Source organism: Peribacillus sp. NPDC058075 (assembly GCF_042885195.1).
Taxonomy (GTDB): domain Bacteria; phylum Bacillota; class Bacilli; order Bacillales; family DSM-1321; genus Peribacillus.
Genome location: NZ_JBHVSL010000001.1, coordinates 3,191,073 through 3,306,415 on the forward strand (window position 1 = coordinate 3,191,073; position 115,343 = coordinate 3,306,415).

The following is a 115,343-nucleotide window of genomic DNA, read 5'->3' on the forward strand; positions in this document are numbered from 1 at the left end:
CCGCTCGTCCGCTTTCTTTCAAAAAACTATGCTCGGGTCCCACGCTCGGGTAATCCAAACCGGCAGCTATGGAGAATGTCGGTTTTGGTTCTCCTTGTTCGTCCACTAATGTCAAACTTTTGAATCCGTGCAATACTGCCGGGACACCTTGCGAAATACTTGGGGCCTCAATTGGTTCTACACCAATTAAACGGACATCGTCTTCATCAATATAATGAGCAAAAGCACCGATCGCATTACTTCCCCCTCCTGCACAAGCAATGATGGCAGTTGGCAGTTTTCCTTCCTTTTCAAGAATCTGGCGCTTTGATTCTACACTTATGATTGATTGGAAATGTTTAACGATCGTTGGATATGGGTGTGGCCCCACTGCTGAACCAAGCAAGTAAAAAGTATTGTCATAGTTTTGCACCAAATCATTCAATGCCTCATCAACGGCATCCTTCAATCGACCCTGTCCCTTTTCGACCGCTACGACTTTTGCCCCCAGCAATTCCATCCGAAAGACATTCAATGCCTGCCTCTCCGTATCCAGCTTACCCATATAAATCACACACTCCATGCCAAACATCGCACATGCAGTCGCAGTCGCCACACCATGCTGTCCAGCGCCAGTTTCTGCGATGATTCGTTTAGCACCCATCCGTTTAGCGAGCAGGATTTGTCCGATCGCATTATTAATTTTGTGAGCACCTGTATGATTCAGGTCTTCACGCTTCAAGTATATTTTTGCCCCGCCAACCTTTTTCGTTAAATTCTTTGCAAGTGTTAACGGGTTTTCGCGTCCGACATATTCTTTCAGATAATATTGAAACTCCTCAATGAATTCCGGGTCATCCTTATATTTCAGGAATTCCGTTTCTAAAATATCCATAACTTCCTGAAGTTCACCCGGTACAAAGCTTCCGCCGAACTCACCAAAATATCCCTTGCTCTTGATCTCACTCGTCATACTCTTCTCTACTCCTTTAAAAAGGTTTTTTTCTCCACTAGTATATAGTAAGCATTTATATTTTTTCAAACTATTCTGTTTACTCAACCAAAAAGAAGCGTCCCACATCAATGGGACACTCCCTCTCTCTTATACTTCCAATAAATGCGAGCCGTCAAAGAAAAACAAGTAACGGCCGGTTACCTTTTTATTCATGATCCCTTCAACAGCCCGCGTATAAAGCTGAAGCTGCATCCGGTATCGCTCGGCAAGAATCTCTTTAGCCCCTTCATACCCGCTGGCAAAACGGCCGGTGATTGTATCCGTTTTATAATCGAGAAGCACAAGACCTTGTTCATCCTCAAAGATACAATCAATTACACCTTGGATTAGGATCTCTTCCTCTCCAGCTGTCCAATCGCTGTAAGCCTCCTTTGCAGGCAGCGACATCGTAAATGGCACTTCACGGCGAAGGGTCACGGCCCCTAGCATTCTTTGACCGATTTCACTGTCAAAGAAATCGACGATCGTCTCAGGGTCCACAGCTTCTTTCTGTTCCTCCGTCAAGAGCTCACGTTGAATCAAGTCAACCATCAGTTCCTGGATCGACTGAATGGTAATCTCTTTAGATAGATCAATATGCTGCATGACTAAATGTGTAATCGTCCCCCTTTCAGCAGGAGTCAGTGACTTTTCTTGCATGAAAGTCGGCCGCTTCGTGATAGGCCGCTTAAATTTACGCAACAGCTCAGTGGAGCTTTGCTCGTCCTTTAGTTCATATTGACGTTTTAGTTCAGAAACGGATTGCTTGGAACGATACACCGTCGCCTCATGCTCGGGGTACTCCCACTCAAGCTGTTCCTTGATATCATCATGAAACTCGGAAACGATAGCGACCTTCTCCGATTTCTGGACATGTTCCAGCATTTGCTCTTGAACCAGTGCCTCTTCCTCATCCAGAACAGCAAGCTCTTCACTTGGAATGACGGAAATGGACCAATTCGATGGGTGCAACTCCATTTCCAAGCCAAGACCTGCAGCCCCAGGAGAATCCCGATGGCGGACAAGGGATGGACCAATCCAATCAAGATAACTTTTTGCACCTGCCCGTACATAGTCCTTCAATAGCCAATCTCCATGTGCCGCATTACTTTCCCAGTTCTGCTGCGTTTTTTCTGCATCATTGATACTGGCAATCAAATAAAGCTTTTCCTTAGCCCTCGTTAGAGCCACGTAAAGGACACGCATCTCCTCGGCAATTAATTCAAGCTGCTTTTTTTTCTTAAATGCCAATTGAGGGAGGGAGGGATAAGTTATCCGTAATTCGGAATTCACATACTTTGCCGCAAAGCCATAATCCTTATCCAGTAAATAGGGCTTGCGTAAATCCATCATATTGAATTGCTTGGAAAGACCGGCAATGAACACGATGGGGAACTCAAGCCCCTTTGACGAGTGAATCGTCATCAGCCGGACTACATCTTCCTGTTCCCCTAAAGCCCGAGCTGCCCCTAAATCATCTCCACGTTCTTGCATCCTTTCTATGAAGCGCAAGAAACGGAACAGACCGCGGAAAGAACTGGCTTCATATTGCCTTGCCCTGTCATACAGCGCCCTTAAATTGGCCTGACGCTGTTTGCCGCCCGGCATCCCACCCGCAAAATCATAAAACTGCGTTTCGCGGTATAGCAGCCAGATCAAATCTGATAATGCCTCCTGCCTGGCAAGCCTCCTCCACTTCACTAGTTTTTTATAAAAAGCAGCGGCCTTTTCATAAAGCCCCGGATGTTCTTCCGGGTCACTCTTTCTGTAAAAATCAGTAAGCGCTTCGTAGTAGCTCCCTGTATGGAATAAACGCACCTGTGACATCTCTTCTTCATCCAGCCCGACGATGGGTGAACGGAGAACGGATGCCAATGGGATATCCTGTTGCGGATTATCAATCACCTTCAATAAGGAAATCATGATGGCCACTTCGGTCGCTTCAAAATACCCTGTCGATAAATTGGCATAGACTGGAATCCCTTGTTTTTTTAATTCCTCCATGATTTGCGGTGCCCATGGCATCGAACGAAGAAGAATGACCATGTCCCGATAGGTGGCAGATCGGTACTTTTGGGTTTTCGTATCATATATCCGATGCTTCTCGCTTATAGCCTTTTTAATGAGCTTTGCCATCTGCCTTGCTTCGAGCTGCGCTTTTTCAAGCTCCTCGGCCTCAAACCCGCTATCCGATCCTTCCATTTCCGAATGAGCTTCCGGATCGGCTGTTCCGTCAATTAAATGGAGTTCGATCGGGTTTGGATCGTCTTCGGGATATGGGGCGCCTTTTTTCAATTGGGCATCTTCATCATAATCAATCTCACCGACAGTAATGCCCATCAACTGTTGAAACAAGAAATTGGTCCCATCGAGCACTTCCTTTCGGCTCCGGAAATTGCGATTTAAATCAATTTTCAGTCCGGAATCAACACCATCATGGGTAAAACGTGTGTATTTTCCAAGGAAGAGATTCGGTTCCGCAAGCCTGAACCGGTAAATGGATTGCTTGACATCGCCTACCATGAAAAGATTCCCATCATATTCACCGTCGGCCGTCACAAGTTTTAAAATGGATTCCTGAACCAGGTTAGTATCCTGATACTCATCCACTAGCACCTCTTTGAACTGGTTCCTGTATTCGATGGCTGCTGCGGAAGGTTTTCGTTCACCACCCGCCGTTTCCCCTGTCAAAATTTGAAGACAATAATGTTCTAAATCAGCGAAATCCACCAAGTTCTTTTCTGCTTTTGCAGCAAAGAACCTTTCGTCAAACCGTTTAACAAGCATTACAAGTGTATCGACATATCCCTTGAGCTCCCTTATATCCCGCAAGTAGCTTTCCGGTTTACGGGAAAATAACTCTTCCTGTAACGATTTGATGATCTTCTTCGCCTTATCCCGGTACTTGGTAGCCTCATCCGTAATTTCTTTGATAAACTCCGAACCAGAAAGGCGTTTTGCCGTCCCAAATTTCACGTTTTGGATTTCTTCATAAAGAGAATTCCAAGATTGGTCCTTCACCTCCGAAAGTTTAGCAACCATGGCAAGATCGGCTATATAGTTTTCAGCCCTTGGTGCCGGCCCCCCAGGGATTTTTGTCAACGCAAGCGAGCGTTCCAATAAATCCTTGGAGGTGTCCAATTGTAAACCAATATCGAACTTCAATGAATCGATAAACGAAAGATCATCAATCCCATCATCATCTGCCAGCTCATACATGCTGGCGGCACCATCAAGCCATCGGTTCGGGTCTGGATTCGATTGCGAAAAATCATGCAGCGATCGAACGATATTCTGAAGTGCATCATCGTTTCTATCGCTAGTGAAAGCATCAACCAAATTAAAGAACTCTTCATTATCACTTTGCCCATACTGATCCTCGAAAAGCTCTTCCATCACTTCATCACGAAGCAGCTGAATCTCGGTAGAATCTGCAATCCGGAAGCCCGGGTCGATATCCGTCAGGTAATAATACTTCCTGATCACCTCTAAACAAAAGGAATGAAGTGTAGAAATCGAAGCACGATTAATCAAGCTCAACTGCTTACGCAAATGCTGTGAATGCGGATTATCATTGATCGCTTTTTCTAATGCCTCACTTATCCGATGACGCATCTCGGCAGCCGAGGCATTGGTGAATGTAACGACGAGCAGTTCATCAACATCGATGGGATCTTCTTCTGAAATGACTTTTTGAATGATCCTGTTGACCAGCACCGCTGTTTTCCCTGAGCCTGCTGCCGCCGCAACCAGAATATCCTGATCTTTAGCCCATATCGCCTTCCATTGATCTTCCGTCCAAGTCACGTCTCCTGGCAGAGCAGGAATTTTCGTTTTACTCATCGCTCTTCCCCTCCCCCCTTAATAGCTCAAGAACGTCATTTTGTTTTTTCTGTGCCAAATTCCTGAATTGGTTCTCCTCCAGTGACTGGTCGAATTGGCATACAGATTTAAAGGAACAGAAGGTACACGGCGTTTTTTCCTTTAATTTGTATGGCGTTATATCCACATCACCATCGACCATTCGATCACCAGCCTCCTGATAAATACGGCGCACATGATGATTCAGAAGCGAAAACTCTTCCCTGCTGGCAACTTTGGAAGCCGCAAGGAGCGATCCGTCCTTTTTAAATCCAGCTGGAATGATATCCGACTTACCAGGATTTTCAATATCAAGCGAGGTATCCATCATTTGAATGACATTTGAATGATCCAGTACAAGTCCATTCATTTTAAAACTTTTATAAATTTCTTCTTCAATTTTATCCAAGCTGAGCATTCCCTTTGATTTGACAACGGGATTATGCACATGAAAATATAAAACCCCGGCAGGGATCGCTTCTTTTCCAATAAGCGACTTGGAATGGGTGACGACGATATCAAGGTATGTCAACATCTGCAGCGCGAGTCCATAATATACTTCACTCATGTTCAGTTCCTTTTCACTCGACTTATAATCGAGCACACGCAAATAGACACCTTCATCTTCTTCCGCTTTATCCACACGGTCGATCCGCCCGATCAATTCCATCTTCGTACCGTTTTTCAATGTGAAAGAAAGTGGCGGCAGCTCGCCATTTTTTCCGAATCCGAGTTCTAGTCCGATTGGAGCAAAACCGCTCACCTTTGCATGTTCACTTAATACGATCGAGGCCCGTCCAATCACATGTTCCAGTTTCCTGCGTAAATAGTGATGGCGGTTCGTACTTAACAAAATTTGATTTTGGAGTTTAGGAGCAAGTCTCTCCACAGCAATTCTGGCCAGCTCCAAGCATTGTTCGGCAGTCAATGTAGACCAAGGAATATCATGTTCCTTTAAGTAATCGGAAATCATTTTCAACGCTCCATGGAACATCTCGCCTATATCCGGTGCATCCAAACGGAAAATTTGCCGTTCCCTCAATTTCAAGCCATGAGCCGCATAGTGGGAAAACGGGCAGCTATTGAACATTTCCATCCTGGATACACTCGTAAGAATGCTCTCACCGTATAATTGCTTACTTGTTTCCTCAGATAATTTCTTTGTCCTATTTTGATAAAAAAGGCTCGATAAAACCTTAGTTACTGAAGGACCGGCCTTTTCATCATCAAGAATGGCATTATATACATCCCACCATAGTGAATGGATTGGATAGTTCCTTTTTTTCAGCTGCAATTGGGCAGCCAGGTACGATAGGGCCACATCATGATTCACAGCATATTTCACCTGTTCCTCAGCAGGCAGATCGGACGGATCGTTCATATAATACACTTCGGAAACGTTAGGCAATACGTCCCTTACCCGTTTTAAATAGGATGACGGTAAAAGTGCCTTCCCTTCCACATCGGCAAGCGGATATGATAGATAAAGGGCCTCTGCAGGCGTTGTAAATGCTTTGTACGCTGTAAACTCCTCATCCAGCAGGCGCACTTTTGAACTTGGGGCAACATCAAGTCCACCAGCCAGCAGCACATCACGATCACTATCTGAAAATATTCCGTCAGATACAGCTTTTCCTGGCAGAACCCCTTCGTTCAGGCCGATAACAAAAGCTGTCTTTACATCATCCAGGCGGGATAAATCTAGATTAGCGACCAATACTTGGTCAATTGCCGGCGGTACCAAAGAAAATTCAAGAGATTCCAGACCAGCTTCAATGATTACCGCAAACTGTTTCATGGAAAGCTCTTCCCCGCTCAGCAGTTCAACGAATTGATCCAATAGGTCGACAACAGCATTCCATGTTTGCTCATGCTCTCTTGCCGATACCAAATCACCCGCTTCTTCTGCCTCTAGTTTCAGCTTTTCCAATTTTTCCGGTACATGCAATTCTTCAAGATATAGATAAAGGGCTTCACACAATTCCCTGCCATTAGCAGCCTTTTTAACACGTTTTGAGAGCTTCAAGATGGGCTCGGTAAATAATTGCTTCATCTCATTCAACTCTTGCTCGAGCTTCATTTCCTTATCCGTTTGGTTCCGGTCCTCGAGTTCCAGGCCGCGGAAGCGCCGGTATGTCCAACGATCTTTGGACGTCCACCTGCTTCCTTTAATGCCGCGGGCCAGCACATAGTTCTCCAGCTTATCTACCTGTTCGCGCATCCTATCGTGGTTTTTTTGCAGCGGAAATAGAAGCTCCGTCTTGATTGCACGAAATACCGGCTCATAACGCCAATAACCATTGATGATCTCCAAAGTAGAACGAATCAGTTCAATCAGAGGATGATTCAGCATCGTCCGTTTGGAATCGACGAACAAGGGAATTTGATAATCCCGAAAAACGGTTTGTAAAATATCTGAGTATGCTTCCCCATTACGAACTAAAATCGCAATATCACGGTAACGGTGCTGTTTCTGTCTGACCAGCGACAAGATATCCCGGGCAACTCCTTCAATCTCAGCTCTGCGGTTAACTGCCTGGGCGATCGTTACATCAGGTGACTGCTCAAACGTTTGTGCAGGGCGAATGGCAAAATAAGTTTCCAGATGATTCAGCCCCGGACTCTTTCCAAACCTTTCCGTCCCTTTTAAGATTCGATCTTCTGAAATCGGTATGCCATTCCTCAATCCAGCCTGATAAAGGTGATGATAAAGATTTCCCGTTTGCCTGAACAGCTGCAAATCATCCGGGGCATATTGCCTGTAGGGCTGATCTAACGTCAGTGAAATCGTTACACTCCTGCACAGCTTCATCATTTCTTCCACAATCATTAATTCCTGTGGAGTCAAGCTATAAAAACCATCGATGTATATATCTGCATTCCTTATATATGAAGACTCTGGCATTTTCTCGATCAGCAAAGTGAAATAATCTTCGGAATCTAAATATTTGTTAACCATTTCATCCTCAAAAGCCTGATAGACCAATTCAAGATCATGCAGTTTATCCTGAATGCCGCTGCCGGCCTGTGAGGTTTCTGCCAAATAGCTTTGAATGTCATCAGGTTGGATGCAATATTGCTTGAACTCAGCCAGCATTAGCTCCATCTGTGCAATGAACCCCTGCTTATCAGCAGATCGACGAAACATCTTTAACTCTTCCTTTTTATCATCCATGATCTTCCGTATCAACATATTGACGCCGACACTGTCCAAATGCAGCCGGCTCATCCCCCCGGTTTCCTGAAGGACGCGCCATGCAAGCCTGCTAAAACTGAAAACCTGTGTCCGGATCATTCCGGCAAGGCCTGGTGTTTTAATTAATTTATATTCAGATAGAAACGTCATCTGATCAGGAACGAGGTAAATAATTGGATTTCCTTCGGGATCTTCTGTCAATTTGGAGCGAATTTCGTCCAATATATTCGAAGTTTTCCCTGCACCCGATCTTCCCAGTAAAAAACGGAGTGACATCTCTTTTTCCCCCTTACAACATAATATCTAGACCCATCATACCAGAAATACTTTCGACTTTATGACTAGGTTTCTGTTTCCAATTAGATTTACTTTCTATTATTTTACCGTTTCCCTTGAAAAAACACCAATCGTACGTTCGCGTTTCCCCAAAAAGAAAAAGCCCACATAATTTGGGGGCTTCCACAATTATTCACCTGTAAATTTAAAATTGAAATCATGGACCGGCCAATATCGAACATCCACTTTACCGACAACATTTTCAACCGGTATATAACCAAAATGACGGCTGTCAGCACTTTCAAGACGATTATCACCCATAACAAAAAGCTTACCCTCCGGAACTTCGGTCATGTCCGTCAATTCTTTTAATGTGAAATCACCCGTAAAATCCTGTTCCGGGAAACCTTCCTTGACTTTCTCAAGATAAGGCTCATCCACTTTCTCACCATTTACGTAAAGCCAATCATCTTTATAACGAATTCGGTCACCTGCAATCCCTATAACTCGCTTAACATAATCTTCTTTTGAATTCGCATGAAAAACAATAATGTCAAAACGATTGATATCATGAATCTGGTAATTGATTTTATTCACGACAAGTTTATTTCCATCTTCAAGGGTCGGCTGCATCGACTTCCCTTCAACATCATAGCTTGAAAAGAGAAATGTACGGATTAAGATGTAAATAACAAAAGCTATCATCGCTGGTTTTATCCAATCGGATAAAGAATTCTTGTTTGTTTTTTCCATCTAGTTCAACCCCTACTGCATTTATATATTAATTTATTGTCCTTCTTCTCTCTTCATGCTTTTATTTAACCTGACTTCCAGTCTTTTCCCCACATACCATAGGATAAAGATGACGATTCCGATAATGACCGTTCGCACAGGGTTATGAATTAAGGATACTAAATCGTAACCTACGAAGCTGATCGTAAAAATCATCACCGCTTTCCCACCCACTACTGCAAGTCCATATTGCAGGGTACTGACTTTTGAAAGTCCTGCCACGATATTAACGATAGCCGAAGGTGTAAAAGGGAAGCAGAGTAATATGAACAAAGGACCGAATCCATGGTTCTCAACCCAAACCATCAACCTCTGCACCTGTTTATGCTTTTGTAAAAATCGGAAAAACCTCATTTGACCATATCTTCTAATAATCCAAAAGATCAAAAAAGACCCCGCTACCGCACCAATCCAAGAAAATAAAAATCCCCACCAGAGACCAAAAGCCGTTGCATTAGCAAGCACGAACACCACTAAGGGCAAAAAAGGCAAAAAAGCTTCCAGCATCGGCAGCAAGATCCCAGGGATTGGACCGAATGAGCGATATTGCTGAATAAGTGCCGATATATGATCAAGTGTAAACCACTCACGTATAGTATCCAAATCCATAATTATCTCCCTCGACATGCTGCCATCAATGCAGCATAAACTTATTAAAAACTGTTTATTTTAGATATATCACTTTCCCTTGAAATTGCAAGAATTATTATCCATATATCTTCATACTTTCCCTATCTCCGGAAAACATAATCTTGTTAACGAATATTTCTTGATTTATCAAAACTGCTTGCATATACACGGAAAATACATTAGGATAAAAAAACAGAACACATGTTCTTATTTTGCGGAATATACATACTATTATTAAAAACGCGCTATTTTAGAAAGGGGCGGTCATGATGACCCGCATTCCAGAAGATGACCGAAATATGATTGAAAAAGCCATCTACCTACCTATGGTTATTACAGTCTTAAACCGGGATCTCAAGGTCATCGAAATTAGTCCGTTTAAATTAAAAAGGCCCTATTCGGAGCTAGTCGAACACATTTTAAAAGTGGTTCAAGACGAACTTGCCGAGGTACGGCGCTATTTGCGCAAGGAGAATATTAAGGTTAGTGAAATCAAACGCGATGAATCCTTCACGATGTATTGTTTTTTATATAAAGGATACGAGGAACATCATAATTATTTCAATCCCCGCCTTCGCAACAAAACCGAAGACTTGTTATGTTATTACTTTTTCGAAAAAAACCACCGTTCAAGGAATTAGCGGGTACAGGCAGCCTCCGTAAATGCTTAGTCCGTATATGTGGATGTTTGAAGCAATAGATCAATAAGAGAAGGTTAAGCTTAATCAGTCAATATAGGCATTATCGTAACGGAATGTTTCGATTAATAATAAGCTGATAATGTTTTTTATTTAAAACTTTATCAGCTTATTATATTCCATCGAATCCATTTCTTTTTCTGTTTGAATATACTCTGTAAATGCTTCTTGATTAATTGCTAAACGTATTTAATTATATCCAATCCTAGCAACATTTTACTAATATATAGTGTGCATCTATTAGATCTAATTGAATAGCAGAAAGTATTTTGTCTAAACACAGTATATTGCACCAATTTTCATTTTGAAAACTTTTGTTAAAGAGTTTTATCCAGAAGAAACAAATAACAAAGAAGAAGGAATGTACAGACCTCCCGAAGAATTAGCGGAAAGAGATAATAAGGGTCACATAGAGTCAAAAATTATATATAAATCTTTTTACCCTTATATTGATTTACGGCATGCCGCTTTAAATGATGCTAACGGGTGCTTATGAGGTGCCATATAAATAAAAACGAGGAAATTATGAATTGGTTATATTAGAAGTATACCGGTATATAACTATACAATTCTAGGTACATACAAAAAGAAATTTAAAGATTTAATGGATGAGTTATTTGAAGATTAATACTGATGCCCTTCTCATATGAGAAGGGCTTTTGCTTTTGCTTGTGACATTTTCTAAAGTAAACATTGATATGATTGAACGTATGAAAGAATCATTCCACAATCAGCCTGTAGAATATCAACTTCTCCATATTAAAAAGTCAGGTACATTCCCCTTCTTCACCAGCAACAATCCCTCATAAATACCCAGGATCAGTTTCCCTAACCACGATTTTGACACCCGCTTCCTTTTTTATCACAAAGAAAATTATATCCAAATCCCCATTTTTCGAATTTCACATGGTAAATTATTATTAGGAGGGGAAAAATGAAGAAAATAAATATTCTACTGGTTGCTGTTCTTGTTTTGTCTTTATTCACTGGACTTAAAACAACTGAGGCAGCCTCAACTGTGAAGGTACATTTCATCAATGTTGGACAAGGAGATGCCATCCTTATTCAAACCGGTAACGAAAACGTCTTAATTGATGGCGGCGGTAAAGGAAAGGGCGACGAAGTTGTAGCCTACCTAAAAAAACAAAAGGTGAAAACACTTAATGCAGTAGTATCCACTCACCCAGATGCGGATCATGTGGGCGGTCTGGCTTATGTGATTAAATCGCTTAATGTAAAATCTGTGTATGCCCCTAAAGTTTCACATACCACCCAGGCATACAAAGACTTTTTAACGGCTGTTAGGCAGAAGAAGCTTACAATAAAAAAAGCGCAGACTGGCGTGGAAATCAACACTACAGCTAAGGATAATTCCCTTAAATTCATTGCACCTGTTAAAGAATATGCCAAGTCTGACTTAAATAATTGGAGTGCAGTCCTTTTACTTAAACACGGCAAAAAAACATTCTTGTTTACAGGTGATGCTGAAGAAAAATCAGAGACAGATATGCTGGCTAAAAAACTGGTACCAAGTGTGGATGTGCTTAAAGTCGGCCATCATGGTGCAAAAACATCAACTAGTTCAGCATTCATTAACAAAACAAAACCGAAATACGCTGTAATCAGTGTGGGGAAAAATGGCTATGGGCATCCTACTTCCACTGTTGTAAAACGATTGAATTCAGTGAAGGCCAAAACTTATCGCACAGATAAATCAGGTAACATTATTTTTACTTCTACAGGTCAGAAAATTACTGTAAAGACGGTGAAATAAATGGTACAAGGAATTATTGACCGCTTCGAAGGAAAGATCGCTGTCGTTGAAATCGATGGTGGTGACATGAAGGATTTTCCTAAAAGCTCTCTCCCCAAGGGAGCAAAAGTAGGAGATATGCTGATTATCGATGGTGATACCATCACCATTTCCAAAGAGGGCACTGAGAAGTTAAAAAAAGAAATTGACGATCTTATGGATGAATTATTTGAAGATTAATTCCTGGGCCCTTCTTTAATAAGAAGGGCTTGCTTTAATTTTTGAATGTTTAACGCCGTATATACTTTGACATTACCTCTGAAGCTTTGACCCCATTTGCTTCGGTGAACATATAGAATGACTTCCTCTTTGTTTCCTCAATCCTCTGGATCAATTTCGTTTTTAAAAAAGAAGTCCGATGCAGCTGGTTTTCGAAAGAACTGCATGATACGGCTATATCGATGGTTTGTCTATTCCTGAAAGTGATGGTAGTATGTTTGGAATCCAGGCGATCATAGGATACCACATGCTCATGTGATAACCAGATGCATTGAGGACGTAACGGAGATGTAGTGGGAAAGAAGAAAATAGAACTGGTCGGATCGATGGCAATAGGCGCTTTATGTGTGATGTTTATAAGCTGTTTTGTGCCTTGCTTGCGTCCTTCATAACTTGATCCGAAAAACTCACAGCTTTTCTTTATTATTTCCAAAGGTTTAAACGGGGATATGAACTCGTCCTCCATTTCAACGATACGGGCATATATTTTACTGCCGTAATTGATTGGCGAAACCATTAATGTATGTGGCGTGATTTCATATTCCTCTATGATTCCCTGATTGTTTTCCTTCATTTTTAATCCACCTCTTCCTCATTGCTAAACACCGCTTTTACTTTACCAAAGCTTTTGCCCTTAATTGCTTGTACCCTTCCATTCCCCATTACCGAAGAATAGTGAATGGAGATAGTAAATGTTTGTTAAATTACTCACTATAATAGCACAACCCTTGAACATAAAAAGCAAGTTCACAAAAAATTAAAAATTCTTCTATATAGTGGCTTTTTCTTCATCTAAACGTCACATTCTCTATTAATGTTTAAATTTTTTAATTTTTTTAAATATTCAGTTGATTTTATTCACTCAAATCCATATAATAATAAAAAGGGTCAGGGGTGGTAACTTTGAAAAATGAAAAATCTTATTCAGAGTCAGTGAAGTCCTTATCAATGAGCGAAATGAAAAACGATGCCGTGGTTCAGGAAATGTTAATTGATATGATTATTCAGGAAGCCGTCCTTACTACCAAAAAGAATATCCTTGCAAAACAGATCGATGAAGCCTTGGATAAGAAAAACAAACCTTTATTCTTAAAACTAAGTTCTGAAATGAACGTTTTACTAAAACAGTTTGGAAATTAAAATGCATGATTTAAAAACAGCCTAATGATCAAAAAAGCCTCCCATAATGCTGGGAGGCTTTTCTGATTATCATCACTCTTTATGAAACATCCCCATGACCTCGGATGTTTCGGTTATATTGACAAAAGCATTCGGATCAACTTCTTTTATCATCGTTTTTACATCGGTTAACTGATAACGTGTAATGACTGTCATCATTACTTTACTCTTTTCGCCTGAATATGCACCTTCACCATCCATGACTGTAATACCACGATATAGGTTGGTCAGGAGCTTCGTTTTCATTTCGTCACTCTTTTTGGTCACGATCATCAATGTTAATTTAATGTGATTGGAATGGATCGTATCGATCACCTTTCCTGCTGCATAAATGGAAATCAGCGTATATAATGCGGCATCCCAACCGAAGATGAAGCCTGAGATAACCACCACAACTGCATTCATCACCGAAAGCAATGTACCAAGTGGAAAGTCGCTCTTCTTAGCCAATAGCATGGCAATGATATCAAAGCCACCCGAAGACCCCGAAGCACGAAAGATGATGCCTATACCGAACCCCGATATGATTCCGCCAAATAAAGAGGACAAAATCGGTTCAGTGGATATTCCGTGAACTGGAATGAGATATAAACTGACGGAAATCACGACAACTGATAATATCGTATAGGTGATAAAACGTCTCCCTAATTTCAGGTATCCAAGAATCAGCAATGGCAGGTTCATCAGAAAATTCAATATCCCTGTGTTGACTGGGGTGATGATTCCGAACATAATCGCAAGTCCACTAAGTCCGCTGCTTAAAATTAAATGTGGTATCAAAAATAAGTTATAGGCTACTGCCACAAGCACTGAGCCTAAAGTGATGAAAAGTACATTATACATATTCGATCTCCTTAAAACGAACTGGGAATTTAATTTATTATAGTAGAGAACCTAAGAATTTTAAAAATAATAGTTTTTTCTGAAAACAACTACAAACTTCCACTTTCCGAAGAAAAAAAGCCAGCTGGTTTTCAGCTGGCTTTCAATCACCCTTTGTATCTGCATTTTCAACCGTTGAAATCCGTTCGAGCATGGTCGGATGGGAATACCTCAGCCATTTAACCAGGAATGGCGGGTTGACCTGGCTCAAACCCGACCTCGTGAGTTCCTGGAAAGTCGTGATTGCCGATTCTTTATCCCCGGTCATTTCAATGGCATAACGGTCAGCCCTTGTTTCTTGATATCTGGAAACATAATTGGACAGCGGACTCGAAGCAAAGAGCAGCACTGATGTTATTAAGAGAAATAATGGAAGAGATGAAATGCTGTCAACCGAACGAACCTTTAACAGCTGGCCCCAGCGTCTAATGATAAAATTCATGATTTTTGATGTCAGCCACAAACCGATTAAAGTCAGTCCTAAATAACCTGCAATCCCTATATAAATGTGCTTTTCCACATAATGAGCCATTTCATGTGCCATGATAAAAAGGATTTCATCTTCCTTCAGTTTGTTCAGGGTCGTATCCCAAAGAACGATTCTTGAGTTGGAACCTATGCCGGTCACGTATGCATTCAAGGCATTTGTCTTTTCCGCCATATTGACTTCATACACGTGTTCAGCCGGAATTTCAGCCTGTGAGGCAAGTGCCAATATTTCCGTTTCCAGCTCTTTATTTTTGAGCGGATAGAATTCATTGTACAGCGGATCAATCACGACAGGCTGAACAAACATCAGGAACAAGGTAAATGGAATGGACAACATCCAGGCATAGAGCCACCACTTCTTCACACTTTTCTTCATTAACCAATATAAAACGGAAACGATGATGAACATCATCCCAAAATTCACCCAGAATTCGATGACTCCATCCTTCATCCACGAAGTGAAACTTTGTGTACTTATATGGTAACTTTTGCTCATCCGATATCCAATGAAACTGATTGGAAACAGCGCCAGGTAAGAAATAATGGAAAGCCAAAATAAGTAAATGCCCGTTCTGATCGCTCTCCGCCTCGAGACTGCCTTTGACGACTTTTCAAATGCTTTTGATAAACCAAATAGTAAAATGAAGAAATACAACAGCCATTCATATGGCGTGGATACGAAAAAAATGAAATTCCGCAGTCCCGAATATTCTTCGCTAAGCTTTAGTTCCCTTGCATTCAGGAATGTTGCAGGATCTGCTGCAGTTCCACGCAAAGCTTCGGGAATTGAGGTATCAGCTCCATAAAAAATATACCAATACATCGCTGCTGCATAAAGGATATATAATAGAATCGCTCTGCCAGCCCATTTTCTGACCATGATGCCCCTCCTTAAACGAATCTCCCTCTTAATAGTTTAATCCAAAATGGACAGGTTAGAACCGCATTTCATTTCTGTAAATTTATTCCTTTCACTCTCCAACAGTTTCTTGATTCTTTATTCCTTTTTATCACCTTTACATTTCACTGAACACACCTTTACGCCGATGACAGGATCATGGACATACGAGGAGGCGGAGAGGCATATGAGAAGCAGTTTTCAAAAGCTTAAACGATTTTGTCTCTCTGCCCCTACCTAATTGCTTTGGAGTGGGTATTCATCCCTTCATTCCTCTATTTTGAAAGCTATACAAAAGTGCCATAAGCTCTGGTCGATTATTAACATTCAGTTTTCTGTAAATCCGGCTTATGTAGTTTTTTACCGTGCCAATGGATAGAAAAAGTTTTTTTGAAATTTGCTGATTCGTTTCCCCTTGGGTTAGCAGGATAAGCAGTTCATACTCGCGTTTGGAAAAGGCCCCCAATTTTTCGATTGCCTTATCCAAAGTTACTGATGATTTTTCAACATCCTGCTGCAGCTTATTCATTAATAATGATTTTATTGAGGCAGGGTAGACTATTTGACCATTGGCACATTGACGGATTGCCGACAGTACTTGTTTCATTCCGCCGCCCTGTAACACATAACCAGCTGCACCATGGCATATCGCTTCGATAAGATAATGATCTTCTGAATAGGCAGTAAAAATGACAAAAGGAGTAAATGGGTGTTTTTCCTTTAGAATTGGCATGACTTCCTGTCCATACTTCCCTGATGACCGGGCATCAATAAGAATGGCGTCTGGTGTGACTGATGGTCTATGATCGGAATCAAGAAGGTCCATTTCATTTCCAGTGATCCCTATGACCTTTATGTCAGCTTCTTTTTCAATGATTCCATCAAGTCCTCCTTGACCACCATATATCATTAGCTTAATCGACTTCATAACTTCACCTGTTCTTTTTCATTATTTGTTATTAATCCGATAGTTTTTATAATTCCCCGTCACGATATAGTTCTAATGGTCTATATTTTACATCATTAATTCACCTGATAACAAATTTAAACTGTAAAATACTTTAATATATGTGCTTTTCCTGACAGTAAAAAGGCTATCACCCCGTTTGCCTTCAGGATGATAGCCTTTTTCTTTGTTCCTCATCTATGAGCGTATCAAGTTTCATGATGCTCTCCTTTGCCCGTGGAAAATCAATTTTGCGATAATGGTGTTTTCCACCTTCTTCTTCATCTTTTTCGTCGGCCCATTTGACGACTTGCTGAAGCGGTGTACGAATAATATCATTTGAAGGTAAGAACGAATCGGTATGAAATAAAATGGCGAGGGAAATGGTCTTTGCCTTTATCGGGTTTTCTCCCAAGCGGATTAACAGTTTATGTGCTCGTTCTGCACCTTTGATGGGGTGAATATCATTTTGTTTATATAGATCATAATCCCATTTACCATTGCGATACCAGGTGAAATGACCCATATCATGCAAAAGTCCAGCTTTGGCAGCAATATCAGGGTCGACATTATATTCGTTTGCTAAGTGAAACGCATGGTATGCTACCGCAATCGCATGTGCCAGACCTGAACGGTTCAAGTATTTTTGAGCAATGGGATGTGTAAATATATCCAAAAGTTTTACATCTCTCATCTAACCCCTCCTTACAATTATGTGGAAATTTTTAATGACTATCATAACTCTTTTCGAAACAAGAATCAAGGTTTTAAGATTCTCCCATATATTTTATGCAGTATGATACACTTTGGTTGTACAAAAAAAGGACCATTGCCGGTTATAGGCAATGATCTCCTTATGATCAATGAATTCAGTTTTGCAGTACATGGTTTTTCAAGGAGCGGCGTAAAATTTTACCTGTCGCGTTTTTTGGAAGTTCATCCAAAAACTCAATTTTTGCCGGTACCTTATATTTGGCCAAGTGTTCCATGCAATAAGAAAGCAGTTCTTCTTCCTCGGTCAATGCATTGTTTTTCTTTACCACAAAGCATTTAACCACTTCCCCCTGATTGGGATCGGGAACGCCTATGGCTGCCGCCTCGACTACTTCAGGATGGGCATACAGAACCTCCTCCACTTCCCGAGGATAAACATTATAGCCACCGACGATAATAAGCTCCTTTTTACGATCTACAATGAAAAAATATCCTTCATCATCCATCCTGGCTAAATCGCCTGTATATAACCAGCCATCTTTCAAGACAGCGGCTGATTCTTCTGGCATTTTATAATACCCCTTCATTACATTCGGACCTCTGACAATCAATTCCCCTACCCCATTGATCGGCACTTCTTCTCCAAGCTCATTGACCACTTTATTTTCCACCCTAAGGATCGAGGTTCCGATGGACCCCGCCTTCCTTGGACGATCCAAAGGATTGAAGCAGGTAACAGGAGAAGCTTCGGATAAGCCATATCCTTCTGAAACCCTGACATTAAATTTCCGCTCGAATGATTCAAGCAAGGACACTGGCATGGCTGAACCGCCCGATATGCATATGCGTAACGAATTTAAAACATCTTCTTCCGCTTCCTGATATTGAAAAAGAAAGTTATACATCGTAGGCACTCCAGCAAAAACGGTTGCATCATATTTTTTGATTTGCCTGAATATTTCCTTTGGACTGAATTGCGGGACAATTAAAAGCGTACCTCCGCTTATCAATGGGGCATTCACAACCACCGTTAAACTGAAAACATGGAACATTGGCAATGTCGTAATGACACGGTCACTTTCCGTGATTCTTAAATATTCCCCAATATCATGTGCATTGGAGTAGATATTGGTATGTGTGAGCATGGCTCCCTTTGGTTTTCCCGTTGTTCCCGAAGTATAGAGTATGATTGCCGTATCTTCAGGATCCAGTTCTGGACCTTTAAAGCCTTCATTCCCCGATTCGATCATTTTTGTAAACGATTTCATTTTTGGGTAGATGTTCAATTTGCTAATATCCCCACTATCACGCTGCGTTTCACAAATCACATATTGTTCTACGCTTGAGAGGATCGGGTTCATTTTCTCTAGTAAGGGTAAAAGCTTATCTAATGCCACAACAACCTTTACATCGCCATTATTCAGGATATAACCAATCTCGTCAGGTGTGTAAATTGGATTGACGGGAATTACGGTCGCCCCTGCTCGCATAGCTCCATACAACGAAATGATGAAATGTGGAGAATTGCCTAATAACAGCGCAATGTTATCACCTTTTGAAACACCAAGCCTATGTAACTCGTCTGCGAATTTCGTAACGGCTTTATCCAATTCCCCATATGAAGTGGATTGATCCATAAAGTAATATGCTGGCTTATCTGCCTTTTTTAAAGCCATTTGATGAAGCTGTTCAGATAAATTCATCTTTCTCCCTCCCCTGCAAATAACATGAATGAATAATCATTCATTTTTATGGTGACCTAAATACATTTTTATTATATTAAAAGAACGCGATCACAGCAACAATTTTATCCATATTCAAGCAATTACTGTCATTATTAGGCACAAAAGCCGTCCTATTAAATCGGGACGGCTTTTCAGGCCTAATATATTAAAGCCAAAATTTCTTCTTTCGTTACATTGCCAAAATAATGACGAACATCAATCTCATCTAGTACCCTGCTGATTGCTTCCTTTTCATAACGTATTCCAGTAAGCTTTTGCTCAATATCCGCAATCTCTCCGACCCCGAAGAAATCGCCGTAGATTTTACAATTTTCAATGTTTCCCCTGTTCACTTCAAGGCGGATATCAACAGATCCCACAGGGAATCTATGTGAGTTTTGCAAGTTGAATTTAGGTGATTTTCCGTAATTCCACTCCCAGTTTTGATATCTTTCTTCCGAGATTTCGTGAATTTTCTCCCAATCCGTCTCGGTTAAAACATACTCTGTTACTTTTCCGCTATCTTTGAAAATATTTTGCAGAAGGAATGAACGGAATTCTTCAACAGACATCGGTTCTTTTAGGAAATCGGCAATATTACCGACACGGCTTCTTATCGATTTAATCCCTTTGGACTCGATTTTATCTTTTTTCACTTTTAAAGCGGATACAATGTGATCCATTTCTGATTGAAACAGCAATGTCCCATGACTGAACATCCTGCCCTTCGTTGAGAACATCGCGTTTCCTGAAATCTTCTTACCTTCAGCCAGAATATCGTTACGACCGCTCAATTCAGCATGTATTCCTAGCTTCTCGAGCGTTTCCACGACAGGCTGGGTGAATTTCTTGAAGTTATGAAAACTATCGCCATCATCTCGCGTAATAAAACTGAAATTGAGATTCCCTAGGTCATGATAAACCGCTCCACCCCCGGAAAGGCGGCGAACAACTGTAATGCCATTTCCGTCTACATAATCGGAATTGATTTCTTCAATCGTATTTTGATTCCTTCCTATGATGATTGAAGGACGATTAATGTAAAATAGAAGATAGGTTTCATCTATATTTAAATGTTTAAGCGCATATTCTTCGATGGCCAGGTTAATTCTTGGATCTGTAATTCCCTTATTATCAATAAAAAGCACAGTTGTTCCTCCTTGTAGACTTCATATCCCCGATGTTTCATTTATAGTTGGAATTCAAGATTCGATTTGGCTACAGCTATTTCTCTTTTGAATACCTCGGATGCTTCTTTTTTCAGTTGATCAAGATTCCCATAATGCGGGAGGTGAGTTAACAGCAAAAGCTGGACGTCAGCCTTTTCTGCCAGCATTCCCGCTTCCCTTGCAGTCATATGCCCTGCCTTTGAACCATCCATATCACTGTAAAAGTTACTTTCACATAATAAAACATTTGCGTCTTTAGCGAAATCTGCAAGCTCATCCATATATGAACTGTCACCTGTGTAAACGATCGAATGATTTTCAGCTTCAATCCTCATTGCAAAACAAGGGACTGGATGTTTTGTTTTCATGAACGTAAATTTACACGGTCCAATGGTTAAGGGTTGATCAGCAGAGAAGGCTATCCCCTTTGTCACGTCTTTATAAGTTAATTTACCAAATTCGACTTCGTCTAAATCATGACCATAAATAGGAATGGTCCTTTTTTCGCTGCCCAATATCTGCTGTATGAACGCAGCGTGCTGCAGGACACCAATATCTGCTACATGATCCGGATGATAGTGAGATAATACAACAGCACCAAGATCTTCCGGCTTCATATGGTTTTGCAGCTGTGATAGAACACCGCTGCCACAATCAAGCAGAATGCGAAAATCTTCATATTCAAGCAAATAGCCGGAACTTGCCTCATTTTTAGCTGGATAACCGCCCCAGCAGCCAATTACGGTGATTTTCATGCTTAGGCACTCCTTTTTTTCTCTCAATGACTTCCCCATTAATATAAACTATTCTTGCCCTTATTTCACCTTTTTTACTTATGTTATAAAACATTTATTGACATTCTATAACTGTTATAATACAATAAAACTATAGAAAAGCGAATAATAAAAAAATTCAGGAGATGATGTTCATGATTCAAAGTAGCATTGAGTTCTTTAAAAACCTGCCACCGAAACAATGCACGGAATGCGGAAAAAAAATTGAAGAACAGCACGAATGTTATGGAAACCACTGTGATCATTGCCTTTCTGGAGAGTAGTTGTCTTGTGTTTCACCATCCGCTTCCCAAATAGCAGGATGAATCCATATGTGGTTCGGTTTCGCAGCTGAAAACCCCAAATAAAAAGAAGAGGTACCGAACGGTATCTCTTCTTTTTATTTGGGATTCATTGCATTTGAGCAAAAAAATAGAATTATCACGTAACGGATAATCCTTTGAATAAATATATTTTAAATAGTTCAGCAATTTCCTCTTTCTCTAATGGGGCATGGTTCCTTTCCCAATCAAAAATGAGGGCAAGGTACATTTTTAGCATCAGGAAAGCTGTTATCTCTGGATCGCAAGGCTGTATAAAGCCCTTATCAATCGCTATTTTCAGTTTTTCCTTAATGTAGGAGACAATGGCTTCTTCCATTTCATTAACCATTTCCTGAACGGCCGGAGTACCAATTTCGCGCTCTTCCTGAAGAAGTTTCAAAGATAATTGATGTTCCTGCCTGAACTCCAGAATTCGATAAACGGCCCGATGCAGGTTTTCAAAAAAGGTGAGTTGGTCATCCAAAGATTGTTCCGCCTCATATTTCATTTCCTCTATCAACCGCTGAACGATTTCTTTAAACAGCTCTTCTTTATTTTTATAAAAGGTATAAATGGTCCCTTTTCCCACATTGGCAATTTTAGCGACTTGATCCATCGTCGTTGCCTTATATCCAAAAAGTGAAAACGACTTGGTCGCAGCTTCTAAAATTAATTTTTTACGATCAACAGACATTTCCCACCTCAATCCTGACCAAACGGACAAAACAGTCATTATGTTCAACGATATCATACCAAAAATTTTCAGTCTTTTCAATTATATTTTCAATTTCTTATAGAAACAATGGCCATCCTCATTACTGGACAGCCACTTTTTCGAGTATTCATTTAAATCACAAAGGTCAAGTAAAAAGAAAGCGTCGCTTTTCCAGGTTTACAACATCTTTCAACTCACATGAAAATATGTAGAGCACATTTCAAGCATGGTTAAACTACTTTCTCCTATTGACTGATCACTTTTCCTGTAATCTGTTTAAAATGATTGTGGCCAAAGCATCGATGAATTCAGGTTTATCATTGGGCATATCCGGCCTATAGTAGCTTGCACCAATCTCTTCCGTAACAACCTTACATTCATAATCGTTATCATATAGGACTTCAAGGTGCTCGGCAACAAAGCCGACAGGAATATAAATGAAAGCTTTATAGCCTTTTGCTTGATGAAGATCTCTGGTTAAATCCTGTACATCAGGTCCCAACCATGGTTCAGGTGTTTGTCCAGCGCTTTGCCAGCCTACTGCATAATTGCTAACCCCTGCGCCTTTTGCAATCATGTCTGCCGTTTCTTTCAATTGATTTGGATACGGATCTCCCGATTGCAGGATTTTTTCCGGGAGGCTATGCGCCGACACAATCAAAGCGAAATTATCGCGTTCTTCCGAGGTCATTTTTCCGATTGCTTCTTTTACCTGGTCTACCCAATATTGGATGAATTTTGGCTCATCATACCAGCTTTCAACGGAAGTGATGGTCAGGTCACCCAATTTAGCGACTTCATCCTGGGCACGTCCATTATAAGACTTCACGCTGAATGTTGAAAAATGCGGTGCCAATACTATACTGACCGCTTCTTTGATTCCATCTTCATGCATTTGTTTCACTGCATCTTCAACAAAAGGTTCAATATGTTTCAGTCCAAGATATGCCTTGAACTCAACTTCCTCCTGAACGGAATTCAATTTCTTTTCAAGCGCTTCAGCTTGTCCTGCCGTTATTTTTGCAAGCGGGGATAATCCACCGATCGCTTCATATCTGCCTTTTAGGTCGGCAATTAATTCGTCACTTGGCCGTCTCCCATGACGAATATGTGTATAATATCTTTCAATATCCTCTTCAGTGTATGGAGTACCATAAGCCATGACTAAAAGGCCCATTTTTTTTCTTGACATGAAGTTACACCTCTTTTAAAGATTTCGTTCTAATATTGTGCATCCATTTAAGTATTTTTAGCAAATGGTTCGCTCAACTTATTTCATTTTTGATGAATATTCATGAATGAAAGCGGTCAGCCTCTTCAGTGTTTCCGGGTTTACGGAAGGGAAAACCCCATGTCCAAGATTAAAGATGTAGCCGTCCTGTTCCATGCCCTGATCCAGGATCCTTTTCGTCCGTTCTTCTATAACATCCCATGATGACAATAGAAGGGCAGGATCAAGATTACCTTGTACCGTTTTCTGGATTCCCATTTGTCTCGCTTCTGTAATTGGCAGTCTCCAATCGAGCCCGACTACATCAATCGGAAGATCATTCCACTCAAGTGCCAAGTGACTTGCGCCGACCCCGAACATGATTAGCGGTACATTTTCTTCACGCAATGAAGAAAAGATACGAGTCATGATCGGCTTGATGAATATGCGGTAATCTTCAACGTTCAAAGCACCCACCCATGAATCAAAGATTTGGATGGCTTTAACGCCGGCTTTGATTTGTGACTTGACATAGATGATGATCATATCCGCTAGCTTATCCATTAATGCAAACCAGGCCTTTGGCTCTGTATACATGAAAGCTTTCGTCTTATTGTAGTTTTTGGAGGGGCCGCCTTCAATCATGTATGAAGCAATGGTGAACGGTGCCCCGGAGAAACCGATCAAAGGAACGGATAATTGCTCCGTAGTCAATAATTTAATCGTGTCCAACACATAAGGGATGTCTTTCTCTGGGTTCAATTCACCTAATTTTTCAACATCTGTCACCGATTGGATCGGATTGGATATGACCGGGCCGATTCCGGACTTAATCTCAACATCGACACCAATGGCTGGTAGCGGTGTCATTATATCTTTATATAAAATCGCAGCGTCTACGTCATATTGCTCGACTGGCAATCTAGTTACATAAGCGCATAGTTCCGGCTGATGAGTAATTTCAAAAAGCGAGTACTTCTCTTTCAATTTACGGTATTCCGGCTGTGAACGGCCGGCCTGACGCATATACCAAACAGGCACATGATCCGTTTTCTCTCCTCTCGCAGCTTTTAAGAATGTATCATTCGTAATTTCCTTAGACATTAATATCCACCTTTCAAGCAATCACGTTTCAATTTTATTCATTACCTACATAGAATATCAGAAGGATGTTGAATTTCAAATCGAATCTCCTTCAACTATAGCTTTTTCTATAATAGAAGTATAGCCAACCTATATATTTGTCAGAAAATCGACGTTTTTATAAGTATCTTACCGGTTTAAAAGCCTAATGGTTAGTTTGGAAATGGTAAAAGCATTATTCATTGGGTAAAATGGGTATACAGGTACTATATAGAAATTGGAGGGGAATTTATGAATGTATTCATCTCATCAGGCACTTACGATTTTTTAAAAATCAAAAAAGATAAGCACCCCAATGAAAAAATATTACTTATGCAAAATCCTGACACTGCAGTACTTTTACATGAAACAACAGGTAAAACGATCTTCAGCTCTCCACGTAAGTATGAAGTAGTTGATGGGAAAGGAAACCTTCGGGATCATGGGTATGTAGTCATGAACAATATCCCTGTAAGTGAAGAAGGAAGGCCGGTATTCGAACATCGTTTTAAAAACAGGGCCGGATTCATTGAAAATGAACCAGGTTTCGTCGCACTTCGTGTACTGCGGCCGATCAACTCTGAAACGTATGTAATTTTAACGATTTGGGAGAAACAAGCTGATTTCCTGAACTGGAAGAATTCCGGTTCCTTTAAGATGGCGCATAACAGCGACTCCAAAGCTCCCGTTACGAATTCCAGCCAGAAGATGTTTTCAGGCGAAGCCTATGTAACTCAATATACATTGGTGAAGGATTCCGAAGAATAATCCATACTTGCTCAGTAAAAGGCCCACCCCCTCAAGGATGGGCCTCTTCATAGTAATTCGGATCAATTTGGACATTAAAAAATTATAATAACCTATAACAATCCGACAAATTCCTTCTTTATTTCTGGGGAAATGCAACGGATATTTACATATATTTCATCTGAATCCTTTTTTCAAAGTACTCTTGACTTCAGGAATTTAAACAAGGGTAAACTATATGCCTCTCCTAATGCAAAACCTGCAATAATATCAGTTGGAAAATGAACTTTCATAGCAATCCTGCTGACACCAATCAGCAGAATGAGACAACCGAAACCGATTCCCATTGCCCATTTCAATGAGTTTCCTTTCGTTTCTTTCATGATTAAATAAGCAACCATACTGAAGAAAATAAGGCCCACCATTGCGTGGCCACTTGGAAAACTGAAGACAGCGGTCTTCATCAAATGATTTTCAGGGCGCACTCTTTTAACATGATTTTTTTATCCACCCGTTTAACACATCTCCCCCCGCAATTCCGATAGAGAATACGGCCATGGTCCAATAATCCTTCTTTATTATCCACAAATATAGAAACACATAATAAGCTTCCAAAACCAATGAACTTGGATTTCCCAAGATAGGACTTGAAGAAAGTGAACGAAAAGGTTTTTTCACCTACGGAAAAAAGTTCCTTAATATATGTATCGAACGCTAAAGGCTCCTCACTTTGGACTTCTTGCACCAAAAAAAAGAATAGCAACATACACAGCAAAACCAAAGCAATCCAGGAATATTTAATCATGCTCTCTCTCTCCTCGAGGTATTTAATACACTTTGGATTATTCAATATATGATATACTATTTACAATTAATCCAATCATTGGGAGGTGCAAAATGATAGAGCGTTTACACGATCTTCTGGATGACTCATATGAAGAAATGGTTTCCATCAGGCGTTATCTTCATCAACACCCCGAGCTTTCTTTTCAAGAAACCCAAACGGCGGTCTTCATCTCTGGATATTATGAAAAACTCGGAATTGAACACCGGACGAATGTAGGCGGTAATGGTGTTATTGCCAAGGTCACAGGCAGTAAGCCTGGTAAAACCATAGCATTGCGCGCTGATTTCGACGCCTTACCCATTCAAGATGAAAAAGAAGTTCCCTATAAATCTACCGTACCGGGGGTAATGCATGCGTGTGGGCACGATGGCCATACAGCGACACTCCTTGTCCTTGCTAAAAATCTGAATGAACTGAAGGATGAGCTCGAAGGTGAATATATATTTATCCACCAGCATGCTGAAGAATATGCCCCAGGGGGTGCAAAACCGATGATTGAGGCTGGCTGCCTTGATGGAGTGGATGTAATTTTCGGCACCCATTTATGGGCAACGGCCCCAACCGGAACAGTCCAATACGCTTATGGACCCCTTATGGCCGCTGCTGACCGTTTTGAAATAACCATTCAAGGGCAGGGCGGACATGGAGCCCAGCCGCATAAAACCCGTGATGCAATCGTAGTCGGCTCTCAGCTCGTCATGGCCCTGCAGCAAATCGTAAGCCGCCGCCTAAACCCAATAGATTCTGCAGTCATTACCGTCGGTTCCTTTGTAGCAGATAATGCTTTTAACGTCATTGCAGATAAGGCTAAAATAATCGGGACCGTCCGTACATTCAAGGAAGATGTCCGTTCATTCATTAGCGAAGAAATGGAGCGGATTGTTAAAGGAACCTGCCTAGCTGCGGACTGCACCTATGAATATCAATACTTTCAAGGTTATCCAGCTGTTATTCCACATGTTGAGGAAACTAAATTCCTCATCGAAAGCACTGAGTCCGTCAAGGAAGTTCTGATTACAGAGGAAATTGACCCGGACATGACAGGTGAAGATTTTTCTTATTATTTACAAAATGTAAAAGGTACATTCTTCTTTACAGGGGCCAGGCCAAAAAATGAACATACATTTCCGCATCATCATCCTTTGTTTGACATTGATGAAAAAGCGATGCTCATTGCTGCCAAAATATTAGGCACTGCAGCCGTAACCTATCACAATAAGAAACAATCATCCCAAATGTTGGATGAATCTTTATTGCGGTAAAGGTAAAGGGACGGGTTTTCCCCCGTCCCTTACTCTTTAAGAAGTCTGATTCGGTAACAATTGATAGCCGTTTCCCCAAGATGTTCCAACAAATGATGGTTGGCATATCCACCGACAGCGGCCCCAATACCTGGAACGAGCTGGAACATTTTGACGACATCGATGTGATCGCGATATTCCTGCTGAAATTCTTGCCAGTCTATTTCCGGCCATTTCCCTGAATCCCATTCCTCTATCACCTGTAATGTTTCCAATTTCTTCTCCTCGCTTGAAAATGCCATTTGGAAGATATGGAGAATGAATAATCGTTCCTCATATTCATTTGGATCGAAACCGTATATACGGGAGAGTTCGAATAATAATTTCATCTTGATGCTTAGCAGTAAAGGGAAATCAGCCAATCCAATTAAAAGCCCTGCCGCTCCGGTTCCCACACCTTCTATAACGGCCGTTTTCCGATATGCCGCTACAGTTTCCGCAACCCACTCTTCTTTTTGCTGCAAAGATAGCAGCACCACATTTTTTTCTTTAGACATATATTTAGAACCTGATAATACGGCCTCTATCATCCCTTTAATACTATCAGTAATCATTTTGTGCACTCGGTCTGGAATATAACTATTCAATTTGATTTGCGCCTTTTTAGACATCCGCTCAAGCCTGCCGGATTTCTTGGCTACTTTCTTTTTCCATGATACTAGTTCCGATAATGCCTTTTGTTCATATTCATCCATCATTTAACACCTCCATTTAATATGTATATACCCTCTACGAGACTTTTATTTTCTATTTTCATTTCTTAAAAGAAAAAGCTGATTTTTCATGAACTCATAAAATCAACTGAAACGTTTTTTTGAGGTTATATAAAATTTGAACGTTGTTTTCCACTCCACTCACCCGCTCCAATCAACAACTAATCTAGATTATATGCCCCCCCTCACTGGAATGAAGGAATTTGCGAGAATCCTGCCGAATAACTGGCTAAGACAGTCGGCGGAAAGGGCGCGGATTTCATACATACATTAATAAAGAAAAAGCTGATTTTATGAAAAATCAGCTTCTGCTTAAAAGTTTTTTATTTTCTTTACAGCATAAATTTTAAAACCGAATATAAAAACAAGCCCCATTGCCAAGGCGGCTAAAGCGGAGATCCATTCCCCTTTCACCAGCAGGACCAAACTGAAGACTAGGTCCTCAAATAATAGGAAATAGGAAATTAGTTTTATGACCGCAGATTCCCTCATTTTCGCTGGCAATGGATACAACGAGACCCATACCTTCCATTCATGAGCCTTCCAAACCGGCAGCAATTGCAGGGCTGTCATGAATAGGAACATGAACGTTACAATCAAATGTGCCCATATGTTAGTGAATACACTTAAAATCACGGATCCAATGATCGTTAAACGAAAACAAAGTCCCACATAATCATTGGATCGCAGCAGAGTACGGGCGTAAAGATAGGTATAAGTCGATTTATCACCATACGGAATGAGTGATAATAGCCAGTCCATCCATTTCCTTCTCGCTACCTTCCCTTTCAAATGTGGAACATCAGTAAACATGTTCGCTATTCGATAGAAAGAATTCATCCGTTTGTTTTCCAGTTCCACCAGCCGTTCCCACTTTAGCACAAAACCTTTAGTTGCACTTCGGTAATACATGTAAAGTCCTAACAATAATAAGAAGGTTATAAGTGCAAACAGTATATTTGCCCTTGAACAGATGAAATAAAGAATCACTCCATTAAGTAAAAAGCGGATGAGAGAGTCCCAATGGCTCACTGATGTATCCTGATATTTCAATACCAGCCAGCGCATGGTCAAATTCAAAAACTTCAAAATAAGCAAAACGACCAGGATGATTCCAAGGTCCTTACCTCCTGCACCCGTAACCTTCGAATACATCGGTATTGATGCAATCAGGACAACCAGAAGAATAAAGCCTTGCATGACCCAGCTTAATATCAATGAATTCTTGAAATAGCTTCTCAACTTCGTTTCAAGGGGAAGCAGGAATACCGTATCGGGTTCTTTCAAGAAAGTGTTTATCGGACTTCTGGTTACAATGATCGATAAAACTAAGGCCATGATCAATTCAGCAGGGAAATCACTGTTTAACGTCTTCACCCAATCACTGTAATAATAAGCCAAACCACCAAGAGCCAATACCATGACGAAAACAAGATGGCCATTAAAAATATAGCGAAGATATTTTTGCGTTTCTTTTATATAGCCTAAATATCTTTCCTTCCAGAGATTTTGACTATTCATGACCGATTTCTTCTTTCGTCAATTGGATATATAAATCGTCCAGAGTTGCCCCTGGCATGGAAAATTGTTCACGAAGCTCCTCAAGATTGCCTTTTGCCCGAATCTCTCCATTATGCAATATGATGAAAGAATCACAATACCTCTCAGCTGTCGCCAATATATGTGTAGACATTAAAATTCCCGCACCGCTCTCTTTCATCTTCCTCATCAAGTCAAGCAGGGACTGAATGCCTAATGGATCAAGACCCACAAATGGTTCGTCGACGATATATAAGGACGGCTGCACTAAAAAGGCGCACATGATCATGACCTTTTGCTTCATTCCCTTTGAAAAATGTGCCGGGAACCATTTAAGCCTTTTCTCCATATGGAATTCCTTTAACAGAACGTCCATCCTTTCTTTATAAGTGGCTTCCGCCAAACCATGTGCCATGGCCGTAAGCTTTAAATGCTCCTCAAGTGTAAGCTCATCATACAAGATTGGCGTTTCTGGAACATAAGTGAATTGTTTACGATATGTATCCGGGTCCTGGGCAAGTGTTTTACCATGAATCGAGACACTTCCGCCTTTCGGCTCCATGAGTCCGATGATATGTTTAATTGTCGTACTTTTCCCAGCACCGTTGAGACCAATTAACCCTACTAACTCATTTGGCTGAATGTCAAAACTTATTCCTTTTAAAACGGGCGTTTTCGTGTATCCGCCCACTAATTGCTTTATTTCCAATAAGGACATATAAACAATCCTTTCTATATAGAGGTTCTTATTTCCATTCTTATTTCCATTTTATCAAATTCTCCTGCTTTTATATAGTCGAGTGTTCCTAGAACTAAATTTCCATAAATAACTAATTATATTTTCCCTCCTTGGTGGTCATCATAATTAAGGAAGAAGGGGTTAGTCATTACGTGTGATTCACATCATGTTGTAAATGAGGTGTCAGTTAAAGACGTATTACACTGAAATACCCATAAGATTTATTACAAATGATTCACATCATATTGTAAATGAGGTGTCAGTTAAAGACGTATAACTGAATTAAACCAGAAGCTTCATAAAAAAATCGTTTCGAGCAAGGAGATGGTTCTCTTGCACGTAAAAGCAGAAAAATCATTCAATAATTATCAATTATGCTTTGAAAGTTGATGAAACTTTAAAGATATAGGAGATGGTTGCTTTGAATGGAAAATCTCTAATCAGATAATAACCGTATTTTACCAAAATGTAGATGAGGTGTTTGTCGCAGAGAATTTATGCTAATGCGAATTTTGAAGCCACCCCCCCTTTTTCGACAGACAGGGTGCAACTTAATGTTGCATCCTGTTTTTATGATTTTTCCTTTTCTCAAGGATTCAAGCTATGGTACGATTAACCAAATACATTACTTTTAAAGGAGCGTTTTTAATGAGTGATTGCATTTTTTGCAAAATTATCGACGGCGAAATACCAAGCAGTAAAGTTTTCGAAAATGAACATGTATTGGCCTTTCTCGATATCAGTCAAGTAACAAAAGGCCATACACTGGTAATACCTAAAGTACATAAGGAAAACCTTTATGAGTTGACACCTGAGATTGCCAAGAATCTTTTTGAAGTGGTACCGGAAATTGCACGCGCCATGAAACAAGAGTTCCAACCTGTAGGCCTGAACCTATTAAATAATAACGGAGAAGCTGCAGGACAATCCGTTTTCCATTTTCACATGCATTTAATTCCACGGCATGGAGAAGGTGACGGCTTTGGGGCAGTTTGGAAAACGAATACCAGCGACTATACACCAGATGACCTAAAACAAATCGCTGACTCCATTGCACAGCATTTAAAATGAACTGCTGGCACATGAAAATTTCTTTATCCTTTCTTACTATCTTTTTAAAAGAATTGAACTTCAGCACGCTGGTTTCTTGAAAAAACAATGATCTCGATTGGGTCCTCACTCAAAGTGGAGGACCTTTTTGCATTGGCTCATCATGAAAACGAAATGTCACCTAAAATTCTAAATTTTCCTCCTATTGAATTTAGTTTTCTGGTAGGATATATGAATAGTCTCAAATACTTTATCACATAGTCGCATAGGAGGAAAAAAATTGAAACGTGCACGCAATTTTAACGCTGGGCCAGCCGCCCTTCCCTTAGAAGTTTTGCAAAGAGCCCAAAACGAATGGTTGAATATAGAGGATTCCGGTATGTCCGTCATGGAATTAAGCCATAGAAGTTCGGAATTCGAAAAAATTCATAACCATGCCATCCAATCATTAAAAGACCTTATGGAAATTCCTGAAAATTATGAAGTACTCCTGCTGCAAGGAGGAGCAAGTCTCCAATTCTCCATGATTCCCATGAACATTTTGAATGATGGAAAAAGGGCAGATTATGTCCTTACTGGTTCTTGGTCGGAAAAAGCATTAAAAGAAGCCAAAAAGGTTGGTGAAACGGCTGTAGTCGCTTCATCCAAAGATGAAAAATATTCATTCATCCCTAAAGTCGAAGATATCAAATTGAATGATGATGCTGCCTATCTTCATATCACAAGCAATAATACGATTTACGGAACACAATGGAAGGATTTCCCGGAAACAGGCAACATTCCTTTAGTAGCCGATATGTCAAGTGATATTCTCAGCAAAAAGATTGATATTAGTAAATTCGGCATCATCTATGCAGGTGCACAAAAGAATCTAGGTCCGTCTGGAATCACAGTCGTTATCATCCGCAAAGATTTAATAACGGATAATGACAAAATCCCATCCATGATGAACTATTCTATCCATTCAAAAAATAATTCTTTATACAACACTCCTCCGACATTGGCCATTTACTTATTGTCACTTGTGTTGGATTGGGCAAAAGAACAGGGCGGCGTGGAAAAGATTGCTGAGATCAATGAAGAAAAAGCAAAAGTCATTTACGATGCCATCGACGGCAGTGATGGTTTTTATAAAGGCCATGCCCTACCGGACAGCCGTTCATTAATGAATGTAACGTTCACGCTTCCGTCTGAAGAAGCTGAAGTACAATTCCTTAAAGAAGTGAAGCAAGCTGGATTCGTAGGACTGAACGGTCACCGTTCCATTGGCGGCTGCAGAGCATCCATCTATAATGCGGTCCCTCTAGCCCATTGCCAGGACCTTGCTGATTTCATGAAGAAATTCCAGGAATCGTATAAAGCGAAGGAAGCTCAAACCCTTTAATTCCAACAAATATAACTTCTAAAAAAATAGGACTTATGATATACTATTTTAAACTTCTTGCAACAGGCAATAGTGCATTGTTGAAGAAATGATGTTAGTTGAGATGAGAATAGGAGAGATGAGTAAATGAAAACGAAAACCCTTGTGTCACTGTCCCTATTAATCGGGATTGGGGCTGCCCTGCATTTTATCGTACCTGGATTCTTCCTTGGAATGAAACCGGATATGATGCTGTTGATGATGTTTTTGGCGATTACCCTGTTTCCCGCGAAGAAGAATGTATTCATTGTCGCCCTGGCAGCTGGAGCCATCTCTGCCATGACAACTACATTTCCTGGAGGACAGATTCCAAATATCATAGACAAATTGGCAACAGCCTTTCTGTTTTACCTTTTATTCATCAGTCTTAAGAAGTTTTCAACATCCGTTGTCACCGTTAGTATCTTGACTGCCGTAGGAACAATGATTTCCGGCGCTGTCTTCCTTGGTTCGGCTTATTATATCGTTTCCCTTCCAGGGCCTTTCGTGGCACTTTTCGGCGCAGTTGTACTTCCTGCCGTACTGTTAAATACAGTTGCGATGGTCATCATTTATCCAATTGTGAAAGGCATCGTAAGAAAATCAAATATACCCATTAATGCTTAAGCAGCAGGATCACCATACCTAAAAAAGCACCGGAATGTCCGGTGCTTTTTTTCCAATCTTATGAGTCTGGAATTCTAGTCACAATCCTCCTCCAATGATCAATGAATCAATATCCACATAAACCAAACGAAAAGCAGTAAAACCCCAGGGAGACCCATAGCGAAGGCTCTGGCCTGGAGCACCCTCTTGGGCGGATAGATGCCAGGAGTTTTTGCTTGCCTTAGAAAATACCCCATTCCGCACAGGCATACCAGCCCTAATAAAAAAATGATTTTCATTATTAACCCACCAGTGCCATCCATGTTCCGACAGCTTGTTTTTATTATCTATATGCTGCTCTTCCCTTTATATGTAGCATTATTAATAAAGCTTCAAGTTATTTTTAAATATTATATATTTACTCTATAAGTTTAAAAAAATATTTTTGTGATATAAAGATAAAATGGTCGATTCCCTTCCATAAGGATGAAAATTATGGTATTTTGATATCAATAGTATTTCTCTTCCTATTTATCATAATTTCCAATTGATCCAGCAGGGATTCAGACCATGGAAAGCGAAAACATATTATAAAATGAGGTGATCCTAATGAAAGCAAAATCATTACTAATTGGCTTTTTGACCGGAACAGTAGTAGCTGGTGCGGCAACCTTACTTTCAACACCTAGTTCAGGTAAAGACCTACGGACCCGCATCAAAACGAATACCGACGAAATTAAGAATACAATTGATGAGTTAAAGGTAAAAATGCTAAATATTAAAGATGACACGATGGAAGCTTCACAAATCAGCAAAGAAACGGTAAAAACCTTCATTTCGGATGTTCAGGTCGTTATCGAGAACTGGAAGCGGGAAATCGAACCCAATAAGGATGAATTATTGAAGAACGTTCAGGAAATTGAAAATTCATTGAAGGAATTGGAAGCGGCAGCACCTACTTCTAAAAATTAATAGCTGGCATCATCACACACAAGCTGATTCTCCATTTTTCCCAATAAATTACATGGTTTGTTGGTGAAGAATGGAGAATTCATTAAAAAAACTAAAATTTTCTAAAAATTTTGCAAATATTTATCTTTATTAATTTTTATTTTATTGTCATAATAAATATATAGAATCTTATAAGTAGGTGAGCCCATAATATGCAGAATAAAAATTATTCTATGAAAGAAGCAATGATTTTTAGTCAACGAATTGCACAATTAAGCAAAGCATTATGGAAATCAATTGAAAAAGATTGGCAGCAATGGATCAAGCCCTATGATTTAAATATCAATGAGCACCATATCCTTTGGATTGCCTACCATCTTAATGGCTCTTCCATTTCAGATGTTGCAAAATTTGGGGTCATGCATGTTTCTACGGCATTTAATTTTTCAAAAAAATTAGAGGAACGCGGGTACTTAACATTTTCAAAAAAAGAAAATGACAAAAGGAATACCTATATAGAGATCACAGCGGAAGGTGAAAAAATCCTACTTGATTTAATGGAGACATATGACCCAAGTAAGAACTCTGCTTTCTCGGGTGCACTTCCACTGCGTGAGCTTTATGGCAAGTTTCCGGATATGATTGAAATGATGGCCATCATCCGAAATATATACGGTGAAGACTTCATGCAAATCTTTGAACGATCCTTCGATAATATCGATCAGGAGTTTACTGATATGGAGGGTAAAATCACAAAAAAAAAGATAGAGAAAGAAACTGAGCCAGTTTAATCTCATACTCTATCCATTTCCTTCATGAATGATACATATAACCCCTGTGCGAGGCATGCATCAACGCATTCCTTTGTGGTTATTTTTGGATTAACCTTTCTTTCAAATTGAATAAAAAGCGGTCGAAAGTTCATATACCCTTCCGCTTTTTCTATTTCATAGCGTTTGCTCAAGATATCACATGTTTCCAATAATTCTTCCGCTTCCTTCTTCGTGAAATTTTTTTCCACAAATAGATAGTCCAACTTGGCCTCCGGATTGCGTATAAGTTTTAATAAAAGCCGTTGATGAAAACGGAGAATTTCTATTTCTTCATTTATATTTTTCATACATCACTAATCCCCAATCGATTCTTCAATTTAACATAAAAGGTTTGTAACCAATTTTTGATTTTTTACACTCAGTGATCCTTCTTATCCCTGGTTGCAAACCTGGCCTTAATGGCCCTTAGCCATGCTTACACACTAAAGTGATTTTATCTTGAATTTAATCCAAGAATTTCATTGCTTTTTCCACCCATTCATCGTAATGTATGTAAGTAAATTCAACAGCTTTGGAGGGCTGATTTCGAAATGAATTCGTGGAAAACAATTGACGTGGCAAAACAATATGGGAATTGCCGTCTGATCTTTTTTTCAGTTTTAACTATATTGATGTCTTTTGTTCTGATCTATACATTATTAAGTGTCTTTTCAACCCATGTTATTTTGTATGGCGATCAAACAATGGTATTTTTTAGCCTATTGCTCTTATTATATCCTGTTCACAAACTATTACACTATTTACCTTTACGATTATTATGTAAAAAAGTAAAAACTTCTTGGTCCTTGAAGTGGAACCTTGTGCTTACATGCAGAGTCAATGTGCATGATCCGATTCGAAAGCATCTTTATCTCTTTACCCTTGTGTTGCCTTTCTTCATTATGTCTACCATATTGATTGTTTGTGCCCTTAGTTTTCCGCATTACATCCATTATTTCACTATTTTATTATCCCTGCACACCGGATTATGCGTATCGGATTTTATTTATATAAAAAACTTGGTTGGTTCCCCAAGGAATTCCTTTATCGAGGAACATCTCGAAGGATACGATATACTCATTCAAAAGTGATTTCTTATTTATTTATAAAGATGCCTAATAAGATTTTTAGGTATCTTTTTTCATTATAATTTGGTATCGTATTTATACATGATGTTTTGCAAGGAGGGATTTTAGGTTTTGATCTCGTTCTCTTTTATTATTTTTGCTATTTTGATCCTTTTTAATATTAATAGAATGACAAACTCTTTATGCATTCAAAAGGAAATTGCTGAAGACCGGCAGCCTAAAGTATTCAGGACCATTAATGTATTAATTACTATTATGTTATTATCCTCCTATATTGAAATTTTGTATACGTAGAGATGAGCAACAAATGATGGCCATCATTTGTTACATACATTGGTGATACCCCGGAGCATTATCCACATAAAGAAAAAGGGCGAAGCAATCAGCTTCGCCTTTTGTTTATGAGTTTAGCACCAAGAAGCTCCAATGATGATTAACAGGATGAAAAGAACGACAATTAGAGCAAAGCCTCCACCTATTCCTCCAGACATTGATCTTCCTCCTTTCCATTCTTAAGTAATTGTAATTTCATGCACACCCTTAAATCCGCCAAAAGGAATCCATTCCTTTCTGAGCTTGATAATCAATTCGTCTTTTTTGAGCGGCTACCCTATCCTATTCAACTCCATAGCAAAAGGAGTGGGCTCTTTTCATTATTAATTTTGCAGCCAATTAGCAACAGGCTGATCCTACAATTATTAATAATATGAATAACACCACTAACAAAGCGAAGCCTCCGTTAAATCCATTACCCATTATGCTACCCCCTTTTGTTGTCCTCGATTTATCATATGTAATGGATTAATATCTGGGTAGGCGTACACCCACTTTTCAAAAAAATCTTATTCATACACCAATATATTATTTTTTGTAAAGTAACCAGAATATGTTATAGTTAATTTTGTGGAAATACGAAAAAATAGCAAACAAGAAACTTATAACTAGGAGTTGTTTTTATGAAGAAGTGGGCATTATCGATTGCTGTTACTGCAGGGCTGATCGGACTTACAGCATGCAACAGCGACAAGGAAGCAGTCGTGGAAACTAAAGCGGGGGATATAACTAAAGAAGAATTTTACAATGTAATGAAAGACCGTTATGGTGAAACCGTTCTTCAAGAACTTGTTTATGAAAAAGTTCTTTCTGAAAAATATACAGTAACGGATAAAGAAGTTAAAGCTAAAACGGACGAACTTAAAGAGCAAATGGGTGAAAATTTCGAAACGGCCCTTGCCTCTTCCGGATATAAGAGCGAAGATGATCTTAAACGTGCACTTAAAATCGGCATGCTTCAAGAAAAAGCAGCCGTTGCCGATATAAAAGTTAAAGAAGCTGATGTGAAAAAAGCTTATGAAGACTATAAACCACAAATCAAAGCGAGACATATTCTAGTGAAAGACCAAAAAACAGCCAACGAAGTTAAAGCTAAATTGGACAAAGGCGAAGACTTCGCTAAACTAGCAAAAGAATATTCAACAGACACAGGCACAGCTGAAAAAGGCGGGGAGCTAGGCTGGTTCGGAAAAGGTGAAATGGTTCCTGCATTTGAAGAGCAAGCTTACAAAATGAAGAAAGATGAAATCAGCAAGCCGATTAAATCCGATTATGGCTACCACATCATCCAACTTCAAGATACAAAAGAAAAAAAACCATACAAAGATATGAAAAAAGATCTTGAATATGATTTGAAAGTCGCTCAAATTGACCAAACTAAAGTTCAGGACATTTTGAATTCAGAAGTCAAAAAAGCGGACGTGAAGATTAAAGACGAAGATCTAAAAGACGCCATCACTTCCGGTGACGCAGCCAATGCTGAAAAATAATTGAATCGTAAAAAGCGACAGGACTTTGACCTGTCGCTTTTTTTTCATGATTCGAGCTATGCTCCCTGATTTATATCCTTTTTACGCCTCTCGCGCTCTTCTTCCATGCGTTCAATGTACTTCTGACCTTCCTTCTCAATCCAAGCATCATCTATGAGACGTTCCTGCCTAGCTGTCCAAATTGACATGACTGCACTGACAATTATCCCAATAAACACGAACCAGATCCAAATTGGCATGTCCATTCCCTCCCAAAAAATCTACTATTCATTTACTAGAGAATATGCGCGAACAAAAAAAATATGCTTCTTTCTCCATCGAGAAAGAAGCATATTTCATTAAAATGTTGGTTTATAGAATGAACGATTATCGAGCGCGAAAACTCTTTCCGTAAATTCACCCGGTTTCACTTTTTCCAAGGCCCGGTCCATCATATTTATCTTGGCATCCATATTATCAATATAATGCAGCACTTCCGCTTCCCTAACCATTGGCGGCTTGGGACTGCCCCACTCAGCTTTACCATGGTGGCTTAGTATCAGGTGCTTGAGAATCATGATTTCTTCCGCTTCAATGCCCAATTCCTCTGCAGCTTTACCGACTTCATTCACCATGATGGTGATGTGCCCCAACAAGTTCCCTTCCACTGTATAAACTGTCGAAACAGGTCCGGATAGCTCATGTACCTTTCCAAGGTCATGCAGAATGACTCCTGCATACAAAAGATCCTTATTGAGCGAAGGATATAGGGTTGAAATGGCCTTAGCCAGCCCTAGCATCGATACAACGTGATAGGCCAGTCCCGACATATACTCATGATGGTTCTTGGTGGCAGCAGGAAACGTCAGGAATTCATTCTGATATTTTTTAATGAGGTGCCTAGTCACCCTTTGGATATTCGGATTCCTCATTTCAAAAATGAATTGAGTGATGGTTTCCATCATTTCTTCCTGACTTAAAGGCGCCGTTTGAATTAGATCGGCTTTCGTGACCCCATCAGTATCTGAAGTAATTCTAATGTTACGGATTTTCAATTGGCTGCGTCCTCGATAATTCTGGACTTCCCCTTGAACTTTCACCGTAGCTTCCGCACAGTAGGTTTTCTCATCAGCCTCGGAAACATCCCATAGCTTTGCCTCGATCTCCCCGGTTTTATCGCACAAAATCAATGTTAAAAACGGCTTTCCATTACTTGCCACCGCTTTTGTGCTCGTTTTAATGTACATATATATATCTACTACTTCACCAATTCCGTAGTGTATGATCCCATTTCCCATGCGACTGCCTCCGTTCAATTAAATATCAACATTATAACATACCAACCTCGTTAATGCGTTTAGTTTTCGTTAATAAGTGGAGGACAATGGACAGAAAAGCCTAGGCTGACCGTCGCTCTTATCACTCCACAAGAAAACCAGGCTTGACCCCAAGCCTGGCTCTCCAATCCAATCTATTTCAACAGTTTTTGTTCGGACAATACGCGCACTTTTCCTGGCCCTCCATTCGGTAATATAAACAGCATGTCACCCGTTTATAAGGATTCATGGACGCCGGAACACTTTTTTCCCCAATGAATCGTTTAAAGGGGGAACGTGTTTCAATATTCAGCCATACTTCATCTTCAAGCAGCATTTCAATGTCCTTTTCAACTCGCGTCTTTATATCAGTCTGCTTCAATAACTCACTAAACATCCATACCGTATAGCTCCAAATATTTTCCCAGAGTACTAGTTTCGATATTTTAGCAGTTCCGGAAAAGAAGCGAATGGCATCAGCACCAAAGCTGCTCAATATGGAATGGAGGGCAGTTGGGCTTTCCTTTTCCGAGACATTGCTCCAACTGTTGGTTTTCAGCAAAAAATTCGGGAGCCACTGTTCATCTTCCGGATCATCCAAAACACCAATGTCCTGAAGTGTGCCTTCCCAGATAAGCCGATGTTTGCTTAACATGTAAAATTGTGCCGTGACAAAAAAAGCATAGCGTCTGAACCACATTGAAATGGCTATCCCTGACGATTCCGCCCCAGTCCGGGCTTTAGCATACTGAATAAGTTCATCAGCATGATTGAAGGTTTTGGAAACTTTGGCTTCATCTCCGAAGGATATGCGATATCCTTGCAGCTCTTTTTCCATGGATGGTATGAGGTTATGCATTGGCCAGCGCTTTTACCTGACTTTGGGCGTAGCGGCCTTTACCAAACGGGACGCAAATGGGACTGCCGAAAATTGGATCAAAGGATATTTGGCAGTCCATGCTGAATACATGCTGTACCAATTCAGGCGTGATGATATCCTCTGGCCGGCCTTGAGCATGTATCGACCCATCTTTAAGTGCCACCAGATTATCCGCATAACGGCAAGCCAAATTCAAATCATGAAGCACCATCACGATCGTTCTGTTCTCAAACTCATTCAAGTCGAACAATAAGTCCAAAATCTCGATTTGATGGGTCATATCAAGATATGTAGTCGGTTCATCCAATAAAATGATGTCAGTATCCTGAGCCAGCGTCATTGCTATCCATGCCCGTTGCTTCTGGCCTCCCGATAATTCATCGACTGCCTGATCCTTTAAATCGGTCAGGTTGGTTGCTTCAATCGCCTTTTGAACTTTTTCTTCATCCACGGAACTCCATTGTTTCAACCAACTTTGATAAGGATATCTTCCTTGTTTAACAAGCTGATATACTGTAAGCCCTTCAGGAGCAACCGGGGATTGCGGAAGAATCGCCATCTTTCTTGCTACATCCTTCGATGACATGGTCGAGATCGCTTTGCCTTCGAGCAAAACTGAGCCGGATTGAGGTTTTAACAATCGGGCAACAGACCTTAGAAGTGTTGATTTTCCACAACCATTAGCACCGATGAATACCGTGATCTCCCCTTTGGGTATTTCTATATTCATATCATTTATAATTAATTTATCACCATAACCGAGCGATAAAGACTGAGTGTTAATAGCTGGTCGCATTAAAATACTCCCCTTTTAGTCTAATAATACTAGTTTAATGAAAATGATTCTCACTGTCAATCTTAAAAAAGAATATAAACCAAAAACTCCATGCCCATTCCTGTTATGATTCATTAAAGGGAATGCTCCTTTAAAGATATGAAGCTTCCTTTGGAAACATTAATGCCATTTTCCCTTACGGAGCATGTAGTTCCCGATTTATGAGTGCGTGCCTCCCCGCCGGGCTAGACACATCTCCATTTAGGGAAAAAAAGCCCTCCATATGGAGGGCTTTTTAACCGACCAGCAGCCGATTTGTACAATGAGCCAAGGATTCATCCCTAATGAAGGTAAATAAATCCTGATCGATAAAAGGAATTAATCCTTCTGCAATATTCCATGCATTGACCTCTATTTGATAAAGGATTTCTGATTTCCCTGTACTGTGCAGCTCCTCACTAAGCACAGCAAGATCGGGGTCAGATGCGTGCCCCATCTCATGCGTGAGGATCACCCATGTATATTCCTCAAGTCTTGCAAGCGAGCCTAGGGAGCGTTCACACTGAATTTCGATATCTCTCTCATATAACGTGATGCTATGTCCTTTGGCAGAATATTTCCCCCCCACACATCGTTTATCAGGAAACTCCTTTTCGATGATTAACTTCAAAGAAGAATCATGGTGGCCTACAAACTCATTCATATTCACTGACTTCACTCTCTTTATCTATAGTTTAAAACCCATTATATTTCGGGGATGATCAAATCATTCATATCCTGGCGCAATACAGGACCAGATAGACGAATCACTTGATTTTCGCTAAAGTACTCCCTTATATATCGGTGACAGGTAAAAAATAAAATTTGCCGCTTTTCCGAAACTTTTTTCAATAATTCGAGCATCCGTTTTGTCCTTTCCGCATCAAAATTGACGAAACTATCATCAATGATGAGAGGGAATGAATCATTTTCAAAAGTATGATCAGCAAGTGCGAGCCTTAGGGAAACATAAATTTGTTCTGCTGTCCCGCGGCTGACCTCTTCAACCCTGAAACTCAAACCATCATTGCGCTGTACCCAAATTCCTTCTCCCGACTGATCAAGGATGATTTTACGGTAGCTCCCATTCGTTAAAAAGGAAAAGTGCCGCTCGGCATCGGCGATGACCTTCGGTAGGCGTTCCCTTTTATATCGGTCCAATGTTTTATTCAATAAGCTTTTGGCTATTGCCAATTTCGCCCATTCCTTCGCCTCTTCGTTAAAAGCAGCTTTTTCTTCATAAAAACGATAAAGCAGGTCATCATAAATCCCTGAAACTTCAAGCTGTTTTATCTTATGCTTCGCATCCGCCTGCTTCTCTAATAAAAGGGATTTCACCTTTACAAAATCCTTCCGTTTCCTTTCTATATTTTCAACGGTATAAGTACTGATCCCCCGTTTTAAGTAAGTTTGGATTTGATCAGGCAGCATTCTGGATTGGCCAATTTGAATGGTAATCAAATCAAGCTGTTTTTGTAAAGTGATTTTCTTTTCGGACAATGCAGCGTCATGCCTGAATTCTTCCTCGTCCTTGACCTTCGCTAACTTAAAAAGCATTTCCATTTCTGCAACAAGATAGCCATTTTCCATCGTCAGCTGCTCGATTTCATTCGTCAAACGACTTCTTTCCTGCATCCATTGCGTTAGTTGAACGGAGAATTCAACCGCTTTATTCAATTCCCGTTTCAAGAGGCCAATCGCTTCCCGCCATGTGGATGGTTCAAAATCAAGGCTGTGTGCAAAATGAAATAAAGCATTTGATTTACCCTCAAATTCTGCCTGCAGAAAATTATGCCTCTTGATTGTTTCATATTTCCTATCAACGGCTTCCTTCCATTTCTCAAGAAGTTCAAATACGGATTCAAGATTGATTTCCATTCCGGAATAATCCAGACCCCAACCGCTTAAGATGCTCCTCAAATCTTTATCCAACCGGTCCCTCCTATCTTCCCAATCGGCATATTCCTGAATGGTCGATTCAAACGCTTCCTCCCTTTCTACATATTTGAAGCTTTCACTTTCAATACGCCTTTGGAGACGTTGGTCCAGTTCAAGCAGCCGACCCATCGACTCACCTTCACTCTCCCTATTGACCTCACTCCCAATTGCTGCCCTTTTCCTTTTCAACTCATCCAATTGCCTGGTATACCCGGACAATATATCTTCACCTTTAAAAAGATACCTGGAAACCGTAAACAGAACAGCCACGGCTAGAAGTATCAACCCCAACAAAATCTGTTCACTGAAATAGCTTCCGATCGCACCTAAACAAAGAAGTACTATTAAACTCCCATTCATGATATGTGAACGTTTGCGGTTAACCGCTTCCTTCTTCCTCTGTAATGCCAATTGCTTTTCAAGTTCAAGTATTTGTTCATCAAGAATAAGCGACTGTGCTGCTTCAAATTCGATGTTATTCTGCTTGTTGTATAAGGACTCCAGCTCGATTCTTTTTTCATCTGGCATTAACTGGGCCTTTAACTCCTTCAAGCGGGCTTCTATCGTTTCCAGACTTCCCTTTTGCCGTTCATATTTCTCATCAAGCTGCTTTTTATCATTTTGGAGTTGATGCTTCTCCCTCTCGGCCCTTTTCACCTTTTCCTTCATGAATGTACTGATATCCAGTTTCCTTATTTCATCATCAGAGACATCCAAGAATAATTCCTGCTTCACCTTTTCGATATTTTTTTCTTCCAACAGCCTTTCGTGTTCCGCTTTTCTCATATCCAGCTCGAGCTTCTCCAGCAATGTTCCTTGATCGATTGCATGTTCAATTTGCTCTTTATGCTCCTTGATAAACGGATTGATTTCGATTTCCGTAAGTTTTCCCTCAAGTTTTTCCTTTTTCTCAGTCAATGCCGCAAGTTGGGCTTTCATGGGCATTCCAACTGCCTGTAGCTGTTCAAGTCTTTTTAAGCCATCAACAGGAAAACTCACTGCCGGAATTTTACTTATTTCGGCCTCAAGTTCCCCCTGTTCTTCAACCAAGGGTTTAATTCGCAAAAAAGTACTCACGTTAACAAGGTTTTTTTCAATCTCTTGAATATCTTCCGTGACTTTAGAGAGCTCCTCCTTAAGTTTTGCTTCTTCCTGAAGTAATGCCGTATACGACTGCTGTTCTTCTTCTGATGCTTTCACCTTTTTCTGCAATTCCTTAAGTTCTTTCAATCTCACATTCAGTAAAGGTTTTTGGCCTGATGGCTTGAACCTTGAATCGAGCTCTTTTTGTAATTTCGTTTCGGCTTCAAGAAGTTTATCATTTCCGATCAGCCCAGCAGAAAGCAGATATTTACTCATGGTCCCTTCACTTAGTGTATGTAACCCTTGCAGCCCTTGAAGGTCGAAAGAAAAAATGGCTTGGTAATAGCTTTTATCTACGCCATGGAGAATCTCATTCAATTCTTCCTCGCCGCCGACCCTTCCATCTTCGAAGGTCAATTTTACATCGCCAGTAGCTTTTCCCTTCACACGCTCAATAACGATTTCCCCATCTTTTTTTGTGACGAGACTGAGCCTTCCCCCATATTTAGCATGCATTTTGGGCTCGTAACGCGGTTCATTTTGAACCTTTGTCGGAAAACCAAACAGCATACTATGAATGAAAGACATGATGGTTGACTTGCCCGATTCATTTTCCCCAAAGAAAATCTGCATCTGTCCCAATTCAGGAAAACGCTGATTTTCCAGTTTGCCGTAACCATAAACATGGAGGTCTTTAATAATCAAATCCGTTCCTCCTCCCTACACTCATTTTTTCGCATCAAAAACTTGCAAAAGCCATCTTTCCGCTTCATCCACAAGTTCCCTCTGCTCTTTTGGCTCTATTGTATCAAGAAACCTTCTTGCACCCGGATGAATATAAAGCGGGGCCAGAGCAGCTTCCGTATCATCAAATTCAGATGCAAGCATGGATACCTCAGCCATAAATGGCAATAATGTTTCATTTGACCTAATCATCTGCATCGACTGGATGACTTTGATTTTATACACCCAGACAAACGATTCCCCTTGGTCCTCTTCCTGCATGATCCGGGTCAATTCTTCAAGATATTCCCCGGACACTGCTGCATTACCTGCATCCAGCTTCAATTCCAAAAGAAAGCTTCTCCCATCGAAGCCCTTCCGTTCCATTACTTCCCTGCATTGCTTGAACAGGGCATCAAATCCACCATCAGCGGTTATTTCAATTGTTTCGCTTTCCCAAATCACTTCAGAAGTTTCAATAAAGGAATGACGCTTCATGTCCCCGTCGAATTCGACGAGCAGGCACCCTTTAACGCCAGACTCCTTTCTGTTCCTGCCTTGAATATTTCCTGGGTATATCACTAGCGGATCTTCTGAAACCACCTGATGCTTATGAATATGGCCTAATGCCCAGTAATCGAAATCTTTGCCAGCTAGTTCCTTCAATGAAAAAGGGGCGTATGGGCTATGTTCGGAATTGCCTTCCAAATTCCCATGAAGCAGACCTATATGATAATCGGCCCCTTCGGCTTTTATGTAGGTTTCGATCATTCTCTCCCTTACGTGACGCCGCGGATAACTGAACCCATAAAGGTGGACAGTCGTCCCATCGATTTTTTCAAATCGTTTCACTTCTGTTTGCCCTGAAAATACGTGGACATTTTCCGGCAGCTCCACAGTAATCCATGAGCCGCTGAGATGATCATGGTTACCATGAATGATATAGGCAGGGATCTGATGCTGCTGGAGTTTTTCCATTTCGGTCCGAAAGCGGACCTGTGTCCGGAGACTCCGATTTTCCCCGTCAAATAGATCCCCCGATAACACGATAAAGTCAACCTGACGGGAAATTGCTTCATTAATGATTGTTTGAAAAGCTTTAAACGGGCTTTCCCTTAATTCCTTTAATATAGATGACGGCATATCCTTCAACCCTGAAAAGGGACTATCCAGATGGAGATCCGCCGCATGAATGAACCTCACACCGCTCAATAGTGTCACCTCGATTTCTATCAATATTTCACATTTAATTTTAACACAAACAGAACATACTTTCCCATACAATAGTATCTTAATAGGTCATCATGCAGTATGGGCAAATTCAACAGGAAAAAGACCGAATGGCGTGAACATTGTTTCATGCACGGCATTCGGTCTTTTTCATCATTCAAAAATATTCATACTTAAATAGCGTTCACCATTATCCGGTGCAATGCATAATACTCGCTTTCCACTTCCAAGACGACGGGCTTCCTGCAGGGCAGTCCAGACAGATGCACCTCCTGAAGGTCCAATCAATATACCTTCCTTCGAAGCCAGATCCTTCATGGTGGATATCGCATCTTCATCAGCCGCTTGAACGATTTCATCAAATACCTCTGTATTTAAGATGGTGGGGATAAATCCAGGGCTCGTACCCACTAACTTATGAGGGCCAGGCTTTCCGCCGGAAAGAACTGGGGAACCCTTAGGCTCGACAACTACAACCCTTAAATCCGGCAGATGTTCTTTTAAGGCTTCACCTGTACCGGTAATCGTTCCTCCCGTTCCAGCAGTAGCGACAAACACATCAAGGTTTCCATCCATCTGATCTAGAATCTCGACTGCTGTCGTCACTCTGTGTATATCAGGATTGGCTTGGTTTTCGAATTGCTGCGGAATAAAGCTATTAGGAATTTCTGCGGCTAGTTCCTCAGCTTTACGAATGGCTCCCGGCATCCGCTCTGCTGCAGGGGTGAGGACAACTTCCGCTCCGTATGCCTTTAAGATATTGATTCTTTCTTTCGACATATTATCCGGCATGACCATAATCGCCCGATACCCCTTTGCCGCGGCGTTCATAGCAAGTCCAATACCAGTATTCCCTGATGTTGGTTCTATGATCGTAGCCCCGGATTGAATGATGCCGTCCAGTTCAGCCTGCCTAATTAAGTTGAAGGCAGCCCGATCTTTTACACTGCGGCTCGGATTGAAATATTCAAGTTTTACAAATACTTCAGCGTCACCCTCCGCTGTTAAATGATTAATCCTTACAACAGGTGTATTTCCTATCAATTCAGTGATATTATTAACGATTTTTACCGTCATTCAAAAAATCCCCCTTCAATCCATACACTTCCTAGATGCACTTTTACTCATTTATTATATCATTTATGATTTTTCATTTAAAAGAGAGAATTCCTCTAGTATAAATAGGTTTTGTTTTGAAGTTAGTTCGGTATAGTTATTGTCCATCGCTTTTCACGAGATTCAGCTACTTATCAAATTCCCTGTCTTAACATATTTCCCTTACATAACAATAGTCAAAATTGACAGATAATGATAAAATTTTTATAACAGTTCCTAAGATAATAACATTTTTGATAAGGGAGTTTTTGAAAATGAGCAGAATATACAAACTAACCGTTTTTGAACCGACAGGGGAAAAACTATTGGATGAATCATTTACAGCCGAGAATGATGAACAAGCTAAAGAATTGGGAGAAAATCTATTGAAGGAAAAAAACTATCAAGGACGAACACATCGCTGTACATCACCTTCAGGCGCTTTATTGCTTTTTCATCGCTGATTGAAAATGGAAGCGTAATCACTAAAATCATGATCTAGTTTCAGACACATTCCTTATATAAAAAGGCCGTCACAATAACGCGACGGCCTTTTTCATTCATTTTCCGATGAAGTTCGGTTTCCTTTTTTCCACGAATGCTTTTATTCCCTCTTGGTGGTCCGCCGTTTGGCGCATTTTCATCTGGGCAGCTTTTTCAATCTCAAGGATCTTAATCAATAGCGGGCGATTTTTTTCACTAAGGATTTTTTTCGTTTTAATCATGGCCTGAATCGGGCTTTGCAGCCATGATTGCACTTTCTTTTCTACCGTATGTTCCAAGGTTCCATCAGCCACTTCATGAATGAGGCCCTTTTCTTTTGCTTCAAGCGCTGTAAGCACTTTACCTTCCCAGATTAGTTCTTTAGCACCCACTTCACCAAGACGGCGTTCAAGGAAGAAGTGTCCGCCGCCATCGGGGATTAATCCAATCCCGATAAAATTCATCGCAACCTTACTTTCCGAATCGGCAATAAGATGGTCGGTTGCAAGAGCTATACTTAACCCAAGCCCTGCAGCTGCACCATGAATGGCACTGATGGTCAATTTAGGCATGAAGTAAAGAGTGGTCACCAATTCACTGATTCCATCCATCAGTTCATCGAAAGCGTTTTCTTTTCCAGGCGAAAGCATCATCTTAATGTCACCACCTGCGGAAAATGCTTTCCCATTTCCTTTTAAAATGACGACATCCACATCATCATTCTCACTAACTTCCTTCAGGGCATGAATAAAATCATGCAGCATTTCCGGATTTAAAGCATTCATGGCCTCTGGACGGTTCATTGCAACAGTGGCCGTCCTGTCCGAATATGTGACTAAAACAGTGCCTGCAGGTGATGTTGATTCAATACTCAATTTATTTCCTCCTCTTTCGTTCTATGACTCTATTATATATACCTCCCCATTATTAGAATAGGGGGAAAAGTTGCAATTATACAAACCTAGCATTATTTATTGATATATTTATCTTGAAGCTGATCACGCAATGCCCTTTTCAAGAACTTCCCAACACCCGTTTTCGGGATTTCATCCAAAAAGACCACTTCATCCGGCAGCCACCATTTTGCAAACTGCGGCATTAAAAATTCGATGATGTCTTCCTGGGACACTTTCCCCTTGTATGCCTCCTTCAAGACAACACAGGCGATCGGCCGTTCCTGCCATTTTTCGTGAGGCACTGCAATTACCGCAGCCTCAAAGATTCCTTCATGGGCCATTAATGCATTCTCTATATCTACGGAAGAAATCCACTCACCGCCGCTTTTTATCAAATCTTTCGTCCGGTCAACAATTTTGACGAATCCCTCTTCATCAATCGTGACAACATCCCCCGTATACAGCCAGCCATCTTTAAACGTATCCTCTGACCGCTCATCCTTAAAATACTCATTCGCTATCCAAGGACCCCTGATCAGCAATTCGCCCATTTCTTTTCCATCTGGTTTCACTTCGCCGCCCTGACCGATCACTTTAATTTCTATCATTGGCGAAACAAGGCCCTGCTTGGCCTTCAACTCATAAAGTTCTTCTTCAGGAAGGTCTTCCTGATAGCTTTTTGGTTTCGATACAAATACGAGCGGGCTTGTTTCAGTCATTCCATAGGCATGCAGGAATGGTATCCCATACTTTTGTTCAAAGGTTTTAATCATGCTTTTCGGAGCAGCCGACCCTCCGCATAGAACAGTGCGAATGCTGCTCGTATCATGGCCGCCTTCTTCCAGCTCCTTCAATAAGCCCAGCCATATCGTCGGTACCCCTGCTGCGATTGTAACCTTCTCCGTTTCTATAAGCTCAGCCAAAATCTTTGGGGTGAAATAGGGTCCCGGCAAAACCATCTTCGTTCCAAACCAAACACTGGCAAAAGGCATGCCCCAAGCGTTCACATGAAACATCGGCACGACAGGAAGGGCCACATCACGCTCGCTTAATGCTGTAGAATCGGCAAGCCCCAGTGCAATCGCATGCAGCAAAATTCCGCGATGTGAATAAACCACACCTTTCGGATTCCCGGTCGTGGCGGAAGTATAACATATGCCGGCAGGCGCATTTTCATCCAAGGTTTGAATGAATGGCTGTTTTGGATTCCCTTCGGCTAATAATCTTTCATAATGATAAATGGGTGAAAGGGTCGTATCAGGCAACTCCTCTTTATCCGTCATAATGATATACCCTTCCACTGTCGTCAACTCATCTTTAATTGCTTCCAAGAGGGGAATGACATCCGGGTCTATCAATAATAATCGATCCTCCGCACTATTGACGATATAAGAAACATGCTGAGGAGACAAACGCATATTGATTGTATGAAGGACAGCACCATGACAGGGAATCGCGAAATATGCTTCTAAATGCCGATGATGGTTCCAGGCAAGTGTTCCAATACGGTCACCTGTTTGAATGCCGAATTTTTCAAGATTACTGGTCAGCCTTCTTGTACGCTCAGCAATCTCTGCATATGTAAATGTGTGAATTCCACCATCCGTACGCGAAACGACCTCTTTCTTCGGAAAATATTTTTCAGCTCTCTCAATGATTTGAGTCATGATCAATGGAGTATCCATCATTACAATCTCCCCCTTATATTAAAAGCATCCTCATTATATATTCGACCAGAAAAAAAATAATCCTTTATCCCTAGGTGCCTTTTACGATTATTTTGAATTTAGGTTTATCCTGATGATATTTCAAAAAGGCTAAACCAGATCCTATCCGTTTGACGACAATAACGGGATTCGGAAAGGGCGCGGATTTCTGGAACCAACTGGAACGGTTTTTAAAATAAAAAATGGCTGGCATACTCGCTCTTTATCGTTTTTTATTGTTTTATGAAACCCTCATTGGATTGAAGAAATTTGCGACACTCCTGCCGAAAAACTGGCTAGATGAGACCCCGGAGACGTTTACGGCGAGGAGGCTTGGCAGGCAGTCGGCGGAAAGGGAGCGGATTTCTGAAACCAACTGGAACGTTTTTTAAATAAAAAATGGCTGGCATACTCGCTTCTTCGAGTTGATAAATGATACCGGTATCATTTATCAGGAGCATAATCTGAAATGTTATTTTTAGACCATCCAAATTTAGCAGTGCAGTGCCATGACCTATTTTTTATGTTTCTTTCTAGAAAAAAGAGGAAATAGTAAAGATACAATTATGTATAGAGGGAGCTCATTTATGATAAACAAAATAAACGAAGAACTAGAAGCCTATTGCTCGAGTGAATATTCAAAGCTATCACGGGTGATCGTCTGTGAACCTCGTTATATGGAAATCCGGGAGATCATTAACGAAACACAAAAAGAGTTTCAAGAGGAAAATATCGATCAAGCACTAGCCTTGGAGCAGCACGCCCAATTTACAAAGGCTCTTGAGCATGAAGGGATTGAAGTCATAAAACTTACGCCACAATTTACATATCCAGAACAAGTTTTCACGAGGGATATCGGTTTTACTCTTGGCAATATCGTATACGTTGCGGAATTGGCAACAGGTATCAGGCAGGGCGAAGAACAAATATTGAAATCCTGGCTCGAAACGAATGGCATCTCGTATTTCAATCTCCTCAAAGATCATATTGAGGGCGGGGATGTCCTTATTGACGGAAAGACCATCTATATTGGAATCAGTGAAAGAACAGATGAAACATCCGTCAAGCATCTTCAGACCCTATTACCGGAATACGATGTCATCGCGATTCCTTTCATTGAAACATTCCTTCATTTAGATTGTGTTTTCAATATCATATCACCGACAGAGGCGCTTATTTTTCCGGAGTCCTTTACAAAAAAAGAGATGGATATATTAGCTTCACGTTATGACATAATTGAAGTAACTAAAGAAGAACAATTCACATTAGGAACCAACGTGCTTTCAATTGGGAATAAAAAAATATTCAGTCTTCCGTGTAATAAACAGGTAAATAGTCAGCTTCGTAAACGCGGATACGAAGTCATTGAAATCGATATAAGCGAAATAATCAAGTCCGGTGGCTCTTTTCGTTGTTGCACCATGCCACTATTGAGGACAACGAATAAGAAGACTGATTCAGCCTGAGCAGATGAAAGAAACTGGACTTGTGTGGAAGTCCGGTTTCTTTCTCTTTTTATAAACATGGTGCTATCAAAGAGATTAAGGGTTCAGTTCTTTTTTTAATGCCTCGATTCCTTCGATTACAGTTTTTAAATTTTCAACATCATTCAAGTTGTCTCTTGCATGCAGCAAAACCGGTCTAACTGATTCCACCGAACGTCCAAACCGGTACATCCATTCATATCGAGGAACCATCCAAGTATGAAAATGGTGGGAAGTATCCTCATTGTAAAAACAATAAACATTTTCTATCCCTAATACTTTTCTTTGAGCTTTTCTAATCTTGGTTAATACGTTTATGTAATCAACCTTTTCTCGTTCATTTAATTCATCAAAGCACTTAATATGGCGCTTAGATGCTAATATCACTAAACCTTCAATGGGGTATGCAACGTCTTGGTGAGCATGAAAATATTCAGATTCGACTATTACACCACCATCAGCTTCCACTTCCCCACTTGTCTCCTCCTTTTCATTAATGCAGAAGTTTTAATATAGTTTGAGAATCCTTTCTATTTAACTGTACATACTCGCTATGTTCATCCTTCGTCAATTCTACAATATTTTCATCAGTATTAACCCAAACATAATATACTGCTATTTTACCTTCGCTTTTTTCATCATTAAAATAAAAGATGAAGTCCGCCTTAGGATGATCTTCCGCCAACGCGAATTCTTCCCAATCTGCATTTCTTACTATTTCTTTTGTTTTTTCTGTTTTCCCCATTTCTATCTTTTCTTTATATGCTTCGAATTTGTAGTTTTTACCTTCATATTTTTGAACGGAAATATGTTCTTGCTTTGTTGTACAGCCTGAAGCTAACGTTATTGATAATAGGCTAAGTGCAACAAGCAGCGGTTTCCTTTTCATTACTGTCATCTCCTCTTACCCCACTGGATTAATTATCCAATATATTTCATTATACTTCTCCACGCAAAAGAGTAATAGGAATATTCATCAATTTATTAACCAAAAAAACTTAAGGATTTTGACCCCTGGATAGTTGATGCAGCCTTCCATTTCATCAAAAGCACATACTCGCTTATATTGCATTTAATCCGATTACTAGCCGACAATATAAACCCTTTTAAATTGATAATCCTTTCCTTTGTGAATTGGCTTGGCTAAAATTTGATAATATTGAATTATCCTTGCTATAATTTCATGGGATAGCGTTTAGAATAAAACAAGATTGAAAGGGGAATGTAAAATGAATTATGTAAAAAATCAGCTAACGGTTATGCGCGGCAATCTTTTAAAAGAAATCGATGGAATCAAACCAGAGTTTATGGATGTACAGCCTGAAGGTTTTAATAATACAATCCATTGGCACCTTGGCCATGTCCTTTCTGCAGCCGAAAAATTTTTATTGAACTCCCATAGTGAATTGCCAGAGAATTACGGCCAACTATTCGGATATGGTTCAAAACCAGCGGACTGGACTGGGGACGTACCTACCGTTGAAGTATTAAAGCAACAACTGCATGAACAACTTGATCGCCTTCTTGAAATTCCGGAAGAACGATTGACTGAAAAAACGGCACAGCCTTTCAACGGAATGGAAACAGTGGGGGAATTCATTAATTTTGTAGTGCTCCATGAAGCCAATCATATTGGACAAATTCACGCAATGAAACTCTTAATCCAATCCAAGAACTGAGATTAAACCATAACTGTCACTCTGTATTTCTTGAAATAGGAGTGGCATTTTTTTATTTTTCACAGTCAAATATGCTGTTTTAATCACTTATGGCTTCTGTCATGTGAGTATGGGAGCGTTTACTCGCGAATTCGGGGCGTTACTCGTGAATTCCGAGCGTTTACTCGTGAGTTTGGCACGTTTACTCGTGAGTTCGGAGCAAATACTCGTGAGTTTGGCACGTTTACTCGTGAGTTCGGAGCAAATACTCGTGAGTTCAGCACGTTTACTCGTGAATTCCGAGCGTTTACTCGTGAGTTCGGAGCAAATACTCGTGAGTTTGGCACGTTTACTCGTGAGTTTGGCGCGTTTACTCGTGAGTTCGGAGCAAATACTCGTGAATTCCGAGCGTTTACTCGTGAGGTTGCAGCAAATACTCGTGAATTTTGTGCTTTACTCGTAAATATAATCAAAAAGAGCCCCCGCTCTATAAGCGAGGGCTTCATCTGTTCATGCGAAGTGAACGTCTCTTTACGTCATTTGGTTATCCATATAATCACTGTATGCCTTTTCCGCTGCGGCTTCCGAAGTGAACAAAGCATCATCGTCCTCAATCGTATGAAATGTATCATTCAGGAACAAGGCAACTGCATTGGGATCTTTGGGGTGCGGAACGATTTCCGCAGCCCTTATATTCGAAACGGTAGGAACGTGGGGATTATTATAAATCACAAACACCTCGTCACCGACTTGCACTTCTTTTGCATTGATTACACCCATTGAATTCTTCCTTTCCATTACTGATTTTCCTTTAGCTTATGGAAAGAAGCTTATAATTATTTATGAAATATAACAGGCCTAAAAAGCGGCATGATCTGAATGGGGCCCCTTCTATATGAAGGAGACCCGCCATTCATTTAAGCATATTCATCTTTTGTAAAAAATCGATTGGATGCTGTTTCCGGAAGAATTCCCTCAGCATATAGGCAACGCCATCTTGGTCATTGGAGCGCGTCACCCATTTTGCCACTTTCCTTACTTCCTCATCCGCATTGCCCATGGCAACTCCCAGACCAGAACCGGCAATCATCTCCATATCATCAAATCCATCTCCAATCGAGACGATTTCCGTTCTTTTCACCTCTAAATGGTCAGCTAAATACAATACACCGCTCCATTTAGAAACACCCTTCGGAACGATGGTCAGCTTATGTCCTGGATATAAGATTGCATCCACCTCAGGGAACATTTCCTTTATCAATTTCAACATATCATTTCGAGCACTTTTTTCTGGAAATATAATGTCCATCTTCGTCGGGGCCATCGGCTGGTCAATAAGCTCTTCACTGATATCATCCACATAATTTTGGGCATAAATATTTTGGTCATTCAAATACATTACCGATTTACCAAGCAAATTCTCCGGGAGGTTCACCCGATTGCCCAGCGAGTATTTCTCATGAATGAGCAATATTTGGCACGTGGTCTTTTCAAGCATTTGCACGAGCTCTGCTGTCAGTTCTTCTGATATCCTTTTTACCATTATCGGCTTTTCTATGGAAGCTCCGACAAAGGCTCCTTGCTGAGCAACGATCATCGGATTTATTTTTAGGGCTTTGGCCACTTTTTTTGCTGAGTGATAGTTTCTTGACGTCACAAGTGCAACATGGACACCTTTTTGGTGAACATAATCTATTGCTTCTTTAGTCGATTTATTTAAACGGCCATTCGACTGGAGCAATGTCCCGTCGATATTGACCGCAAGTAGTCGATATACCATGCTGATCTCCCCCATCTGTAGTATCCTCTTTCCAAATTTATGACTAAAATTTCGGGAATAGAACAAATAATGGTTCACGACCCTTGCAATGGTGTCTTTCAGGAAACAAAAAAACCCCCAACCATTATGGAAGGGAGTCTTTAACTGCTTATTGCTGTTGGTCAGGCAAGCCATATAAATCTTCAAGCGGCTTCATGATAATTTTATTGAGGTCTGCGATTACCATGCTCATCCGTTGTTCAGCTTCCATCAATTGTGAAATGGTTGGGTTTTGTTGGACAAGCTGTACCGTCTTTTGTGCTTGCTCAACCTCTTCCGGTGCAATCTCCTGTCCCATCATTTGCTTTTGCTGCAATGTCATCTGCAGATTACGGAAGTTTTCAAACATTCCTTTTGTTGCTTCATCAGAATTGACAAGATCATATAAGCGTTGCAAATCGGCATATTCATTACTTGCCCTAATTGCCTTTTCCATTTCATACGCTGCATCATATACGTTACTCATTTATTTCCCCTCCCGGTAATCATTGTATTCCTACACCTTTTCCACTATAACAAATCCGATTGCGAATTACACGTCATCCTATTAAAACAGTTACAAATCCTTTAAATAAACCGATGATTCCTCCAAGCAAAGCTCCAAGGCAGGTGATTATCGAAAAATCCTTCTTAGTGATGGATACGACCTTTTCCTCAAGCCGGGAAATGGTGTCCGGGAAATTGGCAGTCCATTCTCGAACCGGCTTATTCATGATCGAAGTGACAGGCAGCATTTCAGCTGTCTTTTCGTTAATCAATTGTTATATCGTTTCTCTTCCGACCATGTTTCAAATTCATTAAGAAAGTATGTTTGTAAATTTGCAATCTTGTTCTAACGTAAATGAAGAATTCTTCATTTACGTTAAAACAAGCATTTGAGCAGTACTTTTTTCCATGGACAATACTTTCTTTACTTCTGCCTTCACGTAAATTTTCATATTCTGTATAGAGGCATCATGATGACTTTACTTTGTATGCTCGCTGGCGTGTTTAAATGATCAATACCAATTTGGCTAACTCATCCTGCCGCTTCGGAATCCACCTTGGTGTCAACGGCAAGCTGTTTCACCAAAATATAGATTGGTTTATAAAGTCTGAACAGCATTGTGATAGCTAATAATTTAGTGAAGCCACCTATTACAGCACCTAAGACGACCATACAGGGTCCTTAACCAAAACTCCATGAAATTTCTCCTTTTATTGCTTTAAATAGAGGCTTGATGACACCTTCTAATTAAAAGAACATAGAATGTGTTATCCACATTTGCCCATCATTAAATTATTAAAGGATATTAAACTTAGTGCAAACGGGGAATTATTATGAACCTTAACCATCAGAAAGTTTTCATTACGGTAAATCCCGCAGAGACGCGAAAGAAGGCGCTACTGTTTATCGCAGAAAAACTATTTGAGGAATGGGGCCTTCAATTTGGAGAACCCGTAACGATCATGGCTGGATGCCGTTCGGTCCCGGTACTTGTCCAGCCATTCCCGTCACCCCAGCCTACATTGAAACTTTCATATGATATGAACCAAACTTTATCCTTACCCAGTTTTTCCGATTCAATCTCCGTCTCATACAATGCGGAAGGAAGGTCAATTAAAATAGGCCCGTTCTTCGCTTCACTCATGAACCAGACTCCCTTGCAAGACGGGACATTCGGCGAGATGGAAAAATTTTATCAGGAAATGAAAACATATTGTAATCAGCGGGGCATCCCCTTCTATTTAGTAAAATTGCAGTCTCTTCAAGAGGGAGTTGTAGAAGGCTACCTGCCTGGGCAAGATGGCTGGCAAACCTTGCCCCTCCCCATTCCTGATGTATTTTATAACCGGATACATTCGCGTAAACTTGAGGAATCGCATTCTTTCAAGCTGTTTAAAACTGAACTGGAGGAACGGTCGATACCGATGTTCAATGGAAGGTTCCTCTCCAAACATGATGTACATGAGCTGCTAATCTTAGAAGAAGAGCTGTTGCCAAATTTGCCGGAGACGATACTTTTTAACGAAAAGGAATCTTCCTTGAGGTTTATAGAAAAGCATTCGGTAATCTACTTTAAACCCGCATCAGGCAGCCAAGGCAGGAATATTTGCAGATTAACGCAAGTAGCTGGAAAATGGAAAATCGAGCAATCTGGAAATCTCCAGGATGTGCATTTTGCTGATACGGATGAAAAATTGTACGAAACCTTAAAAAGGTTTTCCAGTAAACAATCCTTCATTCTTCAAAAAGGGATTTCCCTATTCGAAACCGATCAGAGAAAAGTTGATTTCCGCATACTTCTTCACCGGAATGATCTGCTTGAGTGGAAAGTTTCATCAATGGTTGCCCGGATTGGGGACCCTGGCACTATCGTTTCCAATCTTGCACAAGGCGGCTTGATGAAAAATGGGCCGGATTTTCTAAAGGAAGCATTTGACCTTCAGGACGCCAGCCGCATATATCAAAAGCTCGTACGGCTGGCTAAAAACACTGCCCAGGCCTTGGTCGAAAACCACAACGATTCATTCGGTGAGCTAGGGATTGATTTAGCACTGGATACCGATACCCATCCATGGATCATCGAAGTGAATTCAAAACCTTCAAAAAAATTTCAAGGCAACTATGAAACCTTTCGTCCATCAGTAAAATCCATCATAGATTTCATGCTTGCCCTTAACCGCGAAAACCATCCATAAAAGGAGTTGCTAGCACGTGTTAATAGGATTAATGGCCGCGTCGGATACACATGAAAACAACTACTTCACCGAAATAGCCAAAACCGCAAAATCATTTGATATGAATGTTTGTAAATTCTCACCGGAAAATATTGATATGGATCTGAAAAAAGTCCGCGGCGAGCGTTTTGATGCCGAGGACAAAACTTGGATCAGCGCATCTTTTGATATACCTGATTTTGTTTATGATCGCTGTTTTCACGGATTAGTCCGTGAGTCAACGGAAACGCGGCACAAAATCGATTGGTTAAAAGATAACTCGAATTTCTTAGGGCTGGGCCTTCCTGGTAAGTGGGAAGTGTATCAAATCCTAAAAAACCATCCACACCTACAGGCATTTTTTCCAGAGACCGTACAAGTGACGACACCTGAAGATATTACCGGTCATTTGGAACGCCTGGATAAAATCATCATCAAACCTGAATTCGGTGCAGGCGGTACAGGAATCTACCTTCTTTCAAAAAACGAAGACGGTACCTTGGTATCCATGACGAAAAAGGGCACCAAATATGACCGCCAATTCTCCTCCAAATCTCAGCTTAACAAATGGCTGCAGCATTTATTAAATCGATACCGTTACCTCTGCCAGCCATATTTGGAACTTTGCAGCCAATATAACGAGCCATTCGATTTACGGATTTTACTTCAAAAAAACGAGAAGAATCAATGGATGGAACGTGGCCGCGGAATTCGTACGGGACAAAAGGACGGAATTACCTCAAATCTTGCCACAGGCGGGGAAGCCATTTCTTTGGAAACTTTCATCAAAAGAAACCCGGAAACGATTTCGATTGCCGTCGAACAAAAGATTGAGCATATCCTTCGCACCCTGCCCGCAGAAACCGAAGCTGTCTTTGAAAGATTATTCGAGTTGGGGATCGATATAGGCATCGATAAAAAAGGCCAAATATGGATAATGGACATTAACTCGAAGCCCGGAAGGAAAATCATTCAGGCACTGCAGCCGGAGACCATGAATGATATTCATCGCGCACCGTTTCAATATAGCCAGTATTTAGCAAAACATCTTCAGAAAGCAGGTGAATAGAAAGTGAGAAAGACTTATCCTGCCGAAATTGCCGCTATCCCCGGTAATGTTCTCTACTACCCTTCCGATCTTGGAGACTTGGCAGAGATTGAATTAATTTACTTCGGACGACATTCATGTCCTGCCATCGTCAAACAAAACCCGGCCGTCAATCAATCAATCGTCCTTTCGGAAAGTCTTGCGGAATCTCTACTATTCGATCATACCGATATTCCCCTTCATTTATTCATATACGGCAGAAGCATTCATATCGGACCGCTGGTCGGAATCTTTTCATCAGGCTTCACCGGCATTTCAAACAAACCATTAGGCGAAAGATCGGAATTTTTCGCAAAGCTCCTTTCGCTTAGCAGGACCACAGGCTGTATTCCCTTTGTTTTTGGGGAGAATGTAATCAATTGGGATGAGGAGACAATCAAAGGTTATGTGTTTGATAACAATGACTGGCAGATTAATGAATTTCCTTTTCCTAATGTGATCTATGACCGTCTCCCAAATCGGTTGACGGAAAACCGCGATGGACCTAAAGAAGTGAAGCAGAAATTCCAAAAAGAATATACCATTCCATGGTATAATCCTGGTTTTTTCAATAAATGGGATGTAAATGAAAGGTTATGCGCAGATGAGCGGGCACTGCCATATTTGCCGGAAACGTATCCATTTCAATCCATGTCCGTGGTGGAAACCCTTCTTTCCCATTACCGGCAAGTTTATATAAAGCCCATTCACGGCAGCCTCGGCCTAGGGATTCACCAAATTCTTTATGATAAGCATGAGAATGTTTACTATTGCCGCTATACAAATGAAGCAAAAGAAAATAAACTGCAAAAGTTTTCCACACTGGAATCCATCGTTAAACATATTTTTCACGACCGGCCGCTAGAGAATCTTATCGTGCAGCAGGGCATCCCATTAATTCGATCTGAAAAACGTCCAGTGGATTTCCGGGTCCATACGAACAAGGACAGTAATGGAAAATGGCAGGTAACCGCGATCGCCGCAAAAATCGCCGGTGCCGGCAGCGTCACGACCCATATTAAAAGCGGGGGTGTGATCAAAACGGTTGCCGAACTGTTTGGAGATGACGATGAGGCGAAAGAAGTCGAACGAAAGCTATCGGAAGCCGCACTGATTTTAAGTGACAGTATAGAAAAGAACTTGGACGGAATCGTTGCAGAAATAGGATTTGATTTTGGATTGGATAAAAAAGGTCAGGTTTGGATGTTTGAAGCCAATTCCAAACCGGGACGTTCCATCTTCTCCCATCCTAAACTTAAGGATTTCGAATTGCTGACCAGAAAGCTCAGCCTTGATTACGCCATTTATCTTACGGAACAGACGATTACAAAATCAATCAGTGTGCCGCGATGAACATTTTTTACGATATCCCCACTGAAAATTGGTACCACAATCAAGAGAATGCGGAACTTTTCGCTGGCTCAGCCGAGGACGTAATTAGGTATAATAAGGATCATACGAATCAACCCCTAATTCCAATCACCATATTTCCAGGTAACCGGATGCTTGCCGTCGGCATACTGACTGTTTCCAATCCCAAAAAGGAATCAGGTTTGGGTGGAAACCTGACCCTTTTTCGGGACCTATCACTATATTTATTCAAACATGGAATATTGGCGTATGTATTCACAGAAAAGGTCCTTCATTCCGAATCGATGAGAGGGTATGTTTTTTCCTCCATTTCAAACAAATGGATCGAATGTAAAGTGCCCTTCCCTGACATCGTCTATAACCGAATCCCCTTGAGGAGCTATGAGGCGTCAGGGGAATTCCAACAGCTCATCCAATTTTTAAAAAAATACCGAATGAATCTTTTCAACCCCTGTTTCATAGATAAATATGTGATGTTCGAAGCATTGAAGGAAGAAGGATCCCTGACCAATCACCTTCCGCACACCATGGTCTTGAGAAACAGCGGCTGCCTTGATGCTTTCTTGGAGACCTATAAGCATATATACCTTAAACCTTGCAAAGGAAGCCAAGGTAAAGGCATTTATACGATAATCAAAAATGATGATGATACACTATTGTTCAATAGCTTAAAACATAGTGAGTCCTTCCCGGATTTCGCGTCATTCTGGGAAACAAGAAAAAGGGATTTATTAAAAAGGAGCTACCTTGCTCAACAGGCGATCATACCAAAAAAACTTTTTGGACATCGTTATGATTACCGGATTCTGGTCCATTATGAAAAAGGTTTTTATAAAGTGACCGGCAAAGCGGTAAGGATGTCACAAACTCAGGAAATCACCACCCACACTCCCCGAGGGGGGAAGATCGTTCCTTTTCAAGACCTGCAATCAAGAAGCCTGAATCGAAAATTAGCAAAAATCGCCCAAAAAAGCGGAGAGATACTTTCTAAAAAAATCGGATTTCTTGGAGAGTTTTCCATGGATATAGGGGAAGACGAATCCGGTTCGCTCTTCATATACGAAGTGAACTCAAAGCCCATGCAATTCGATGAGGAAGAAATTGAAACAAACAGGCTTTTGCATTTAAAAAATCTTTTTATTGAATTAACTTTTCCAAGCCTAACAATTAAATAACATCCTCCAGCTGCCGTTTTCCATTATAATTAAATGAGAAACTGTATAAATGGAGGTAATACATATGATTACTCATTTTCAATGGGCACCACTGCATAAGAATCTGCCGGGATGGAAAATTTCCTTTTATTTCAACAAGCAGGCAACCCAAGCCTTGTATCATAAAGATGGATCGATCGAGTGGACAGCCAATCCGCCTTCCGGAACAGATGAAGCCAAACTCAAAAGCATGATACATGATTTAATGATTTTCCATGTGTATGAATGAACCGCCTTTACATTCATGAAATACCTAACCAGAATAAAAAAGACTCCTTTGCCCAAACTAAAGAAAAGGCTAGGAGGGATTTATTTTGGATAAAGAAAAAATGACATTTTTGAAGGATACCGAATATGATGGCAAGGACTCCGTTTACCTTGATGTCGACCGTATCATCAATGAAGGAATGGCGGGCGGAAATGTGTATGAAGTCGCTAACCTTCAGAACATCGAAGAAGCACATGATTTTTATGATGAAACAGATCCAAATATCAATAAATGAATGATGTGAGCTCTCTTATGGAGAGCTCTCTTTTATATCAGTCAGACCGTTAACATTCAAATAGTTCCATTCTCCCTTGCACTCAACATATTTTCGTTTAATATCGATGTAATGATATGCTCTGAATCCCATTCATGCCCAGATATCTCGATAAGGGGATAGCGATTCGGTAAAACGACCTGCTGGATTTCTTGAACGGTCAGCCCTTGAGAATTCAGGCGTAAAATTTCGCCTTGGAGGTTTTCCAGATAATCCAGTTTTTTTCGAAACATTTCCTTCCCTTCAGGGACATGCCCAGCATGGCAGCAAAACACTTCCCCGAAGTCATATTGCAGTAATCTTTTTATTGAATCGATGATGACCGGAACAGACTCTTCCCGTAAGACAAGCTTTGTCTTTGGTGTTACGAAAAGGTCTCCTGAAAAGAGCATGCCATTACTGTGATTCAAATACACCATATGGTCCTTCGCATGGCCGGGGGTAAAAATCGGCTCCCACGTTTGGGTGCGCGAATGAATGGCCTCCCCTAGCGGCTCAGCTTTAAAGGCGTCTCTCTTTCCCCAGAAAATTTTGCGATATTCAGGATATTCAGCATCCCTTGCACAAACTTCAACCGACATCGGGTGAATGAAAAGCGGGACCTTTTTATGTTCCTGTATCCAGGCAGCGCCCCCCGTATGGTCTTCATGATAGTGAGTCAGGGCCACTGAGTCGAAGTCTGCGGACTCATAGAACGGAATAAGCTCTTTCAATAAAATCTCTGCTCCAGTATCTATCAATAGGCCATCCGTTAAAAAAACATTAACACTCATTCCCGCCTTGTTCCCGCCAGGAGTCCCGTGCACACAAACCACATCATTTATCGTCTTAATCTCTATCACTCAATTTCCTCCCCATCATTGTACAAAAATAGTTTCATCTTCCTTTTTTTAACTTTACTATAATAAATGTAGTACCACTTTACCTTTTTGACAAGGAAATACTGGAATAATTAACCTGGATGAAAATGCTGGATTCTTGTATAATAGCCCTTTTTTAACAGACCTTACAAAACTTTAATAATAAAAATCACCCCAAAAACTTCAAAAACGATTGACATTGTGAGATTTTACAAATAATATAGATTATATTAAAAAACTTGAAATATTCTAAAATAATAATTTACTTATCAAGAGTGACGGAGGGATCAGGCCCTGTGATGTCCGGCAACCGCCCTTAGGGAACGGTGCCACTTCCTGCAGAATGATTGCATTCTGAAAGATAAGACGAGATATAATTTCGCTGCCTCTTTCTGAATGATAGGGGCAGTTTTTTAATGTTTAAGGGGGAAAGCTCATGATTGAAATCCGTTCAGTCCGAAAGGAATACGTCTCGAAGAAAAACCGAGTTATCGGAGTGGATAACGTATCTTTAACCATTCAAACTGGTGAAGTGTATGGAATTGTCGGCTACAGTGGAGCTGGAAAAAGCTCATTACTCCGCTGCTTGAATTTGCTTGAACGTCCGACAAGTGGAAATATCATCATCGACGGCATTGATTTAACCTCTTTATCAAGTAAAGAGCTTCGTAAACAACGTCAAAAAATCGGAATGATATTCCAACACTTTTCACTGGTCAGTTCAAAAACCGTTTATGAAAATGTTGCTTTCGCCTTAAAGGCCGCGCATCGATCGAAGGATGCAATCAGTTTACGTGTATTGGAATTGTTGGAAATCGTAGGGCTCAGCGATAAGAAAGATGTCTATCCGGCGCAGCTTAGCGGTGGACAGAAGCAACGGGTAGGCATAGCCCGTGCCTTAGCAAATGACCCCACTGTACTATTATGTGATGAAGCGACTTCAGCACTTGATCCAACAACTACAAAAGCGATTTTACAATTATTGAAAAAGATAAGCAGTAAGCTTGGCATCACCATCGTGTTGATTACACATGAAATGGAAGTGGTCAAAGAACTATGCCACCGTGTCGCCGTCATGCAGGATGGCCGTGTAATTGAAGAAGGTCCCGTTTATGAAATATTTTCACAGCCCAAGCAGGAGTTAACGAAGCAATTCATTAGCAGTGTTCTGGATTTCGCACTCCCTCCGCACTTGATTGAAGAAAGTAAAGGTACGATCATTCAAATTCAATTCGAAGGGCAAACCGCTGGTGAGTCGATCCTTTCGGATACTCTCCAATCCCATTCAGTAAAGGGTAATATTTTACACGGTAAAATTGAGTATATCCAGGATGTCCCTTTAGGCATTTTAATCATCGAGTTAATAGGCGATGCAGCTCAAATTCATTCGGCATTGCAATATATAAAAAATCGTTCCAGTTCTGTGGAGGTGTTAAAACATGTCACTGCTTGATTCCATCGTCAATATTTTACCTGATCTTAATAAAGCCTTTCTTGAAACGATTTATATGGTCGGCGTTTCCCTTGCAGTAGCCCTGCTGATCGGTTTACCGCTTGGAGTATTGCTGTTTACCACAACAAGGAATTTATTTTTTGAAAATAGTATCGTGAATCGCTCTCTAGGATTCGCAGTCAATATTGTCCGTTCAATCCCTTTCATCATTCTCTTGGTTGCCCTCCTTCCTTTAACGGATCTTCTAACTGGATCGACGATAGGGCCGAGAGCGGCTACTGTTTCCCTGTCGGTGTCCGCAATACCTTTTTTTGCAAGAATCGTTGAAACGGCATTACGTGAAATAGACAGAGGAGTGATTGAAGCTGCAATTGCCGTAGGAGCCACTCCATGGATGATCATTAAGGATGTACTTCTCCCAGAGGCAAAACCGGGTATCATTCAAGGACTGACATTAACGACCATTTCGCTTATCGGTTACTCAGCAATGGCAGGGACAATCGGCGGAGGCGGAATTGGCGACCTGGCCATCCGGTACGGTTATTACCGTTATGACAACACAGTCATGATCACGACGATCGTCGTGCTGATCTGCCTTGTTCAAATCATTCAAATGGTTGGTGACAAGGCCTCATACATAGTTAACAAACGATAGTGATCCATCATTTTTCAATGATTCAATACATTTCATTACTCAGGAGGAATTTTAAATGAAGAAAATAGCTTCGTTATTATCAGTCTGTGCACTTGCCCTTGGCTTGGCAGCATGCGGGAGCGATGATGCATCCCCAAAAACTGAAGACAAAAAGGAATTGAAGATCGGGGCGACTACCGGGCCCTATGCCGATATGGTTAAAGAGGCCATAAAACCAGGTCTGGAAGATCTCGGTTACAAAATAGAGATCGTCGAATTCACCGACTATATCCAGCCGAATAAGTCCCTTGGCAACCATTCGATCGACGCCAACCTCTTCCAGCATAAGGTGTACATGGATAACTTCGCTAAAGAAAATGATTTAAAGCTTACCGACCTTATCATAGTTCCAACAGCACCAATGGGCATATATTCGAACAAGTATAAATCATTGAAAGAAATTAAAGACGGTACATCCCTTGCAGTGCCCAATGATCCGGTTAACCTCGCACGTGCACTTAAAGTGCTGGTGGATGAAGGGCTGATTGAAGTCGATCCAGATGTCGACCCTTTAAAAATATCTGAAAAGGATGTAACGAAAAATCCAAAAAACATTCAACTCAAACCATTGGAATCCGCTCAATTGCCCCGGGCAACAGACAGTGTTGACCTATCAGCGGTCCCTGGCAACTTCGCTCTTGCAGCGAAAATGGACCTACAGGATGCCATTGTTTTAGAAAAAATGCCTGATATATATCGAAACGTTGTTACAGTGAATACAAAAGATGTGGACTCCCAATTTGCAAAGGATATTAAATCAGTTGTGGAATCCGACCAGTTCGAAAAAGTCATCGATGACAAATTTGCCGGATTCGGAAAACCAGACTGGATGAATTGATCAAATAATCGTGGCCTGCTCCCCCTTATTGGGAGCAGGCCTTTCAATAAGGACAAAGTAGCGGCCGCGACGGAAAAACTTGAAATCCTTACAAACCTCGCAAGCAGATTCGTGGACTAAAAAAGCGATGGGGTTTTTAGTACATCGCTTTTTTAATTCCTTCAAGTTGTTCGTTTAAATCATCCTTTTCACCAAGCACACTTAGTATTTCAATATAATAAAAGAAGGTTTCAACCTACTGTCTGTTTCCATAGTCCAAGGAGATCACTTTCATGTTGTCTGTGAATGCCAGCTTTTCTATCGGCAGATTCCGTACGGCACTTTTCCCAATTCCATATATCTTCGAGAGTTTCTGATAAGGGACGGAATGTTAGTCCATTATTGATGGCTTTACCGTTATCGACAGCCGAAAATCCATTCAAAGGTTCCTTTCCTCCTGGTAAAGGGAATTCTTCCGGTATCCATAAAGGCATTTCTCCTCACGGCTCTACTTTATTGTCATTTAAAAATTTTTCAGATACCCATGTAAAATCAGCATTACTTCTTGTTACCTTTTTGCAGCCTTCAAGTAATTGCCCCATAGTCAGTGTGTAATCTGGGCCAACGGCATTATACGTACCTGTCATGCTTTTTTCTATCATTTGGATGATCCATTGGGCCAAGTCCCTTGCATCGATAACTTGGATTGGACGTCCAGAGCGACCAGGAGATAAAATTTCTCCCCCTTCCGCTATCCTTTTAAGCCAGTACGGCAATCGGTCAGTGTAATCATATGGACCCACTATTTGCCCGGCGCGAATTGAAAGGACTTTCCCCGGCAATTCTTTTTCAGCTGCATTTTCGCATAATGATTTTAACAGTCCATAATATTCACCGTATATCGGTCCAGCAGTTCCGCGGGTGATCACTTCTGCTTTGCTTTATCTTCATTTAGTGTGTGAACTTCTCCATTTTCATCAATTCCTGGCTCGGTCGGATCACTATAAACGGAGATGCTTGAAATATATGTATAATGTTTAACTTGATTAAGCAATCTGCAAGATTTCGATACAGTTCGAGGGATAAATCCTGATGTGTCAATGACTGCATCCCACTGTCTCCCTTTCAACATTTCCAAATCCCCGTCGCGGTCCCCTTTTAACTGTTCTATTCCGGGAAAGACATAAGGGTCGCTTCCACGATTAAAAAGTGTGACATCATGCCCTTTCCCTATCGCAGCTTTTGCTAAATACCGGCCTAAAAACCGTGTACCGCCCAATATTAAAATGTTCATAAGATCTCCTCCTCTTTAACGATATTCCATAAAGCATACGCAGTACCTTACCTATCATTAGTAATACTTGCAACTTTTCTTTGATTTTCCCTTTTGGAAAAACTAGCAATATCCTAATCTTTTGAACTTTATTCTTTTTCGCTATAATGATATGGAAAGGGAGAAAGAAGGTGGAACCGATGCTTGAAAATCTTAAACAAAAATTCCCGAACGCTCTTACCAATAAAAAGGATACTGATGATATTTCTGAATATGTTTGGTTTGAAGACTCCAGAAGTATACTTGGCATTCCCCGTTCAGAAATCACAGCCGAGGAAATTCGTTTATTGGAGCTGCTTTTTGCTCCTTCCATAAACCCAAATAACCTCCATGCACATCCAGATTCATCATGGAAAAATTTTTTATCCGAACCGAATGCACCAATGCCTTTAACGAGCTGGGAGAATGTTCGATTCCTTCATTTCAAGCTGACTCATGCTGATTTTTCCAACTCCGATTTTGAAGAGGCCTTCCTCGCTTTCGTTCCATCTGACGCAGCTATTATCTGGGAAAGTGAAACGGCAGGAGTCTTAATTGAAACGGACAAGGATGAACCATTATCAAATAAAGAACTAATCGCCATTTCTTCCACGCTTGAAAGTGATTTTTATGTAAAGACCCGTATGTTCACGGGGCGCTTTCACCCTGTAAATCAAGACCTTCACCATCACTGGGCCCTGGAGAAAAGATGTTTTGATTTGGCACAGGTGCATCTGCCGGATCTAAAGGTGACGGATTTGGCAGACATCATCCCCCATTCATTAATAAATGATCCATCCTTTACGAATTCAAAGTGGTATATCAATGAAATTCTTGGCAAGACCAAGCAGGATACTGAGCTTATCAAAACAGTTAAAACGTATATCGAGTGTAATTCCAATGCCACCTATGCCGCAAAACAGCTTTATATACATCGGAACAGCTTACAATACCGAATCGATAAATTCTCAGAAAGAACTGGTCTCGATATTAGGAACTTCCGTCATGCCCTTACTGCGTACTTGATATTTCTGCTGAATGATTAATTTCCATCATAAAGTGGTAATTTCAGCCTTTTTTTGTGCAATGTGCCCATACTTTTTTCTAAACCGATAGCTTAGACTATAGCTAATTGGTACAAGTAATCAGTAGTTTAAAAGGGGGATTTTTCATGGCAGAATTAGTGTTAGATCATATATTCAAGATTTATGATAAAAAGGTGACGGCTGTTAAAGACTTCAACCTTCGTGTTGCCGATAAGGAATTCATCGTTTTTGTGGGACCTTCCGGTTGCGGCAAATCAACGACATTAAGGATGATTGCCGGACTGGAGGACATTTCCCAAGGGGATTTATACATAGACGGCAAGCGAGTAAATGATGTCCCTCCTAAAGATCGTGATATTGCGATGGTTTTCCAAAACTATGCCTTATATCCTCATATGACCGTATTTGACAATATGGCATTTGGATTAAAGCTCAGGAAAACGCCAAAAGCGGAAATCAAGCAAAGGGTCAATGAAGCGGCAAGGATTCTCGGACTTGAAGAGTTGCTAAACAGGAAACCTAAAGCGCTTTCAGGTGGTCAGCGCCAGCGTGTGGCTCTCGGCCGTGCAATTGTAAGGGATGCAAAAGTGTTCTTGATGGATGAGCCATTATCCAATCTCGACGCAAAGCTGCGGGTTCAAATGCGTGCAGAAATCGCTAAGCTGCATAAACGGCTCGACACCACAACCATATATGTCACGCATGACCAAACAGAGGCAATGACCATGGCGACACGTCTCGTTGTAATGAAAGATGGTATCATCCAACAGGTCGGTGCCCCAAAGGACGTTTATGAGAAACCAATAAATGTTTTCGTCGGCGGCTTTATCGGATCACCTGCCATGAACTTCTTTACCGGAACATTAAAAGAAGGCACAATTAAAATAGGCGAACAAACGCTTGAAATACCTGAATTGAAAATGAAAATGCTGCGTGATCAAGGATATGTCGGAAAAGATGTAATCCTTGGCATCCGTCCGGAGGATTTCCATAATGAAGGAGCTTACTTCACGAAGGCCCCTAATACTACATTCACGACACAAATTGATGTAGCCGAACTCATGGGCGCTGAGATTATGCTCTACTCCACATTAGAGGGGCAGGACTTCGTTGCACGGGTCGATGCCAAGAATATTATTCAGGCAGGGGAAAAGATCGATCTTGCCCTCGACATGAATAAAGCACACTTTTTTGATAAAGGGACTGAACATCGCATTTTAGTTGAAGAAGATGAACAGATGCAGGAAAGCATGAAGTTATCTGCCAATTAAAAGTAAAAAGACCCATTCATATTGGGTCTTTTTACTTTATTCAAATTCATTCTTGGACCAATACCACTTCATCATGTCTGCATTCCGGGCATTTCATGAGATGCGGGCATTGGCCTTTTTGAAGGGATTGAGGGTATCCGTCGTTTTCTTTAAGGATGTCGATATCCATATAAGCACTGTAATCATCAGCGTAGTCCATGAATTTCCCTTTATCCTCAAGATTACTGCCGCATTCCGGGCATTTAACATGAATTTTTCTCAGACCGTTGCAAAGCGGGCATATAGACATTGTATTTCCTCCTGTTCCCGATACTTATGATTTCAGTATTTGTCGATTCCATTATTTTAAAACATGGAAACACCCTCCCTAATACGAGAGGGAGGGCACTTGTATGCAATTATTTATTAACCATGTTAGCAGGATCGACCCATGCTTCGAATTCATCTTCGGTCAGGAACTCCAATTTCAACGCCGCTTCTTTTAACGTAGAGTTGTCCTTGAATGCCGTTTTGGCAATCTTGGCTGCTTTCTCATAACCGATATGCGGGTTCAATGCTGTTACCAACATAAGGGAACGTTCTACATTTTCTTTGATTTTATCTTCATTTGCAGTGATGCCCACCGCACAATTGTCATTGAATGAATGAATGCCTTCCGTCAATAATTTGACCGTTTGCAGGAAGTTATAGATGATGACTGGTTTGAATACATTCAATTCAAAGTTACCTTGGCTTGCTGCAAAGCCAATTGTAGCATCGTTACCCACGATTTGTGTTGCAATCATGGTTAGCGCTTCACTTTGTGTTGGATTGACTTTACCTGGCATGATGGAGCTGCCCGGCTCGTTTTCCGGAATGGCTATTTCGCCGATTCCGCTTCTTGGACCACTTGCAAGCCATCTGACATCGTTCGCAATTTTCATTAAATCCGCCGCCAATGCTTTCAAAGCACCGTGTGCGTAGACGATTTCGTTATGGCTAGTCAATGCATGGAACTTATTATCAGATGTGACAAAAGGATATCCTGTATCCGCTGCAATTTGTTTGGCAGAAAGTCCCGGGAATTCTTTTTTTGTATTGATTCCTGTTCCTACTGCCGTTCCGCCTAGAGCAAGGTTCAATAATTTTTGGCTGCTTTCCTCAATCATCGCTAGATCTTTATCGAGCATCGCTTTCCAACCGGAAATTTCTTGTCCTAATGTTAATGGTGTAGCATCTTGAAGATGTGTCCGGCCAATTTTCACGACATCCCAAAATTCTTTTTCTTTTGTATCGAATGTATCACGAAGTGCTTTGATGGCAGGAACCAATTTTTCAGCGACTTCCATAAAGGCTGCAATATGCATGGCGGTCGGAAAAGTATCATTTGAGCTTTGTGCCTTGTTAACATCATCATTCGGGTGAAGGGTTTCGGATTCACCATTTTCTTTTAACCATTCATTCCCTTTGTTGGCGACCACTTCATTCACGTTCATATTACTTTGCGTGCCGCTTCCCGTTTGCCAAACTACAAGCGGGAAATGTTCATCAAGCGTACCTTCAAGGATTTCCCCGCAAATCTTGACGATGGCGTTCTTTTTAACCTCGGAAAGATCACCAAGATCATAGTTCACCTTTGCCGCAGCTTGTTTAACGTATGCAAATGCACGAACTAATTCAATCGGCATTTTTTCGTTACCGATTTTGAAATTGTTGCGGCTTCTCTCAGTTTGTGCTCCCCAATATTTATCAGCAGGAACTTTCACTTCACCCATCGTATCTCGTTCGATTCTGTATTCCATGTGTTCTCCTCCTATGTTTGCACTATTCATTGAAGACCCTTTGCATATGAAATGAATAATGTCGGATTATTCTTTCTCTCCATACATTGTACAAACTTTATTATTTTAAAGCAAAAATATCCCGCTGACCCTTTCCATTTTTTCTGAATAATCCATGTTCCCTTCATGTTTATATGAAAATTCGATTATTCTTTTTAGAGACATAAAGTGTAGACACCTCTAGGCTCCAATTGACCTGGTCATGAACATCCAAGCATTATCACTCCCAAAATGCCCTTGACAGTATTTTGTATATATAGTAAATTCAAAAGAAATTGAATAATCTAAACTCTTATCGAGAGAGGTAGAGGGAATGGCCCGATGACACCTCAGCAACCTTCATTTGTTTCAAACCAATGAAAAGGTGCTAATTCCACAAGTTTGTGAACTTGGAAGATAAGAAGAATGACTCGTCCCTACTTAATCAAAGTCTTCTTCTTAAAGAAGACTTTTTTTTATTTTATATAACTCAAAGGAGCAGTGAAAACCATGTACAAAACTGAAACTTATCTTGCTCAATTAGGAAATCGCAGCGAAACGGCGACAGGAACAGTCAATCCGCCGGTATATTTTTCAACAGCTTTTCGTCACGAAGGAATTGGCCAATCTACAGGATTCGACTACACAAGGACAGGAAACCCTACACGCCAGCTATTGGAGCGATCCATCGCCGATTTGGAAAAAGGAGACCAAGGTTATGCCTGCAGTTCAGGAATGGCCGCCATCTCCACCATTCTCGCCCTTTTTAAATCCGGGGATGCCTGGATTGTCAGCGAAGATCTTTATGGCGGTACATATCGTCTGTTAGAACAAGGTTTTAAAAAATGGGGATTGCAGTGTGACTATGTAAACACTTGTTGTTTGGAGGATATCGAAAAAGCCATCACTCCTCACACGAAAGCCATCTTCATCGAAACTCCCACTAACCCCCTTATGCAGCAAACGGACATTAGTGCCGTTGCCGCATTGGCCAAACGATATAATTTATTGTTAATCGTTGATAACACTTTTTACACGCCTCTTATTCAACAACCCATCCTGCTTGGAGCGGATATTGTGATTCACAGTGCAACCAAGTATCTCGGTGGTCATAATGATGTGCTCGCAGGACTGATCGTTGCTAGCGGCGCTGAATTATGCGATGCCCTTGCCTTCCATCATAATGGCACTGGAGCTGTCTTGAGCCCATTTGATTCTTGGCTGTTGATGCGCGGAATGAAAACCCTGGCATTGCGGATGGAGCGTCATGAAAAGAATGCCAAGATACTTGTAGATTACTTATCGGAACATGATTGTGTCACGGATGTATTGTATCCCGGCAGAGGCGGCATGATTTCTTTCCGCATCATTGATGAATCGGCGGTCAACCCATTTTTACAATCGCTCTCATTAATTTCCTTTGCAGAAAGCCTTGGAGGGGTTGAAAGCTTCATCACCTATCCTGCCACACAAACACATGCCGATATACCGCTTGAAGTCAGAACGGCAAATGGGGTTTGTAATCGCCTGCTCCGCTTCTCAGTTGGCATCGAGGATAGCGATGATTTAATCGGTGACTTGCAGCAAGCATTCGCACATGTAAAAAGGGAGGCACTACGATGACAGGTAATGATTTTAGCTTTGAAACGAAATTACTTCATAATCAGCATAAATTCGATCCGGCAACGGGAGGTGTGAGCGTCCCCATTCAGCATGCATCGACTTTCCATCAATCCAATATCGATCAATTCGGCAAGTATGATTACAGCAGAAGCGGGAACCCCACTCGCGAAGCACTTGAAGATATCATTGCCGAACTTGAGGAAGGCACTCACGGCTTTGCCTTTTCATCAGGTATGGCTGCCATTTCAACAGCCTTCCTGCTATTGTCGGCCGGAGACCATATCGTCATTTCCGAAGATGTGTATGGCGGAACGTTCAGGATGGTCACAAGCGTATTGACCCGTTTCAATATTGAGCATACCTTCGTTGACATGACGGACCTTGAAAGCGTCAAAGCGGCCGTTCAGCCAAATACCAGGGCCATATACATCGAAACGCCTTCAAATCCGTTACTTAAAGTGACCGATATTCAAGCTGTATGTGATATCGCCAAAAAAGCCGGTGCCTTAAGTTTTGTTGATAATACATTCTTGACGCCGGCATTGCAAAAACCGCTGAATCTGGGCGCGGATGTTGTCCTTCATAGCGCGACGAAGTTTTTATCCGGACATAGTGATGTGGTAGCTGGGCTTGCAGTCGTGAAAGATCCGGAATTGGCGGCAAGACTCGGTTCGCTCCAAAATTCATTTGGAGCGGTCCTTGGAGTTCAGGATGCCTGGCTTGTAATGAGAGGTTTGAAAACCTTATCAGTTAGAATGGAGCATTCACAAAAAGGGGCAGAAAAGATAGCAGCCTACTTAAAGGAGCAGCCCTTGGTGAAAAAAGTGTATTATCCCGGACTGGCCGATCATCCACAGCACGCCATCCAGAAAGGCCAGTCACTTGGTGCAGGGGCGGTCCTATCATTTGAATTGGAAAGTGAGGAAATCTTCCGTTCCTTCGTGAACACAGTCGAGCTCCCTGTTTTTGCCGTAAGCCTGGGAGCGGTCGAATCCATATTATCCTACCCGGCCAAAATGTCCCATGCTGCCATGCCTGCTGATGAAAGGGAAAAGCGCGGCATCACGAACAGTTTGCTCCGCCTCTCTGTCGGACTTGAAAATCCTGACGATATAATCAAGGACTTCGATGCGGCCCTCGTCAATATTGCCAAAGGGGAAGCAATTGCTGCAAAATGAATAAAGGATGGGTGCCTTATAAATTATGGGCACCCTTTTTCCTTGCATCATTATTAACTTTTTCTACCCAGTCATAAAAAATGGCCATCGATTTCCCGATGGCCTGACTCTCATTTCTTCATATTATATTTATCCAGGAAGCGATCGACCCGTCCGCCTTTTTCAGCAAACTTCTGCTTTCCGGTATAAAAAGGGTGCGTATCCGAGCTGATTTCCACTTTTAATAATGGATATGTTTGGCCGTCTTTCCAAACGATCGTTTCATTGGACGTCTTCGTGGAACCTGTCAAAAATTGATACCCACTGTTGGTATCCATGAATACCACTTGTTGATAATTGGGATGAATTTCTTGTTTCACTATTATCACCTCTTCGTCAGTATAGGTATATCTTAAACGTAATGATTACTATTATCAATTATTATGCTTGAGGGTACCAATAGTCGGCACCCTCTTTATAGTTTAATCTTGATGGACCACCCTTATTCATTTGTGTCAGCCAGCCATGCCTTTATGCGGTCCAGCCTGCAGTTCATACATTTGATAGTACTTTCCTTTTAGTTCCATTAATTCCTCATGTGTACCTTGCTCAGCAATCCGCCCTTTATCTAGTACAAGAATTTGGTCTGCATTTTTTATCGTGGAAAGTCTATGTGCAATGATGAAGGTCGTTCTCCCTTTTTTCAGCACTTCCATTCCCTCCTGGATAATTGCCTCGGTTTCGGTATCGATGCTCGCTGTCGCTTCATCCAAAATCAATATGGCCGGATTGAATGCAAGAGCACGGGCAAAAGAGATTAGCTGCCGCTGTCCGGAAGACAGCGTTCCGCCTTTTTCAATCACCGGTTCGTCCAGCCCTAAAGGAAGATGCTTCAGCACTTTGTCCCCCCCGACATCTCTTAATGATTTTTCAACCATTTCCCTTGTGATGCCTTTTTGGTTCAGACTGATATTGGAGGCGATGGTGCCAGTAAATAAATAGGGATCCTGAAGGACGATTCCCATATGCTCCCTAAGCGTCTGATGGGGAATATCCAATATATTCTTTCCGTCAATTTTAATTTGCCCTTCACTGCTGTCATAAAAGCGGAACAATAAATTCATTATAGAACTTTTTCCTGACCCAGTATGGCCGACTAACGCGACCGTTTCCCCTTGTTTGGCGGAGAAGGAAATGTCCCTTAACACATATTCATTATCCTTATAGCCAAAAGAAACATGTTCGAATTGCACGTTTCCTTTGTATCTGGACATGTTTTCATCACTGACTGCCAATCCCTTCTCATCCAATAAATTGAATGCCCGCTCCCCTGCAACAAGCGCCTGTTCAAGATTAGCGAACTGATTGACGATTCCATGAAGCGGATGAAGCAGGCGGCTGATCAAATCAACAATTGCATACATCATCCCTAAGGAAATGGCCGAACTCGCTGTAAGGGAAATCCCGCCGAAATACCAGACGAATGCCATTAGCGACAAAACCTTAATGACGCCAATCAAGTTTCCACCCGTCAACGAATTCAAATGAAGCATTTTATTTTGATAGGAATAATGCTCCCGGTTCAGGTTTTCAAAAGATTGCTTCGTCTCCTTCTCACGCCCAAATGCCTGGATGATGCTCATTCCAGAAATGGATTCATTGATCATCCCATTAATATCGCTGACCCGTTCCCGAATGATGTGATTATATTTCGAGGCGAATTTACGGTATACCATCGTCCAGATGACGATGATCGGAATAAGTAAAGTGCCAATGGTACCCACTCGTGGATCCAAAATATACAAAGCAATTAGAACGCCGAAGATATTAATTGTACTCGAGAAGAAGTTGGCGAGCACGGTTACATATAATTCCCGGATCGCTTCCGTATCATTCGTGACCCTTGCCACAACTTTACCCGCCGGCATATTATCGAAATAACGTATCGGCAGACGGGAAATGTGCTTAAAAATATCATTTCGCATCTTCTGTATGATTCGGTTCGCCGCTTTCTGTAAATAAAAACTCTGTCCATATTGAAAAATGGAGGAGAGGATGACAAGGCTAAAATAAAAAGCCACAAGCTTAACGATTCGAGGGATTTCCGGTTGGTAAAATCCCATCACTTCCTGACTTGTCAATTTCACTGCTTGTGAACGTTGCTCTTTCCCGTCTTTCCTGATGATCAATGATTGGTCCTCCAAGGTTCTGCGCCCATCGATAGGGACAGCTTCATTTACGAAGACAAATTGATTGCCAACCTGCAGAACATGGACTTCCCTGCCTTTCTTCTCACCTTTTGCAAAGTAATCAGCCCGTTTATACCAATTTCCATCGTACTTGACAGCATCCTTTCCTTTATCCGTCCCATACCAGGAAGATTCAATGCCAAGTATATGTGAATCGATGATTTTCTTGGCAACGAAAGGACCCGTTAAATCGGCCGCTACCGAAAGTGCCAGCATGATCAGGGCGCCAATGATCAATTTTTTATAAAGGGCAGCATAATTAAAAAGTTTTTTTACGACCTTCATGCCTTCACCTCCTTCCCTTCGTCAACCTGCTGTCGCTCATATTGCTCCTTATACCAGCCATCTTTAAGCAGCAAATCCTCATGAGTCCCCTCTTCGATGATCTCTCCGCTGTCCAACACGATAATCCTGTCCGCATGCTGAACGGCTGATAAGCGGTGGGTTGTGATGATGGTCGTTTTCCCTGCACGTTCATTTTGGATATTTTCGATGATCGTCGTTTCCGTTTTTGCATCTACAGCAGATAAGGAATCATCCAATATAAGGATTTCTGGATTTTTGATCAGTGCCCTGGCAATTGAAATCCTCTGCTTTTGCCCTCCGGATAGTGCGACACCCTTCTCACCCACTAGTGTCTCAAGACGGTTTGGCAGCATCATTAAGTCCTTCTCAAAATCCGCAAGCCGGGTAGCTTTAGCCAGTTCATCTTCCGTTGCATCCATTTTACCGAATAAGATGTTATCCCTAACAGACTTCGAGAATAAAAAATGGTCCTGTGGAACATAGCCGATCCATTTACGAATATCTTCAAGGGTCAGTTGCTCCAGCTGCATGCCTGCAAAAGCGATTTCACCTTTTCCTAAAGGGTATTCCCGCAGCAATTGCTTCACGAATGTCGTTTTTCCACTACCTGTTTTCCCCACTATCCCCAATGTTTGACCGCGCTCAAGCGAAACGGAAATATTGGATAGATTCACAACCGTTGAGGAAGGGTATGTAAAATACACTGAATCGAATTGGATATTTCCCGGATTCGCAATGCTCCCCTGCCCAACTGAATTCTTCACATCCGCTTCATGTGAAAGGGTATCCTGAACACGATCTAGTGAAGCATTTCCCCTTTGCATGACATTGATCAGTTCACCCACCGCGATCATCGGCCAGATTAACATGCCTAGGTACACATTGAACGAAACAAGTCCGCCAAGCGTTATGGCCTGCTGAAACACAAGATAAGCGCCATAGCCCAACCCGATTAAATAACTGATGCCGATGATAATGCTGATCGTCGGATCAAAGAGAGCATCGATTCTTGCCACGGCTAGATTTTTGCGATATACATCCTCGGTCATTTCATCAAACCGCTTTTCATCTTCCCGTTCCTGGACATAGGCCCGGATAACACGGACACCTGAAATGGATTCCAGGACCTTGTCATTTAAAGTACCAAAGGCTGCTTGTGCATCCGTAAAACGTTTGTAAATTTTCTTCACGTAAATTTGCATCATCACTGCCATGATCGGAAGCGGCAGCACCGCCGCAATCGTCAACTGCCAGCTGATCGTGGCCCCCATCATGACCACTACCGTAATGGTGAACAGCACTGCGTCAACGAGGGTCAATATCCCGAAACCAGCCGTGAGGGATATTGCCTTTAAATCATTGGTTGCCCTTGCCATTAAATCCCCTGTACGGTTTTTTTCATAAAAGCTCGGCGTCATTTTCAGCAAATGGCCCATAAATCCGGACCTTAGTTTTCGTTCGACCAGGTTACCTCCGCCGAATAACAGATAACTCCATAAGTAACCAAATAGGTAACTGCCGATCAGTACCATGAGCAAATAAATGACGTATTTCATGACCGCTTCCTGCGTCATGGTGCCATTGTTCATATCATCGATGGCATTCCCGACAAGTTTTGGCGGGATGACCTCCAAGATATTCACTAGACATAGAAATAAAATCGCCAAGGTGTAACGCTGCCACTGTTCTTTAAAGAACCAGGACAGCTTTTTAAAAATCGCAAACATGAATTCCCCTCCCTTTTGGTCAAACCTTTCACTCGCTAACCGCTTTCTGGATCTCCCGGCTTCAATAAAATTCCCAATGTCTTTTGTCTCATTTTAAATTCCTCCTATCTTTTATATGGAAAGGATGCTAATGCACCTGTATCCCAAATGCAAAAAGCCCCCGCCAATTAGCGGAAGCTTTTTTTAGATGCGTAATAACACATATAAAAGCGCAGGCCGCGAAAATTCCACAACCTGCGCTTTAAAATGATCAATGAACACGTCGGATCCCTTGTCTAGAAAGACAAGGTCTCTGGGCAGGCGGACGTATGATATTCGATTATGACATCACTGTGCTTAACTGATTTAGTCATGACGTTCGCCTCCTTTTTTAAATTAATGGTAATTTTTAACTTATATGTAAAGATTACTACCTTTGCTTATTTTTGTCAATTGCGACTTTTCTAGATTATTGATGGATATTCCTTTATTCTTATAGGATGACGTAACCTAAGGAGGTTCAGCATATGCAATGGAGAAAATATATACTCCTGGCGGTTCCCTTTTTATTATCATCCATTTTCATCTTATTTGCCGTACCGGTCCAATATAGATTTTTATCCTTCATTCCTGTGTTTCTTTTCTGGATAGTCTATTATATTTTATTGTACCGGGAAAAGAAAAAATGACATCACCTGGGGGCCTTGCAAATGCAATGCCCCTTTCTTGACGGCTCTGCATATAATGAGCGAAAAACATTCGTGGTGATTGTATGCTCTCTATTTGAAAAAGCTGTTGGGTAAACACCCTGCCAAAACAAAACCCATCATCGATGCTGAAAGATATGGCACGCTAAAATCCCTTTTACAAAAAGAGCTCTTTCAGCCTTTTGATGAGTCAAAAGCTTTTTTCCCTGAGGAAACCGCTCTTATAAAAAGGATTCGAACCGCGACGGCTGCCCTGAACCGGAACAATATCACAAGAACACAAGCATATCTTGCCTTTTACAATCGATCCAGAGGGCCATTGGGCCTTTTTAGCACATATGGTTTCGAGGAATGGAGGATACCATATGTCTGACTTGAAAAGTTCAGCCATGACCCACCTCCTTGACCGAGCGGAACGGCAGAAATTCTTCCTGTTCCTTGAGCGCGCCAATTCAGCCATATTTGCTGATGCTTTCCCCCAGCTTCTTTTATATGAACATTCCAAACAAAAAGAACTTCAGCTAAGAAGGTATTTACCGGTATTCCGCATTTCAAGATTCATGGCCCCGATTTGGGAATCTTTCATTGAAGAGCCCCATTCCCCCCTTTTGACAACGGCCCTTATCATCAATGAGCAAAGAATACTTCAGGAAAGGATATTAAAACGCACCGGTCATGGCGAAATCCTCCGCAGGCTTGATTTTCAGCTGCACTTCATGAAAGTGATCTTTCCTTATGCAAACAAGCAAAAAGGATTTCATTCCTTGACAGGCCTTACCGTTGAACGCTTTGCCGACCCGAAACAGCGTATTGAAACGGGCAAATCATTATATGAGCTTCTTTTTCAGCATCCGGTGGTTTTTCGCGGTGTTGGCCCATTTACAAAAGAGATTCCCCACAAGGGCTCCAGAGAGGATTACTGGGCATGCATATATTCCTCTGATGCATCCACGTCAAAAGATGATAAAGTTTACAGCCCCACTCTTCATGATGCTTGGAAAGATCATCTATTCTTTCCTCCCCATTCCTTTGATTGGTTCACGAATGAAAGCTTCTTAGAAGATTTACGAAGCTTACCGATCATTAAAAGGGCGGACCTGACCAACGAGGTGCTCGAAAGTGTCAAGCATCTCAAAATCTTTAACGGAATGAAAGCCATTTTCTAGCATTACGCCTCTTACTTTGAATATCCCTTCCCCCATTTGGCAAGAATGGTTAGCAAAAAGGAAGGGTGAAGCAAATGAGAGGCATTGTACTATTGAACCCAAATTACAAAATCGGGGATTTACATACGGATGAAAGCTTTGCAATCCAAAAGATCGTGACGGACAAGTATATGGAAGAGAATAATATTTCCCCGGTCATACTCAATCCGTTTCAAATCCACCCTTATTACACAATCCCGCATGAACTTCTATTCAATATACAAAGTAAAAAAACGGGACAAATTGATTGCCTTGTGCTTCACTCCCTAGAAATGATCGAACGCTTCAACTATATTTACCCTGAAAAATGGCTTGAGCTATCCGGATATTTCAAAGAGATTATCAGTGTCACGACTCAAGCTCCCGTTAGTAAATATGAAGCAAATTAATGCTTATCATGGTACTTAAGTCATTGTGAATGGATTCTAAGGTTTAAGACACTTTTCATTCATTTGCAAAATTACCTTCCAAGCGCTTTGTCCACAAGAGTGACTCAATATGCATCTTCCTCATGATTGTCGCTTTGCCGCTTCGCCCTCTCTTTATCTATTAAACCCCCATTGAGCTTTAAATTTTCCTAATTATAAGATTACTAGGGATTATATAACTTCAGAACAATCTTTTGGAAATATAGATAAATTTACGGATAAAGCATAGAAAAATAAGTTAATTTTATATATCATTGGAGATAGGAATTTTCTTATTTTTTACTTTTACTAGAAAGGAATGTTAATGATGGCCAAAGAAAAAAAGAAAAAAACCCCAATTCCTTTCCGACTGAACTTTATGTTCTTTTTAATATTCATTTTATTTTCAAGCTTAATAATCCGGCTTGGCATCGTCCAAATCGTGTATGGGGATGATTACCTTCGCGAAGTCGACCGAACGGAAAACGACGTGGCCAATACCCCCGTTCCCCGAGGCAAGATGTATGACCGGAACTTGAATCCGGTCGTTGATAATGAGCCACGTAATGCCATCACCTATACGAAATACCCGAATACGAAAACGGCCGATATGTTGAAGACGGCAGAAGTCCTTGCCACCTTGATAGAAAAGGATACCAAAAAGGTAACCCTGCCGGATAAAAAGGATTTTTGGATTTTAAAGCATCCGAAAGAAGCCGAAGCCTTGATCACCAAGGCGGAGAAGAAGAAAGTAATCGAAAAGAAACTGGAGCAAAAAGATTTATACAAACTTCAAATGGAACGGGTAACCGATGAGGATATCAACGAATTCACCAAGGATGAATTGGAAGTGATCGCCATCTTCCGGGAATTCAATAGCGGCTATGCCCTCGCACCGTCAATCGTGAAGAATAAAGATGTCACCACTAAGGAATTCGCCAGGGTCAGCGAACATTTGGATGAAATGCCAGGCGTGGATGTAACGACGGATTGGGAAAGGACCTATAAGTATGACGAGACCCTCCGCTCGGTTCTTGGCAAGGTCTCTTCTTCCGAAGAAGGCATTCCCAGTGAAAATATCGACTATTATCTGGCACGAGACTATACCAGGAATGACCGGGTCGGAAAAAGTTATATCGAAAAGCAATATGAAGATGTCCTCCGCGGTCAAAAGACCCGGATTGAAAATGTGCTGAGCAAAGGGGAAGTCATCAATACGAATACCCTGACTGAAGGGCAAAGCGGAAAAGACTTGGTCCTTACAATTGATATGGAGCTGCAGCAGCAGGTTGAAAAAATCATCGAGAGAGAATTGTCGAAATCGAAAGCTAAAGGAAATACCTACTTATTGGATCGTGCCTTTGTCGTTTTAATGGACCCGAATACAGGCGAGGTGCTTACGATGGCCGGCAGGCAATACGGCCGCAACAGTAAGACCGGATTGACCGAAATGAACGATTTCGCCCTTGGAAACATTACGACCTCCTATACGATGGGGTCATCTGTCAAAGGGGCTACGGTCTACACGGGCTTTCAGACAGGAGCCATCGCACCAGGGTCAGCTTTTTTTGACAGAAAACTCCTTTTAGCAGGGGCGCCTATGAAAGGATCTTATAGTGATTTGGGTTATGTAACCGATGTCTCTGCGTTAAAGAAATCGTCGAATGTCTATATGTTCATGACGGCAATCAAAATTGCCGGCGGTCATTATATCCCTAACCGGCCGTTAGGAATCAACCGGGAAGCTTATTCAATCATGCGGAATCATTATGCCCAATTTGGATTGGGTGTCCGTACAGGCATCGACCTGCCAAATGAATCCGTAGGGTTTAAAGGAGTCGATATGTCAACAGATGGATTGCTGCTGGATTTATCGATTGGGCAGTATGATACATATACTCCTATGCAATTGGCACAGTACGTATCGACGATTGCAAATGGCGGAAAAAGGCTTGAGCCCCATATGGTCAGGGAAATCAGGAATCCTTCCAACGAACAAGAAGAATTGGGCAGCGTTTTTAAAACAATGAGTCCTAAAGTATTAAATGACTTAGGCGGAAAAGACGTTTGGATGCAACGTGTCCAGGAAGGATTCAGACAGGTCGCACAGGAGCCAGGCGGGACGGCATATAAATATTTCGGCGGGAAGTCCTACCGTGCGGCAGCAAAAACGGGTACTGCCGAGGCCTTTTACGACGGACCGCGGAGAAATCAATATAGCGCTCCAGTCCCGACTATCAATTTGACGCTTGTAGGTTATGCACCCCACAATAATCCTGAAGTGGCATTTTCTGTCGTCGTGCCATGGGTGTATCAAGGCAAGCCCTCTGATGATATAAACAAACGGATCGGGCGGGACGTAATGGACGCCTACTTTAAATTGAAGGAAAAAAGAGCAAAAGGTGAATCTGATGCAGACAAAGCAGTAGAAAGCACTCAATGATGATTACAAAAAGGCCTGCTCGTAATCTAGCAGGCCTTTTTATGATCCCCATTTACTCCAGCTTTTGAACGAATTCCTTATAAAGGGCCCTAAGTGCATCTCCCCTGCTGATGATGCCGACGACTTTATCATTTTTGTCCACGACGGGGATCTTCTTGAAATGATGCTTGGAAAGGACCTTTATCAATTCATCCAACGGATCTTCGGGGGATAGCTTTGTAATCCTTTTATTTTTAATGATTTGTGAGACTTTATCATTCATTTTGGATGTAACCTTTTCATCCAACTCTTCACCGGGAAGAACCGTAATGTAGGTGAAATATCCCATGATGGCTTCCTCAGCAGGTGTTAAATAACGGAGGATATCCCCGTCCGTCACCATTCCCAATAGCTTATCTTGTTCATCCACAACGGGGACCCCGCCCACTTTATTTTCGATTAATATCCGCAGAATTTCCTTTAATGTAAAATCAGGACGGGCTACGTAGACTTCCCTTATCATGAAATCCTTAACTAACATATTACCACCCCTTTTTTAAGTTTGTACGTTCTGTATTCCTCTCTCTATTAATACCCTTACTTACTCTATTTAAAAACCCTTGCCGCCTGAACTGCCTTTTTCCATCCATTATATAAATCCTTCCGTTCCTGTTCTTCCATCCCGGGTTCGAATTTCTTATCGACTGCCCATAGCTTTGAAATCTCTTCCTGATCTTCCCAATATCCGACAGAGAGCCCAGCCAAATACGCCGCTCCTAACGCTGTCGTTTCACTAATAACGGGTCTTTCGACTGGTACATTCAGGAGGCCGCTTTGAAATTCCATCAAGAAGTTGTTTTTGACAACGCCGCCATCGACCCTCAATGCTTTCAGGTTAATCCCTGAATCGACTTCCATGGCATTAAGGACATCTTTTGTCTGGTAGGCCAATGCTTCCAATGTTGCCCGGACGAAATGCTCCTTCGATGTCCCCCTTGTCAGTCCGAAAACAGCTCCCCTAACATCACTATCCCAATAAGGGGTACCTAATCCAACAAATGCGGGAACTACATAGACACCATCGGCTGAAGTGACCCGCAAAGCATACTTTTCACTGTCTTTCGGATCTTGCAAGAGTTTCAGCCCATCCCTTAACCATTGTATGGCTGAACCTGCGACAAAAATACTGCCTTCCAAGGCATATTCGACTTTTCCATTCAGACCCCATGCAATCGTGGTCAACAGGCCATGCTCTGATTTCACTGCCTTTTCCCCTGTATTCATCAGCATGAAGCATCCGGTGCCATACGTATTCTTAGCCATTCCTTTTTCAAAGCATTCTTGGCCGAACAAAGCGGCCTGTTGATCTCCCGCTGCCCCGGCAATCGGGATTTCGTACCCAAAGAAATGGTGTGGCGCTGTTTTCCCGTATATCTCCGATGAAGAGCGAACATCCGGGAGCATCGATCGCGGCACTTGCAGGATTTCCAGTAGCTCTTCGTCCCACTTCAGGTCATGAATGTTATACATCAGCGTCCTTGAAGCATTCGAATAATCGGTTACATGTGCTTTACCACCCGAAAGTTTCCATATCAGCCACGTATCGATCGTACCAAACAATAAGTCTCCGTTTTCAGCCCTTTCCCGTGCCCCATCTACATGGTCGAGAATCCATTTCACCTTTGTACCTGAAAAATAAGCATCAATCAACAAACCGGTTTTTTGCAAAAATAAGTCATCGAGACCTCCATCCTTCAATTGCGCGCAAATTTCACTTGTCTGCCGGGATTGCCAGACGATGGCGTGATGGATCGGCTGACCTGTTTCCTTATCCCATACCACGGTCGTCTCCCGTTGATTCGTTATGCCAATTCCAGCGATCTGTTCAGGCTTTACATTCATTTCCGATAGACAGGAAGCGATTACCGATAGGATGGAACCCCAAATTTCATTGGCGTTATGCTCCACCCATCCAGGATTCGGGAAATATTGGGTGAATTCCTTTTGCGCAATATGCAAAACTTCCCCGCTTTTATTAAATAAAATGGCCCGGGAACTTGTCGTTCCCTGGTCCAATGATAATATGTAAGTCTCCATGGCTGTCTCCTCCTGCACTTAAGAAAAGGGTCATTCCCGCTTAAGTGACATGCTGTTTTTCTTCCTACATTTTACTAGATATACCCGTGAAAACAAAAAATATATAAATTACGGCGAGAAAATGAAAAATATTGGCAGGTTAAGAGTTTATCTTTTACAATGAAAATAAGATTGATAGGAGGAATGGAAAATGAATAACCATGAAATAGATTTTAAATTATATGGAGATGATATGCAGTTTGTTGAAGTGGAATTGGACCCTCAGGAAACGGTAATTGCCGAAGCTGGAAGTTTGATGATGATGGAAGATCAAATCAAGATGGAAACCATCTTTGGCGATGGGTCTTCGAATGGTGACAGCGGAATGATGGGTAAGCTATTCGGAGCCGGGAAACGGCTCCTTACTGGTGAGAGTCTTTTCATGACGGCTTTTACGAATGAAGGACGAGATAAAAAACATGTTTCATTCGCCTCGCCTTATCCAGGTAAAATCATTCCGATGGATTTAAGCGAGCTCGGCGGGAAAATCATTTGTCAAAAAGACGCATTCCTTGCGGCAGCGAAAGGCGTTTCAGTAGGAATTGAGTTTCAAAGAAAGATAGGGGCAGGCTTCTTTGGCGGTGAAGGCTTCATCATGCAAAAACTTGAAGGAGATGGAATGACCTTCGTTCATGCAGGCGGCACGATCCATAAAAAAGAATTGGCTGCAGGAGAGATCTTACGCGTCGATACAGGATGTTTAGTAGCAATGACCAGCGGGGTAGATTACAATATTGAAACTGTAAAAGGCGTGAAAACCGCTTTATTCGGAGGCGAAGGTTTATTCTTTGCAACATTAAAAGGACCCGGGACCGTCTGGGTGCAATCTTTGCCATTCAGCCGGCTTGCAAGCCGTGTATTTGCTGCAGCGCCGCAAAATGGAGGATCCTCCGAAGAAGGCAGCGTTGCTAGAGGCTTATTCAATTTATTCAACGATAAATAAGAACCGGACCAATGGCTGCCACTATGGCAGTCATTGATCTCTTTTGAAAAGGATGGGTAGCTACATGCAGCTTGTTAAGTGGTCCTACATGAGACGCTATAATATCAAGGCAATTTTTGATCAATTCCCGAATTCGCCTGTTATTTTCCGAAAAATTAGAGAGTACTATTTTGTTTATACCATTCACTGGACAGCTGCCGATGGCCCAATCGGCATAAAAGAGCTTGAAGAAATGGAGCAGCTGCTCAACCGTGAACTCGGGACTGAACTGCAATATCTTTATCGGAAAAAATGATATTACTCCTCGTACATCATTTTTCTTGTCATGCCTCCATCGACGATAAGATCCGCACCCGTAACGAAATCATTTTCCGATGCCGTTAAATAAAGACAGGCCCTTGCAATATCTTCAGGCTTGCCAACCCGATTGGAAAAATGCTGCTGGTGATCTTTTTCCCTCAGCGATTCATAATCTCCCGTTTCAATCCATCCCGGAGAAATCGAATTGACCGTAATGTTCTCTTTGCCTAAAGAAGCGGCAAGTGCATGTGTCACTGCTTTGATACCCCCTTTTGTCGCTGCATAGGATTCCGAATCAGGCTCAGACATCATTGCTCTGGTTGATGCCAAATTGATGATTGCACCCCCCTTTTCATTTTTCCGCATCGATTTTGCCGCAGCCCGGGAACAAAGGAAAACACTGCGCAAATTCGTATTCATCATATCGTCCCATTCCTCGATCGTCAGGTCATAAAGCGATTTGAATAATGCCTTTCCTGCATTATTGATTAATATATCAATGGTCTTATATGTTTTTAGAGTTACATCCATCAAATGTTGGATGTCCGTTTCCTTGCGTACATCCGTTTTGACGAACATGGCTTCATGACCGTTACTTTTAAGCTCTTCCACATACAGAAGACCTTCCCGCTCGTCCAAATCTGCGAGAACGACTGAAGCGCCGCTTTCTGCATATCCCTTTGCCACGCCTCTCCCTATACCATTCGAAGCGCCTGTTACAATCACCGTTTTATTTTTGAAACCCATTATTCCATCCTCACTTTCACAAGTTTGTCCCTATCATAATATCCAATTCGCTTCATTTCAAACAATTTCCTATCATCATTACCTGCAAAGACCCTTATATTTTTCTAGCTGCCCTAAAGTGATGTATGATAGATAATAACAGCAAGAATGAACCAGAGTGAACGGCATCCGCTATTATCTTTCTTACGGTGTAAAATACTGATATTGGAGGAATGTAAAAATGGACTTATTAAAAAATGTGTTTTCTTTAGGATTAGGTGCTGCCGCTGCTACAAAAGAGCAAATTGAAAAAGCAGTGGACTCTCTTGTCAAAAAAGGCGATATCAGCAAAGAGGACTCCAGGGTCCTTTTGAAGCAATGGGTCGAAAAAGGGGAACAAGCCCAAAAGCAGCTGGATGATTCCGTCAAGGCCAAAGTCAATCAAGCGCTCAATGGCCTAAACTTGGCAACTAAAGAAGAAGTTCAGGAATTGGAGCGCCGTATCGTAATTTTGGAGAAGCAGAACCAAAACTTACAATCGTGACAGGAGGTACTTGAATGTTTCGCAAGCGACTGAAACACGCACATCGTTACCAGGAAATCATTAATGCCTTCTTGAAAAATGGTTTCGGTTACTTCATCTATCGCCTCGGATTATCCGAGAGCAAAGCGGGATCGAAACTCCAACCCGATGAAGACCTGAACCTCCGCTCAATCGGAGAGCGGCTGCATAAGATATTACAAAGCTTGGGACCAACATTCATTAAACTTGGTCAGATTGCAAGTACGAGGCGTGATTTCGTTCCCGACGAGATCGTCCGCGAACTTGAAAAGCTACAGGACCAGGTGGCCCCCTTTCCATTTGATAAGGTTCGCAAAATTGTCGAAAGTGAATTGGGCGATTCTTTGGAAAACATTTTTCTTGAATTTAATGAAACCCCTCTGGCAACCGCTTCAATTGGACAGGTCCATACGGCACGGCTTCCTTCACAGGAAGTCGTAGCAATCAAAGTGCAGCGGCCCGATATTCTGCCGACAGTGGAAACGGATTTGGAAATTCTAGATGATTTGGCAAGACTTATGGAAGCTCGCATATCTTGGGCAAGACGCTACCAAATCAGAAAAATGATTGATGAATTCGCTAAATCCCTCCGTGCAGAACTCGATTATAACTCCGAGGGTCGAAACGGGGAAAGAATCGCCAAGCAGTTCATCGATGATCAAGGGTTTAAGGTACCAAGGGTTCATTGGGAGTTTTCCACAAAAAGGGTCCTGACGATGGATTTCATTCAAGGAATTAAGATCAATCATTATAAACAGCTTGATGATGAAGGGTATGATCGCCGGCAAATCGCGGAAAGATTAGCGAACTCCATGCTTCAGCAAATATTGATCGATGGCTTTTACCACGGCGATCCCCATCCGGGCAATATCATCATTTTGCCGGGAAATGTCGTTGCACTCATGGATTTCGGAATGGTAGGACGTCTTGAGGAGGAAACGAAGTATCAGTTCGCCTCGCTAGTCATTAACCTGAAACGCGGAAGCACCAATGGATTGATCAAGACGCTTTCAGATATGGGCCTCCTGACGGACGAAATAGATATGGCCCCATTAAGGGGGGATATTGATGAGCTGCGAAATAAATATTATGATATCCCATTGAGCCAAATCAGTTTAGGCGGAGCAGTCAATGACCTGTTCACTGTTGCCAATCGGCATCAAGTCCAAATCCCTCCCGAATTCACGATGCTCGGCAAGGCTCTGCTTACCATGGAGGCCATTGTCGAAGGGTTAGATCCAAATTTCAGCATCATGAAGGCAGCTGAACCTTTCGGGGAGAGGCTTTTTAAGGAACGCTACAATCCAAAAAACATAGCGAAAAACGCCTGGAATCAATTCATCGAGTCTGCTGAAGCCATGGCTGAACTGCCCAAGGAGATCAAGGAAGTGACAGGCATCATTAAAAAAGGGAAATTGCGCCTCGATATCAACATTCCCGAACTCCAAGTATTTTTACATAAGCTTGATCAAATCTCGAATCGGCTGTCGTTCAGTATTATCCTGCTTGCATTCAGCATAATCATGGTCGGTCTCATTATCGGCTCTGCAATAGGCGGGGAAACCTTGATCCTATGGAAAATACCGGTTATAGAGATTGGATTTGTCGTTGCAACCCTGATGTTCTTACTTATGCTCTACACCATTTTCAGATCCGGAAAAATGTAAGCTACTATAAAAAGGGTTCAGATTGGTCTCATCCCGAACCATGATTTTAAAACAATTCCTTATCCTTTAAGTTTTTTTACTGCCATTCTCACCAGATTGAAAATTTGCGACACTCCTGCCGAATAACTGGCTAGCCAAAACCCCAGACGGTTGATTTGATTAGAGGCCTGTCTGACAGTGCGAAAGGGAATGGATTTCTGAAAGCAGGTTTTCCTAAGTCTGAAGGGAACCCCTTTCATTCGGGGTTCCCTTTTCGTGATTTCATTCATTGGTTATTTATCCGTCGTTCATATGAAACGGCATACGCACTATGGCGAAAATGCAAGATCCGGTCTTCCGAGCACTCGATTCCTTCAGAAATATTGGTTGGATCAAACAATAAAGTATCTTTACTCACTTCCGATTTTTTGGAAATCATTAAATGCCCAATCGTGATTACCTGTTTATCTTCCGACCAAGCTGTGGTTGGATCGTCAGTCGGGTCATTTTCCCCTCCTATTTGTATGTTCAATTTAAAGCCCACCGAACCTTCTTTAAGCCTCTCTTCCATTTCTTCAATCAGATACTCTGGAGAATGGTTGGCCAAATCCTTTTTTTCTAGCATACTTAGGCCGGCATCAGGCACCCACTCGTACTTGATGGCCTGCCGCCTTCCTTCCGCGTTAATGAAATAAAATGCATGAATGGAGTAATATTGACACGTTGAGAAACTGGCTGGAGAACGCATTTCTTTAAGCATTTGCAGGCTTGCCTTGCTTTCAGGGTACTTCCACAGGATTTTTGCAAGTTCTTTCAGATTTGGGAAACCTTCTTTGGCAGATTTGAAAAAACCAGCAATATCAACAAACGCTTCCGGTGTTTTCGCAAAGAATAACGGAATGGTCACCGCAATAAGATCTGACACCTCACCATTCGGCAATTGAAACTTGACCGCCATGCCCTTTACAGGGGAAATGGCATCAGGATGGCTTGGAATCGGCGAGCTATTTGAAAACCGAATGATCGCCGGCACTGCTTCACCCTGAAGATGTGAAGCCACCGTTAATGGGGACGCTTTTCCGTTTGGAGTAAAAACCCCCTCATAAACATATCCCCTTGCATGTGCACGCCGATAACCAGGATGTTTTCCAGCTACATCTTCAATCACATTAACTGCTTCCCTGGCTAGTTCAGGTTTCAAGCCGTCAGTTCCCTCCATGATACCTCACCCCACCTTTTTCAGATTATTATCCATTATTACATGTACCCTTTATTCCATTTGCTTATTCTTTCATGAATCACCGAAAGCATTGATTGCAAAAAAACACCAGGAAATATCCAGGTGCAGCAAACGTATGTATACCTTTATGGACACGTGATTTTATCCATCAATTCAAGAACGGTTCAAAATATCGGCATATAGAGATCTCTTTTTCTACCATTATAAAAATACTCATTCCTATTCCCGCTCCACCTGTGAAAGGATCACATGGGTAACGGTTGCCGCAAAAGGAATGGTCCGATTGATGAATTCCTCCACTTCTTCAAGACTCTGAGTGTGGATTTTCAGCATAAAGCAAGCCTGCCCGGCAATTCGATAACAAAAGTCAACATTCGGCTCCTTGGAAATATACTTTTTGAATTTCTCATATTCACCATTTTTTATCGTTGCTTCTACGATACACTCAATCGGAAAGCCTATCTTTTTATGATCAATCTCGGCAACATACCCTTTAATGATCCCGAACGACTCCATTTGCCGTACCCGTTCGGCAACAGTGGGGGCGGAGAGGTTTACTTTCTTTGCCAATTCCCTCATGGAAATTCGGCTATTTAACGTTAATTCGGCAAGGATGCTCCGGTCTTTTTCATCTATTTTCATTTTAAAATTATCTCCCTTCTTCTCTTTACATTCATTCATAATTTAATCGTAATACTTTACAAATGGAATTAAAATTCCTGAATTTTTATATTAAGATTATCTCAAAGGAGAGATGTTCATGACAAGAATTAAAAAATCATCGCAGGGATCCAGTCCATTTCAAAGATTATTTCATTCTGAAGAGATTTCGCATAAATGGTCGGAGCTTTCAGATTACCTATCTGCAGATGGGAAACTTTCGAAGAAGTTAAAGGAAAACGTCAGAAGGGTGCTGGCCTATGGCAATGGCTGCTTATACTGCCAGGCAAAAGGATCTCCACTAAAGCCGGAAGATATGAAAGAAAGCTATGCAATCGCCTTTGCGGAGGTATTCCTCTTGCAACGTGAAAAAACGGAGGAAAAGTTTCTCCAAGTGTTGAAGGAGGCATTCAGTGATGAAGAAATTTCTGAACTATTGGCATTCATTTGTTTTACAACCGCCCAGCAATATTTCGGGGCTTTGATGGATTTAAAGTAACACCAAAAAAGGAACAGGCTCCGTGCCTCGTTCCTTTCTGTAATAAACCTATTTTGTAGTTTGAACGGTCACTGAATCCATTTACGTTGAATTACCACCTAAGATTTCGCCCCATAATCCTCCATTTCATTGATCCTTGGAAGAATGGAGCGGGAAGGTACCGGGGATGTCAAAACCACGGATGTATTCAGATGTCCATATGGTATCAATCGATCTATCAGTAATCTCATGCTGTCCATATCAGCTAAAGCAGCTTTCAAAAAATATCCAACAGTCCCTGTTACACGATGGCACTCGATAATGTCTAAATCATTTTTCACCAATGTCTCAAAATCGGAAACAGGAACCTTAAGTTCACTCACCTGAATGAACACAAGTACACCCCTTCCTATTGCCAGAGGTGAAACTCTTGCACTGAACCCCTCAATGATCCCCTTTTCTCGCAGACGATACATACGTTCAGAGATGCTAGGTCGACTGAGAGCCAATTTCTTCGATAGTTCACTAATGGTAATGCGTCCATCTCTTTGTAAAAGTTCCAGTAACCTGACATCTATTTCATCCATGAAGCAACCGCCTTTCATAATGAAGGAATATAAGCATATATTTCTTTAAAATGTTGTATGGATAGCAATAAATATATTCTTTTTTGTATGTAATTTTACCAGTTAATATTCTATCATTAAAATAATCAAATAGAAAAAGAAAATTCAGAATTTACCAAAGGGAGGAACCTGCATTGACCTTTACGAAAATCCCGGTTCGACAAAACATCGAAAGCATTAGCCCATATGTTTCCGGCAAGCCAATTGAAGAAGTGCAACGTGAACTTGGTCTTGAAACGATCGTTAAATTGGCATCCAATGAAAATCCATACGGTTGCTCAACTCTAGCAAAAGAAGCCATGCTTTCCGAAATGGAGCAAACCTCCTTTTATCCTGAAGGTATGGCACCGGCATTAGCTGAAAAGCTGGCAAGGAAATTGAATATCGATAAAGATCATATCATTTTGGGAAATGGATCTGATGAAGTGATACGTTTGTTAACAAGAACCTATATCCAACAAAATGATGAAGTCATCATGGCTGATGTGACATTTCCACGTTATGAAACGAATGTATTGATTGACGGCGGCACACCTGTAAAGATACCTCTTATTAACGGTGTACATGACCTGCAGGGTATGTATGAAGGCATAACAGAAAAAACAAGAATGATATTTGTCTGTAATCCCAATAATCCAACAGGAACGATCGTTCAAAAAGATAAGTTGCGCTCTTTTATTGAGAAGGTGCCAAAACATATTTTGCTGATCGTTGATGAAGCATACTATGAATACGTCGAAGATGCGGAATATTTAGAAACTTTACCACTTTTAAATATGCATTCAAATCTGGTTATCTTACGCACCTTTTCTAAGATTTATGGCCTGGCTGCATTAAGGATTGGTTACGGTATAATGGATGCATCCATTATACAAGAGCTCGTTAAAGTGAAGGAACCCTTCAATACCAACCGTTTAGCACAGGCTGCGGCATTCGCTTCCCTCGACGACCTTCCATTCGTTGAGAAATGTGTTCGTAAGAATGAGGAAGGAAGAATATATTTAGAAAACGAACTAAGCAAGATGGGATTAACATTCTTCCCTTCACATGCTAACTTCTTGATGGTCAAATTGAACCAGCCTGGCAGGGACATTTTTGAGATGTTATTACTTCAGGGTGTCATCATCCGTTCAGGTCATTTACTAGGCTATGAAAATACTATCCGCGTGACCATCGGCACTCCGCCTGAAAACGAGAGATTCATAGCATCCTTACGACATATAATCAATAAAACGTCCGGTGCATGACCGATCGAAATGAAGTGGCTGTTTATCAATGATCATTCATGAAAGATACGACATGGACGCCTTTGCCCATGCCGTATCTTTTACGTGGATTTATTTAGCAATATCCTTTTCTATTATAGGAGTTTCCTGTGCATCCACACTTTTAAATTTAAAAATCGAAATCGAGATTAAGGCAGCCAACACAATTAGGCAAGCAATGATACTGATCCGATTCTGTTCACTGAACACGAACGTGACACAAATGATGCTTAAGGTGATTACAGTAAACAAGGTTACATATGGAAAGCCCCACAATTTAAAACTCGGAGCTTTGGGATATGAATTGCGAAGTTTTAGCTGCGCTAAACAGATGCTGATCCATACTAGTGAGACTACAAAACCCGGAAAAGCCATTAATAGAGTAAATGCCTGGTCCTGTGCAACGAAGGTAATCATGGAGCCGACGACCAATACAACTGCACTTAATATCAAACTATACAAGGGAACGCCATTTTTTGATACATATGAGAACGACTTGGGAGCTTCCCCTTCTGCAGCTAAAGAATGCAACATTCGGGTACACCCATATATTCCAGAGTTAGCGGCTGATAAGACGGCCGTGATCAATATGAAATTCATGATATGTGCAGAACCCTGAAAACCTGACATTGACAATACTTGTACAAACGGACTTGCCTGGTCGCTAATTTCGTTCCACGGAATCAAACCGCAGATTACAAGTATCGGTAAGGTGAAAAATAATACGACTCTCCAAATATAGTTTTTAATGACCTTTGGTAAAATGCGTTCCGCATCCTTTGCTTCCGTTACCGTCACCCCTATTAACTCGGAACCGCCATATGAGAACATGACAATCAGTAATGCCGAAAAGATGGACACCCACCCATTTGGGAAAAACCCTCCATGCCCTGTGAAGTTTTGCAGATAATTAGATCCGCCGCTTGGGATGACCCCAAATAAAATACAGGCTCCCAATATGATGAATAAGATGATCATTGTAATTTTGATGCCAGCAAACCAAAATTCGAATTCACCATAATTTTTAACATTCATCATGTTAATCCCTATGATGAAAGCCGCACATCCTAAACTTAATACCCATAGCGGGATTGCCGGGAGCCAATACTGCAAGAAGCTTCCTGCCACCACTACCTCAATGACACATACGGACAGCCACATGAAACAATACATCCAGCCTACGATGAAGGAAGAGCGCTTACCGAATGCTTTCTGAACGAAACCCTTCATATTCGTATTTGGATAGACAATTGCCATTTCGGCTATAGCACCCATGACTACAAGCAGTAATAATCCTGCAAAAATATAAGTGAAAATGACTCCTGGCCCTGCTAACGATATGGTTTCGGCACTTCCTTTAAAAATCCCAGTACCTATTGCCCCTCCCATTGCCATCATGCTAATATGCCGCGGCAATAATTTCTTTTGCAGTGACCCACCATTTGACTCCATTACATTTGCCTCCTTCATTCCATAATTTTTTCATATAAAAAATCAAACCCATTTCAATCGTTGAATGGCGAATAGATAAGTTATCTCATCAACCGTTATGGTTTAGGAGTGGAAGGATGCAAAGCCTTCTTGAAAACTCTTCTCATACTTCCCCAAAGTAAAAATGATATCAATAAGCCGTTAGTTTTACAAGAGGAATCATTGCAGGCTAATACGGCTCCCGTTTGGTCAAACGCCGGGTCAGATTTTCGGAATGGAGTGTCTTGCAGATAGCCCTGCCTTACGGGGACCAATCACCGGGTTTCTGACTCTATTAAAATGAAACATTCTAATCGGGGACTACATTGGTAATCCCCATGATACATATTCCAATTATGTTAATTATTTTTGATGTGAATCGCATGTCCCAAAACTGCCTCAGCCGCTTCCATCCACCCCTCGTTCAAAGTTGGATGAGGATGCATGCTGAGGGCTATATCTTCGACCCTAGCCGCCAGCTCAAGGGCAAGGACCCCTTCACCTATAAGGTTGGAAGCATCCGCACCTACCATATGCATACCGAGCAATATATGGCTATTAGCATCCACGATCACTTCAGCAAATCCCTCCGTTTCATTCGTTGCAAGCGCCCTTCCGTTGGCACTGAACGGAAATTTGCCGACCTTGACGCTGTATCCCTGTTGTTCAGCTTCTTCACGGCTTAAACCAACACCAGCTATTTGTGGTTCCGAGAAGATAACATAGGGAACATAAGGTGAGTCAACGGCACTTGGCAGCCCCCCTATCACTTCAGCTGCCACGATTCCCTGTTTGGACGCTCGATGGGCAAGAGCCGGACCAGGGGTAGTGTCACCGATGGCAAAGATGTGCGGCACATTTGTACGGCATTCCATATCCACTGCTATATGGCCTTTCTCGCCAACCGTAACTCCAGCCCGATTCAGGCCAATTTCTTCCGTGTTAGGCATCCTGCCAATTGTAACCAGGGTCTTTTCGCTCACTACCACTTCCGTCCCTTGTTCTTCGGAGGACACATGAAGATGTACTTGACCATCCACTACAGCGGCCTTTTCTACCCTCGAGGAGGTTTTGATATTCATCCCAAGCTTCTTGGCATTCCTTGTGACTTCCTTTACCAGGTTTTCAGCAACTTGAGGGAGTATGCGATTGGCCATTTCAATGATGGTCACTTTAGTACCTAGCTTTGCAAATGCCATACCCAATTCGATTCCGATATATCCTCCGCCAATGATTGACAAGCTTGAAGGAACTTCCTTCAGCTGCAAAGATGATGTCGAATCCAATATATATTCTCCATCGACTTTAATGAAGGATGGAATGAAAGGCCTGGACCCCGTCGCAATAATTGCCTGCTCAAACTTATAGGTTTCAAAATCGCCATCGGTTTCGACTCCAATGCGGTCATCAGATAAAAAGGTTGCTTGACCTTTAACCACCGTCACTCCATTTTCCTTACACAAATGGGCAATACCTTGCCTCAATTGAGATGTGATGCCCGCTTTCCAATCCTGCCAAACTCCCAAGTCCATAGTGGGTTTTTCCTGAGGCAGCCGGATTCCCATTTTACCTAAATCGTTAAGCCTTTGGTATTGATCTGCTGAGTGAATCAATGCCTTTGATGGTATACAGCCCCGATTAAGGCAAACCCCGCCCAGCTTATCCTTTTCAATAAGCACGACCGATTTTCCTAACTGGCCGAGACGGATAGCCGCAGCATATCCTCCCGGACCTCCCCCCATGATGACAACATCCGTCTCTACAGCAACTTCCCCAACTACCATTTATCTCATCTCCACAATTAAACGAATTGGATTTTCCAGCAATTCCTTGATTCTATTGGTAAAATGCACCGCCGTTACCCCATCAATCAAACGATGGTCGAAAGAAAGTGACATATTCATCATTAAACGGATAACACCTTCCAAATCGCGAACGACCATGCGATGTTCCATTTTATGCAAAGCTAATATGGCCGCTTCCGGATAGTTAATGATTGGGGTCGCGTGCAGCCCTCCGATCGGACCTACATTGCTGATGGTAAATGTACTGCCTGTGATTTGGTCTATGTTCAACTTCCCTTCACGGGCTTGGGCTGCCAATCGCCTAATTTCATCAGCCAATTGGAAAATGGTTTTTTGATCGGCATGTTTTATGACTGGAACAATGAGACCCTCTTTTGTATGCGTCGCAATCCCAATGTGATAATAATTTTTCAGGATGATTTCATTGGTTCTTTCATCAATTGAAGCATTTAATGTTTTGAACTCCTTTAAGGCGATGGCAATGGCTTTAACGAAAAATGGCAAAAAAGTCAATTTAATATCCTTATCATCGGAGTACTCCTTTAATTGACTTTTAAATTCCTTCAATCGGTCCATTTCCAATTCATCTACATGGGTTACATGAGGAATGGTCGAAACCGACTTTACCATATGTTCAGCGATTTTCTTACGAATGCCTTTAAGCGGAATCCGCTCTTCCCGCTCATATTCCAAACCTTTTGCCTGGATGACATCCTTCATCGGGGCCATATCTTGAACAATCCTATCATCAAGCTGTTTAGCATTTTCCCGTGAAAACGAATTATTTTCTTTAAACTGCTTCAAGTCACTTTCGGTAATTCGCCCAGCTGGACCGGAGCCTTTAACCTTTTCGATATCAATCTTCATTTCCCTCGCCAATTGACGCACAAATGGTGTTGCCAGCGCACGCACTGCCTCATGATGCTGTTTAGTCGTAATATGCACTGCATTCACTTTTACATCGCCGGATTGCACGACTTGGTTTTCTTCTTTAATCATGCCTGTATCCGGAACTGACATATCCTTCTCTTCCTGAATGGTGAATATTGTGGTTCCCACTTCCACGATATCCCCTTCGGAAAAAAATATCTTCTTGACCACCCCCGCTGCGGGAGCAGTCAATTCCGCATTGACTTTATCCGTTTGCACCTCAACAATGGGTTGATCCTGTTTTACCGCATCCCCTTCTTTGATGAGCCATTGGATAATTTCCCCTTCATGCATCCCTTCCCCTACATCAGGAAGTTTAAATTCCATCATGCGTCATCCTCCTTCTCCCATAATCACAATTAAAATGATATCGTTTCGACTATTCCTTGTTTTACACGGTCAACAGTCGGTAAATAATGATCTTCTATTGTAAAAGGCGGAACCGGAACATCAAATCCTGTTACTCGCTTAATCGGCGCTTTCAGGTAAATAAGAGCTTCATCATTAATGATGGAGATGATCTCCGCACCTAATCCGGCAGTCTTATGAGCTTCATGGACGATTAATGCACGACCTGTCTTTTTAATGGATTGCACGATCGTATCCCTATCCAGAGGGTATAATGTTCGTAGATCGACCACTTCACACTTCCATCCTTTTTCCGCTTCAATCTTTTTCGCGGCGGTCAATGCCTCCCTTAGCATGGCCCCCCATGCAAAAATGGTCAGGTCGCTTCCATCCTGGACCACTTTTGCTTGACCGATGGGAATTCGGTACATTTCGTCGGGAACTTCTTCCTTAAAGGCCCGATACAATTTAGTCGGTTCCAAAAAAATCACCGGATCTGGATCTTCGAGCGCTGAAATGAGCAGCCCTTTTGCGTCATATGGATTACTGGGTGCAACCACCTTTAAACCCGGGGTATGGGCAAAGAAGGTTTCGACACTTTCAGAATGAAGTTCAGGACCCCTGATTCCAGCACCATATGGAGTACGGATTACGAGGGGTACCCCAAATTGCCCACGAGTACGATACCTCATTCGGGCAGCATGGGAAACGAGTTGCTCGAATCCGGGATAAATAAAAGCGAGAAACTGGATTTCCACTATGGGCAGCATGCCGTTAAGGGCTAAACCTATCGCAGAGCCGATGATTCCGGATTCAGCTAATGGCGTATCGACAACACGATCTTTTCCATACTTCTCATAAAGCCCTTCCGTCGATCGAAAAACCCCGCCATTCACTCCAATATCCTCACCCAAGATCATCACACGATCATCATGATCCAGCATTTGGTCCAGCGCTTCTGTAATGGCCTGGAGCATCGTTAAATTTTTGCCCATTATTTCTTCCCGCCTTTCCTTAAGATTTGGTTCAATTCTTGCTTCTGTTCCTTTAAATGCCATGACTCCTTTGCATATACATGGTTAAACATTTCGAGCGGGTCGGATTTTGGATACCCTTCAGCTCTTTGAAGGTGAGCATCGATCAGTTCGTTGAATTGTTTTATCACCAATTCCTCCTGCTTTTCATTCCAGTGACCCTCTTTATTCAAATACTTTCTAAGACGTGTTATGGGATCGCGGTTTTCTCTCCAGAAGGTTGAAATTTCGTCCTGATCGCGATAGATGTTCGGATTGTCTGCAGTAGTATGGGCGCCATAGCGAAAGGTAATGGCTTCGATCAATGTAGGCCCTTCCCCGTTAAGCGCCCTTTCGACAGCCTCCTTAACAGTCAGCCATACTGCAAAAATATCATTTCCATCCACCCTTACCCCATGGATGTCATAAGCAGCAGCCCGCTGTGATATCGTTTTGGATGCCGATTGCTTTTCAAAAGGCACACTGATTGCGTAGCCATTATTTTGGCAGAAAAAGATTGTCGGGGTTTTATAAACACCAGCAAAATTCAGTGCCTCATGAAAGTCCCCTTCAGAAGTGGCTCCATCACCAAAATAAGCAATGCTAACATTCTGTTCGCCTTTAAGCTTACTTGCCCAAGCCGTACCAACCGCATGAACCATTTGAGTGGCAATGGGAACACTTGGAGGCATGATCCTTTTTCCTTCTGGACAAATTGAGCCGTCAAAGTGTGCCATCCAATATAGGAAAACACGGTATAGTTCCTGTCCATGAATGATTGCAGCTCCATGATCACGGTATGTGGGAAACATCCAATCCTCTGCCGACAACGCTAAAGCGCTTCCTACCTGTGATGCTTCCTGTCCTTCGAAAGGTGCATATGTCCCAATCCTGCCTTGGCGCTGGAGATTAATTGATTTTCGGTCAAATGTTCTGAGCAGGAGCATGCTCTCATACATCTTTAACATAAGTGATTTATCGATTTTTCCATCAATCGTTTCAATGATTTCCCCTTCAGGAGTCAATACACGAAACATTTCCGGCTCAGTTCCATCTGAATGCGCTTTCATTATTGGGTTTCCCGTCTTTTCCATTTCATTTCTCCCCTTAAGATAGATTTGATTCGCAAACTTACCAAGGTTTTGAACAGTCATGAAATAACAGCCCAAAATGTTTTATTGGTCTCTATGTCTGTGATTAAATGCTGTTTCATAAAATACATTCCCTTATATAAAAGGATAATACATCCAAGTTTTTAATAATATGTTAAATGGAATGAATTTTTCGTATATTACCTTTATTTAGAATATGTTTTCTGATACTTCACCTTCATTTTGAAAATGAGATCCTTCAATGGGAAAATTTCCATTTTCCCCTACAATTTGTTGGTATGCTCGATCGATTCACAACCTCATCCAAAAAGTATCCAGCACAAAAAAAGACCCATTATATAATTATGGGTCTTTTTGCATTTCTGATTGTTGGGGGCATTACACGCATCGGAAATATCTCAAGCGATAAAAGCAATACATTCGCGGATACCCTACCAACAAAAATGGAGAGCTCTATTTTTCAAATGTTCCTTTCACGACTGCTTCACCATCCTTGACCATGATCTGCCCCATCGCGATAACACTATTTATTTCTAAAGTTTGTTTCTTCATCATGATGATATCGGCGTCCTTACCTGGCGCAAGCTGTCCCTTTGCAGAAAGTTTTAAAATGTTTGCCGGGTTTGCCGTGGCAACTCGTATGGCATCGGCAATTGTCACTCCATCCTCAAGGACAGCATCGACAACACAATCATATAAGGACATGCATGTACCTATGTTCAAACCCCGCAGATTGCCGCTTCCATCGAAGTCAGGCAGGCTGGCTTGTCCATCTGAAGTTATGGTGATTTGCCCGATTTCAACGCCTTCTTCCAGTGCCCTTTTTATTGCTGTGCTTGCTTTGACCTCTCCTTCTTCAAGGAACTTCTCGATCGTACTTGTCGTAAAATCGATATAACCCCCTTTTTTTGCATATTTCACGCCTGCATTGAATAAATGCGGATTTCGGTTTATATGTGTAGGGTAGAACTGTGTAATCGGTATTTCTGTTGTCTCGACAACTTCCTCAATTACATCCAAATGATCTAGACTGTCGCCGACATGAATGTTGACGACACCGCTTTTCCCGGACAGCAGACCCCCATTTCGCGCCTGAGAGGCCAGTTTAGCCAGCTCGGCTGCAGTAGGCTGCGAGGAACGATGATCGGCAATGGCTATCTCGCCAACACCGATAATTTTATCCACAAGAATCAAATCATCTTCGATCTTACCGGTTAACGTCTTGACTGGAACTTGATAGGAACCAGTCTGAACGAAGCAGCTAATTCCTTCTTCTTCAAGCGCTCTCGCTTTAGCAAGCAGTGCGGGCATCGTCCTTGTCGTTCCATCAGTTCCGATGACCCCTACCAATGTCGTTATACCCGCTAAAGTGGCATCGGTTAATTGGATTTCAGGAGTCCTCGTTTTAAAGCCCCCTTCCCCTCCTCCGCCGATAATATGTACATGACCATCTATAAAACCCGGAGCCACGATTTGGCCACTCGCATCAATCACCTCCAATTCAACGAAATTGTCAGGTACCTCAATCTTGTCCTCGATGAAGCCAATTTGCTTTCCAACCAAGAGGATATCTTTTTGACCCATATATTCCGGACCATATAGCTCCCCATTTTTAATAAGTATGAGCATTCTCCTTCTCCCTTCAAAAATAGAAATTTTCAAATAGGTTTCAAAATCTTTCACTCGGGTAAATATACAACATGACCAGCTAACAATTACATAAAAAAGACCAAACATACTTGTTCATTTTTTTAAGTTGTAGCCGAATAGACATCTTGATTATGCTTTTCCAAAAGTATAAAAACAAAAGGAGCAAACGACATGAATAAAGTGATTTCTTCTGACATTAAAACAAATAAAAGATTATCCATGCGACAAATCATGAACCTATATCAAGTTACAAAAGAATTTAAAGGAAATATATATTTTATCTGCAACCATAAATTGGTCGATGCCAAGAAACTTTCGACTTTCGTATCCTTTGTGCTCATTCTTCAAGAGTGTGCAACAATGAAGGTCATCCTTGAAGGCGAGAATGTACATTCCATGCTAGAAAAAGTACAGGATATTTGTAAAGAAAATGATGAAAGTGCATTCGCTTTCCAATCGAACCAAACCGTTAATATTTAAATGAATCCGACTACTTTATAAAGAGGGTGTATAGACATGAGAACCATTTTAATGGTGATAGGCGCAATCGTCGTGATCGGCATAATAGCCAATCTAATTTTTTAAAATATATGAAAAACTGTAGCCAAACACGAGTTTGCCTGCAGTTTTTTTATTTTAAAGTTCCAGTTGATTTCAACCTGAGCTTTTTTGGACGGTTTACAAATTTTTTCGACCTTCACCGTCCTTTATCCGGCCGTTCACGGATTTTTTCTACCTTAGCTCATTCAGACTCCGGAGCCATGTATTAAATCAGCTCCTATTCGCCGACAAACGGAGACCGTCAAATGATTGACAGTCTCCGTTTGTTACTATTATTTAAATTCCTTTACCTGAGAATCACCACGGAACCTCCCAGTCCCTCCATTTATTCAAACCTTCCCTTATCTCATTTCCTTTATCAATCCAATATTGTCTCCTTTTGTCCTCTTCTTCCTTTGCCTGTTGCTTAGCTATAAGTGCCTGCTGTTCAGCGATTAGCTGTCCGATATCCTGAGCTTTAAATGATTGAGCCGCTTGATTCTGTAAGGCTTGCGCCATTATTTTTTGGAAGATGAGTGCACTTCCCTGACTGCTGTGTGTCGTTAAATAATGATTTTCGTCCGTCTTATCATATCCAGCCCATACAGCCCCGACCAGTGAAGGTGAATAACCGATGAACCATTGATCTTTAACCCCTGATATTCCTTCGATGGGAACTTGCGTGGAACCTGTTTTACCTGCTATTTCGTGACCGGAAACTGCCGCGTTTTTCGCTGTGCCATATTCCACAGTTCCAAGCAGCATGGCATTCATTTTATCCACAGCGCTTACAGAGGTCACTTTGGTGCTTTTCTCTTTCCAGGCGGCAACTTCTTTTCCATCAGCATTTTCTATTCTTACAATGGCATGGGTTTCCATTCGTTCACCTTCGTTAGCGAAAGCTGAAAAGGCTCCTGCCATCTGCAGCGGGGACACACCTTTTTTCATCCCTCCTAAAGCGATGGACAGGTTTCGATCATCCTTGTCATATGGAATCCCAAACCGCTTAAGTGAATCAAGCCCCTTATCGATGCCAATCTCATTCAATAGCCAAACCGTTGGTACATTCAACGAATTCATCACCGCTTCATACATGGGGACTTCTCCTTTATATTCACCACTCAGGTTTGTTGGCTCATATTCACCGAAGCTCATTTTTTCATCCTTTAAAGGGTCAGTGATATCATATCCCTCTTCAACAGCTGGCGTGTACACGACAAGCGGTTTAATGGATGAACCAGGAGACCTTGTCAGCTGGGTTGCCCGATTATATCCCATGAATTGATGTTCACCTCTCCCACCGACAAGTGCTTTTATGCCGCCGGTTTCAGGATCAAGGAGGACAGACCCGCTTTGAACCAGTTCATCTGTACTCGTTCCAACTGGAAAATTGGCTGCATTCTCATACACGGATTCTGTAGACTGCTGCATGGATTGGTCCAGAGTTGTGTAAATTTTATAGCCCTTTGAAAGCAGCTCCTCAAGCTTAATTCCATATTTACTCGATGCTTCCGATAAAACATGATCGACATAATAAGGATACTTACCTCTTAATGGATCGGTTTCCTTCTCCCCCATAAGAAGTGTCACCGCATCTTTTTTTGCAGCTGCTTCTTCATCTTTCGTCAAATAACCATGTTCCGCCATTCTCGAAAGAACCAAATCACGTCGTTTCACTGCCCCGTCTAAATTCTTGTATGGATCAAGTTTGGATGGCAAGTTAATGACCCCCGCCAGCAAAGCTCCCTCAGCAACGGTCAATTCAGAGACCTCTTTGGAAAAATAAATATTTGCAGCCTTTTTGATCCCCCATGCTCCATGGCCAAAATAAACTTGATTCAAATACATTTCCAGAATTTCATCTTTTGTATATTGATTTTCAACTTCCTGGGCGAGAAAAAACTCTCCGATCTTCCTCTTCAGTGTTCGATCCGATTCCAGCATCGTGATTTTGACAAGCTGCTGGGTAAGCGTGCTCCCGCCTTCAACAACACTTCCAGCCTTCGCATTTTTAACCAAAGCCCGCATAATCCCTTGATAATCTATGCCGTGATGTTCATAAAAACGGTGATCCTCAATGGAAACCACCGCTTGTTTCATATGTTCCGGTATTTCATCTATCGCAACACCTTCGGATTTATTTGCCGTGATTGTACTGGCAAGATTCCCATCCAGATCATAGATTCCTGTCGGTTGCTGAAGATTATTTTCAAGATGACTTATATCAGCACCTTGCCTGAAATACAATAGTAAACCGGCGCCTAAGACCACAATCGCCAATATTATAATTAGACCTAATTTCACTAACCCTCTCATTTGTACCCCCATTTTCCCATCTGCGACATGTTTCTTTAAAAATATTTTACCCTTTTTATTAAAGAAAACTCGTCGATTGAATAAAAGGCCGAAGCTAGGCGCCCTTTTCTTGTAGCACTATACTCGGATATCGGCACCATTGATGATATTTCTTCATCGTCTGAGCATGACACAGATTTCATCCTAACATTTTAACTATGCTCGTATCTATCCTTTACCCGTAAATAGCAGTCTATATACAGATTAATGGCGTGAAGCCATTTAAAAGTGGGTATAACACCTTTAAGGTCTTAAAAAGGGGAGAGATGATAAAATGAAGGACTTAAAACATATTGTCGTCGCTTTTGATGGAAATGAAGAGAGTAAACGGGCCGTCGAATATGGAGCAACATTGAAAAAGGCCTTTCCAAAAGCCGTGTTGACCGTAGTTCATGTCCTAAATGATAAGGTTGAACAGCGTATCGTGGGCGACGCCTCTGCTCCAGGCTTCGTACCTGCAGCCGGATTTTATGTAGATCCTGTCCAGACACATCCTGTTGTTGAAGTTGATCCGCCACGAAATCAAAAAGCAAATGACACCCCTTCCGCCGTCGAGAATAGTATTCAGAACGCAGAAAATAATACGTTGAGATTGTTAAGTGAATGTCAAGTCAAGGGAAAATTCGAACTATTGGAAGGATATGCGCCAGATAGCATATGTGACTTTGCAGCAAGAACTTCAGCTGATCTTATCGTTGTCGGCAATAGCGCTAAAAGCGGTTTGGAAAAGTTCTTCCTTGGCAGTACAAGTAGCTCCATTGCGAAAAACGCCCCCTGTTCGGTATTCATTGCAAAATGAAAATTGAGCCTGTTCACACTAGTTGATCCTACTTCAAAAAAGGCCGGATTCTTATAGAGTCCGGCCTTTTTATTGGATTTTTCAGTAATCCATTGCTGCCCAGTATTCCTTGTAACCAATACTACATCCCTGCACCAGTTCGAACTGTTCACCCTCAGCCTGTTTAGCTTCCCTTTGGAAGTATTTAATTTTCGATCATCGGTTAGAATATTACAATTAAAGTAAATGTACATGTCATAAAAACATGCCATTCCCATTTTACGGCGATAATCTTTCGTTTAACCAACTTCTTTACAAACCTTCAATACACCTGCTATTAACCAAGTTAGATGGCTAAATACGACAATTTTTCTAAAAGACTCACTAAGGCTTGATTTGGTATCTTTATTAAGCCTAATTTACATTGGGGAGGGAATATGGACATGGATAAACATTCGATTTCAGCTGAAAAAGGCGCCTACATAAGCATCGCTGCTTACATATTCTTGTCTGCTCTTAAATTGTCATTTGGTTATTTTGGAGATTCTAAAGGGCTTTGGGCTGATGGTTTAAATAATACGACCGACATCATCGCTTCCATAGCCGTATTGATCGGTTTAAAAATTTCAAAGAGACCTCCAGATGATAATCATTCATATGGTCATTTACGGGCGGAAACCGTAGCCTCGTTGGTAGCTGCCTTCATCATGATCACCGTGGGCCTCCAGGTTGTATTCAGTGCCATTGAATCCTTCTTTCACCAAGATTCAACAACCGTTCCCAGTATGCTGACTGGTTATGTCGCTCTATTCTCTGCAATCTTCATGTATGGAATCTACCGTTATAACTTATCTTTAAGTAAAAAGATCAACAGCTCTTCCATCTATGCCGTAGCGCAGGATAATCGATCCGATGCCCTTGTCAGTGTCGGTGCTTTCATTGGAATCATCGGCACCAAAATGGGAATCCCTTGGCTGGATGCAATAGCTGCTGCAGTCGTGGGGGTCATTATCTGCAAAACAGCCTGGGATATCTTTCGTGATGCCTCCATCTCTTTAACCGATGGTTTCGACGATCAGCTCCTGCAAAAGATCGGAAAAACCATTATATTGACAGACGGTGTTAAAGAAATGAGTGAAATTAAAGCCCGGATGCACGGAAGTGAAATCCTGCTCGAAACTACCGTTCACGTTAACCCCCTTTTGACCGTCATTCAAGGTCATGATATCACTGTTAAAATCGAAGAGAATCTTTTGAAGGAATATAATATCCAGCATGTGATCGTTCATATCGAACCATATGCATTTCATAAAAAAGGTAACCGTCATTAACTTTACGGATACCTTTTTTTGTTATTAATTCCTGTAATTTCTGTAATAAAACTGTGTCAAAAAAAGGTATTTATTGATTGATTGCCGAATATTTATCCAAATTGACACATGTTAAAAGAACAGTAATCTGTTATCATGAAAAAAACATGTAATTATTTTGATATTTTGTAATTTTATTCTAATAAAGCGCTTTCTGGGTCAAAAGTAAATTCATTTTCCTACAGTATGGAGGGCAAAATGGTATCTAATCGAGAAATGACCATTCACTTTTTATCTTCTCAAAAAACCAGCATCATTTCCAAATGGAAAGATGAGTTGCTGCATTTACCTGATGGGTATCTGGGGTATTTTAAAGGAGAAGTGGAAAATATTTTTAATCTGCTAATGGATCAGCTTGGAAAATCGGATACTGAAATAGGCGATGTACTGAAGGTCGTAGGGGAAAAAATTGCGTCTGATCGAGTTAATAAGCAATTGGATATGGAAAATTTCTTTTCCACTGCAACCATCGGGAGATCCATCATCATTGAGCACGTATTGAATTCCGATGCACCCAAAGAAGAAATTTCGGATCTAATTAAGCAAATAAACGTTTACTTCGATAAACTCATTCATTTTGCATTATCCCATTATACCGAATTGAAAACGATGGAACTTGAAGAACGCTATCAATTCATAAGCCCAAACCATAAAGACCGTTTGACGCTACTTGGCCAAATGACCTCAAGCTTTGTCCATGAATTCAGAAATCCACTGACTTCCATCATGGGATTCATACAATTGTTACAGGCAGAACAGCCTGAGATAAAGTACCTTGATATCATTTCAAAGGAATTGGATCAGCTCAATTACCGGATCACACAATTCCTGAATATTTCCAAAAAGGAAACGTTAGCATCACCACCTGATCTATTTTCCATTGCTCAGCTTGTGAATGAGGTAATCGAATTTCTATATCCCAGCATCTTGGAAGTAAATGCTTCCATTACATGTAATATTGCCGAGGATGCCGTAATTTCCGGTTCTAAAGAAGAATTCCGTCAGGTTTTACTTAATATTATTTTAAATGCTCTTGATGTGGTTGCAGGGATGCCTTCCCCATCCATTTACATTTCAGGCTCTGAATCACCACCCGGCATTCTTACTTTAAATATATCGAACAATGGGCCGAAAATACCTGACGACGTTTTGCCGAATATTTTTGAACCATTCATCACCACTAAAAAAAGGGGAACGGGATTGGGATTATTCGTCTGTAAAGAAATCGTCTTAAAGCATCAAGGAACCTTAACCTGCCACTCTACTGATTTCCTAACGACCTTTTCCATCCAATTGAAAACCAAATAATGGATAAACAACCTTTTTTACTTAGGTTTTTAGTGTGAAATTTTTGACTGATTGACGTCCAGTTACTTATACTAATAGGTAGGTTCCACTACTAATCGAGGTGAATGATCCTATAGATTGAAAATATAAACCAGCGCAATTTTCATACAAGATAGACAAGACTTATTTTTCATCTAACATTTTATACACTAAATATCATTTCATTCATTATTGGTTTTGGGAGGTGACTGGGATAATTAAATCGTTTTGGCGATTCAATTAAGTCCCACACTAATTGGACATATTAAGTTTTTTATTCGTCATTATTTTAATCGCTTTAACGGCCTTTTTTGTAGCTTCTGAATTTTCGATCATAAGGGTTCGCAGCTCCAGGATCGATCAATTGATTGAAGAGGGAAATAAAAAAGCCATTGCGGCTAAGAAGGTTACATCCGATCTTGATGAGTACCTATCCGCGACACAGCTTGGTATTACCGTTACCGCCCTTGGATTGGGGTGGCTAGGACAACCGACCGTCCTCAAATTGGTTGGGCCATTATTCAATGCCTTGAATTTCCCTCAAGAAGTCACAAGCATTCTGACATTCGTCATTTCATTTTCCCTGATTACGTTCCTGAATGTGGTTGTAGGTGAATTGGCTCCAAAGACGGTTGCCATCCAAAAGGCTGAGCAAGTGGCCTTGGCAATTGCCAGCCCGCTGATATTTTTCCATAAGATAGCCTTTCCCTTCATATGGGCCTTGAATCATTCTTCCCGATTCGTTGTCGGCTTATTTGGCTTCAAGCCAGCATCCGAAAGCGAAATAGCCCATACGGAAGAAGAATTGCGTTTCATCCTGTCAGATAGCTATAAAAGCGGAGAGATTAACCAGTCGGAATTTAAATATGTAAACAACATCTTTGAATTCGATGATCGTGTTGCCAAAGAAATCATGGTTCCAAGGACGGAAATCATGACCATATCCAAAGATGATACGGTACAGGAATTCGTCGATGTCGCCAAATTGGAAAAATACACTCGCTATCCTGTTGTCGAAGGTGATAAAGACCATGTCATCGGCTTAGTGAACTTAAAGGAAGTTTTCTCGGATCTTATAAAGAATCGGGAAATCCATATCAAAGCGATAGAAAATTACGCTCGTCCGATCATTCGGGTAATGGAAAATATACCGATTCACGATTTGCTGTTAAAAATGCAAAAAGAACGCATTCATATGGCTATTTTAATGGATGAATACGGCGGAACTTCCGGACTTGTCACAGTCGAGGATATCCTCGAGGAAATCGTTGGCGAAATTCGTGATGAATTCGATATCGATGAAGTTGCCTCGATCAGGAAAATTAAAGATGGACATTATATTTTAGATTCTAAACTTCTTGTAAAGGAAGTGAATGATTTACTTGGCATTCACTTAGAAGAAGATGATGTCGATACGATAGGCGGATGGGTCCTTACTGAAAATTATGATGTGAAGGTAGGGGACATCATGGAAAAAGACGGCTTCTGCTTTAAAGTGATTGAAATGGAAGATCACGCCATTCGTTCTATCGAGGTGACAAAAAAGGTCGTACCGCTTCCCCTGGAAGAAGACCTTACCCAAGGATAATGATAAAAAACAGCCACGTAAAAGGTGATTTTACGTGGCTGTTTTTTCGATTGTTCATTTATCGGGAAACCGTCCCATTTTTTTGACCGTTACGATTGGAGGTGTACTCTTTTTTTTCCACAAAATATACAGCATGATAAAGATAAAGGAAAAACCAGCAGCCGGAATGAGATAAGGTTCCGTTATTTCCCGGATTTGCTGCCAATTCTCGCCGAGGATCCGCCCTAAGGTCAGGAACAAGATGGTCCAAGGTATGACAGCCGCAACCGTATAAAATATAAACTTCCATACGGACATCCTCGCAATTCCGGCAGGGATGGAAATGGCATGGCGAACCACTGGAATGAATCGAGCCGTAAAAATCACGCCTACACCATACCTTTGAAACCATTCTTCAGCATGTACAATATGATTTTCTTTAATTAATATATATTTCCCATACTTCAAGAGAAAGGGCCGTCCTCCATAATAACCAGCCCAATAGAGAAATAGTTGTGCCATCGTGCCGCCTGCCACTCCTGCAAGAACAGCTCCCCAAAAATTCATTTTCCCCATGCCCACCACATAACCACCGTATCCGAGAACAAGCTCACTCGGGATGATTTCAACCATCAGCCCCAATAAAATCCCCATATACCCCATATCCGCAAACCAATTCAATATCGTCATAATAAGCTGTGATATCATGCTATCGGACTCCCCTTACCCCTAATTTCAAATTGTTTGTCCTTCTATCCTATTTCAGCTCATAACTTTCTATTCGATTTTTCATATTCAGCTTCACAATGCATCACATTTAGAATGCACAAAAAAAGACCAGCTGATTTGTACTCCGGTCTCATTGCATCAATATTCTTTTAGCTCCCGTTTTTGGGAAAATTGAGAAAAAACAGCTGTGGTGAGTAAGGATGAATCATTTTGCGAAACATTAGCGAAAATCTCCTGGCGTGATTTCGTTTTTTCGATATGAATCCCGAGATTTTTATACTTGTTGATTTTTTGATTATTCATGCTTACCCTCCCTTTCTGCTGTTCTGTTATCCTTTAACTTCCCATTTAACGAAGAGATGAAACCTGTTTAAACGATTGGATCAAAAAAACAATCAATTGACTTGAATCGTTTGCAGTTGGTGTTCGTGCACTTCGTCTTTTTCAACATGTACCTGCACCTTATAGGTTCCCGATTCTTCGAAAGATACCTTATTTAAATATGTTCCATTTCCATCTTCTTCAGCTTTGGTGAAATGACTCTCTTCGCTGCCTTCCTTCCAGACCTCGAAATTCACATCTGCATTTGCCAGCGGTTTCCCATTCAATTCAACGGTCGCTTCAAAGTTCGAGCTGTTACCTGCCTTTACAGGATTACTTTGAAACTCGATGGATACATCCGTACTAGGATGAACCGATGCACCTTCACTTTCATGTTCAGGAACGACAACTTCTTTTTCAGGCATTACATGAAGGCCCTTGGCCGTTACATGGGCGACTACAATATATTTGCCTTTTTCTTCAAAAGTATGCATCACTTGATACATGCCACTTCCAGTATTCTTCGCTTCAAGCATTTCCCGTTTATCCTGTCCGGACTTTCTCACTTCAAACAGTACCTCATCAGCTTCATTCACCAATTTGCTTCCCTGTTTCACTGTCGTTTCAAGAATGACTTCTTTTCCAGGCTCCACTTTACCTTTAATGACAATTGATGCATCCATCGATTCTGGAACGGCACTGTTCACTTCTTTATCCTCTGGCATTTCAGCCTCTTGACACCCAGCCAGCATAACTAACAATGCAGTACACATATAGAGTTTTTTCATATGAACTTCCCTTTACTATTTATTAGACTAAAAATCTGTCCTTTTCATATTGCCCATCCTTTCCATTTTTCAGGTTTTTATACCTAACTCAACATTAAATCGTTCGCATCACGGTGACTGAAGTCAGCATGGCTACCGCGATGATCGTTAAAAATGAATATAAAAAGATTGAAGTCCCCACAACGCTCAATCCGCAAAGCAATACGCATCCATCAATGAAAAAAATCAGCAGCCCTACATTGAGTCCACTTTTCCTTGAAAGGATCTGGGCCAGCATATCCGTTCCGCCTGTAGAGGTCCCATACCGAAGCATCAAGCCGATTCCAAGCCCAATCAACCCTCCCCCGATTATGGCACTTACATAAATGGGAAGATTCCATCCTGTGACAACGTCGGAAAAAATGTCGATGCATAAAGAGGAAAAAAGCAAGCCATGCAAGCTGTTCAGAAATAATTTTTTTTCAAAATACCAAGCATATATATATAATGGAATGCTGCTCAAAATCACACCCAGTCCAGTCGGAAGTCCTATATAGTAATGAAAAATCAGCCCAATCCCTATCATGCCACCATCCAATAAATGATAAGGTATCAGAAAAAAATTGATTCCCACACCTACTAGCATGCTGCCGGCAATGATCGCTGCCATCCTTTCCATGATTTTCATGGCTGCCACCCCCTTTAATCTGCAATTTAAAACTTGTCTTGGTTTTTATAGATTATGTTTGTACCATCCAAAAAATAATGAAACTAACCAATTTTTTATGAAACGGCCCTCAGTTTTCTGAATATTCTATAATATGTTACAATAAAGTAGAGAAAACAGTCAAAAACAGCTAATTATTAGCTCAAACTGATCCTTTACAAGCAATTTACCGGATTTAAGGTGCCGTAAGCTGTTTGACTGAATGATTAACTCTTTCTATAATAAAAGTATTTAAATTAATTAGATTGAGGTGATTTGATGGGGCATTAAAGAATGTTCGTTTTGACGGACGAACGCTGCTTTGCGTAACGGATATGTGCATCCTTTTGGAAAATGGCTGCACTCCTTCAGACAGAAATTCTTCTATTTCCCGTCTACGCATCGCTAATCGGCATATACTATTATTCTCTTCTTCACAAAAAGAAATGGGAGTTCAAGCGGCCGAACATCTATTACCACAGCCATTTTGAAGTAATCCCAGAAATATTCAGCACGGCAAAAAAAATATACTTGTATATTTTAAAAATGTAGGAGGTGTACTCCTTATTCGTCTCGAAGGCGAGTTAAGGGAGACTATTTGGACATAATAAACTTGGTTCTTATTGCCATTTTAATTGCTTTAACAGCATTTTTTGTAGCTACGGAGTTTGCGATTGTTAAGGTGAGAAGCACGAGGGTCGATCAATTAATTGAAGAAGGAACGAGGAATGCTATATCAGCAAAGAAGGTCATCTCCAACCTGGATGAATACCTCTCAACATGTCAGCTCGGAATTACCGTTACAGCTCTAGGGCTTGGATTCCTTGGGGAACCGACAGTTGAAAACATTTTGCGACCACTTTTAAATCAATTAAATCTTCCGGAGTCGGCTTCACATGTACTCTCAGTTGCAATTGCCTTTTCTTTCATTACGTTCATACATGTCGTTGTTGGAGAATTGGCACCGAAAACATTGGCGATTCAAAAAGCGGAGCAAGTAACATTATTGGTTTCGAAACCTTTAATTGCCTTTAACAAAGTCATGTATCCTTTCATTTGGGTACTGAATGGCTCTGCAAGGTCGCTTACAAGAATGCTAGGATTAAAAGCAGTTTCCGAACATGATTTGGCTCATACAGAAGAAGAGCTACGTATCATCGTTTCGGAAAGCTACAAAAGTGGCGAAATTAACCAATCAGAGTTTAAATATGTGAATAAAATTTTTGAATTCGATGATCGGATTGCAAAAGAAATCATGGTTCCACGTACAGAAATTGCAACGGTATCCAAAGATGATACGATCCAGCAATTTTTCACTGTCATGGCGGAAGAAAACTTTACACGATATCCTGTCATTGACGGTGATAAGGATCATGTTATCGGAATGGTCAATATCAAAGAGCTATTCACTGAAATGATAGACAAGAACAATCAGGCAGCGTCAACGATCGACCGATATGTTCGTCCGATCATCCGTGTCATTGACAGTATCCCCATTCACGATTTACTTTTAAAAATGCAAAAGGAACGTATCCACATGGCTATCCTCATGGACGAATACGGCGGTACTTCAGGGTTGGTGACCGTTGAAGATATCCTTGAAGAAATCGTTGGCGATATCCGCGATGAGTTCGACCTGGATGAAGTGCCGGATGTCCGTAAATTAAAAGAAGATCACTACATCATCGATGCCAAGGTATTAGTCAGTGAAGTGAATGACTTACTTGGATTGGATATCAATGATGAAGATATTGATACGATGGGCGGATGGATCCTTACTGAGAATTACGAGGCCAAACAAGGGGATATCCTGACTTATGGTCCTTATAACTTTAGGATAAAGGAAATGGAAGAACACCATATTCGTTATATTGAAATATTTAAACAAGTAAAAGTCGTAAGCGAAGTAAAAGAATTCCCGATCATATCACAAACCGAAATCGTTTCATGATCATAACCCCCGTTCCTAAAAGACAATAGGAGCGGGGGTTATTTTTTTTAACAGGTACATGAAATAAAATAAATACATATTATATAAAACCTGCTGCTTTTAACATTGAATGATTACATGAAGTATAGTTCTACCTTAATTGTTTCATACTGTTAAAAAAGCGATACTTTTTGAAGGAGTGAGGAATCATGAAACTCATAACCATTTGCCAGCACTGCAAAGGAAAAGGGAAAACCCGTTATCTGCAATTTTTTTCACGGGACTGCAATCATTGCAACGGCCAAGGTAAAGCGGTAAAAGATATGTCAAATTTAAGAAATCAGGCAAAAAACATCTAATAATCTTTCATATTTTGAAATTGGTTTTGATGACACCTGCCCTCTTTAACGTATCATAAACAATCAGTATCGAAGGTCCAAGGAAAAGCCCAATGAAGCCAAGCATCTTAAACCCTAAGTAAAGACTGATCAACGATGCCAATGGGCTCAACCCCATATTTGCTGAATAGATTTTTGGTTCGATTGTCCTTCTTATGATGGTAATGACCAGGAATAGGATGATGAGGCCAATACCTAGAGGATGGTTTCCTTGAGCCCAAACGATTACTGCCCAAGGAACCAGCACAGATCCCGTCCCCAAGATAGGAAGAATATCCACAACTACTATTAGGAGTGCCAATGGAATCGTATACTTCACATTTAACAACCAAAGTCCTCCATAAGCCATGATGAACGTTATTAAACTCAACGTA

Annotated in this window: 118 protein-coding genes and 2 riboswitches (2 of these 120 cut by a window edge); of the genes, 48 read left to right on the plus strand and 70 right to left on the minus strand. The window is 41.3% G+C overall.

Annotation, left to right across the window (positions count from 1 at the left end):
* The 5 genes from trpB to ACFVS1_RS15855 form a co-directional block, all read right to left on the minus strand.
* Positions 1-952, minus strand: partial view of a tryptophan synthase subunit beta gene (gene trpB, locus ACFVS1_RS15835; protein ID WP_387548690.1) — the 5' portion only. Its footprint begins 212 nt before the window's first position; only the first 952 of its 1,164 coding nucleotides appear in the window; its start codon is at positions 950-952; its stop codon lies beyond the left edge, outside the window.
* 129 nt (positions 953-1,081) lie between these two features.
* Positions 1,082-4,816, minus strand: a complete 3,735-nt coding sequence (gene addA, locus ACFVS1_RS15840) for a helicase-exonuclease AddAB subunit AddA (protein ID WP_387548692.1) — start codon at positions 4,814-4,816, stop codon at positions 1,082-1,084.
* Positions 4,809-8,306 carry a helicase-exonuclease AddAB subunit AddB gene (gene addB / locus ACFVS1_RS15845; RefSeq protein ID WP_387548694.1) on the minus strand — a complete coding sequence of 1,166 codons (3,498 nt, stop codon included), beginning with the start codon at positions 8,304-8,306 and terminating at the stop codon, positions 4,809-4,811. The genes addA and addB overlap by 8 nt, the downstream gene beginning before the upstream one ends.
* A gap of 189 nt (positions 8,307-8,495) precedes the next feature.
* Positions 8,496-9,059 carry a signal peptidase I gene (gene lepB / locus ACFVS1_RS15850; RefSeq protein ID WP_352922052.1) on the minus strand — a complete coding sequence of 188 codons (564 nt, stop codon included), beginning with the start codon at positions 9,057-9,059 and terminating at the stop codon, positions 8,496-8,498.
* A gap of 33 nt (positions 9,060-9,092) precedes the next feature.
* Positions 9,093-9,707: a TVP38/TMEM64 family protein gene (locus ACFVS1_RS15855; RefSeq protein WP_352922053.1), complete on the minus strand. Its 615-nt coding sequence runs from the start codon at positions 9,705-9,707 to the stop codon at positions 9,093-9,095.
* 290 nt (positions 9,708-9,997) lie between these two features.
* On the opposite strand from ACFVS1_RS15855, the gene ACFVS1_RS15860 reads away from it, so the two are divergent.
* From ACFVS1_RS15860 to ACFVS1_RS15870, 3 genes are all read left to right on the plus strand, one after another.
* Complete coding sequence (locus ACFVS1_RS15860) at positions 9,998-10,369, plus strand: YhjD family protein (protein ID WP_101224156.1); 372 nt, start codon at positions 9,998-10,000, stop codon at positions 10,367-10,369.
* A 991-nt stretch (positions 10,370-11,360) separates the two neighbouring features.
* Positions 11,361-12,200 (plus strand): ComEC/Rec2 family competence protein, encoded by an 840-nt coding sequence (locus ACFVS1_RS15865; protein ID WP_387548697.1) that lies wholly within the window; start codon positions 11,361-11,363, stop codon positions 12,198-12,200.
* A complete protein-coding gene (locus tag ACFVS1_RS15870) occupies positions 12,201-12,419 on the plus strand; it encodes a DUF3006 domain-containing protein (RefSeq protein WP_387548699.1) in 219 nt (72 codons plus the stop codon).
* Positions 12,420-12,468: 49 nt separating this feature from the next.
* On the opposite strand, the gene ACFVS1_RS15875 is transcribed toward ACFVS1_RS15870, so the two are convergent.
* Complete coding sequence (locus ACFVS1_RS15875) at positions 12,469-13,032, minus strand: competence protein ComK (RefSeq protein WP_352922059.1); 564 nt, start codon at positions 13,030-13,032, stop codon at positions 12,469-12,471.
* A gap of 329 nt (positions 13,033-13,361) precedes the next feature.
* Here ACFVS1_RS15875 and ACFVS1_RS15880 point away from each other — a divergent pair, with 329 nt between their 5' ends.
* Positions 13,362-13,598, plus strand: coding sequence for an IDEAL domain-containing protein (locus tag ACFVS1_RS15880; RefSeq protein ID WP_137017118.1), 237 nt, complete (start codon positions 13,362-13,364; stop codon positions 13,596-13,598).
* 72 nt (positions 13,599-13,670) lie between these two features.
* Here the strand turns inward: ACFVS1_RS15880 and ACFVS1_RS15885 are convergent, their stop codons facing one another.
* The 7 genes from ACFVS1_RS15885 to ACFVS1_RS15915 all read right to left on the minus strand — a co-directional run bounded on the left by ACFVS1_RS15885 (position 13,671) and on the right by ACFVS1_RS15915 (position 21,214).
* The gene (locus tag ACFVS1_RS15885; protein WP_241590660.1) at positions 13,671-14,480 is read right to left on the minus strand and encodes a YitT family protein; all 810 of its coding nucleotides are present in this window, start codon (positions 14,478-14,480) and stop codon (positions 13,671-13,673) included.
* Between the two features lie 142 nt (positions 14,481-14,622).
* Positions 14,623-15,888, minus strand: coding sequence for a M48 family metallopeptidase (locus ACFVS1_RS15890; RefSeq protein WP_352922061.1), 1,266 nt, complete (start codon positions 15,886-15,888; stop codon positions 14,623-14,625).
* Positions 15,889-16,165: 277 nt separating this feature from the next.
* On the minus strand, positions 16,166-16,834 hold the full coding sequence (locus ACFVS1_RS15895) for a LuxR C-terminal-related transcriptional regulator (protein WP_387548702.1): 669 nt from the start codon (positions 16,832-16,834) through the stop codon (positions 16,166-16,168).
* Between the two features lie 184 nt (positions 16,835-17,018).
* Complete coding sequence (locus tag ACFVS1_RS15900; RefSeq protein WP_034314654.1) at positions 17,019-17,546, minus strand: HD domain-containing protein; 528 nt, start codon at positions 17,544-17,546, stop codon at positions 17,019-17,021.
* Between the two features lie 175 nt (positions 17,547-17,721).
* Positions 17,722-19,269: a fatty acid--CoA ligase family protein gene (locus ACFVS1_RS15905; RefSeq protein WP_387548704.1), complete on the minus strand. Its 1,548-nt coding sequence runs from the start codon at positions 19,267-19,269 to the stop codon at positions 17,722-17,724.
* Between the two features lie 179 nt (positions 19,270-19,448).
* Positions 19,449-20,438, minus strand: coding sequence for a lipoate--protein ligase (lplA, locus tag ACFVS1_RS15910; RefSeq protein ID WP_352922067.1), 990 nt, complete (start codon positions 20,436-20,438; stop codon positions 19,449-19,451).
* A 41-nt stretch (positions 20,439-20,479) separates the two neighbouring features.
* A complete protein-coding gene (locus ACFVS1_RS15915) occupies positions 20,480-21,214 on the minus strand; it encodes an MBL fold metallo-hydrolase (RefSeq protein WP_387548706.1) in 735 nt (244 codons plus the stop codon).
* Between the two features lie 173 nt (positions 21,215-21,387).
* Between ACFVS1_RS15915 and yhfH the strand changes: the two genes are divergently transcribed.
* A complete protein-coding gene (gene yhfH / locus ACFVS1_RS15920; protein WP_133348820.1) occupies positions 21,388-21,516 on the plus strand; it encodes a protein YhfH in 129 nt (42 codons plus the stop codon).
* A 157-nt stretch (positions 21,517-21,673) separates the two neighbouring features.
* Here the strand turns inward: yhfH and ACFVS1_RS15925 are convergent, their stop codons facing one another.
* The 3 genes from ACFVS1_RS15925 to hemE all read right to left on the minus strand — a co-directional run bounded on the left by ACFVS1_RS15925 (position 21,674) and on the right by hemE (position 24,584).
* Complete coding sequence (locus ACFVS1_RS15925; protein WP_387548708.1) at positions 21,674-22,249, minus strand: TetR/AcrR family transcriptional regulator; 576 nt, start codon at positions 22,247-22,249, stop codon at positions 21,674-21,676.
* A gap of 277 nt (positions 22,250-22,526) precedes the next feature.
* Positions 22,527-23,462 (minus strand): ferrochelatase, encoded by a 936-nt coding sequence (hemH, locus tag ACFVS1_RS15930; protein WP_387548710.1) that lies wholly within the window; start codon positions 23,460-23,462, stop codon positions 22,527-22,529.
* A 78-nt stretch (positions 23,463-23,540) separates the two neighbouring features.
* Complete coding sequence (gene hemE / locus ACFVS1_RS15935; protein ID WP_352922075.1) at positions 23,541-24,584, minus strand: uroporphyrinogen decarboxylase; 1,044 nt, start codon at positions 24,582-24,584, stop codon at positions 23,541-23,543.
* Between the two features lie 270 nt (positions 24,585-24,854).
* Between hemE and ACFVS1_RS15940 the strand changes: the two genes are divergently transcribed.
* Complete coding sequence (locus tag ACFVS1_RS15940; protein WP_352922077.1) at positions 24,855-25,370, plus strand: antibiotic biosynthesis monooxygenase family protein; 516 nt, start codon at positions 24,855-24,857, stop codon at positions 25,368-25,370.
* A gap of 173 nt (positions 25,371-25,543) precedes the next feature.
* Here ACFVS1_RS15940 and ACFVS1_RS15945 read toward each other — a convergent pair whose 3' ends face one another.
* Positions 25,544-25,813, minus strand: coding sequence for a phosphatase PAP2 family protein (locus ACFVS1_RS15945; protein ID WP_387548712.1), 270 nt, complete (start codon positions 25,811-25,813; stop codon positions 25,544-25,546).
* Entirely contained in the window at positions 25,813-26,154 is a 342-nt protein-coding gene (locus tag ACFVS1_RS15950; RefSeq protein ID WP_387548714.1) for a hypothetical protein, read from the minus strand. The genes ACFVS1_RS15945 and ACFVS1_RS15950 overlap by 1 nt, the downstream gene beginning before the upstream one ends.
* 92 nt (positions 26,155-26,246) lie before the next feature.
* Between ACFVS1_RS15950 and ACFVS1_RS15955 the strand changes: the two genes are divergently transcribed.
* On the plus strand, positions 26,247-27,458 hold the full coding sequence (locus ACFVS1_RS15955) for a M20 family metallopeptidase (protein ID WP_387548717.1): 1,212 nt from the start codon (positions 26,247-26,249) through the stop codon (positions 27,456-27,458).
* A 29-nt stretch (positions 27,459-27,487) separates the two neighbouring features.
* Here the strand turns inward: ACFVS1_RS15955 and ACFVS1_RS15960 are convergent, their stop codons facing one another.
* The 3 genes from ACFVS1_RS15960 to ACFVS1_RS15970 form a co-directional block, all read right to left on the minus strand.
* Positions 27,488-28,192 carry an EcsC family protein gene (locus ACFVS1_RS15960; RefSeq protein ID WP_387549392.1) on the minus strand — a complete coding sequence of 235 codons (705 nt, stop codon included), beginning with the start codon at positions 28,190-28,192 and terminating at the stop codon, positions 27,488-27,490.
* Between the two features lie 330 nt (positions 28,193-28,522).
* Positions 28,523-29,731, minus strand: a complete 1,209-nt coding sequence (locus ACFVS1_RS15965) for an ABC transporter permease (RefSeq protein ID WP_387548719.1) — start codon at positions 29,729-29,731, stop codon at positions 28,523-28,525.
* Entirely contained in the window at positions 29,724-30,467 is a 744-nt protein-coding gene (locus ACFVS1_RS15970; RefSeq protein WP_352922086.1) for an ABC transporter ATP-binding protein, read from the minus strand. The genes ACFVS1_RS15965 and ACFVS1_RS15970 overlap by 8 nt, the downstream gene beginning before the upstream one ends.
* A 669-nt stretch (positions 30,468-31,136) precedes the next feature.
* On the opposite strand from ACFVS1_RS15970, the gene ACFVS1_RS15975 reads away from it, so the two are divergent.
* The 3 genes from ACFVS1_RS15975 (at position 31,137) to ACFVS1_RS15985 (ending at position 33,567) form a co-directional block, all read left to right on the plus strand.
* Positions 31,137-31,559 (plus strand): HIT family protein, encoded by a 423-nt coding sequence (locus ACFVS1_RS15975; protein WP_053534082.1) that lies wholly within the window; start codon positions 31,137-31,139, stop codon positions 31,557-31,559.
* Positions 31,560-31,818: 259 nt separating this feature from the next.
* Positions 31,819-32,922 (plus strand): 3-phosphoserine/phosphohydroxythreonine transaminase, encoded by a 1,104-nt coding sequence (serC, locus tag ACFVS1_RS15980; RefSeq protein ID WP_352922088.1) that lies wholly within the window; start codon positions 31,819-31,821, stop codon positions 32,920-32,922.
* Positions 32,923-33,048: 126 nt separating this feature from the next.
* A complete protein-coding gene (locus ACFVS1_RS15985) occupies positions 33,049-33,567 on the plus strand; it encodes a tryptophan transporter (protein WP_352922090.1) in 519 nt (172 codons plus the stop codon).
* Positions 33,568-33,665: 98 nt separating this feature from the next.
* Here ACFVS1_RS15985 and yhzF read toward each other — a convergent pair whose 3' ends face one another.
* Positions 33,666-33,869 (minus strand): membrane protein YhzF, encoded by a 204-nt coding sequence (gene yhzF / locus ACFVS1_RS26910; protein WP_483878254.1) that lies wholly within the window; start codon positions 33,867-33,869, stop codon positions 33,666-33,668.
* 286 nt (positions 33,870-34,155) lie between these two features.
* Between yhzF and ACFVS1_RS15990 the strand changes: the two genes are divergently transcribed.
* Together ACFVS1_RS15990 and ACFVS1_RS15995 are read left to right on the plus strand one after the other, a co-directional pair.
* The gene (locus ACFVS1_RS15990; protein ID WP_241590673.1) at positions 34,156-34,518 is read left to right on the plus strand and encodes a YtxH domain-containing protein; all 363 of its coding nucleotides are present in this window, start codon (positions 34,156-34,158) and stop codon (positions 34,516-34,518) included.
* Positions 34,519-34,709: 191 nt separating this feature from the next.
* Positions 34,710-35,288 (plus strand): HTH-type transcriptional regulator Hpr, encoded by a 579-nt coding sequence (locus ACFVS1_RS15995; RefSeq protein ID WP_144550769.1) that lies wholly within the window; start codon positions 34,710-34,712, stop codon positions 35,286-35,288.
* A 2-nt stretch (positions 35,289-35,290) separates the two neighbouring features.
* On the opposite strand, the gene ACFVS1_RS16000 is transcribed toward ACFVS1_RS15995, so the two are convergent.
* Positions 35,291-35,617, minus strand: a complete 327-nt coding sequence (locus tag ACFVS1_RS16000) for a DUF1878 family protein (protein ID WP_352922092.1) — start codon at positions 35,615-35,617, stop codon at positions 35,291-35,293.
* A gap of 396 nt (positions 35,618-36,013) precedes the next feature.
* On the opposite strand from ACFVS1_RS16000, the gene ACFVS1_RS16005 reads away from it, so the two are divergent.
* Together ACFVS1_RS16005 and ACFVS1_RS16010 are read left to right on the plus strand one after the other, a co-directional pair.
* Positions 36,014-36,400 carry a DUF3267 domain-containing protein gene (locus ACFVS1_RS16005; RefSeq protein ID WP_352922684.1) on the plus strand — a complete coding sequence of 129 codons (387 nt, stop codon included), beginning with the start codon at positions 36,014-36,016 and terminating at the stop codon, positions 36,398-36,400.
* Between the two features lie 108 nt (positions 36,401-36,508).
* Positions 36,509-36,691, plus strand: a complete 183-nt coding sequence (locus ACFVS1_RS16010) for a hypothetical protein (protein WP_352922094.1) — start codon at positions 36,509-36,511, stop codon at positions 36,689-36,691.
* A gap of 113 nt (positions 36,692-36,804) precedes the next feature.
* Here the strand turns inward: ACFVS1_RS16010 and ACFVS1_RS16015 are convergent, their stop codons facing one another.
* Together ACFVS1_RS16015 and ACFVS1_RS16020 are read right to left on the minus strand one after the other, a co-directional pair.
* Positions 36,805-36,888 carry a YjcZ family sporulation protein gene (locus ACFVS1_RS16015; protein WP_076367288.1) on the minus strand — a complete coding sequence of 28 codons (84 nt, stop codon included), beginning with the start codon at positions 36,886-36,888 and terminating at the stop codon, positions 36,805-36,807.
* Positions 36,889-37,069: 181 nt separating this feature from the next.
* Complete coding sequence (locus ACFVS1_RS16020; protein ID WP_241590740.1) at positions 37,070-37,153, minus strand: YjcZ family sporulation protein; 84 nt, start codon at positions 37,151-37,153, stop codon at positions 37,070-37,072.
* Between the two features lie 200 nt (positions 37,154-37,353).
* Between ACFVS1_RS16020 and ACFVS1_RS16025 the strand changes: the two genes are divergently transcribed.
* A complete protein-coding gene (locus ACFVS1_RS16025; protein ID WP_352922095.1) occupies positions 37,354-38,220 on the plus strand; it encodes a peptidylprolyl isomerase in 867 nt (288 codons plus the stop codon).
* Positions 38,221-38,276: 56 nt separating this feature from the next.
* On the opposite strand, the gene ACFVS1_RS16030 is transcribed toward ACFVS1_RS16025, so the two are convergent.
* From ACFVS1_RS16030 to cysK, 8 genes are all read right to left on the minus strand, one after another.
* A complete protein-coding gene (locus ACFVS1_RS16030) occupies positions 38,277-38,459 on the minus strand; it encodes a sporulation YhaL family protein (RefSeq protein WP_053344914.1) in 183 nt (60 codons plus the stop codon).
* A gap of 99 nt (positions 38,460-38,558) precedes the next feature.
* Positions 38,559-39,497: a 3'-5' exoribonuclease YhaM gene (gene yhaM, locus ACFVS1_RS16035; protein ID WP_034314712.1), complete on the minus strand. Its 939-nt coding sequence runs from the start codon at positions 39,495-39,497 to the stop codon at positions 38,559-38,561.
* Positions 39,498-39,675: 178 nt separating this feature from the next.
* The gene (locus ACFVS1_RS16040; RefSeq protein ID WP_387548724.1) at positions 39,676-40,374 is read right to left on the minus strand and encodes a (2Fe-2S)-binding protein; all 699 of its coding nucleotides are present in this window, start codon (positions 40,372-40,374) and stop codon (positions 39,676-39,678) included.
* Positions 40,367-41,191 carry an ABC transporter ATP-binding protein gene (locus tag ACFVS1_RS16045; RefSeq protein ID WP_387548726.1) on the minus strand — a complete coding sequence of 275 codons (825 nt, stop codon included), beginning with the start codon at positions 41,189-41,191 and terminating at the stop codon, positions 40,367-40,369. The genes ACFVS1_RS16040 and ACFVS1_RS16045 overlap by 8 nt, the downstream gene beginning before the upstream one ends.
* A gap of 274 nt (positions 41,192-41,465) precedes the next feature.
* Positions 41,466-41,873, minus strand: a complete 408-nt coding sequence (locus ACFVS1_RS16050; protein ID WP_352922686.1) for a hypothetical protein — start codon at positions 41,871-41,873, stop codon at positions 41,466-41,468.
* 41 nt (positions 41,874-41,914) lie between these two features.
* The gene (locus ACFVS1_RS16055) at positions 41,915-44,935 is read right to left on the minus strand and encodes an ATP-binding protein (RefSeq protein WP_387548728.1); all 3,021 of its coding nucleotides are present in this window, start codon (positions 44,933-44,935) and stop codon (positions 41,915-41,917) included.
* A gap of 21 nt (positions 44,936-44,956) precedes the next feature.
* On the minus strand, positions 44,957-46,156 hold the full coding sequence (locus ACFVS1_RS16060) for a metallophosphoesterase family protein (RefSeq protein ID WP_387549395.1): 1,200 nt from the start codon (positions 46,154-46,156) through the stop codon (positions 44,957-44,959).
* Between the two features lie 180 nt (positions 46,157-46,336).
* The gene (cysK, locus tag ACFVS1_RS16065; protein ID WP_352922102.1) at positions 46,337-47,260 is read right to left on the minus strand and encodes a cysteine synthase A; all 924 of its coding nucleotides are present in this window, start codon (positions 47,258-47,260) and stop codon (positions 46,337-46,339) included.
* A gap of 293 nt (positions 47,261-47,553) precedes the next feature.
* On the opposite strand from cysK, the gene ACFVS1_RS16070 reads away from it, so the two are divergent.
* On the plus strand, positions 47,554-47,742 hold the full coding sequence (locus ACFVS1_RS16070; RefSeq protein WP_387548730.1) for a YhzD family protein: 189 nt from the start codon (positions 47,554-47,556) through the stop codon (positions 47,740-47,742).
* A gap of 96 nt (positions 47,743-47,838) precedes the next feature.
* On the opposite strand, the gene ACFVS1_RS16075 is transcribed toward ACFVS1_RS16070, so the two are convergent.
* Together ACFVS1_RS16075 and ACFVS1_RS16080 are read right to left on the minus strand one after the other, a co-directional pair.
* Positions 47,839-48,636, minus strand: coding sequence for an enoyl-CoA hydratase (locus tag ACFVS1_RS16075; protein WP_387548732.1), 798 nt, complete (start codon positions 48,634-48,636; stop codon positions 47,839-47,841).
* Between the two features lie 92 nt (positions 48,637-48,728).
* The gene (locus ACFVS1_RS16080) at positions 48,729-50,345 is read right to left on the minus strand and encodes a long-chain fatty acid--CoA ligase (protein WP_387548734.1); all 1,617 of its coding nucleotides are present in this window, start codon (positions 50,343-50,345) and stop codon (positions 48,729-48,731) included.
* 605 nt (positions 50,346-50,950) lie between these two features.
* Between ACFVS1_RS16080 and ACFVS1_RS16085 the strand changes: the two genes are divergently transcribed.
* Positions 50,951-51,829 carry a dimethylarginine dimethylaminohydrolase family protein gene (locus tag ACFVS1_RS16085; RefSeq protein WP_387548736.1) on the plus strand — a complete coding sequence of 293 codons (879 nt, stop codon included), beginning with the start codon at positions 50,951-50,953 and terminating at the stop codon, positions 51,827-51,829.
* A gap of 75 nt (positions 51,830-51,904) precedes the next feature.
* Here ACFVS1_RS16085 and ACFVS1_RS16090 read toward each other — a convergent pair whose 3' ends face one another.
* Together ACFVS1_RS16090 and ACFVS1_RS16095 are read right to left on the minus strand one after the other, a co-directional pair.
* A complete protein-coding gene (locus tag ACFVS1_RS16090) occupies positions 51,905-52,345 on the minus strand; it encodes an HIT family protein (protein ID WP_387549397.1) in 441 nt (146 codons plus the stop codon).
* Entirely contained in the window at positions 52,341-52,736 is a 396-nt protein-coding gene (locus tag ACFVS1_RS16095; RefSeq protein WP_352922111.1) for a hypothetical protein, read from the minus strand. Before ACFVS1_RS16095 ends, ACFVS1_RS16090 begins: the two co-directional genes overlap by 5 nt.
* Positions 52,737-53,076: 340 nt before the next feature.
* On the opposite strand from ACFVS1_RS16095, the gene ACFVS1_RS16100 reads away from it, so the two are divergent.
* Complete coding sequence (locus tag ACFVS1_RS16100) at positions 53,077-53,526, plus strand: DinB family protein (RefSeq protein WP_387548738.1); 450 nt, start codon at positions 53,077-53,079, stop codon at positions 53,524-53,526.
* Positions 53,527-53,629: 103 nt separating this feature from the next.
* On the plus strand, positions 53,630-53,968 hold the full coding sequence (locus ACFVS1_RS16105; RefSeq protein WP_387548740.1) for a hypothetical protein: 339 nt from the start codon (positions 53,630-53,632) through the stop codon (positions 53,966-53,968).
* 68 nt (positions 53,969-54,036) lie between these two features.
* On the opposite strand, the gene ACFVS1_RS16110 is transcribed toward ACFVS1_RS16105, so the two are convergent.
* The 6 genes from ACFVS1_RS16110 to ACFVS1_RS16135 form a co-directional block, all read right to left on the minus strand.
* A complete protein-coding gene (locus tag ACFVS1_RS16110) occupies positions 54,037-54,303 on the minus strand; it encodes a transcriptional regulator SplA domain-containing protein (protein WP_241590686.1) in 267 nt (88 codons plus the stop codon).
* Positions 54,304-54,418: 115 nt separating this feature from the next.
* Positions 54,419-55,285, minus strand: coding sequence for a Cof-type HAD-IIB family hydrolase (locus tag ACFVS1_RS16115; protein ID WP_352922117.1), 867 nt, complete (start codon positions 55,283-55,285; stop codon positions 54,419-54,421).
* Between the two features lie 148 nt (positions 55,286-55,433).
* Positions 55,434-55,790 (minus strand): YlbF/YmcA family competence regulator, encoded by a 357-nt coding sequence (locus ACFVS1_RS16120; protein WP_241590688.1) that lies wholly within the window; start codon positions 55,788-55,790, stop codon positions 55,434-55,436.
* 73 nt (positions 55,791-55,863) lie between these two features.
* Positions 55,864-56,082 (minus strand): hypothetical protein, encoded by a 219-nt coding sequence (locus tag ACFVS1_RS16125; RefSeq protein WP_352922119.1) that lies wholly within the window; start codon positions 56,080-56,082, stop codon positions 55,864-55,866.
* A 260-nt stretch (positions 56,083-56,342) separates the two neighbouring features.
* The gene (locus ACFVS1_RS16130; RefSeq protein WP_352922121.1) at positions 56,343-56,483 is read right to left on the minus strand and encodes a hypothetical protein; all 141 of its coding nucleotides are present in this window, start codon (positions 56,481-56,483) and stop codon (positions 56,343-56,345) included.
* 265 nt (positions 56,484-56,748) lie between these two features.
* A complete protein-coding gene (locus tag ACFVS1_RS16135) occupies positions 56,749-56,955 on the minus strand; it encodes a hypothetical protein (protein WP_387548744.1) in 207 nt (68 codons plus the stop codon).
* A 37-nt stretch (positions 56,956-56,992) separates the two neighbouring features.
* Here ACFVS1_RS16135 and ACFVS1_RS16140 point away from each other — a divergent pair, with 37 nt between their 5' ends.
* The 6 genes from ACFVS1_RS16140 to ACFVS1_RS16165 all read left to right on the plus strand — a co-directional run bounded on the left by ACFVS1_RS16140 (position 56,993) and on the right by ACFVS1_RS16165 (position 62,199).
* Positions 56,993-58,006, plus strand: coding sequence for a YheC/YheD family endospore coat-associated protein (locus ACFVS1_RS16140; protein ID WP_352922124.1), 1,014 nt, complete (start codon positions 56,993-56,995; stop codon positions 58,004-58,006).
* A gap of 16 nt (positions 58,007-58,022) precedes the next feature.
* On the plus strand, positions 58,023-59,093 hold the full coding sequence (locus tag ACFVS1_RS16145) for a YheC/YheD family endospore coat-associated protein (RefSeq protein WP_387548746.1): 1,071 nt from the start codon (positions 58,023-58,025) through the stop codon (positions 59,091-59,093).
* Positions 59,094-59,096: 3 nt separating this feature from the next.
* A complete protein-coding gene (locus ACFVS1_RS16150; RefSeq protein WP_387548748.1) occupies positions 59,097-60,464 on the plus strand; it encodes a YheC/YheD family endospore coat-associated protein in 1,368 nt (455 codons plus the stop codon).
* Positions 60,461-61,657 carry a YheC/YheD family endospore coat-associated protein gene (locus ACFVS1_RS16155; protein ID WP_387548750.1) on the plus strand — a complete coding sequence of 399 codons (1,197 nt, stop codon included), beginning with the start codon at positions 60,461-60,463 and terminating at the stop codon, positions 61,655-61,657. Before ACFVS1_RS16150 ends, ACFVS1_RS16155 begins: the two co-directional genes overlap by 4 nt.
* 64 nt (positions 61,658-61,721) lie before the next feature.
* On the plus strand, positions 61,722-61,925 hold the full coding sequence (locus ACFVS1_RS16160) for a YheE family protein (RefSeq protein WP_352922132.1): 204 nt from the start codon (positions 61,722-61,724) through the stop codon (positions 61,923-61,925).
* Between the two features lie 85 nt (positions 61,926-62,010).
* A complete protein-coding gene (locus tag ACFVS1_RS16165; protein WP_387548752.1) occupies positions 62,011-62,199 on the plus strand; it encodes a hypothetical protein in 189 nt (62 codons plus the stop codon).
* Between the two features lie 56 nt (positions 62,200-62,255).
* Here the strand turns inward: ACFVS1_RS16165 and ACFVS1_RS16170 are convergent, their stop codons facing one another.
* Entirely contained in the window at positions 62,256-63,080 is an 825-nt protein-coding gene (locus ACFVS1_RS16170; protein ID WP_387548754.1) for an MBL fold metallo-hydrolase, read from the minus strand.
* 281 nt (positions 63,081-63,361) lie between these two features.
* Positions 63,362-63,466, plus strand: a riboswitch (SAM riboswitch).
* Positions 63,467-63,534: 68 nt separating this feature from the next.
* On the opposite strand from ACFVS1_RS16170, the gene ACFVS1_RS16175 reads away from it, so the two are divergent.
* The 3 genes from ACFVS1_RS16175 to ACFVS1_RS16185 are packed head-to-tail and all read left to right on the plus strand — an operon-like array spanning position 63,535 to position 66,083.
* Positions 63,535-64,551 (plus strand): methionine ABC transporter ATP-binding protein, encoded by a 1,017-nt coding sequence (locus ACFVS1_RS16175; RefSeq protein WP_387548756.1) that lies wholly within the window; start codon positions 63,535-63,537, stop codon positions 64,549-64,551.
* Positions 64,538-65,206 (plus strand): methionine ABC transporter permease, encoded by a 669-nt coding sequence (locus ACFVS1_RS16180; protein WP_387548758.1) that lies wholly within the window; start codon positions 64,538-64,540, stop codon positions 65,204-65,206. Before ACFVS1_RS16175 ends, ACFVS1_RS16180 begins: the two co-directional genes overlap by 14 nt.
* A 55-nt stretch (positions 65,207-65,261) precedes the next feature.
* Positions 65,262-66,083, plus strand: a complete 822-nt coding sequence (locus ACFVS1_RS16185; RefSeq protein WP_387548760.1) for a MetQ/NlpA family ABC transporter substrate-binding protein — start codon at positions 65,262-65,264, stop codon at positions 66,081-66,083.
* Positions 66,084-66,313: 230 nt separating this feature from the next.
* Here ACFVS1_RS16185 and ACFVS1_RS16190 read toward each other — a convergent pair whose 3' ends face one another.
* The 3 genes from ACFVS1_RS16190 to ACFVS1_RS16200 are packed head-to-tail and all read right to left on the minus strand — an operon-like array spanning position 66,314 to position 67,356.
* Complete coding sequence (locus ACFVS1_RS16190) at positions 66,314-66,505, minus strand: hypothetical protein (RefSeq protein WP_387548762.1); 192 nt, start codon at positions 66,503-66,505, stop codon at positions 66,314-66,316.
* Between the two features lie 57 nt (positions 66,506-66,562).
* Positions 66,563-66,991, minus strand: a complete 429-nt coding sequence (locus tag ACFVS1_RS16195; protein ID WP_387548764.1) for an NAD-dependent epimerase/dehydratase family protein — start codon at positions 66,989-66,991, stop codon at positions 66,563-66,565.
* Positions 66,988-67,356 carry an NAD-dependent epimerase/dehydratase family protein gene (locus ACFVS1_RS16200; protein ID WP_387548766.1) on the minus strand — a complete coding sequence of 123 codons (369 nt, stop codon included), beginning with the start codon at positions 67,354-67,356 and terminating at the stop codon, positions 66,988-66,990. The genes ACFVS1_RS16195 and ACFVS1_RS16200 overlap by 4 nt, the downstream gene beginning before the upstream one ends.
* Before the next feature lie 179 nt (positions 67,357-67,535).
* Here ACFVS1_RS16200 and ACFVS1_RS16205 point away from each other — a divergent pair, with 179 nt between their 5' ends.
* Together ACFVS1_RS16205 and ACFVS1_RS16210 are read left to right on the plus strand one after the other, a co-directional pair.
* Positions 67,536-68,420: a PucR family transcriptional regulator gene (locus ACFVS1_RS16205; protein ID WP_387548768.1), complete on the plus strand. Its 885-nt coding sequence runs from the start codon at positions 67,536-67,538 to the stop codon at positions 68,418-68,420.
* A gap of 125 nt (positions 68,421-68,545) precedes the next feature.
* Positions 68,546-69,691, plus strand: coding sequence for an ABC transporter ATP-binding protein (locus ACFVS1_RS16210; RefSeq protein WP_352922146.1), 1,146 nt, complete (start codon positions 68,546-68,548; stop codon positions 69,689-69,691).
* A 46-nt stretch (positions 69,692-69,737) separates the two neighbouring features.
* Here the strand turns inward: ACFVS1_RS16210 and ACFVS1_RS16215 are convergent, their stop codons facing one another.
* Together ACFVS1_RS16215 and fumC are read right to left on the minus strand one after the other, a co-directional pair.
* Positions 69,738-69,980, minus strand: a complete 243-nt coding sequence (locus ACFVS1_RS16215; protein ID WP_387548771.1) for a hypothetical protein — start codon at positions 69,978-69,980, stop codon at positions 69,738-69,740.
* Between the two features lie 109 nt (positions 69,981-70,089).
* Positions 70,090-71,472, minus strand: coding sequence for a class II fumarate hydratase (gene fumC, locus ACFVS1_RS16220; protein WP_387548773.1), 1,383 nt, complete (start codon positions 71,470-71,472; stop codon positions 70,090-70,092).
* A gap of 328 nt (positions 71,473-71,800) precedes the next feature.
* A riboswitch (SAM riboswitch) is annotated at positions 71,801-71,914 on the plus strand.
* 86 nt (positions 71,915-72,000) lie between these two features.
* Between fumC and ACFVS1_RS16225 the strand changes: the two genes are divergently transcribed.
* Both ACFVS1_RS16225 and metC read left to right on the plus strand, forming a co-directional pair.
* On the plus strand, positions 72,001-73,113 hold the full coding sequence (locus tag ACFVS1_RS16225; RefSeq protein ID WP_352922151.1) for a methionine biosynthesis PLP-dependent protein: 1,113 nt from the start codon (positions 72,001-72,003) through the stop codon (positions 73,111-73,113).
* The gene (gene metC / locus ACFVS1_RS16230; protein ID WP_387548776.1) at positions 73,110-74,291 is read left to right on the plus strand and encodes a cystathionine beta-lyase; all 1,182 of its coding nucleotides are present in this window, start codon (positions 73,110-73,112) and stop codon (positions 74,289-74,291) included. Before ACFVS1_RS16225 ends, metC begins: the two co-directional genes overlap by 4 nt.
* 110 nt (positions 74,292-74,401) lie before the next feature.
* Here metC and ACFVS1_RS16235 read toward each other — a convergent pair whose 3' ends face one another.
* From ACFVS1_RS16235 to ACFVS1_RS16245, 3 genes are all read right to left on the minus strand, one after another.
* Positions 74,402-74,650 (minus strand): type B 50S ribosomal protein L31, encoded by a 249-nt coding sequence (locus ACFVS1_RS16235; protein ID WP_387548778.1) that lies wholly within the window; start codon positions 74,648-74,650, stop codon positions 74,402-74,404.
* A gap of 135 nt (positions 74,651-74,785) precedes the next feature.
* Positions 74,786-76,804, minus strand: a complete 2,019-nt coding sequence (locus tag ACFVS1_RS16240) for an ABC transporter ATP-binding protein (RefSeq protein WP_387548780.1) — start codon at positions 76,802-76,804, stop codon at positions 74,786-74,788.
* Positions 76,801-78,552: an ABC transporter ATP-binding protein gene (locus ACFVS1_RS16245; RefSeq protein ID WP_387548782.1), complete on the minus strand. Its 1,752-nt coding sequence runs from the start codon at positions 78,550-78,552 to the stop codon at positions 76,801-76,803. Before ACFVS1_RS16245 ends, ACFVS1_RS16240 begins: the two co-directional genes overlap by 4 nt.
* A gap of 506 nt (positions 78,553-79,058) precedes the next feature.
* Between ACFVS1_RS16245 and ACFVS1_RS16250 the strand changes: the two genes are divergently transcribed.
* The 4 genes from ACFVS1_RS16250 to ACFVS1_RS16265 all read left to right on the plus strand — a co-directional run bounded on the left by ACFVS1_RS16250 (position 79,059) and on the right by ACFVS1_RS16265 (position 83,293).
* Positions 79,059-79,220: a hypothetical protein gene (locus ACFVS1_RS16250; protein ID WP_241590707.1), complete on the plus strand. Its 162-nt coding sequence runs from the start codon at positions 79,059-79,061 to the stop codon at positions 79,218-79,220.
* 308 nt (positions 79,221-79,528) lie between these two features.
* On the plus strand, positions 79,529-80,404 hold the full coding sequence (locus tag ACFVS1_RS16255) for a DUF2515 family protein (protein ID WP_387548785.1): 876 nt from the start codon (positions 79,529-79,531) through the stop codon (positions 80,402-80,404).
* A gap of 74 nt (positions 80,405-80,478) precedes the next feature.
* On the plus strand, positions 80,479-80,832 hold the full coding sequence (locus tag ACFVS1_RS16260) for a hypothetical protein (protein WP_387548787.1): 354 nt from the start codon (positions 80,479-80,481) through the stop codon (positions 80,830-80,832).
* 346 nt (positions 80,833-81,178) lie between these two features.
* A complete protein-coding gene (locus tag ACFVS1_RS16265; RefSeq protein ID WP_387548789.1) occupies positions 81,179-83,293 on the plus strand; it encodes a peptidoglycan D,D-transpeptidase FtsI family protein in 2,115 nt (704 codons plus the stop codon).
* A 52-nt stretch (positions 83,294-83,345) separates the two neighbouring features.
* Here ACFVS1_RS16265 and ACFVS1_RS16270 read toward each other — a convergent pair whose 3' ends face one another.
* Positions 83,346-83,813: a CBS domain-containing protein gene (locus ACFVS1_RS16270; RefSeq protein WP_207439698.1), complete on the minus strand. Its 468-nt coding sequence runs from the start codon at positions 83,811-83,813 to the stop codon at positions 83,346-83,348.
* A 65-nt stretch (positions 83,814-83,878) separates the two neighbouring features.
* Complete coding sequence (gene glpK, locus ACFVS1_RS16275; protein WP_387548792.1) at positions 83,879-85,369, minus strand: glycerol kinase GlpK; 1,491 nt, start codon at positions 85,367-85,369, stop codon at positions 83,879-83,881.
* Between the two features lie 190 nt (positions 85,370-85,559).
* Between glpK and ACFVS1_RS16280 the strand changes: the two genes are divergently transcribed.
* Entirely contained in the window at positions 85,560-86,351 is a 792-nt protein-coding gene (locus ACFVS1_RS16280; RefSeq protein WP_048687434.1) for a TIGR00266 family protein, read from the plus strand.
* A gap of 64 nt (positions 86,352-86,415) precedes the next feature.
* Complete coding sequence (locus ACFVS1_RS16285; RefSeq protein WP_352922167.1) at positions 86,416-86,646, plus strand: hypothetical protein; 231 nt, start codon at positions 86,416-86,418, stop codon at positions 86,644-86,646.
* A gap of 2 nt (positions 86,647-86,648) precedes the next feature.
* Here ACFVS1_RS16285 and ACFVS1_RS16290 read toward each other — a convergent pair whose 3' ends face one another.
* Positions 86,649-87,398 carry a glucose 1-dehydrogenase gene (locus tag ACFVS1_RS16290; RefSeq protein WP_387548794.1) on the minus strand — a complete coding sequence of 250 codons (750 nt, stop codon included), beginning with the start codon at positions 87,396-87,398 and terminating at the stop codon, positions 86,649-86,651.
* A gap of 220 nt (positions 87,399-87,618) precedes the next feature.
* On the opposite strand from ACFVS1_RS16290, the gene ACFVS1_RS16295 reads away from it, so the two are divergent.
* Together ACFVS1_RS16295 and ACFVS1_RS16300 are read left to right on the plus strand one after the other, a co-directional pair.
* Positions 87,619-87,921, plus strand: coding sequence for a phasin family protein (locus ACFVS1_RS16295; protein WP_241590714.1), 303 nt, complete (start codon positions 87,619-87,621; stop codon positions 87,919-87,921).
* A gap of 14 nt (positions 87,922-87,935) precedes the next feature.
* Positions 87,936-89,606 carry an ABC1 kinase family protein gene (locus ACFVS1_RS16300; RefSeq protein WP_387548796.1) on the plus strand — a complete coding sequence of 557 codons (1,671 nt, stop codon included), beginning with the start codon at positions 87,936-87,938 and terminating at the stop codon, positions 89,604-89,606.
* Between the two features lie 265 nt (positions 89,607-89,871).
* Here ACFVS1_RS16300 and ACFVS1_RS16305 read toward each other — a convergent pair whose 3' ends face one another.
* Together ACFVS1_RS16305 and ACFVS1_RS16310 are read right to left on the minus strand one after the other, a co-directional pair.
* On the minus strand, positions 89,872-90,804 hold the full coding sequence (locus tag ACFVS1_RS16305) for a catalase family peroxidase (RefSeq protein ID WP_387548798.1): 933 nt from the start codon (positions 90,802-90,804) through the stop codon (positions 89,872-89,874).
* A 240-nt stretch (positions 90,805-91,044) separates the two neighbouring features.
* Positions 91,045-91,467, minus strand: a complete 423-nt coding sequence (locus ACFVS1_RS16310) for an Lrp/AsnC family transcriptional regulator (protein WP_387548800.1) — start codon at positions 91,465-91,467, stop codon at positions 91,045-91,047.
* Between the two features lie 118 nt (positions 91,468-91,585).
* Here ACFVS1_RS16310 and ACFVS1_RS16315 point away from each other — a divergent pair, with 118 nt between their 5' ends.
* Positions 91,586-91,984, plus strand: a complete 399-nt coding sequence (locus tag ACFVS1_RS16315) for a carboxymuconolactone decarboxylase family protein (RefSeq protein WP_387548802.1) — start codon at positions 91,586-91,588, stop codon at positions 91,982-91,984.
* 98 nt (positions 91,985-92,082) lie between these two features.
* On the opposite strand, the gene ACFVS1_RS16320 is transcribed toward ACFVS1_RS16315, so the two are convergent.
* Positions 92,083-92,550, minus strand: a complete 468-nt coding sequence (locus ACFVS1_RS16320) for an Lrp/AsnC family transcriptional regulator (RefSeq protein ID WP_387548804.1) — start codon at positions 92,548-92,550, stop codon at positions 92,083-92,085.
* Positions 92,551-92,723: 173 nt separating this feature from the next.
* Here ACFVS1_RS16320 and hisC point away from each other — a divergent pair, with 173 nt between their 5' ends.
* Positions 92,724-93,836, plus strand: a complete 1,113-nt coding sequence (hisC, locus tag ACFVS1_RS16325; RefSeq protein ID WP_387548806.1) for a histidinol-phosphate transaminase — start codon at positions 92,724-92,726, stop codon at positions 93,834-93,836.
* Positions 93,837-93,926: 90 nt separating this feature from the next.
* Here the strand turns inward: hisC and ACFVS1_RS16330 are convergent, their stop codons facing one another.
* The 6 genes from ACFVS1_RS16330 to iadA form a co-directional block, all read right to left on the minus strand.
* Positions 93,927-95,306: an amino acid permease gene (locus ACFVS1_RS16330; protein WP_387548808.1), complete on the minus strand. Its 1,380-nt coding sequence runs from the start codon at positions 95,304-95,306 to the stop codon at positions 93,927-93,929.
* Between the two features lie 377 nt (positions 95,307-95,683).
* Positions 95,684-97,108: a dihydrolipoyl dehydrogenase gene (gene lpdA / locus ACFVS1_RS16335; protein WP_387548810.1), complete on the minus strand. Its 1,425-nt coding sequence runs from the start codon at positions 97,106-97,108 to the stop codon at positions 95,684-95,686.
* The gene (locus tag ACFVS1_RS16340) at positions 97,109-98,389 is read right to left on the minus strand and encodes a dihydrolipoamide acetyltransferase family protein (RefSeq protein ID WP_352922188.1); all 1,281 of its coding nucleotides are present in this window, start codon (positions 98,387-98,389) and stop codon (positions 97,109-97,111) included.
* A gap of 29 nt (positions 98,390-98,418) precedes the next feature.
* Positions 98,419-99,402, minus strand: a complete 984-nt coding sequence (locus ACFVS1_RS16345; protein ID WP_352922191.1) for an alpha-ketoacid dehydrogenase subunit beta — start codon at positions 99,400-99,402, stop codon at positions 98,419-98,421.
* Complete coding sequence (pdhA, locus tag ACFVS1_RS16350; RefSeq protein WP_387548812.1) at positions 99,402-100,514, minus strand: pyruvate dehydrogenase (acetyl-transferring) E1 component subunit alpha; 1,113 nt, start codon at positions 100,512-100,514, stop codon at positions 99,402-99,404. Before pdhA ends, ACFVS1_RS16345 begins: the two co-directional genes overlap by 1 nt.
* Before the next feature lie 471 nt (positions 100,515-100,985).
* On the minus strand, positions 100,986-102,161 hold the full coding sequence (iadA, locus tag ACFVS1_RS16355; protein WP_352922196.1) for a beta-aspartyl-peptidase: 1,176 nt from the start codon (positions 102,159-102,161) through the stop codon (positions 100,986-100,988).
* Between the two features lie 192 nt (positions 102,162-102,353).
* On the opposite strand from iadA, the gene ACFVS1_RS16360 reads away from it, so the two are divergent.
* A complete protein-coding gene (locus tag ACFVS1_RS16360) occupies positions 102,354-102,662 on the plus strand; it encodes a hypothetical protein (protein WP_387548814.1) in 309 nt (102 codons plus the stop codon).
* A gap of 378 nt (positions 102,663-103,040) precedes the next feature.
* On the opposite strand, the gene ACFVS1_RS16365 is transcribed toward ACFVS1_RS16360, so the two are convergent.
* Positions 103,041-105,038 (minus strand): transglycosylase domain-containing protein, encoded by a 1,998-nt coding sequence (locus ACFVS1_RS16365; RefSeq protein WP_387548816.1) that lies wholly within the window; start codon positions 105,036-105,038, stop codon positions 103,041-103,043.
* A 313-nt stretch (positions 105,039-105,351) separates the two neighbouring features.
* Between ACFVS1_RS16365 and ACFVS1_RS16370 the strand changes: the two genes are divergently transcribed.
* From ACFVS1_RS16370 to ACFVS1_RS16385, 4 genes are all read left to right on the plus strand, one after another.
* Positions 105,352-105,876, plus strand: coding sequence for a universal stress protein (locus tag ACFVS1_RS16370; RefSeq protein ID WP_352922202.1), 525 nt, complete (start codon positions 105,352-105,354; stop codon positions 105,874-105,876).
* Between the two features lie 422 nt (positions 105,877-106,298).
* On the plus strand, positions 106,299-107,186 hold the full coding sequence (locus ACFVS1_RS16375; RefSeq protein ID WP_352922205.1) for a cation diffusion facilitator family transporter: 888 nt from the start codon (positions 106,299-106,301) through the stop codon (positions 107,184-107,186).
* Positions 107,187-107,423: 237 nt separating this feature from the next.
* On the plus strand, positions 107,424-108,533 hold the full coding sequence (locus tag ACFVS1_RS16380; protein ID WP_387548819.1) for a histidine kinase N-terminal domain-containing protein: 1,110 nt from the start codon (positions 107,424-107,426) through the stop codon (positions 108,531-108,533).
* Between the two features lie 274 nt (positions 108,534-108,807).
* Positions 108,808-110,139 carry a hemolysin family protein gene (locus tag ACFVS1_RS16385; protein WP_352922209.1) on the plus strand — a complete coding sequence of 444 codons (1,332 nt, stop codon included), beginning with the start codon at positions 108,808-108,810 and terminating at the stop codon, positions 110,137-110,139.
* Positions 110,140-110,193: 54 nt separating this feature from the next.
* On the opposite strand, the gene uptA is transcribed toward ACFVS1_RS16385, so the two are convergent.
* The 4 genes from uptA to ACFVS1_RS16405 all read right to left on the minus strand — a co-directional run bounded on the left by uptA (position 110,194) and on the right by ACFVS1_RS16405 (position 112,623).
* On the minus strand, positions 110,194-110,823 hold the full coding sequence (gene uptA / locus ACFVS1_RS16390; RefSeq protein WP_352922691.1) for an undecaprenyl phosphate transporter UptA: 630 nt from the start codon (positions 110,821-110,823) through the stop codon (positions 110,194-110,196).
* A 162-nt stretch (positions 110,824-110,985) separates the two neighbouring features.
* Entirely contained in the window at positions 110,986-111,150 is a 165-nt protein-coding gene (locus ACFVS1_RS16395) for a hypothetical protein (protein ID WP_352922211.1), read from the minus strand.
* A 92-nt stretch (positions 111,151-111,242) separates the two neighbouring features.
* Positions 111,243-111,956 (minus strand): FixH family protein, encoded by a 714-nt coding sequence (locus ACFVS1_RS16400; protein WP_387548821.1) that lies wholly within the window; start codon positions 111,954-111,956, stop codon positions 111,243-111,245.
* A 94-nt stretch (positions 111,957-112,050) separates the two neighbouring features.
* Positions 112,051-112,623, minus strand: coding sequence for a YitT family protein (locus ACFVS1_RS16405; protein WP_352922215.1), 573 nt, complete (start codon positions 112,621-112,623; stop codon positions 112,051-112,053).
* A 616-nt stretch (positions 112,624-113,239) separates the two neighbouring features.
* Between ACFVS1_RS16405 and ACFVS1_RS16410 the strand changes: the two genes are divergently transcribed.
* Complete coding sequence (locus tag ACFVS1_RS16410) at positions 113,240-114,592, plus strand: hemolysin family protein (protein ID WP_387548824.1); 1,353 nt, start codon at positions 113,240-113,242, stop codon at positions 114,590-114,592.
* Positions 114,593-114,937: 345 nt separating this feature from the next.
* On the opposite strand, the gene ytvI is transcribed toward ACFVS1_RS16410, so the two are convergent.
* A protein-coding gene (gene ytvI, locus ACFVS1_RS16415; RefSeq protein ID WP_387548826.1) for a sporulation integral membrane protein YtvI crosses the window boundary here: on the minus strand, positions 114,938-115,343 show its end. The gene runs 638 nt beyond the window's last position; only the last 406 of its 1,044 coding nucleotides appear in the window; its start codon lies off the right edge, out of view; it ends in the stop codon at positions 114,938-114,940.

Excerpts from the sequence above, each read along its gene's own strand:
- ACFVS1_RS15960 (WP_387549392.1), bottom strand. The coding sequence starts at position 28,192 with ATGGATGAATATGAACAAAAGGCATTATCGGAACTAGTATCATGGAAA.
- ACFVS1_RS16115 (WP_352922117.1), bottom strand. The coding sequence starts at position 55,285 with ATGGTATATCGACTACTTGCGGTCAATATCGACGGGACATTGCTCCAG.
- ACFVS1_RS16370 (WP_352922202.1), top strand. The coding sequence starts at position 105,352 with ATGAAGGACTTAAAACATATTGTCGTCGCTTTTGATGGAAATGAAGAG.
- ACFVS1_RS15890 (WP_352922061.1), bottom strand. The coding sequence starts at position 15,888 with ATGGTCAGAAAATGGGCTGGCAGAGCGATTCTATTATATATCCTTTAT.
- ACFVS1_RS16215 (WP_387548771.1), bottom strand. The coding sequence starts at position 69,980 with ATGTCTATATGCCCGCTTTGCAACGGTCTGAGAAAAATTCATGTTAAA.
- cysK (WP_352922102.1), bottom strand. The coding sequence starts at position 47,260 with ATGACGGTAAAAATCGTTAATAATATCACTGAATTGATAGGAAATACA.
- ACFVS1_RS15870 (WP_387548699.1), top strand. The coding sequence starts at position 12,201 with ATGGTACAAGGAATTATTGACCGCTTCGAAGGAAAGATCGCTGTCGTT.
- ACFVS1_RS16295 (WP_241590714.1), top strand. The coding sequence starts at position 87,619 with ATGGACTTATTAAAAAATGTGTTTTCTTTAGGATTAGGTGCTGCCGCT.
- ACFVS1_RS16080 (WP_387548734.1), bottom strand. The coding sequence starts at position 50,345 with ATGATGGATACTCCATTGATCATGACTCAAATCATTGAGAGAGCTGAA.
- ACFVS1_RS16305 (WP_387548798.1), bottom strand. The coding sequence starts at position 90,804 with ATGGAGGGAACTGACGGCTTGAAACCTGAACTAGCCAGGGAAGCAGTT.
- ACFVS1_RS16250 (WP_241590707.1), top strand. The coding sequence starts at position 79,059 with ATGCAATGGAGAAAATATATACTCCTGGCGGTTCCCTTTTTATTATCA.
- ACFVS1_RS16270 (WP_207439698.1), bottom strand. The coding sequence starts at position 83,813 with ATGTTAGTTAAGGATTTCATGATAAGGGAAGTCTACGTAGCCCGTCCT.
- ACFVS1_RS16290 (WP_387548794.1), bottom strand. The coding sequence starts at position 87,398 with ATGGGTTTCAAAAATAAAACGGTGATTGTAACAGGCGCTTCGAATGGT.
- ACFVS1_RS16025 (WP_352922095.1), top strand. The coding sequence starts at position 37,354 with ATGAAGAAGTGGGCATTATCGATTGCTGTTACTGCAGGGCTGATCGGA.
- ACFVS1_RS16300 (WP_387548796.1), top strand. The coding sequence starts at position 87,936 with ATGTTTCGCAAGCGACTGAAACACGCACATCGTTACCAGGAAATCATT.
- ACFVS1_RS15905 (WP_387548704.1), bottom strand. The coding sequence starts at position 19,269 with ATGAATTTATCTGAACAGCTTCATCAAATGGCTTTAAAAAAGGCAGAT.
- ACFVS1_RS16110 (WP_241590686.1), bottom strand. The coding sequence starts at position 54,303 with ATGGAAAGGAAGAATTCAATGGGTGTAATCAATGCAAAAGAAGTGCAA.
- yhfH (WP_133348820.1), top strand. The coding sequence starts at position 21,388 with ATGATTCAAAGTAGCATTGAGTTCTTTAAAAACCTGCCACCGAAACAA.
- ACFVS1_RS15945 (WP_387548712.1), bottom strand. The coding sequence starts at position 25,813 with ATGAAGACCGCTGTCTTCAGTTTTCCAAGTGGCCACGCAATGGTGGGC.
- ACFVS1_RS16380 (WP_387548819.1), top strand. The coding sequence starts at position 107,424 with ATGGTATCTAATCGAGAAATGACCATTCACTTTTTATCTTCTCAAAAA.
- ACFVS1_RS16240 (WP_387548780.1), bottom strand. The coding sequence starts at position 76,804 with ATGAAGGTCGTAAAAAAACTTTTTAATTATGCTGCCCTTTATAAAAAA.
- ACFVS1_RS16175 (WP_387548756.1), top strand. The coding sequence starts at position 63,535 with ATGATTGAAATCCGTTCAGTCCGAAAGGAATACGTCTCGAAGAAAAAC.
- ACFVS1_RS16135 (WP_387548744.1), bottom strand. The coding sequence starts at position 56,955 with ATGAGTGAAGCGAAGAACGGGCCTATTTTAATTGACCTTCCTTCCGCA.
- ACFVS1_RS15885 (WP_241590660.1), bottom strand. The coding sequence starts at position 14,480 with ATGTATAATGTACTTTTCATCACTTTAGGCTCAGTGCTTGTGGCAGTA.
- glpK (WP_387548792.1), bottom strand. The coding sequence starts at position 85,369 with ATGGAGACTTACATATTATCATTGGACCAGGGAACGACAAGTTCCCGG.
- ACFVS1_RS16000 (WP_352922092.1), bottom strand. The coding sequence starts at position 35,617 with ATGAAAAATATAAATGAAGAAATAGAAATTCTCCGTTTTCATCAACGG.
- ACFVS1_RS16345 (WP_352922191.1), bottom strand. The coding sequence starts at position 99,402 with ATGGGCAAAAATTTAACGATGCTCCAGGCCATTACAGAAGCGCTGGAC.
- ACFVS1_RS15900 (WP_034314654.1), bottom strand. The coding sequence starts at position 17,546 with ATGAGAGATGTAAAACTTTTGGATATATTTACACATCCCATTGCTCAA.
- ACFVS1_RS16050 (WP_352922686.1), bottom strand. The coding sequence starts at position 41,873 with ATGAATGAGTTTGTAGGCCACCATGATTCTTCTTTGAAGTTAATCATC.
- ACFVS1_RS16405 (WP_352922215.1), bottom strand. The coding sequence starts at position 112,623 with ATGAAAATCATGGAAAGGATGGCAGCGATCATTGCCGGCAGCATGCTA.
- hemE (WP_352922075.1), bottom strand. The coding sequence starts at position 24,584 with ATGTCTAAGGAAATTACGAATGATACATTCTTAAAAGCTGCGAGAGGA.
- ACFVS1_RS15895 (WP_387548702.1), bottom strand. The coding sequence starts at position 16,834 with ATGAAGTCGATTAAGCTAATGATATATGGTGGTCAAGGAGGACTTGAT.
- yhzF (WP_483878254.1), bottom strand. The coding sequence starts at position 33,869 with ATGGATGGCACTGGTGGGTTAATAATGAAAATCATTTTTTTATTAGGG.
- ACFVS1_RS15865 (WP_387548697.1), top strand. The coding sequence starts at position 11,361 with ATGAAGAAAATAAATATTCTACTGGTTGCTGTTCTTGTTTTGTCTTTA.
- ACFVS1_RS16045 (WP_387548726.1), bottom strand. The coding sequence starts at position 41,191 with ATGCGACCAGCTATTAACACTCAGTCTTTATCGCTCGGTTATGGTGAT.
- ACFVS1_RS16315 (WP_387548802.1), top strand. The coding sequence starts at position 91,586 with ATGACAAGAATTAAAAAATCATCGCAGGGATCCAGTCCATTTCAAAGA.
- iadA (WP_352922196.1), bottom strand. The coding sequence starts at position 102,161 with ATGCTCATACTTATTAAAAATGGGGAGCTATATGGTCCGGAATATATG.
- ACFVS1_RS16245 (WP_387548782.1), bottom strand. The coding sequence starts at position 78,552 with ATGTTTGCGATTTTTAAAAAGCTGTCCTGGTTCTTTAAAGAACAGTGG.
- ACFVS1_RS16015 (WP_076367288.1), bottom strand. The coding sequence starts at position 36,888 with ATGTCTGGAGGAATAGGTGGAGGCTTTGCTCTAATTGTCGTTCTTTTC.
- ACFVS1_RS16005 (WP_352922684.1), top strand. The coding sequence starts at position 36,014 with ATGGTATTTTTTAGCCTATTGCTCTTATTATATCCTGTTCACAAACTA.
- ACFVS1_RS16040 (WP_387548724.1), bottom strand. The coding sequence starts at position 40,374 with ATGCATAACCTCATACCATCCATGGAAAAAGAGCTGCAAGGATATCGC.
- ACFVS1_RS16260 (WP_387548787.1), top strand. The coding sequence starts at position 80,479 with ATGAGAGGCATTGTACTATTGAACCCAAATTACAAAATCGGGGATTTA.
- ACFVS1_RS16265 (WP_387548789.1), top strand. The coding sequence starts at position 81,179 with ATGGCCAAAGAAAAAAAGAAAAAAACCCCAATTCCTTTCCGACTGAAC.
- ACFVS1_RS16140 (WP_352922124.1), top strand. The coding sequence starts at position 56,993 with ATGGAAAAATTTTATCAGGAAATGAAAACATATTGTAATCAGCGGGGC.
- metC (WP_387548776.1), top strand. The coding sequence starts at position 73,110 with ATGACAGGTAATGATTTTAGCTTTGAAACGAAATTACTTCATAATCAG.
- ACFVS1_RS16155 (WP_387548750.1), top strand. The coding sequence starts at position 60,461 with ATGAACATTTTTTACGATATCCCCACTGAAAATTGGTACCACAATCAA.
- ACFVS1_RS16020 (WP_241590740.1), bottom strand. The coding sequence starts at position 37,153 with ATGGGTAATGGATTTAACGGAGGCTTCGCTTTGTTAGTGGTGTTATTC.
- pdhA (WP_387548812.1), bottom strand. The coding sequence starts at position 100,514 with ATGGAAAAGACGGGAAACCCAATAATGAAAGCGCATTCAGATGGAACT.
- ACFVS1_RS15975 (WP_053534082.1), top strand. The coding sequence starts at position 31,137 with ATGAGTGATTGCATTTTTTGCAAAATTATCGACGGCGAAATACCAAGC.
- ACFVS1_RS15955 (WP_387548717.1), top strand. The coding sequence starts at position 26,247 with ATGATAGAGCGTTTACACGATCTTCTGGATGACTCATATGAAGAAATG.
- addB (WP_387548694.1), bottom strand. The coding sequence starts at position 8,306 with ATGTCACTCCGTTTTTTACTGGGAAGATCGGGTGCAGGGAAAACTTCG.
- ACFVS1_RS15985 (WP_352922090.1), top strand. The coding sequence starts at position 33,049 with ATGAAAACGAAAACCCTTGTGTCACTGTCCCTATTAATCGGGATTGGG.
- hemH (WP_387548710.1), bottom strand. The coding sequence starts at position 23,462 with ATGTCAAGAAAAAAAATGGGCCTTTTAGTCATGGCTTATGGTACTCCA.
- ACFVS1_RS16210 (WP_352922146.1), top strand. The coding sequence starts at position 68,546 with ATGGCAGAATTAGTGTTAGATCATATATTCAAGATTTATGATAAAAAG.
- ACFVS1_RS16085 (WP_387548736.1), top strand. The coding sequence starts at position 50,951 with ATGATAAACAAAATAAACGAAGAACTAGAAGCCTATTGCTCGAGTGAA.
- ACFVS1_RS16320 (WP_387548804.1), bottom strand. The coding sequence starts at position 92,550 with ATGGATGAAATAGATGTCAGGTTACTGGAACTTTTACAAAGAGATGGA.
- ACFVS1_RS15950 (WP_387548714.1), bottom strand. The coding sequence starts at position 26,154 with ATGATTAAATATTCCTGGATTGCTTTGGTTTTGCTGTGTATGTTGCTA.
- fumC (WP_387548773.1), bottom strand. The coding sequence starts at position 71,472 with ATGGAATACAGAATCGAACGAGATACGATGGGTGAAGTGAAAGTTCCT.
- ACFVS1_RS16400 (WP_387548821.1), bottom strand. The coding sequence starts at position 111,956 with ATGAAAAAACTCTATATGTGTACTGCATTGTTAGTTATGCTGGCTGGG.
- ACFVS1_RS16030 (WP_053344914.1), bottom strand. The coding sequence starts at position 38,459 with ATGCCAATTTGGATCTGGTTCGTGTTTATTGGGATAATTGTCAGTGCA.
- ACFVS1_RS16100 (WP_387548738.1), top strand. The coding sequence starts at position 53,077 with ATGAATTATGTAAAAAATCAGCTAACGGTTATGCGCGGCAATCTTTTA.
- ACFVS1_RS16185 (WP_387548760.1), top strand. The coding sequence starts at position 65,262 with ATGAAGAAAATAGCTTCGTTATTATCAGTCTGTGCACTTGCCCTTGGC.
- ACFVS1_RS16120 (WP_241590688.1), bottom strand. The coding sequence starts at position 55,790 with ATGAGTAACGTATATGATGCAGCGTATGAAATGGAAAAGGCAATTAGG.
- lpdA (WP_387548810.1), bottom strand. The coding sequence starts at position 97,108 with ATGGTAGTTGGGGAAGTTGCTGTAGAGACGGATGTTGTCATCATGGGG.
- ACFVS1_RS15860 (WP_101224156.1), top strand. The coding sequence starts at position 9,998 with ATGACCCGCATTCCAGAAGATGACCGAAATATGATTGAAAAAGCCATC.
- ACFVS1_RS16070 (WP_387548730.1), top strand. The coding sequence starts at position 47,554 with ATGAGCAGAATATACAAACTAACCGTTTTTGAACCGACAGGGGAAAAA.
- ACFVS1_RS15990 (WP_241590673.1), top strand. The coding sequence starts at position 34,156 with ATGAAAGCAAAATCATTACTAATTGGCTTTTTGACCGGAACAGTAGTA.
- ACFVS1_RS15965 (WP_387548719.1), bottom strand. The coding sequence starts at position 29,731 with ATGAATAGTCAAAATCTCTGGAAGGAAAGATATTTAGGCTATATAAAA.
- yhaM (WP_034314712.1), bottom strand. The coding sequence starts at position 39,497 with ATGGGAAATGGGATCATACACTACGGAATTGGTGAAGTAGTAGATATA.
- ACFVS1_RS15925 (WP_387548708.1), bottom strand. The coding sequence starts at position 22,249 with ATGTCTGTTGATCGTAAAAAATTAATTTTAGAAGCTGCGACCAAGTCG.
- ACFVS1_RS16095 (WP_352922111.1), bottom strand. The coding sequence starts at position 52,736 with ATGAAAAGGAAACCGCTGCTTGTTGCACTTAGCCTATTATCAATAACG.
- ACFVS1_RS16180 (WP_387548758.1), top strand. The coding sequence starts at position 64,538 with ATGTCACTGCTTGATTCCATCGTCAATATTTTACCTGATCTTAATAAA.
- ACFVS1_RS16340 (WP_352922188.1), bottom strand. The coding sequence starts at position 98,389 with ATGATGGAATTTAAACTTCCTGATGTAGGGGAAGGGATGCATGAAGGG.
- ACFVS1_RS16225 (WP_352922151.1), top strand. The coding sequence starts at position 72,001 with ATGTACAAAACTGAAACTTATCTTGCTCAATTAGGAAATCGCAGCGAA.
- lepB (WP_352922052.1), bottom strand. The coding sequence starts at position 9,059 with ATGGAAAAAACAAACAAGAATTCTTTATCCGATTGGATAAAACCAGCG.
- ACFVS1_RS16375 (WP_352922205.1), top strand. The coding sequence starts at position 106,299 with ATGGATAAACATTCGATTTCAGCTGAAAAAGGCGCCTACATAAGCATC.
- ACFVS1_RS15915 (WP_387548706.1), bottom strand. The coding sequence starts at position 21,214 with ATGAAAATCACCGTAATTGGCTGCTGGGGCGGTTATCCAGCTAAAAAT.
- addA (WP_387548692.1), bottom strand. The coding sequence starts at position 4,816 with ATGAGTAAAACGAAAATTCCTGCTCTGCCAGGAGACGTGACTTGGACG.
- ACFVS1_RS15970 (WP_352922086.1), bottom strand. The coding sequence starts at position 30,467 with ATGTCCTTATTGGAAATAAAGCAATTAGTGGGCGGATACACGAAAACG.
- ACFVS1_RS16365 (WP_387548816.1), bottom strand. The coding sequence starts at position 105,038 with ATGAGAGGGTTAGTGAAATTAGGTCTAATTATAATATTGGCGATTGTG.
- ACFVS1_RS15875 (WP_352922059.1), bottom strand. The coding sequence starts at position 13,032 with ATGAAGGAAAACAATCAGGGAATCATAGAGGAATATGAAATCACGCCA.
- ACFVS1_RS16205 (WP_387548768.1), top strand. The coding sequence starts at position 67,536 with ATGCTTGAAAATCTTAAACAAAAATTCCCGAACGCTCTTACCAATAAA.
- ACFVS1_RS15940 (WP_352922077.1), top strand. The coding sequence starts at position 24,855 with ATGAATGTATTCATCTCATCAGGCACTTACGATTTTTTAAAAATCAAA.
- ACFVS1_RS16200 (WP_387548766.1), bottom strand. The coding sequence starts at position 67,356 with ATGAACATTTTAATATTGGGCGGTACACGGTTTTTAGGCCGGTATTTA.
- ACFVS1_RS16360 (WP_387548814.1), top strand. The coding sequence starts at position 102,354 with ATGAATAAAGTGATTTCTTCTGACATTAAAACAAATAAAAGATTATCC.
- ACFVS1_RS15855 (WP_352922053.1), bottom strand. The coding sequence starts at position 9,707 with ATGGATTTGGATACTATACGTGAGTGGTTTACACTTGATCATATATCG.
- ACFVS1_RS16310 (WP_387548800.1), bottom strand. The coding sequence starts at position 91,467 with ATGAAAATAGATGAAAAAGACCGGAGCATCCTTGCCGAATTAACGTTA.
- ACFVS1_RS16285 (WP_352922167.1), top strand. The coding sequence starts at position 86,416 with ATGCAGCTTGTTAAGTGGTCCTACATGAGACGCTATAATATCAAGGCA.
- ACFVS1_RS16130 (WP_352922121.1), bottom strand. The coding sequence starts at position 56,483 with ATGGTCGTCTTAGGTGCTGTAATAGGTGGCTTCACTAAATTATTAGCT.
- ACFVS1_RS15995 (WP_144550769.1), top strand. The coding sequence starts at position 34,710 with ATGCAGAATAAAAATTATTCTATGAAAGAAGCAATGATTTTTAGTCAA.
- ACFVS1_RS16160 (WP_352922132.1), top strand. The coding sequence starts at position 61,722 with ATGATTACTCATTTTCAATGGGCACCACTGCATAAGAATCTGCCGGGA.
- ACFVS1_RS16395 (WP_352922211.1), bottom strand. The coding sequence starts at position 111,150 with ATGAATAATCAAAAAATCAACAAGTATAAAAATCTCGGGATTCATATC.
- ACFVS1_RS16280 (WP_048687434.1), top strand. The coding sequence starts at position 85,560 with ATGAATAACCATGAAATAGATTTTAAATTATATGGAGATGATATGCAG.
- ACFVS1_RS16330 (WP_387548808.1), bottom strand. The coding sequence starts at position 95,306 with ATGGAGTCAAATGGTGGGTCACTGCAAAAGAAATTATTGCCGCGGCAT.